Origin of the sequence: Pantoea sp. paga (assembly GCF_007558755.1) — a bacterium.
In the GTDB taxonomy this organism is placed as follows: domain Bacteria; phylum Pseudomonadota; class Gammaproteobacteria; order Enterobacterales; family Enterobacteriaceae; genus Pantoea; species Pantoea agglomerans.
On the sequence record NZ_VLTF01000001.1, the window covers coordinates 57,672 to 173,014 of the forward strand.

General features: G+C 55.5%; 108 protein-coding genes, 3 tRNA genes, 1 other RNA gene, 1 pseudogene and 1 other annotated feature (2 of these 114 cut by a window edge). Of the genes and pseudogenes, 60 read left to right on the plus strand and 53 right to left on the minus strand.

The annotated features are described in order from the left end of the window. The 3 genes in view from nirB to cobA are tightly spaced (each overlapping or abutting the next) and all read left to right on the plus strand, a layout consistent with a single transcriptional unit that may run on beyond the window. On the plus strand, positions 1–70 hold the final stretch of the coding sequence (gene nirB, locus FOV68_RS00260; RefSeq protein ID WP_143990138.1) for a nitrite reductase large subunit NirB. It extends 3,995 nt beyond the left edge of the window; the window shows 70 of its 4,065 coding nt (coding positions 3,996–4,065); the start codon falls outside the window, past its left edge; its stop codon occupies positions 68–70. Continuing rightward, on the plus strand, positions 67–2,685 hold the full coding sequence (locus FOV68_RS00265) for a nitrate reductase (RefSeq protein WP_143990139.1): 2,619 nt from the start codon (positions 67–69) through the stop codon (positions 2,683–2,685). The genes nirB and FOV68_RS00265 overlap by 4 nt, the downstream gene beginning before the upstream one ends. Continuing rightward, a complete protein-coding gene (cobA, locus tag FOV68_RS00270) occupies positions 2,685–3,500 on the plus strand; it encodes a uroporphyrinogen-III C-methyltransferase (protein ID WP_064704442.1) in 816 nt (271 codons plus the stop codon). Before FOV68_RS00265 ends, cobA begins: the two co-directional genes overlap by 1 nt. Positions 3,501–4,487: 987 nt before the next feature. Here the strand turns inward: cobA and FOV68_RS00275 are convergent. Then, a complete protein-coding gene (locus FOV68_RS00275; RefSeq protein WP_235765040.1) occupies positions 4,488–4,841 on the minus strand; it encodes a DUF6404 family protein in 354 nt (117 codons plus the stop codon). A 114-nt stretch (positions 4,842–4,955) separates the two neighbouring features. After that, positions 4,956–5,762, minus strand: a complete 807-nt coding sequence (locus FOV68_RS00280) for a DeoR/GlpR family DNA-binding transcription regulator (protein WP_143990141.1) — start codon at positions 5,760–5,762, stop codon at positions 4,956–4,958. A 352-nt stretch (positions 5,763–6,114) separates the two neighbouring features. Here FOV68_RS00280 and FOV68_RS00285 point away from each other — a divergent pair, with 352 nt between their 5' ends. The 8 genes and pseudogenes from FOV68_RS00285 to FOV68_RS00320 all read left to right on the plus strand — a co-directional run bounded on the left by FOV68_RS00285 (position 6,115) and on the right by FOV68_RS00320 (position 15,315). Beyond that, entirely contained in the window at positions 6,115–6,912 is a 798-nt protein-coding gene (locus FOV68_RS00285; protein WP_069026140.1) for a GolD/DthD family dehydrogenase, read from the plus strand. A 55-nt stretch (positions 6,913–6,967) separates the two neighbouring features. Next, positions 6,968–7,903 carry a D-ribose ABC transporter substrate-binding protein gene (locus FOV68_RS00290; protein WP_143990142.1) on the plus strand — a complete coding sequence of 312 codons (936 nt, stop codon included), beginning with the start codon at positions 6,968–6,970 and terminating at the stop codon, positions 7,901–7,903. A 45-nt stretch (positions 7,904–7,948) separates the two neighbouring features. Then, positions 7,949–8,560, plus strand: a complete 612-nt coding sequence (locus FOV68_RS00295; protein WP_143990143.1) for a DUF2291 family protein — start codon at positions 7,949–7,951, stop codon at positions 8,558–8,560. Positions 8,561–8,570: 10 nt separating this feature from the next. After that, positions 8,571–10,103, plus strand: coding sequence for a sugar ABC transporter ATP-binding protein (locus FOV68_RS00300; RefSeq protein WP_143990144.1), 1,533 nt, complete (start codon positions 8,571–8,573; stop codon positions 10,101–10,103). Positions 10,104–10,330: 227 nt separating this feature from the next. Continuing rightward, a complete protein-coding gene (locus FOV68_RS00305; RefSeq protein ID WP_010245772.1) occupies positions 10,331–11,398 on the plus strand; it encodes an ABC transporter permease in 1,068 nt (355 codons plus the stop codon). Positions 11,399–11,409: 11 nt separating this feature from the next. Beyond that, a complete protein-coding gene (locus FOV68_RS00310) occupies positions 11,410–12,207 on the plus strand; it encodes a glucose 1-dehydrogenase (protein ID WP_022625770.1) in 798 nt (265 codons plus the stop codon). Between the two features lie 173 nt (positions 12,208–12,380). Continuing rightward, positions 12,381–13,814 carry a YchO/YchP family invasin gene (locus tag FOV68_RS00315; RefSeq protein WP_186289702.1) on the plus strand — a complete coding sequence of 478 codons (1,434 nt, stop codon included), beginning with the start codon at positions 12,381–12,383 and terminating at the stop codon, positions 13,812–13,814. A 179-nt stretch (positions 13,815–13,993) separates the two neighbouring features. Continuing rightward, positions 13,994–15,315: pseudogene (locus tag FOV68_RS00320) on the plus strand (methyl-accepting chemotaxis protein). A gap of 194 nt (positions 15,316–15,509) precedes the next feature. Here the strand turns inward: FOV68_RS00320 and FOV68_RS00325 are convergent. The 3 genes from FOV68_RS00325 to FOV68_RS00335 all read right to left on the minus strand — a co-directional run bounded on the left by FOV68_RS00325 (position 15,510) and on the right by FOV68_RS00335 (position 18,174). Then, a complete protein-coding gene (locus FOV68_RS00325; protein ID WP_223265937.1) occupies positions 15,510–15,710 on the minus strand; it encodes a hypothetical protein in 201 nt (66 codons plus the stop codon). A gap of 102 nt (positions 15,711–15,812) precedes the next feature. Further along, on the minus strand, positions 15,813–16,307 hold the full coding sequence (locus tag FOV68_RS00330; protein ID WP_143990145.1) for a MarR family winged helix-turn-helix transcriptional regulator: 495 nt from the start codon (positions 16,305–16,307) through the stop codon (positions 15,813–15,815). A gap of 322 nt (positions 16,308–16,629) precedes the next feature. Further along, complete coding sequence (locus FOV68_RS00335; RefSeq protein ID WP_143990146.1) at positions 16,630–18,174, minus strand: methyl-accepting chemotaxis protein; 1,545 nt, start codon at positions 18,172–18,174, stop codon at positions 16,630–16,632. Positions 18,175–18,724: 550 nt separating this feature from the next. On the opposite strand from FOV68_RS00335, the gene FOV68_RS00340 reads away from it, so the two are divergent. Beyond that, positions 18,725–20,281 carry a bifunctional diguanylate cyclase/phosphodiesterase gene (locus tag FOV68_RS00340; protein WP_143990147.1) on the plus strand — a complete coding sequence of 519 codons (1,557 nt, stop codon included), beginning with the start codon at positions 18,725–18,727 and terminating at the stop codon, positions 20,279–20,281. 76 nt (positions 20,282–20,357) lie between these two features. Here FOV68_RS00340 and FOV68_RS00345 read toward each other — a convergent pair whose 3' ends face one another. Beyond that, a complete protein-coding gene (locus tag FOV68_RS00345) occupies positions 20,358–21,431 on the minus strand; it encodes a porin (protein WP_031590496.1) in 1,074 nt (357 codons plus the stop codon). Positions 21,432–22,361: 930 nt separating this feature from the next. Between FOV68_RS00345 and FOV68_RS00350 the strand changes: the two genes are divergently transcribed. The 6 genes from FOV68_RS00350 (at position 22,362) to spy (ending at position 29,250) form a co-directional block, all read left to right on the plus strand. Next, positions 22,362–23,582, plus strand: coding sequence for an aspartate aminotransferase family protein (locus FOV68_RS00350; RefSeq protein ID WP_010245746.1), 1,221 nt, complete (start codon positions 22,362–22,364; stop codon positions 23,580–23,582). Then, positions 23,579–24,610, plus strand: a complete 1,032-nt coding sequence (gene astA, locus FOV68_RS00355) for an arginine N-succinyltransferase (RefSeq protein WP_031590495.1) — start codon at positions 23,579–23,581, stop codon at positions 24,608–24,610. The genes FOV68_RS00350 and astA overlap by 4 nt, the downstream gene beginning before the upstream one ends. Next, the gene (gene astD / locus FOV68_RS00360; protein ID WP_143990148.1) at positions 24,607–26,076 is read left to right on the plus strand and encodes a succinylglutamate-semialdehyde dehydrogenase; all 1,470 of its coding nucleotides are present in this window, start codon (positions 24,607–24,609) and stop codon (positions 26,074–26,076) included. Before astA ends, astD begins: the two co-directional genes overlap by 4 nt. Further along, positions 26,073–27,401 (plus strand): N-succinylarginine dihydrolase, encoded by a 1,329-nt coding sequence (gene astB, locus FOV68_RS00365; RefSeq protein WP_083068191.1) that lies wholly within the window; start codon positions 26,073–26,075, stop codon positions 27,399–27,401. The genes astD and astB overlap by 4 nt, the downstream gene beginning before the upstream one ends. Before the next feature lie 50 nt (positions 27,402–27,451). Beyond that, complete coding sequence (gene astE, locus FOV68_RS00370) at positions 27,452–28,447, plus strand: succinylglutamate desuccinylase (protein ID WP_031590492.1); 996 nt, start codon at positions 27,452–27,454, stop codon at positions 28,445–28,447. 308 nt (positions 28,448–28,755) lie between these two features. Further along, the gene (gene spy / locus FOV68_RS00375) at positions 28,756–29,250 is read left to right on the plus strand and encodes an ATP-independent periplasmic protein-refolding chaperone Spy (RefSeq protein WP_010245731.1); all 495 of its coding nucleotides are present in this window, start codon (positions 28,756–28,758) and stop codon (positions 29,248–29,250) included. A gap of 74 nt (positions 29,251–29,324) precedes the next feature. Here spy and cho read toward each other — a convergent pair whose 3' ends face one another. From cho to FOV68_RS00395, 4 genes are all read right to left on the minus strand, one after another. Then, positions 29,325–30,185, minus strand: a complete 861-nt coding sequence (cho, locus tag FOV68_RS00380) for an excinuclease Cho (RefSeq protein WP_010245728.1) — start codon at positions 30,183–30,185, stop codon at positions 29,325–29,327. Between the two features lie 67 nt (positions 30,186–30,252). Continuing rightward, complete coding sequence (yddG, locus tag FOV68_RS00385; protein WP_143990149.1) at positions 30,253–31,143, minus strand: aromatic amino acid DMT transporter YddG; 891 nt, start codon at positions 31,141–31,143, stop codon at positions 30,253–30,255. 60 nt (positions 31,144–31,203) lie between these two features. After that, positions 31,204–32,028, minus strand: coding sequence for an ammonia-dependent NAD(+) synthetase (nadE, locus tag FOV68_RS00390; protein WP_010670018.1), 825 nt, complete (start codon positions 32,026–32,028; stop codon positions 31,204–31,206). Positions 32,029–32,146: 118 nt separating this feature from the next. Next, positions 32,147–33,349 carry a multidrug effflux MFS transporter gene (locus FOV68_RS00395; protein ID WP_143990150.1) on the minus strand — a complete coding sequence of 401 codons (1,203 nt, stop codon included), beginning with the start codon at positions 33,347–33,349 and terminating at the stop codon, positions 32,147–32,149. Positions 33,350–33,651: 302 nt separating this feature from the next. Here FOV68_RS00395 and osmE point away from each other — a divergent pair, with 302 nt between their 5' ends. Continuing rightward, on the plus strand, positions 33,652–33,987 hold the full coding sequence (gene osmE / locus FOV68_RS00400) for an osmotically-inducible lipoprotein OsmE (protein ID WP_010245718.1): 336 nt from the start codon (positions 33,652–33,654) through the stop codon (positions 33,985–33,987). Positions 33,988–34,053: 66 nt separating this feature from the next. Here the strand turns inward: osmE and FOV68_RS00405 are convergent, their stop codons facing one another. The 6 genes from FOV68_RS00405 to hxpB form a co-directional block, all read right to left on the minus strand. Further along, the gene (locus FOV68_RS00405) at positions 34,054–34,446 is read right to left on the minus strand and encodes a DUF6515 family protein (protein WP_143990151.1); all 393 of its coding nucleotides are present in this window, start codon (positions 34,444–34,446) and stop codon (positions 34,054–34,056) included. Between the two features lie 188 nt (positions 34,447–34,634). Next, positions 34,635–36,026, minus strand: a complete 1,392-nt coding sequence (locus tag FOV68_RS00410) for an L-cystine transporter (RefSeq protein ID WP_010670021.1) — start codon at positions 36,024–36,026, stop codon at positions 34,635–34,637. A gap of 151 nt (positions 36,027–36,177) precedes the next feature. After that, complete coding sequence (locus FOV68_RS00415; RefSeq protein ID WP_031590489.1) at positions 36,178–36,768, minus strand: metal-dependent hydrolase; 591 nt, start codon at positions 36,766–36,768, stop codon at positions 36,178–36,180. A gap of 140 nt (positions 36,769–36,908) precedes the next feature. Further along, positions 36,909–37,670 (minus strand): 2-dehydro-3-deoxy-D-gluconate 5-dehydrogenase KduD, encoded by a 762-nt coding sequence (gene kduD, locus FOV68_RS00420; protein ID WP_143990152.1) that lies wholly within the window; start codon positions 37,668–37,670, stop codon positions 36,909–36,911. 16 nt (positions 37,671–37,686) lie between these two features. Further along, a complete protein-coding gene (kduI, locus tag FOV68_RS00425; RefSeq protein ID WP_143990153.1) occupies positions 37,687–38,523 on the minus strand; it encodes a 5-dehydro-4-deoxy-D-glucuronate isomerase in 837 nt (278 codons plus the stop codon). A gap of 173 nt (positions 38,524–38,696) precedes the next feature. After that, positions 38,697–39,365: a hexitol phosphatase HxpB gene (gene hxpB, locus FOV68_RS00430; protein ID WP_039391791.1), complete on the minus strand. Its 669-nt coding sequence runs from the start codon at positions 39,363–39,365 to the stop codon at positions 38,697–38,699. A gap of 146 nt (positions 39,366–39,511) precedes the next feature. On the opposite strand from hxpB, the gene FOV68_RS00435 reads away from it, so the two are divergent. Beyond that, a complete protein-coding gene (locus FOV68_RS00435) occupies positions 39,512–40,048 on the plus strand; it encodes a YniB family protein (protein WP_010245694.1) in 537 nt (178 codons plus the stop codon). 12 nt (positions 40,049–40,060) lie between these two features. Here the strand turns inward: FOV68_RS00435 and FOV68_RS00440 are convergent, their stop codons facing one another. Together FOV68_RS00440 and ghoS are read right to left on the minus strand one after the other, a co-directional pair. Beyond that, positions 40,061–40,954, minus strand: a complete 894-nt coding sequence (locus tag FOV68_RS00440; protein ID WP_143990154.1) for a fructosamine kinase family protein — start codon at positions 40,952–40,954, stop codon at positions 40,061–40,063. A gap of 78 nt (positions 40,955–41,032) precedes the next feature. Further along, positions 41,033–41,350: a type V toxin-antitoxin system endoribonuclease antitoxin GhoS gene (gene ghoS / locus FOV68_RS00445; RefSeq protein WP_031590485.1), complete on the minus strand. Its 318-nt coding sequence runs from the start codon at positions 41,348–41,350 to the stop codon at positions 41,033–41,035. A gap of 350 nt (positions 41,351–41,700) precedes the next feature. On the opposite strand from ghoS, the gene FOV68_RS00450 reads away from it, so the two are divergent. The 15 genes from FOV68_RS00450 to FOV68_RS00520 all read left to right on the plus strand — a co-directional run bounded on the left by FOV68_RS00450 (position 41,701) and on the right by FOV68_RS00520 (position 55,507). After that, positions 41,701–42,462, plus strand: coding sequence for a YdiY family protein (locus FOV68_RS00450; RefSeq protein ID WP_031590484.1), 762 nt, complete (start codon positions 41,701–41,703; stop codon positions 42,460–42,462). Between the two features lie 246 nt (positions 42,463–42,708). After that, entirely contained in the window at positions 42,709–44,637 is a 1,929-nt protein-coding gene (gene thrS, locus FOV68_RS00455; protein ID WP_143990155.1) for a threonine--tRNA ligase, read from the plus strand. 3 nt (positions 44,638–44,640) lie between these two features. After that, positions 44,641–45,192, plus strand: coding sequence for a translation initiation factor IF-3 (infC, locus tag FOV68_RS00460; RefSeq protein WP_029519030.1), 552 nt, complete (start codon positions 44,641–44,643; stop codon positions 45,190–45,192). Between the two features lie 99 nt (positions 45,193–45,291). Then, complete coding sequence (gene rpmI / locus FOV68_RS00465) at positions 45,292–45,489, plus strand: 50S ribosomal protein L35 (protein ID WP_010245683.1); 198 nt, start codon at positions 45,292–45,294, stop codon at positions 45,487–45,489. A gap of 44 nt (positions 45,490–45,533) precedes the next feature. Then, positions 45,534–45,890: a 50S ribosomal protein L20 gene (gene rplT / locus FOV68_RS00470; RefSeq protein ID WP_003853267.1), complete on the plus strand. Its 357-nt coding sequence runs from the start codon at positions 45,534–45,536 to the stop codon at positions 45,888–45,890. Between the two features lie 117 nt (positions 45,891–46,007). Continuing rightward, positions 46,008–46,133: a sequence feature (Phe leader region), on the plus strand. After that, entirely contained in the window at positions 46,013–46,057 is a 45-nt protein-coding gene (gene pheM / locus FOV68_RS00475; protein WP_106120997.1) for a pheST operon leader peptide PheM, read from the plus strand. Its footprint overlaps the feature before it by 45 nt. Positions 46,134–46,204: 71 nt before the next feature. Further along, the gene (gene pheS, locus FOV68_RS00480; protein WP_010245680.1) at positions 46,205–47,188 is read left to right on the plus strand and encodes a phenylalanine--tRNA ligase subunit alpha; all 984 of its coding nucleotides are present in this window, start codon (positions 46,205–46,207) and stop codon (positions 47,186–47,188) included. A 14-nt stretch (positions 47,189–47,202) separates the two neighbouring features. Further along, entirely contained in the window at positions 47,203–49,590 is a 2,388-nt protein-coding gene (pheT, locus tag FOV68_RS00485) for a phenylalanine--tRNA ligase subunit beta (protein ID WP_143990156.1), read from the plus strand. Between the two features lie 4 nt (positions 49,591–49,594). Further along, the gene (ihfA, locus tag FOV68_RS00490) at positions 49,595–49,897 is read left to right on the plus strand and encodes an integration host factor subunit alpha (RefSeq protein WP_003853259.1); all 303 of its coding nucleotides are present in this window, start codon (positions 49,595–49,597) and stop codon (positions 49,895–49,897) included. 179 nt (positions 49,898–50,076) lie between these two features. Next, on the plus strand, positions 50,077–51,060 hold the full coding sequence (btuC, locus tag FOV68_RS00495) for a vitamin B12 ABC transporter permease BtuC (protein ID WP_143990157.1): 984 nt from the start codon (positions 50,077–50,079) through the stop codon (positions 51,058–51,060). A 50-nt stretch (positions 51,061–51,110) separates the two neighbouring features. After that, on the plus strand, positions 51,111–51,656 hold the full coding sequence (locus tag FOV68_RS00500) for a glutathione peroxidase (protein ID WP_031590481.1): 546 nt from the start codon (positions 51,111–51,113) through the stop codon (positions 51,654–51,656). After that, positions 51,657–52,406, plus strand: a complete 750-nt coding sequence (gene btuD / locus FOV68_RS00505; RefSeq protein ID WP_143990158.1) for a vitamin B12 ABC transporter ATP-binding protein BtuD — start codon at positions 51,657–51,659, stop codon at positions 52,404–52,406. 68 nt (positions 52,407–52,474) lie between these two features. Next, positions 52,475–52,933, plus strand: a complete 459-nt coding sequence (locus FOV68_RS00510; protein WP_010245666.1) for a C40 family peptidase — start codon at positions 52,475–52,477, stop codon at positions 52,931–52,933. A gap of 295 nt (positions 52,934–53,228) precedes the next feature. Beyond that, positions 53,229–53,975: an EAL domain-containing protein gene (locus FOV68_RS00515; protein WP_134160046.1), complete on the plus strand. Its 747-nt coding sequence runs from the start codon at positions 53,229–53,231 to the stop codon at positions 53,973–53,975. Positions 53,976–54,055: 80 nt separating this feature from the next. Then, positions 54,056–55,507 (plus strand): YdiU family protein, encoded by a 1,452-nt coding sequence (locus FOV68_RS00520; RefSeq protein ID WP_064704419.1) that lies wholly within the window; start codon positions 54,056–54,058, stop codon positions 55,505–55,507. A gap of 7 nt (positions 55,508–55,514) precedes the next feature. Here the strand turns inward: FOV68_RS00520 and FOV68_RS00525 are convergent, their stop codons facing one another. Then, positions 55,515–56,561, minus strand: a complete 1,047-nt coding sequence (locus FOV68_RS00525; RefSeq protein WP_031590476.1) for a 3-deoxy-7-phosphoheptulonate synthase — start codon at positions 56,559–56,561, stop codon at positions 55,515–55,517. Positions 56,562–56,712: 151 nt separating this feature from the next. Then, entirely contained in the window at positions 56,713–57,540 is an 828-nt protein-coding gene (locus FOV68_RS00530; RefSeq protein ID WP_010245652.1) for a pyruvate, water dikinase regulatory protein, read from the minus strand. A 438-nt stretch (positions 57,541–57,978) separates the two neighbouring features. Here FOV68_RS00530 and ppsA point away from each other — a divergent pair, with 438 nt between their 5' ends. After that, positions 57,979–60,363, plus strand: coding sequence for a phosphoenolpyruvate synthase (gene ppsA, locus FOV68_RS00535; RefSeq protein WP_010245649.1), 2,385 nt, complete (start codon positions 57,979–57,981; stop codon positions 60,361–60,363). 69 nt (positions 60,364–60,432) lie between these two features. Here ppsA and rprA read toward each other — a convergent pair. The 3 genes from rprA to ydiK form a co-directional block, all read right to left on the minus strand. After that, positions 60,433–60,540, minus strand: an RNA gene (gene rprA, locus FOV68_RS00540) — antisense sRNA RprA. A gap of 55 nt (positions 60,541–60,595) precedes the next feature. Further along, complete coding sequence (locus FOV68_RS00545; protein WP_143990159.1) at positions 60,596–60,775, minus strand: hypothetical protein; 180 nt, start codon at positions 60,773–60,775, stop codon at positions 60,596–60,598. 57 nt (positions 60,776–60,832) lie between these two features. Then, entirely contained in the window at positions 60,833–61,951 is a 1,119-nt protein-coding gene (ydiK, locus tag FOV68_RS00550; RefSeq protein ID WP_033767089.1) for an AI-2E family transporter YdiK, read from the minus strand. Between the two features lie 205 nt (positions 61,952–62,156). Here ydiK and FOV68_RS00555 point away from each other — a divergent pair, with 205 nt between their 5' ends. After that, positions 62,157–65,210 (plus strand): FAD-binding and (Fe-S)-binding domain-containing protein, encoded by a 3,054-nt coding sequence (locus tag FOV68_RS00555; RefSeq protein ID WP_143990160.1) that lies wholly within the window; start codon positions 62,157–62,159, stop codon positions 65,208–65,210. A gap of 33 nt (positions 65,211–65,243) precedes the next feature. Here the strand turns inward: FOV68_RS00555 and FOV68_RS00560 are convergent, their stop codons facing one another. Next, positions 65,244–65,648, minus strand: a complete 405-nt coding sequence (locus FOV68_RS00560; RefSeq protein ID WP_031590472.1) for a hypothetical protein — start codon at positions 65,646–65,648, stop codon at positions 65,244–65,246. Between the two features lie 388 nt (positions 65,649–66,036). Here FOV68_RS00560 and sufA point away from each other — a divergent pair, with 388 nt between their 5' ends. Genes sufA through FOV68_RS00595 form a run of 7 tightly spaced genes read left to right on the plus strand, consistent with a single transcriptional unit; the run spans position 66,037 to position 72,699 of the window. Continuing rightward, a complete protein-coding gene (gene sufA / locus FOV68_RS00565) occupies positions 66,037–66,411 on the plus strand; it encodes a Fe-S cluster assembly scaffold SufA (protein ID WP_010245637.1) in 375 nt (124 codons plus the stop codon). A 7-nt stretch (positions 66,412–66,418) separates the two neighbouring features. After that, the gene (sufB, locus tag FOV68_RS00570; protein WP_003853227.1) at positions 66,419–67,912 is read left to right on the plus strand and encodes a Fe-S cluster assembly protein SufB; all 1,494 of its coding nucleotides are present in this window, start codon (positions 66,419–66,421) and stop codon (positions 67,910–67,912) included. Between the two features lie 42 nt (positions 67,913–67,954). Further along, entirely contained in the window at positions 67,955–68,701 is a 747-nt protein-coding gene (sufC, locus tag FOV68_RS00575; protein ID WP_010245631.1) for a Fe-S cluster assembly ATPase SufC, read from the plus strand. Further along, the gene (gene sufD, locus FOV68_RS00580; RefSeq protein ID WP_143990161.1) at positions 68,676–69,956 is read left to right on the plus strand and encodes a Fe-S cluster assembly protein SufD; all 1,281 of its coding nucleotides are present in this window, start codon (positions 68,676–68,678) and stop codon (positions 69,954–69,956) included. The genes sufC and sufD overlap by 26 nt, the downstream gene beginning before the upstream one ends. Next, complete coding sequence (gene sufS / locus FOV68_RS00585) at positions 69,956–71,179, plus strand: cysteine desulfurase SufS (protein ID WP_143990452.1); 1,224 nt, start codon at positions 69,956–69,958, stop codon at positions 71,177–71,179. Before sufD ends, sufS begins: the two co-directional genes overlap by 1 nt. Positions 71,180–71,200: 21 nt before the next feature. Next, positions 71,201–71,617 (plus strand): cysteine desulfuration protein SufE, encoded by a 417-nt coding sequence (gene sufE, locus FOV68_RS00590; protein WP_010245623.1) that lies wholly within the window; start codon positions 71,201–71,203, stop codon positions 71,615–71,617. Between the two features lie 56 nt (positions 71,618–71,673). Further along, on the plus strand, positions 71,674–72,699 hold the full coding sequence (locus FOV68_RS00595; RefSeq protein ID WP_083068161.1) for a L,D-transpeptidase family protein: 1,026 nt from the start codon (positions 71,674–71,676) through the stop codon (positions 72,697–72,699). A gap of 80 nt (positions 72,700–72,779) precedes the next feature. Here FOV68_RS00595 and FOV68_RS00600 read toward each other — a convergent pair whose 3' ends face one another. The 6 genes from FOV68_RS00600 to FOV68_RS00625 form a co-directional block, all read right to left on the minus strand. Next, complete coding sequence (locus tag FOV68_RS00600) at positions 72,780–73,016, minus strand: major outer membrane lipoprotein (protein WP_009090492.1); 237 nt, start codon at positions 73,014–73,016, stop codon at positions 72,780–72,782. A 304-nt stretch (positions 73,017–73,320) separates the two neighbouring features. Next, positions 73,321–74,733: a pyruvate kinase PykF gene (gene pykF / locus FOV68_RS00605; protein ID WP_010245613.1), complete on the minus strand. Its 1,413-nt coding sequence runs from the start codon at positions 74,731–74,733 to the stop codon at positions 73,321–73,323. Between the two features lie 344 nt (positions 74,734–75,077). Beyond that, a tRNA-Val gene (locus tag FOV68_RS00610) sits at positions 75,078–75,154 on the minus strand. A gap of 11 nt (positions 75,155–75,165) precedes the next feature. Continuing rightward, a tRNA-Val gene (locus FOV68_RS00615) sits at positions 75,166–75,242 on the minus strand. A 3-nt stretch (positions 75,243–75,245) separates the two neighbouring features. Next, a tRNA-Val gene (locus FOV68_RS00620) sits at positions 75,246–75,322 on the minus strand. 152 nt (positions 75,323–75,474) lie between these two features. Then, positions 75,475–76,848, minus strand: a complete 1,374-nt coding sequence (locus tag FOV68_RS00625) for an MATE family efflux transporter (RefSeq protein ID WP_143790049.1) — start codon at positions 76,846–76,848, stop codon at positions 75,475–75,477. 202 nt (positions 76,849–77,050) lie between these two features. Between FOV68_RS00625 and FOV68_RS00630 the strand changes: the two genes are divergently transcribed. Then, positions 77,051–77,710, plus strand: a complete 660-nt coding sequence (locus FOV68_RS00630) for a riboflavin synthase (RefSeq protein WP_010670039.1) — start codon at positions 77,051–77,053, stop codon at positions 77,708–77,710. 336 nt (positions 77,711–78,046) lie between these two features. Here the strand turns inward: FOV68_RS00630 and cfa are convergent, their stop codons facing one another. After that, positions 78,047–79,195, minus strand: a complete 1,149-nt coding sequence (gene cfa, locus FOV68_RS00635; RefSeq protein ID WP_115764985.1) for a cyclopropane fatty acyl phospholipid synthase — start codon at positions 79,193–79,195, stop codon at positions 78,047–78,049. Between the two features lie 309 nt (positions 79,196–79,504). Further along, on the minus strand, positions 79,505–80,707 hold the full coding sequence (gene punC / locus FOV68_RS00640; RefSeq protein ID WP_143990162.1) for a purine nucleoside transporter PunC: 1,203 nt from the start codon (positions 80,705–80,707) through the stop codon (positions 79,505–79,507). Between the two features lie 107 nt (positions 80,708–80,814). Between punC and punR the strand changes: the two genes are divergently transcribed. Next, a complete protein-coding gene (gene punR, locus FOV68_RS00645) occupies positions 80,815–81,720 on the plus strand; it encodes a DNA-binding transcriptional activator PunR (protein ID WP_069026167.1) in 906 nt (301 codons plus the stop codon). Here the strand turns inward: punR and purR are convergent. Then, positions 81,717–82,742, minus strand: coding sequence for an HTH-type transcriptional repressor PurR (purR, locus tag FOV68_RS00650; protein ID WP_010245595.1), 1,026 nt, complete (start codon positions 82,740–82,742; stop codon positions 81,717–81,719). The two genes, punR and purR, sit on opposite strands and share 4 nt — an antisense overlap. 281 nt (positions 82,743–83,023) lie before the next feature. On the opposite strand from purR, the gene FOV68_RS00655 reads away from it, so the two are divergent. Beyond that, on the plus strand, positions 83,024–83,113 hold the full coding sequence (locus FOV68_RS00655) for a YnhF family membrane protein (protein ID WP_010245592.1): 90 nt from the start codon (positions 83,024–83,026) through the stop codon (positions 83,111–83,113). Between the two features lie 46 nt (positions 83,114–83,159). On the opposite strand, the gene FOV68_RS00660 is transcribed toward FOV68_RS00655, so the two are convergent. Next, positions 83,160–83,957, minus strand: coding sequence for a C40 family peptidase (locus FOV68_RS00660; protein WP_010245589.1), 798 nt, complete (start codon positions 83,955–83,957; stop codon positions 83,160–83,162). A gap of 365 nt (positions 83,958–84,322) precedes the next feature. Between FOV68_RS00660 and FOV68_RS00665 the strand changes: the two genes are divergently transcribed. Next, on the plus strand, positions 84,323–84,658 hold the full coding sequence (locus tag FOV68_RS00665; protein ID WP_170933470.1) for a Grx4 family monothiol glutaredoxin: 336 nt from the start codon (positions 84,323–84,325) through the stop codon (positions 84,656–84,658). Between the two features lie 43 nt (positions 84,659–84,701). Here FOV68_RS00665 and rnt read toward each other — a convergent pair whose 3' ends face one another. From rnt to FOV68_RS00685, 4 genes are all read right to left on the minus strand, one after another. Further along, on the minus strand, positions 84,702–85,370 hold the full coding sequence (rnt, locus tag FOV68_RS00670) for a ribonuclease T (protein ID WP_010245582.1): 669 nt from the start codon (positions 85,368–85,370) through the stop codon (positions 84,702–84,704). Between the two features lie 120 nt (positions 85,371–85,490). Then, positions 85,491–85,898, minus strand: a complete 408-nt coding sequence (gene gloA, locus FOV68_RS00675) for a lactoylglutathione lyase (protein WP_010245580.1) — start codon at positions 85,896–85,898, stop codon at positions 85,491–85,493. Between the two features lie 116 nt (positions 85,899–86,014). Next, a complete protein-coding gene (locus FOV68_RS00680; RefSeq protein WP_010245578.1) occupies positions 86,015–87,112 on the minus strand; it encodes an alkene reductase in 1,098 nt (365 codons plus the stop codon). 50 nt (positions 87,113–87,162) lie between these two features. After that, the gene (locus FOV68_RS00685) at positions 87,163–87,759 is read right to left on the minus strand and encodes a TetR/AcrR family transcriptional regulator (RefSeq protein WP_039391834.1); all 597 of its coding nucleotides are present in this window, start codon (positions 87,757–87,759) and stop codon (positions 87,163–87,165) included. A 175-nt stretch (positions 87,760–87,934) separates the two neighbouring features. Here FOV68_RS00685 and FOV68_RS00690 point away from each other — a divergent pair, with 175 nt between their 5' ends. The 4 genes from FOV68_RS00690 (at position 87,935) to FOV68_RS00705 (ending at position 90,340) form a co-directional block, all read left to right on the plus strand. Then, positions 87,935–88,174 carry a DUF1289 domain-containing protein gene (locus tag FOV68_RS00690; RefSeq protein WP_010245573.1) on the plus strand — a complete coding sequence of 80 codons (240 nt, stop codon included), beginning with the start codon at positions 87,935–87,937 and terminating at the stop codon, positions 88,172–88,174. Between the two features lie 68 nt (positions 88,175–88,242). After that, positions 88,243–89,139 carry an aldo/keto reductase family oxidoreductase gene (locus FOV68_RS00695; RefSeq protein ID WP_143990163.1) on the plus strand — a complete coding sequence of 299 codons (897 nt, stop codon included), beginning with the start codon at positions 88,243–88,245 and terminating at the stop codon, positions 89,137–89,139. A gap of 84 nt (positions 89,140–89,223) precedes the next feature. After that, on the plus strand, positions 89,224–89,742 hold the full coding sequence (gene sodC / locus FOV68_RS00700) for a superoxide dismutase family protein (RefSeq protein WP_010245567.1): 519 nt from the start codon (positions 89,224–89,226) through the stop codon (positions 89,740–89,742). 130 nt (positions 89,743–89,872) lie between these two features. After that, positions 89,873–90,340 carry a hypothetical protein gene (locus tag FOV68_RS00705; RefSeq protein WP_031590459.1) on the plus strand — a complete coding sequence of 156 codons (468 nt, stop codon included), beginning with the start codon at positions 89,873–89,875 and terminating at the stop codon, positions 90,338–90,340. Here FOV68_RS00705 and FOV68_RS00710 read toward each other — a convergent pair whose 3' ends face one another. Genes FOV68_RS00710 through FOV68_RS00720 form a run of 3 tightly spaced genes read right to left on the minus strand, consistent with a single transcriptional unit; the run spans position 90,341 to position 93,437 of the window. Next, complete coding sequence (locus FOV68_RS00710) at positions 90,341–92,341, minus strand: FUSC family protein (protein ID WP_143990164.1); 2,001 nt, start codon at positions 92,339–92,341, stop codon at positions 90,341–90,343. Next, positions 92,338–93,195 (minus strand): HlyD family secretion protein, encoded by an 858-nt coding sequence (locus FOV68_RS00715; RefSeq protein ID WP_143990165.1) that lies wholly within the window; start codon positions 93,193–93,195, stop codon positions 92,338–92,340. The genes FOV68_RS00710 and FOV68_RS00715 overlap by 4 nt, the downstream gene beginning before the upstream one ends. Before the next feature lie 5 nt (positions 93,196–93,200). Next, positions 93,201–93,437, minus strand: coding sequence for a DUF1656 domain-containing protein (locus FOV68_RS00720; protein WP_010245554.1), 237 nt, complete (start codon positions 93,435–93,437; stop codon positions 93,201–93,203). A gap of 150 nt (positions 93,438–93,587) precedes the next feature. Between FOV68_RS00720 and slyA the strand changes: the two genes are divergently transcribed. After that, on the plus strand, positions 93,588–94,025 hold the full coding sequence (slyA, locus tag FOV68_RS00725; RefSeq protein WP_010245551.1) for a transcriptional regulator SlyA: 438 nt from the start codon (positions 93,588–93,590) through the stop codon (positions 94,023–94,025). A gap of 40 nt (positions 94,026–94,065) precedes the next feature. On the opposite strand, the gene slyB is transcribed toward slyA, so the two are convergent. Beyond that, positions 94,066–94,533 carry an outer membrane lipoprotein SlyB gene (gene slyB, locus FOV68_RS00730; protein WP_010245548.1) on the minus strand — a complete coding sequence of 156 codons (468 nt, stop codon included), beginning with the start codon at positions 94,531–94,533 and terminating at the stop codon, positions 94,066–94,068. A gap of 282 nt (positions 94,534–94,815) precedes the next feature. On the opposite strand from slyB, the gene anmK reads away from it, so the two are divergent. Further along, positions 94,816–95,937 carry an anhydro-N-acetylmuramic acid kinase gene (gene anmK, locus FOV68_RS00735; protein ID WP_031591518.1) on the plus strand — a complete coding sequence of 374 codons (1,122 nt, stop codon included), beginning with the start codon at positions 94,816–94,818 and terminating at the stop codon, positions 95,935–95,937. A gap of 46 nt (positions 95,938–95,983) precedes the next feature. Here anmK and FOV68_RS00740 read toward each other — a convergent pair whose 3' ends face one another. From FOV68_RS00740 to FOV68_RS00750, 3 genes are all read right to left on the minus strand, one after another. After that, positions 95,984–96,217: a DUF4060 family protein gene (locus FOV68_RS00740; RefSeq protein ID WP_010245542.1), complete on the minus strand. Its 234-nt coding sequence runs from the start codon at positions 96,215–96,217 to the stop codon at positions 95,984–95,986. Between the two features lie 229 nt (positions 96,218–96,446). Beyond that, positions 96,447–97,658 (minus strand): diguanylate phosphodiesterase, encoded by a 1,212-nt coding sequence (locus tag FOV68_RS00745; protein ID WP_031591516.1) that lies wholly within the window; start codon positions 97,656–97,658, stop codon positions 96,447–96,449. Positions 97,659–97,758: 100 nt separating this feature from the next. Further along, positions 97,759–98,280, minus strand: a complete 522-nt coding sequence (locus FOV68_RS00750; RefSeq protein ID WP_031591514.1) for a GNAT family N-acetyltransferase — start codon at positions 98,278–98,280, stop codon at positions 97,759–97,761. A gap of 289 nt (positions 98,281–98,569) precedes the next feature. On the opposite strand from FOV68_RS00750, the gene FOV68_RS00755 reads away from it, so the two are divergent. Further along, positions 98,570–98,803, plus strand: a complete 234-nt coding sequence (locus tag FOV68_RS00755; protein ID WP_010670048.1) for a hypothetical protein — start codon at positions 98,570–98,572, stop codon at positions 98,801–98,803. Positions 98,804–98,954: 151 nt separating this feature from the next. Here FOV68_RS00755 and FOV68_RS00760 read toward each other — a convergent pair whose 3' ends face one another. The 3 genes from FOV68_RS00760 to FOV68_RS23935 are packed head-to-tail and all read right to left on the minus strand — an operon-like array spanning position 98,955 to position 100,801. After that, complete coding sequence (locus FOV68_RS00760; RefSeq protein ID WP_143990166.1) at positions 98,955–100,103, minus strand: nitrate/nitrite transporter; 1,149 nt, start codon at positions 100,101–100,103, stop codon at positions 98,955–98,957. Continuing rightward, complete coding sequence (locus tag FOV68_RS00765; protein WP_143990167.1) at positions 100,100–100,639, minus strand: TetR/AcrR family transcriptional regulator; 540 nt, start codon at positions 100,637–100,639, stop codon at positions 100,100–100,102. The genes FOV68_RS00760 and FOV68_RS00765 overlap by 4 nt, the downstream gene beginning before the upstream one ends. Before the next feature lie 3 nt (positions 100,640–100,642). Beyond that, complete coding sequence (locus tag FOV68_RS23935; protein ID WP_186289703.1) at positions 100,643–100,801, minus strand: hypothetical protein; 159 nt, start codon at positions 100,799–100,801, stop codon at positions 100,643–100,645. Between the two features lie 380 nt (positions 100,802–101,181). On the opposite strand from FOV68_RS23935, the gene FOV68_RS00770 reads away from it, so the two are divergent. After that, on the plus strand, positions 101,182–101,457 hold the full coding sequence (locus tag FOV68_RS00770; protein ID WP_010670051.1) for a hypothetical protein: 276 nt from the start codon (positions 101,182–101,184) through the stop codon (positions 101,455–101,457). Between the two features lie 114 nt (positions 101,458–101,571). Here FOV68_RS00770 and FOV68_RS00775 read toward each other — a convergent pair whose 3' ends face one another. From FOV68_RS00775 to treZ, 4 genes are all read right to left on the minus strand, one after another. Beyond that, positions 101,572–102,336: an SDR family NAD(P)-dependent oxidoreductase gene (locus FOV68_RS00775; protein ID WP_010245522.1), complete on the minus strand. Its 765-nt coding sequence runs from the start codon at positions 102,334–102,336 to the stop codon at positions 101,572–101,574. A 126-nt stretch (positions 102,337–102,462) separates the two neighbouring features. Further along, the gene (gene glgX, locus FOV68_RS00780; RefSeq protein WP_010245519.1) at positions 102,463–104,538 is read right to left on the minus strand and encodes a glycogen debranching protein GlgX; all 2,076 of its coding nucleotides are present in this window, start codon (positions 104,536–104,538) and stop codon (positions 102,463–102,465) included. Positions 104,539–104,597: 59 nt separating this feature from the next. Next, the gene (gene treY, locus FOV68_RS00785; protein ID WP_143990168.1) at positions 104,598–107,126 is read right to left on the minus strand and encodes a malto-oligosyltrehalose synthase; all 2,529 of its coding nucleotides are present in this window, start codon (positions 107,124–107,126) and stop codon (positions 104,598–104,600) included. Continuing rightward, complete coding sequence (treZ, locus tag FOV68_RS00790) at positions 107,123–108,907, minus strand: malto-oligosyltrehalose trehalohydrolase (RefSeq protein WP_143990169.1); 1,785 nt, start codon at positions 108,905–108,907, stop codon at positions 107,123–107,125. The genes treY and treZ overlap by 4 nt, the downstream gene beginning before the upstream one ends. A gap of 426 nt (positions 108,908–109,333) precedes the next feature. Here treZ and FOV68_RS00795 point away from each other — a divergent pair, with 426 nt between their 5' ends. Continuing rightward, positions 109,334–109,630, plus strand: coding sequence for a hypothetical protein (locus tag FOV68_RS00795; RefSeq protein WP_029519545.1), 297 nt, complete (start codon positions 109,334–109,336; stop codon positions 109,628–109,630). 54 nt (positions 109,631–109,684) lie between these two features. Here the strand turns inward: FOV68_RS00795 and FOV68_RS00800 are convergent, their stop codons facing one another. Next, positions 109,685–110,941 (minus strand): mechanosensitive ion channel family protein, encoded by a 1,257-nt coding sequence (locus FOV68_RS00800; protein ID WP_039391856.1) that lies wholly within the window; start codon positions 110,939–110,941, stop codon positions 109,685–109,687. A 221-nt stretch (positions 110,942–111,162) separates the two neighbouring features. Here FOV68_RS00800 and FOV68_RS00805 point away from each other — a divergent pair, with 221 nt between their 5' ends. The 3 genes from FOV68_RS00805 to FOV68_RS00820 all read left to right on the plus strand — a co-directional run. Then, the gene (locus FOV68_RS00805) at positions 111,163–112,821 is read left to right on the plus strand and encodes a methyl-accepting chemotaxis protein (RefSeq protein WP_039391858.1); all 1,659 of its coding nucleotides are present in this window, start codon (positions 111,163–111,165) and stop codon (positions 112,819–112,821) included. 501 nt (positions 112,822–113,322) lie between these two features. Further along, on the plus strand, positions 113,323–114,219 hold the full coding sequence (locus FOV68_RS00810) for a hypothetical protein (protein ID WP_143990170.1): 897 nt from the start codon (positions 113,323–113,325) through the stop codon (positions 114,217–114,219). A gap of 1,064 nt (positions 114,220–115,283) precedes the next feature. After that, positions 115,284–115,343, plus strand: partial view of a D-2-hydroxyacid dehydrogenase family protein gene (locus tag FOV68_RS00820; RefSeq protein WP_045140397.1) — the start only. Its footprint extends 897 nt past the window's final position; the window shows 60 of its 957 coding nt (coding positions 1–60); the start codon lies at positions 115,284–115,286; its stop codon lies off the right edge, out of view.

Sequence of the window (115,343 nt, forward strand, 5' to 3'; positions counted from 1 at the left end):
GGTGAAGCTGGAAGCGGGTCAGATCTGGCTGGCAAATCGCCCGCTGGATCAGCTGGCGCAGGCATCATGAACAGCACCTGTCCCTATTGCGGCGTCGGCTGTGGTGTCTGCGTCACGCCGCAGGGACCTCATCAGGCAACCGTAATTGGCGATCCGCACCATCCCGCGAATGCAGGTCGGTTGTGCGTCAAAGGCGCAGCGCTGGGCCAGACCCTGACGCCGCAAGGACGTTTGCTGAACGCCGAGGTTAACGGGCAGCGTATCAGCCTCGACGCTGCGCTGGATGCAGCAGCGGCAGGATTACGCGCGGTGATTGATCAGTATGGCCCGCAGGCGGTGGCGTTTTACGGCTCCGGCCAGCTGCTGACGGAGGATTACTACGTCGCCAATAAGCTGATGAAGGGCTACATCGGTGCAGCCAATATCGATACTAATTCGCGGCTCTGCATGGCGTCGGCGGTGGTCGGTTATAAGCGGGCGCTGGGGGCCGACGCGGTGCCCTGCTGCTATGAGGATCTGGAGCAGGCCGACCTGGTGCTGCTGGTGGGGTCTAATGCTGCCTGGGCGCATCCGGTGGTGTGGCAGCGGCTGATGCAGGCGAAGCTGCAACGTCCGGCGATGCGTATTGTCGTTATCGATCCGCGGCGCACGGCGAGTTGCGATCAGGCCGATCTCCACCTGCCGTTGCGGCCCGGCAGCGATACGGCGTTGTTTTCCGGTCTGCTGCACTGGCTGGCGCAGCAGGATGGCATTGATACCAGCATGTTGCCGCACCTGAATGGCGTGGACGAGACGCTGACCGCCGCAGCGCAGTGGGATATGGCGCGAGTGGCAGAGGCATGTGACTTAACCGTGCAGCAGGTCGCGCACTTTTTCCAGCTGTTCAGCCAGTACGAGCGGGTGCTGACGCTGTGGTGCATGGGGATTAATCAGTCGGCCACCGGCAGCGACAATAACCAGGCGATTCTTAATCTGCATCTGCTGACGGGCAAAATAGGCCGCGCGGGCTGTGGTCCTTTTTCGCTGACCGGACAGCCAAATGCCATGGGCGGACGGGAGGTGGGTGGCCTGGCGAATCAGCTGGCGGCGCACATGAATTTTACTGAAGCGGATTGCGAACGGGTGCAGCGTTTCTGGCGCAGTCCGGCCATTGCCCGGGAACCGGGGCTGACTGCGCTGGATCTTTTCCGGGCACTGATGGATGGCACGGTGAAAGCAGTGTGGATTATGGGCACCAATCCGGCGGTGTCGATGCCGGAGGGCAACCGCGTCGCGCAGGCGCTGGCGGCCTGTCCGCTGGTGATTGTGTCAGATGTGATGGCGCAGACCGATACCAGCGCCTTTGCCGATATTCTGCTGCCCGCCCAGGGATGGGGCGAGAAGAACGGCACGGTGACCAATTCCGAGCGGCGTATTTCACGTCAGCGCGCTTTTGCCGCCGCACCCGGTGACGCCCGGCCTGACTGGTGGTTGCTGTCGCAGGTGGCCCAGCGTTTAGGGTTTGATAAAGGCTTTAACTGGCAGCATCCGGCAGAGATTTTCCGTGAGCATGCGGCGTTGTCAGGTTTTGAGAACCGGGGCGATCGGGCGTTTGATATCAGCGGCCTGGTGCAATTGAGTAACGCTGACTGGGATGCGCTGCGTCCGGTGCAGTGGCCGGTTAACGCTGCCTGTCCGCAGGGCAGCGCCCGGCTGTTTGGCAATCGTCGGTTTTTTCATCCGGATGGTAAGGCCCGGTTGCGGGTGCCGGCCACGCCCGTAGTCGCCCCGCGCGAACCGTCGTATCCGTTGCTGATGAATACCGGACGGGTGCGCGATCAGTGGCACACCATGACGCGTACCGGGCTGGTGCCGCGTCTGATGCAGCATTGCGATGAACCGTTTGTCGCGCTGCATCCGGCTGATGCGGCAGCGTATGGCGTGACGGCGGGCGGGCTGGCGCGGGTACAGTCTGTTCAGGGCTGGATTAGCGTGCGGGTGCGTGTCGATGCCGGGATGCGTCGGGGCGAGCTGTTTGTGCCGATGCACTGGAACCGGCAGTTCAGTCAGCAGAGTCACGTTGATTTGCTGGTGGCCGCCCGTGCCTGTCCGTTTTCGGGGCAGCCCGCGCTGAAGCAGACGTCGGTGCGGATTCTGCCGTTGACGGTGAGCTGGCAGGGCTGGCTGTGGCAGCGCGGGATAGCACAGCCCACAGGGTTGCGTTACTGGGCGCGTACCCCCTATCTGGCGGTGCAGCGTTATGCGGTGGCGGGCGAAGGTTCGCCGCAGGTCTGGCTGGACAAGCAGGTTGTTCTTTCAGGCTGTCACAGGCAGGTTGCGACCGGCAGCGGCAATGATTACCGGTTGCTGGCATGGCGTGACGGCGAGTTGCAGCTGGCGTTTTATGCCGGCTCCGTGTTGCCGTCGATTGATAGCGCGTGGGTCGCCGAGGCCTTTAGTCATGCGCCACAGGATGCAGCAGGGCGGCACGGTGTACTGGCAGGACAGGCCGCGCAGGGCGGGGCCTCGGGACGGATTATTTGCAGCTGTATGGCGGTGGGTGAGCAGACGATTTTGCAGGCGGTGGCGCAGGGGTGTCGTACGACTCAGGCGCTGGGCGAGAAGCTAAAGTGCGGCACGCAGTGCGGCTCCTGTATTCCGGAGCTGAAGCAGTTGTTGCTGTCCAAAGTGATGTCGGAGGAATGATGACACGAGCAATTGATTCTCTGGATAAGTTACTGGCCCCGGTGGATGCCGTGTCGCAACAGGGCGCGGTGTGGCTGGTGGGTGCGGGCCCTGGCGATGTGGAACTGCTGACCGTTAAGGCGTTGCGGTTGCTGCAGCGTGCTGAGGTGGTGGTATATGACCGTTTGGTGAGTGACGCGGTGATGGCGGAGGTGCCGGAGCAGGCGTTGTGTATCGATGTGGGTAAGCAGCCGGGGCAGCATGGTCTGAAGCAGGCGCAGATTAATCAGTTGCTGGTGGAACTCGCGCGCAGTGGACGCAATGTGATCCGACTGAAGGGGGGCGATCCGTTTGTTTTTGGTCGCGGAGGCGAGGAGATGGTGAGCGTGCAGCAGGCCGGGATTCGCTGTGAGGTCGTACCAGGGATTACGGCGGCCGTGGGTTGTGCGGCAGCCAGCGGGATTCCATTGACGCATCGGGATTGCGCGCAGTCTTTGCGGTTGATTACCGGGCATGGGCGGAATGGCGAGCCGCAGCTGGAGGCGGCTGCGCTGACGGCGGTGAATCAGACGCTGGTGTTTTATATGGGGTTGAGCTGGAGTGCGTCGATTAGTGCGCAGTTGCAGGCGCAGGGACGTGATGCGGAGACGCCGGTGGCGATTATTGAGAATGGGACCCGGCCCGATCAGCGGGTGTTGATTACCACGCTGGGGGGATTAGCGGAGACGGTGGCGCGGGATAAGCCGGTGTCTCCGTCGTTGCTGATGGTGGGTGAAGTGGTGCGGTTTTATCGGGCGGATTTGCAGGTGCGGATGCAGGTGCAGGCGGTGGGGTGACGGGGCTGCAGGTGCGGGCTTTTGCTGGCAGGCAGGAACGGTGTGGCAAGACGGTGCGGCGTGCAGGTAAGACCTGCCTGATCGCAAAGGGATCCCGCATCCCTGCGGACTGGGCTCGCCATCCCTGGCTCGCACACTTTGCTCTTCAGGCAGGCCTTACCTGCACTGTTGGCATTGGTGCGGGGTTTTGCGGGAGCGGGTCGGTATTAGGTGCAGGTTTGTTTGGGTGAGAAGGCAGGAATGGTTTGAAGAGCCGGTGCGTTGTGCAGGAAAGGCCTGCCTGATCGCAAAGGGATCCCGCATCCCTGCGGACTGGGCTCGCCATCCCTGGCTCGCACACTTTGCTCTTCAGGCAGGTCTTACCTGCACTGTTGGCATTGGTGCGGGGTTTTACGGGAGCGGGTCGGTATTAGGTGCAGGTTTGTTAGGGTGAGAAGGCAGGAATGGTTTGAAGAGCCGGTGAGTCGTGCAGGTAAGACCTGCCTGATCGCAAAGGGATCCCGCATCCCTGCGGACTGGGCTCGCCATCCCTGGCTCGCACACTTTGCTCTTCAGGCAGGCCTTTCCTGCACTGTTGGCATTGGTGCGGGTTTTGCGGGATCAGGTCTGGATTGAGTGCGGTTGATGAGAGTGGAAGTGCCCGAGCAGGGCGAAAAGGGCAGTGAAGTGTGGGAAGGCAGGCCAGGGTTGGCAAGACGGTGCGGCGTGCAGGAAAGGCCTGCCTGACCGCAAAGGGATCCCGCATCCCTGCGGACTGGGCTCGCCATCCCTGGCTCGCACACTTTGCTCTTCAGGCAGGCCTTACCTGCACTATTGGCATTGGTGCGGATTTTTCGGGATCAGGTCTGGATTGAGTGCGGTTGATGAGAGTGGAAGTGCCCGAGCAGGGCGAAAAGAGCAGTGAAGTGTGGGAAGGCCGGCTGGGGTTGGCAAGACGGTGCGTCGTGCAGGTGAACTGTATAAAAGACGACGGAGCTTTAGCTGGCTTTAAAGCTCCTCCCACGCAGGCAGGTTGTGAACTTTTTTTCGATATGCGTGAAACAGTGCCATTGTCGTACCGAAGAACAGGCCTGCGATCAGATTGGGTATCAGCGAATAATTGTCGTCAGACACGCCCGGAAGAGAAGGCAATAAGAGCAGCAGTGGCATCATCAGCGTGTACATGCTGGCAAACACCACAAGATTGAGCCAGAACGGAGTAAAACCCGGGGGTGGAAGATGGATATTCATTTTCCATAACAAACGATGTAATGGCGGAGCAGAGTTACTCGGCCATATTTTCTTCGCTGCCATCAGGGCTAAAGCCCGCGCTTTCCTGCGCTCGAAAATCTCGTTTTTCATCGTTTTATCATCCGTTACATCCCTGCTTAGCATTCGCTCTGGAGCGTAACTTAATCCTGTGGCTGTCTGATGACAGCGAGTGGCTGAATCGATATTGTTTCGACAGGCATTACATTACATCGCCCGCTTCAGCGGGGCCACCAGCACTTTCACGCCTAGTGCTTCAAACGCTTTGACCTGCGCAGTGCTGATGCCGCTGTCGGTGATCAGGTAGTGGATATTGCTCCAGTCACAGGGCAGCGCGAACATCGAAACCTTGTCTATTTTGCTGGAGTCAGCGACCACGTAAACCGTGCTGGCAGATTTGATCATCGCCAGTTTTACCTTGATGTCAGTTTCACTGGGGAAGCTCAGGCCCAGACGCGGCGAGATGCAGGCGGTCGCCAGGAAGAGTTTACCGGCCAGCACGTTTTCGAAGAAGCTGGCCGCCTTTTCGCCGGAGGTAGAGAGCGTCGGAAATTTAAAGGTACCGCCGGTCAGCAGGATGTTGATCCCCGGCTCGCCACCCAGTTTCAGGGCGATATTCACCGCGGTTGTCACGACCGACAGGCGGCGGATGTGGCTGATGGCATTGGTGATCGCGGTGGTCGTGGTGCCGGAATCGAAAATCACCGTGTCGCCATTTTCGATATGCTGCGCCGCCAGCCGGCCTATCGCCTCTTTCTCTTCCAGATGCGTCTGCCGCTCCAGCAGCATCGCTCCGGTATTTTGTTTGCCCGTCATCAGCGTCGCGCCACCATGGTAGCGCTGCACAAAGCCCTGTTTTTGCAGCATGCGCAGATCGCTGCGTAAGGTGGCTTCGGTCAGTCCAAAGGTCTCCGTTAAAGCTTTAACCGTGACCGTGCCATCCTCACGGATCATCTCCAGAATTTTCTCGCGGCGTTGCTGCATGTCAGCGAACTGCTCACTTTTGCTTTTCAATCGAAATGCTCCCTTTTCCAATAACCTGAGAAGTCGGGCGAACAAGGTCTTTGTGGCTGAGTTTAACGCGCCATTTTTATGAATGCGAGATAGCCTGATCTGCCTTTGATTTTCGAACGAAAATATAAAATGTGCAGGTTATTGAATCTCTCATGCTTTCCGGTTTGCAGCCAGCCGCCTTTATTTCGGGACTGGAAGCCAGATCACGTCTTTTCAATCAGATAAGCCGCTTTGCAGGGCAGATGGTCGAAATTTGATCTGCTCCACACAACGTTTCTTTTCGATAGCTTATATTTTTGTTCGAAAATGAGTGAGTCAACGGCATCGGCAAAAATCTGAGGGGAAGAGTGGGATGAGTGGTGAATATGACGTAAACCTGCGCTACGGCGTGGATACCGCAATGAATCTGGCCGGCAAAGTGGCCGTCGTGACCGGCGGGCTGGGCGGTATCGCGATGGCGACCAATGGCATGTTGCTGGAGAAGGGAGCGAGTCTGGCACTACTCTATCCGCCGTTTGAAGCAGAGAAGGTCGCCAGCCTGAAGGCAGATTTCCCCGGCGAGCGGGTGCAGTTTGTCTGCTGTGACGTTACCGATCCCGCGTCGGTTGAACAGGCTTTTAACGATGTGGTTTCCCACTATGGCCGGATCGATATCCTGGTGAACTGCGCAGGCTACGTGATGCTGCAGCCGGTGATCGAGACCGATTTTGCCGAGTGGCAGAAGCAAATTGCGGTGAATCTCACCGGGCCTTTTCTCTGCTCACAGGCCGCCGCACGGCTGATGATCCGTGCCGGTGCGGGCGGCAAAATTATTAATATCGCCTCCCAGGCGGCATCCATCGCTATCGACAACCATGTCGCCTACACCTCAGCCAAAGCGGGCCTGCTGGGCATGACCAAAGTGATGGCCAAAGAGTTTGCTCCGCATCGCATCAACGTTAACACCCTGTCGCCCACCGTGGTGCTGACGCCGATGGGCGAAAAGGCCTGGCGCGGCGAGAAGGGCGAGCAGATGAAGAAGCTGATTCCGCTCGGACGCTTTGCCTATACCGATGAGATCGCCGCTGCGGTGCTGTTTTTCGCCAGCAACGGCAGCGACATGATCACCGGCGCCGATTTGATGATCGATGGGGGCTTTACCATCTGGTAAGGCCAATCCAGCACCCGGGAATTCATACCCTGCCATAACGATAAGAGAGAACATCATGAAAAACCGTACCTTGCTGTGCACTGCCGTGGCTGCCTGTCTGGTTTCGCAGGCGGCGTTTGCCGCCGAAAAGGGCACCATTATGATTCTGGTTAACTCACTCGATAATCCCTACTACGCCTCCGAAGCCAAAGGCGCCAATCTCAAAGCGCAGGAACTGGGTTACAAAACGACGGTGCTGTCGCACGGCGAAGATGTGAAGAAACAAAGCGAACTGATCGACGCCGCTATCGGTAAAAAAGTGCAGGGTATCGTGCTGGATAACGCCGACTCCACCGCCAGCGTGGCGGCGATTAAAAAAGCCAAAAATGCCGGAATTCCGGTGGTGCTAATCAACCGCGAAATCCCGGTGGATGACGTGGCGCTGGCGCAGATCACCCACAACAACTTCCAGGCGGGTTCAGACGTTGCCAACGTCTTTGTTGAAAAGATGGGCGAAAAGGGCAAGTACGCCGAACTCGCCTGTAACCTGGCGGACAACAACTGCGTGACACGCTCGAAATCGTTCCATCAGGTGCTGGATCAGTATCCTGATATGCAGAGCGTGGCGCGTCAGGATGCCAAAGGCACCCTGATCGACGGCAAGCGCATTATGGACAGCATCCTGCAGGCCCATCCGGATGTGAAAGGGGTGATCTGCGGTAACGGCCCGGTGGCGCTGGGCGCCATTGCCGCGCTGAAGGCGGCCGGTCGCAACGATGTGATCGTGGTGGGCATTGATGGCAGCAACGACGAACGCGATGCGGTGAAAGCGGGCACGCTGAAAGCCACGGTGATGTTGCAGGCGCAGGCGATTGCCGCTGAAGGGGTGACCGATCTCGATAACTTCATTCAGAAGGGCGTGAAGCCGGAAAAACAGCGGGTGATGTTCCGCGGCATTCTGATTACCCCGGAAAACGCTAAAGGTGTACAGGACTTTAACTACAAGTCGTAATTAAACGCTGTCGCGCCTGCGAAAGCGGGCGCCAGGGAGAAGATGATGTCCCGAAGAGTCTGGCTGACGCTGGTGGTCTTGCTGTTAAGCGGCTGCAAAATTGTGTCGCAGCAGGAGCTGGCTGCCCTGAAAAATCCCCCCAATCCGAAAATGGCGAACATCGACCAGCTCTGGCAGCAGAAACTGGTGCCACAGGTTCAGGCAGAGGCTAAACCGCTGGCGACGCTGATGAAGTCGCTGCAGTCTGCCAAAGACTTCGACAGTGCCTGTCAGAGCTACGGCTATCGCAGCCAGGCTGAGAATCCCTGTGTCTTCAGCATCTCGGTCAGCGGCGAGGTGACCGCCGTGAATACCACGTCACGCAGCGGAAAGATGACCGTGAAAGATGAATCAGGTGACAGTGTCACTATTCAGGTCGGGCCAATCATCCGTGGCACCGCTTTGCGGGATGTCTACAAAGGCGTGAGCTATCAGGACTTCAATGACCAGGTGCTGTTTGGTGATTACGGCAAGGCGATTAACCAGCACGCCTCCACTCTGATGCAGCAGTTTGCACCGAAGGTGGGCGATAAAGTGAGGGTCTCCGGCGTGTTCAGCAGCTGGGACATTCCGCAGCAGCTGCCGGATATCACTCCGGCTGCGATCACCCGGCAATAAGGAGCGGCAGATGCAAAATCCTCAACCGCAACAGTCCGGCGACGTGATTATCGAAACGCGCAACGTGTCGCGTCTTTATCCCGGCGTTACCGCGCTCGATCAGGTCAGTTATCGGGTCTACCGCAATAAAGTTAACGTGCTGATCGGTGAGAACGGTGCCGGTAAGTCCACCATGATGAAGATGCTGGCGGGTGTAGAGACGCCGTCGTCGGGCGAGATTCTGCTGGATGGCAAGGTGGTGTCGCTGAACTCCACACATCAGGCGGAGAAGCAGGGGATCAGCATCATTTTTCAGGAGCTGAATCTGTTTCCCAACATGAACGTGATGGACAACATCTTTATCGCCAATGAGTATTTCCAGCGCGGGGTGATCAATGAAAAGTATCAGTACGCACTGGCAAAGTCGCTGCTGGAGCGGCTGCAGCTGGATGTCGATCCTTACGCGCCGCTGGGTGAGCTGGGTATTGGTCATCAGCAGTTGGTGGAGATTGCCCGGGCGCTGTCGAAGGATACCCGGGTACTTATCATGGATGAACCGACCAGCGCCCTGAGCCAGTCTGAAGTGAAAGTGCTGTTTAACGTCATCGACCAGCTTAAGCGGCGCGGTGTCACCATTATCTACATCTCTCACCGGCTGGAAGAGCTGATGGAGATTGGCGATCACATCACCATTTTCCGCGATGGCCGTTTTATCAGTGAGCGCGAGGTACGGGACGCCAGCGTGCCGTGGATTATCGCCCAGATGGTGGGTGACAAGAAAAAGCAGTTCGACTATCAGCCTGCGCCACAGGGGGAAACGGTGCTGGAGGTAGAGTGCCTGACTGCGCTGCATCAGAACGGCGGTTACAAGCTGAATGAGGTCAGTTTTACGCTGCGCAAAGGCGAGGTGATCGGCATTTATGGCCTGCTGGGGGCCGGACGCACCGAGCTGTTTAAGGGGCTGATTGGCCTGATGCCCTGTCAGTCAGGCCGGGTTCGGCTGGCGGGCAGGGATCTGGCGAAACGCAGCTTCCAGCAGCGGCTGAAAAGTGGAATAGCGCTGGTGCCCGAAGATCGCAAAGGCGAAGGGGTAATTGAACTGATGTCGGTCACCGCCAACATGACGCTCTCTGACTTCAGCCTGCGCGGTTTTCGACGTGCGCTGGGGCTGTTGAATCCTGCCAGGGAGCAGCAGCGGGTCAGTGAGATGATCGGCCATCTGGCGATTAAAGTCAGCGATCCCGACCTGCCGGTTACGGCGCTGAGCGGCGGTAATCAGCAGAAGGTGGTGCTGGGTAAAGCGCTGATGACCGGGCCGCAGGTGGTGCTGCTGGATGAGCCAACGCGCGGTATCGACGTGGGTGCCAAAACCGACGTCTATCACCTGATTGGCAATCTGGCACAGCAGGGGCTGGCAGTGATGTTCTCCTCCTCTGAACTGGATGAGGTGATGGCGCTGGCGGACCGCATTTTAGTGATGGCCGATGGCCGGATTACTGCCGATCTGCCGCGCGCAGCGGCGACGCGAGAACATCTGATTGCGGCATCAACCCCGCAGGATTAAGAGCCTGACCCATCAGGCTATTTTATTTGTCCGTCTGAACCTGGGCAGAGGTCACACAGGCTGCTTTAGCAACCTGAACGCCCGTCAGGGCGGCCCTGAAGGGGCGAGCACAGCGAGTAATCCTTACGTACTGCGTGTACGTGCCGGCTGTTCCGCGCTGTCCGTGTCCAGACTGCCTGCAACAATTACGCCTGGTGGGCCAGGCTCTAAGCTGGCCGGAGAATGTAATGAACCAAAAATATCTGCTCTATATGTACCTGCTGAAGGCCCGCACCTTTATTGCGTTGCTGATTGTGGTCGGCTTTTTCAGCGTGATGGTGCCGAACTTTCTCACCCCCTCTAACCTGCTGATCATGACGCAGCACGTGGCGATTACCGGCCTGCTGGCCATTGGTATGACGCTGGTGATCCTGACCGGCGGTATCGATCTCTCGGTGGGTGCGGTCGCCGGGATCTGCGGCATGGTGGCGGGCGCACTGCTCACCAATGGCATCCCGTTGTGGGGCGGCAATACGCTGTTTCTCAACGTGCCTGAAGTGATTCTGGTCGTGGCCATCTTTGGCGTGCTGGTGGGGCTGATTAACGGCACGGTGATCACCCGACTGGGCGTTGCACCCTTTATCTGCACCCTGGGCATGATGTATGTGGCGCGCGGTGCGGCGTTGCTGTTCAACGACGGCGGCACCTACGCCAACCTGGTGGGAGTGCCCGCGCTGGGCAACACCGGCTTTTCGCTGCTTGGTTCCGGCACCGTACTGGGCGTTTACCTGCCGATCTGGCTGATGCTCGGCTTTTTACTGCTCGGCCTCTACCTGACGCGCAAAACCCCGCTGGGTCGTTATATCTACGCCATTGGCGGCAATGAGTCCGCCGCGCGACTGGCGGGCGTGCCGATTATCAAGGTGAAAGTTTTTGTCTACGCCTTTTCCGGCCTCTGCGCCGGACTCGTCGGACTGGTGGTGGCCTCTCAGTTGCAGACCGCGCACCCGATGACCGGCAACATGTTTGAGATGGACGCCATTGGTGCCACCGTGCTGGGCGGCACAGCGCTGGCGGGTGGACGTGGCCGGGTTTCCGGCTCGATTATTGGCGCTTTCGTTATCGTCTTCCTGGCGGATGGCATGGTGATGATGGGCGTCAGCGATTTCTGGCAGATGGTGATCAAAGGTCTGGTGATTGTGACTGCGGTGGTCATCGACCAGTTCCAGCAACGTCTGCAAAGCAAAGTGGTGCTGCTGCGTCGCCATGAAAAAAAGCAGCAGGCAGCCCCCCTTACTGATGTTCGTCACAGTTAACAGGAGCGATTATGAGCCGCGAACAACGTGGAAAAACAGTGGTGATAACCGGTGCCTGTCGTGGCATCGGGGCCGGGATCGCGGCGCGTTTCGCCCGCGACGGGGCCAGGCTGGTGATGGTGTCGAATGCTGACCGGGTGTTCGCTACAGCTGACCAGCTTCAGCAGCAGTATGGCAGTGAGATTCTGGCGCTGCAGGTCGATGTCACGGATGAAGCTGCGGTGCAGCAGCTCTATCAGCAGGCCTTTGAACGCTTTGGTCAGATCGACGTCTCGATACAGAATGCGGGCGTGATCACCATCGACCGCTTCGACACCATGCCGAAAAGCGACTTTGAGCGGATTCTGGCGGTTAACACCACCGGCGTCTGGCTCTGCTGCCGTGAAGCGGCGAAATATATGGTGCAGCAGCGCAGCGGCAGCCTGATCAACACCTCATCGGGACAGGGACGACAGGGTTTTATTTACACGCCGCACTACGCCGCCAGTAAAATGGGGGTAATAGGCATTACCCAGAGTCTGGCGCTGGAACTGGCGCCGTGGAACATTACGGTCAACGCTTTTTGTCCCGGCATCATTGAGAGTGAGATGTGGGATTACAACGATCGCGTCTGGGGCGAGATCCTCAGCAGCGAGGAGAAAACCTACGGCAAAGGGGAGCTGATGGCGGAGTGGGTGCAAAACATTCCGCTGAAGCGTGCCGGTCAGCCGGAAGATGTTGCCGGCCTGGTGGCGTTTCTGGCATCAGAGGATGCGCGCTACATCACCGGGCAGACCATCAATGTGGATGGCGGTTTAATCTTCTCCTGATGCGGTGAGAGATCGCAGGCCTGCTGTAAACGCAGGCCTTTTTCTGACCCGGACTTTTCTGTTATATGCACAATTCGCCGCTGCTGTCCTGCATCGCCGTCACAATATGTTAAGGTAATAGCTGATGATTTTTCTTTAATTGCAGCTACGAACTAATCAATGTGCCGGGTGACATGATACGGAAAACAGGGGTTCTCTCTTTGATTGCGCTGTCGCTGACTGCCACGCAGAGCGCCCGCGCTTTTCAGACTGAAACAGCGGTGTCAGAGACGCCATTCGACGATCCTGCGCGCTACAGTCAGTCGCTGCCGACGCTCGGCGGTGCCAGCGATCAGGATGAAGAGTGGAGCAAAAAGCTGGCGGCCGTGGCCAAAAGTATCGGTGAAGCGAGTAACAACAGCGACAGCAATGTCACATTTGGTCAGCAGGCGGGCGTCTGGGCGTTCAATCATCTGCGCGATGAAGTGGCCGATCGGGTTGAGAGCGAAGGGCAGTCACTGCTTTCCCCTTACGGCACCGCGCAGCTGGATCTGAAAGTCGACATGAACGGAAACTTCACTGGCACCGGCGGCGATCTCTTCAGCGCACTGGCCGACGAAAACAGCCGGCTCACCTTCAGCCAGCTTGGTCTGCACGATACCGGCGATGGCCTGGTTGGCAATGCGGGACTGGGGCAACGCTGGGATGCCGGTGACTGGCTGCTGGGTTACAACGGCTTTGTTGACCGCGTGTTCAGCAGCGGTCTGCAGCGCGCCTCTGTGGGCACGGAAGCGTGGAGCGATTCAATGCGCTTCTCGGCCAACTACTATCAGCCGCTTTCCGGCTGGAAAAATCTGGACGATTCGCAGCAGCAGCGCATGGCGCGCGGCTACGATATTACCAGCCAGAGCTATCTGCCCTTTTATCGTCAGTTGGGCGTTTCGGTGAGCTATCAGCAATATCTGGGTGAGAATGTCGATCTGTTTAACAGCGGCAACCGCTATCACAATCCCTCCGCCATGTCTTTTGGTCTCTCTTACACCCCCGTGCCGCTGGTGACGCTGTCTGCTACCCATAAAACCAGCAGCGCCGGTGAGAGCCAGGATCAGCTGGGGCTGAAACTCAACTATCGCTTTGGCGTGGCGCTGCGACGTCAGCTCGATGCCGGAAACGTCGCTGAGGCGCACTCCCTGCGCGGCAGCCGTTACGATACCGTCACCCGCAGTGATACGCCGGTGCTCGCTTTCCGTCAGCGCAAAACGCTGTCCGTGTTTCTGGCCACACCGCCCTGGCAGTTAAGCAGTGGCGAGAGTCTGCCGCTGAAGCTGCAGGTGCGCGCCAGCAATACTATCAAGGCGGTAAGCTGGCAGGGCGATACGCAGGCGCTGAGCCTGACACCTCCTGCCAGTAACGCCGATCCGCAGGGCTGGAGTGTGATCTTACCGCAGTGGGATCCGTCGCCAGACGCCAGCAACGAATATCGCCTGTCGGTAACGCTGGAGGACAGCAAGCAGCAGCGTGTGACCTCTAACTGGATCACCCTGAAAATTCAGCCACCGATGACCGTGGACGAGGCCCCGCAGAACGATCGCTATGATTTGATGGCTCCCGGTGGCGCCACACTGTAGCGAGCAGAACGACGCACGTTGCCGGATGTGTTTGCCCGGATTGTGGGCGGGCCGATCCTGCACCGCGCTACCAGTAACATCATGTTGCAATCATCAGCCGCGACTATCACAGCGATGTATAACGCGCGTCGCCTGAATGCCGATAACTACAGCAATTCCAACTTCTTCTGGTCCTGCTGATGCGTCTGAATTTTCTGAAATGCCTTCTCCCTTCTTTTTATCGTCAGCGTGGCTTGCATTCTGCCGCGTCATTCCAGTCGCTGGGGCGCGCTATGCCCGTAATTGAGTTCACGCCTGCTGGAATTATTCAGAAAGCCAGTCCGCTATTTCTGGCCACCATGGGATACCGGGCAGATGAAATCGTGGGTCAGCATCACAGCATGTTCTGTCCGGTTGCACTGGTTAACTCACCAGAATATCAACGGTTCTGGCAGCGCCTGGCGGCAGGCGAAAGCTACAGTGACAAATTTCTGCGGCTGGCCAGCGGCATGCGTCCGGTCTGGCTTGAGGCGAGCTATATTCCGGTGACTGACCGACGCGGCAGGGTCTTTAAAATTATTAAAATTGCCGCTGATATTTCTGAAAGGATGCAGTCATCCCTGGAGCAGACGTCGATCATTAATGCCATCAGCCGCTCCATGGCGGTGATCGCCTTCAGCCCTGACGGGCACGTACTCGAAGCAAACGACAACTTTCTCAAGGCCACTGGTTATCAGGCTACTGAGGTAATAGGGCAGCATCACCGGTTATTCTGTTCAAAGAGCCTCTCTCAGAGCGATGAATACCGCCAGTTCTGGGCGCGACTGAATCAGGGCGAATTCTTCTCGGGTCAGTTTCCCCGCCTTAACCGGCGTGGCGAACCGCTCTGGCTCAGAGCGACCTACAATCCGGTGTTTAACAGTGACGGACAGCTCACTAAAATTGTTAAATTCGCCAGCGATGTTACGGAACAGGTGCTACGTAATCAGCAGGAATCTGATGCGGCGTTAAAGGCATGGAATATGGCCGCTCAGACGCGGGGAAGCGCACAGGCGGGTGCGGATGTTATCGACAACAGCATTCAGATGATCAGCCAGATTGCCGCAGAGATGAGCGTTGTGTCGGCAGATGTTACCCGCCTTAACAGCCAGTCTGACAGCATTGATGGCATGGTTGAAACCATCAGACGTTTTGCCATGCAGACCCGACTTATTGCACTTAATGCCGCTATTGAAGCGGCGCGGGCAGGCTCATCGGGCCGCAGTTTTGCTGTGGTGGCGGCAGAAGTCCGTAACCTGGCAGCCTCAGTCAGTAGCGCGACTGAGGAGATTGAACGGGTAGTGGTGGGGAATAATCAGTTGGCCAGAGAGGTTTTGCGGGGATTGAAACCTCGCTGGCGAGTACCAGTCAGGGCGTTATGCTGATGCGTGAAGCGGGAGAGGTGATTGCCAGCATTCAGAAAGATTCAGAGCGCGTGGAGAATGCCGTGAAAGAGGTTGCCCGAGCGGCACAGGGTGAATAAAGGCGTTTAAGCCGGGCGGATGAAAGGGCCGGTAGAGGGGTGGTCCTGCCTAAAAGGAATTAACAGGCGAGTGTTATGCTGTTAAACAGGACCGCCCGGCTGCACCCGGACTTTTATGTATTCCGCGCAAAAATATCGCAGCTGATAGGTGTTCAGGCGATTAAAAAGCCGTCGTTCAGCCGGTCAGTGACACTTCAGCGAATCATGGCCATCACAATACGCACGGCTCTGGCGTAGACCTCTCGCTGACCGTTTACCGACCGTGCTTGCTGATGCTGCAGGAATGCGATTATTTCCTGTATGCCTGCCGTCTTGCCTGACTTCAGCAGGCTCGACACAGCCTCTCCTACTACGGCATGGACGTCAGCCATATCTGCCGGTTTATCAGTACTCAATAGAAACTCCAGCGCAACCGTTCTGCTGAATAGCATCTGAAGGGGCAACACTCAGGCGATTCAGCTTTATCAGCCTGCTCACAGGTTTATGATAAGCCGGCATCATGGCAGGGCCTTAAGCAGCTTTTCACGCAGCGTTGCCACCTGAGTCGTCAGATCACCGAGTTCGCTACAGGCGGTATCCATCACCGAGATCATATCAGCCGGGACGCCAGCCGCCGCGACTTTAAGCTGGTGGCCCTGTTCTGTCAGAGAGACCAGCACCCGGCGCTCATCATTTCCCATGTCACGCTGGCGGCAGATAATGCCCGCGCTTTCCAGCCGCTTCAGAAGCTGGCTGAGCGTGCCGGAATCAAGCCGGACGCGTGCACCAATATCAGAGACGGTCAGGCGATCTTTTTCCCACAGCACCAGCAGCACCAGATATTGCGGATAGGTCAGACCCAGCGGTTTTAACCGCGACTGATAGAGCTTTGTCATGGCAAGTGAGGCGGAGTAGAGCGCAAAACAGAGAAACTGGTCGATGGTTTCAGGCGCTGCACTGGCGGGAGGCGTATCGGAGAACCCCGCGGGTTCATCATTCATATCTTTACTCATTCTGAGTCCGGGGTGGGACAGCCAGACCCCAGGCTGTTGGACAGCCGTGAAGTCTCGCGAATAGTATCTCGGGGAGATGTTGATTTCGGCAGCATCTCTTTTCTGGTTTACAACACCAGACCTTTAAGCGCTATCGCAGCGGGAGAAAAAGCCTTTAGCTGCGACGCCGATTGAAAGTCGGCACAGTATTGAGTCAAATTAAATTGAAGTCAATATAACCGGTCGCAACCCTTGCGCGCAACGTGCGCCGGGTGCAACGCCGCGAAGATCGGCAGGACAATTTCAGCATTTAACCCAGGCTGAAGCCGCCCGCCGATAGGGCTTATACGGTGAAGGTCTCTACCATGCCGCGCAGGTCGCGCGCCTGGGCCAGCAGTGACTGCGACGCAGAAGAGGACTCTTCCACCAGCGCGGCGTTATTCTGCGTGACGCCATCCATCTGACTCACCGCAATACTGACCTGGGAGATGCCCTGCATCTGTTCTCCGGAGGAGAGGGAGAGGTTGTCCATGGCATCGGCCAGTTCACCGACGCGGCTGACAATCTTCAGGATGCGCTCACCCGTTCCGGCCGCCACGGTCACGCCATCTTCGACCTGCGTCACGGCCTGCTCAATCAGCTGCTTAATGTCGCGTGCTGCGGTGGCGCTGCGCTGGGCCAGCGAGCGGACTTCACCCGCGACCACGGCAAATCCGCGACCCTCTTCACCGGCGCGTGCCGCTTCGACGGCGGCGTTGAGCGCCAGAATATTGGTCTGGAAAGCGATGCCTTCAATCACCGACGTAATATCGCGCACCCGAACGGCACTCAGCGAAATGTCATGCATGGTTTCTGACAGGCGCTGGACATCTGCTTCGCCCGCATGGGCCAGGGTGGCGGCCTCGCGCGCTGAACCGGCAGTCTGATGCGCGCCCGCGGCGTTGCTTTTTACCGTGGCGGTGAGTTGCTCCATACTGGCGGCCGTTTCCTGCAGCGCAGCAGCCTGCTGCTCGGTACGGGATGAAAGCTCGGTATTGCCCTGCGAAATCTCATCGGCCGCCAGCGCCACCGAGGCGGATGCCCCTTTAATCTGCGTAACCAGTTCGCGCAGGTTGGTCTGCATGCCGCTGAGCGAGGCAAGCAGGCTGGTGCTGTCGCCACGGCGCAGCGTGACCGGCGAGGTGAGATCACCGGCGGCAATCGCAGCAGCCAGCATCTGAGCCTGCACCGGTTCGCCGCCCAGCTGACGCATCAGTATCCGCACAATAAACGCGCAGGTGACGACGGCAGCCAGCACGGAGAGCACCGCCAGGATGATCAGTATCCAGGTGGTGCGGGCGATGGCGATGCCGTTATCCACCACCGCATCCCGGCTGCTGCGCATCTCAAGCTCGGTCAGATCGTTTATCGCCTTCAGCAGGATCTGCTGAGCCGGACGCGCCACCTTTAACAGATAGTCGGTGACCTCCTGCTGACGATTGTCCATCCCCAGTTTTCCGGCGGTCATCAGCGTGGAGAGGGCGGCCTCTTCAGTGGACTCGATTCTGCTCATCGCCTCACGTCCAGCCTGTCCGGAGTCGGTCTGCATCATGCCTGAGAGTGCTTCGCGGTTGCTGATATAAAGCGCCCGCTGTTTTTGCAGACGTTCCCATTCTGGCTTCATAGCAACAGGATCGGTCAGCAGAGCAAGGTTACGCACCGCGATTGCCATATCCCGCACGCCACCGCGCATATCCAGCACCGTCTGGTACTTTTTCAAACGGACATTAACCACCTCATCCATACCATCGCGAGCGCTATCCAGCGCGTGAATCGCGGTGCCGGTACAGATAATAAACAGCAGAATAAGCAAGCCAAAACCTGCGCTAAGGCGCGTTGAAATTTTCATCTCTCTTTCCGGGAAAGTTTATTGGATAAACCGGTATCGGCAGGAGAGAGCACTTCTGGAGAGTTACGTTTAACTAAATTGATCACTATTTAATTTCGTGCGATTAAAAATCGCACGCCTTCTCACCCATTTAGTTCAAAAATTATATTCGGGGTAAGAGTAAAAATCCGGCCAATATCCTGATAAATCGCTGTTTATTGCCTGGCGAGTGTACGCCTTTTCGCGCGGTGCAGCGGCGCGATACGCCAGCGGCGTAACCCGTCAAAACCGCCGTAATGCACAAATTTAACCGGACGGCCCTGTTAATCTGGCCGCTGCTGCCGATAGAACACTATTCGACATTGATGACGTAACCGAGACGCATCGGGCTTCGCAGAACGTCTGTCTCACTGCCGTAAGGCGGGTGAGAACGTGCGAATGCGATGAGTAAAAATAGCGGAGGGGTGATAATTGCCGGCTGCTTAGCAGGCATTGTATGAGAAGTACGCCCCGGTTTCTTACTGAAAATTAAAACAAAACTCTGACACTTTCCATCACCGGGAACTAACGCATGCGCCTGAAACTTTTCTGGCTCGCAATGCTGAATATTGCGACCATCATTTTACTCTCCACGCTGTGGGAATTCGGGCTCGAGGCGTGGATCTCCAGCCTGCTAGGCCTGAGCTATGATCCCGATTTTGAAACCAGCGAGCGGCTACGGTTTATCCTGACCTCCACCTCGTTTGCCGGACTGGCAATGATTATTCCGGCGCTGCTTATCACAGGTCTGATCCGCAACACGCTGCGTGCGGAAAAAAATGCGCTCAGGCTGGCCGGAACTGATGCGCTGACGGGGGTCATGAATCGCCGATCGTTCACTGCACACATTGCTGCGCTTGATGCCGACGGGACGCCCTACACCCTGACGCTGCTCGACATCAATGACTTTAAGAATATCAATGATCTGAACGGTCATCGTCAGGGCGACGCCACGCTGGTCGCGCTGGCCAATCTGCTGATCGCCTCGGCGGGTACCGGGAGTCAGGTGTTTCGCATCGGCGGGGATGAATTTGCCATTGTTGACCAGGCTTCACAGGCAGAGCAGGCGCTTGCCGCCGCCGAAAGCCTCTGCCAGCATGCGGCATCCATCCGGACCGGTCCGCACACCTTCCTGAGCCTTTCCGCAGGCATTGCCAGTTCAGCCTGCACGGGTCATGCCGATGTAGTGCGGGCGGCGGATCTGGCGCTGTACGAGGCGAAGCAGGATAAGTGCGCCGGTCTGGCACGATTCTCCCCGGACATGGAGCTGCGCTTTCGCCAGCGGGAAAGGCTGGAGCAGGAAGTTGTTGCCGCCGTTAGCGGTCACGCCATCGTTCCCTTTCTGCAGCCGCTGGTTTCACTGCGCACCGGTAACATTACCGGCTTTGAGATACTGGCGCGCTGGATCACTGCGTCCGGTCAGACGGTTTCACCTGCAGAGTTTCTGCCAGTGGTGGAGCGGCTGGGGTTGATGGACAGCATGACTGTAGCGCTGCTGCAGGATGCTGTCAGTGCAACCCGGGCATGGCCAGCCGGCCTTTGCCTGTCGCTGAACATTACCCCGGAGCAGTTGCTGAGACCGTCGCTGACCAGCTGTCTGTCCAGTATTATGCAGCATGCCGGGCCGGTAATGCTGGAACTTGAAATCACCGAACAGAATGTCATGGCCATATCTGATGATGCCCGCCAGGCGATCCGTCTGCTGAAAGAGGCCGGTATCGGAGTGGTGCTGGATGATTTTGGCACCGGCTACTCCAACCTGTCGGTTTTGCTGGGGTTGGGTATTACTAAAATCAAAATTGACCAGACCTTTATCGCCGGAATCGTGACCGGATCTGAGCAGCGAAAAGTGGTGGAAACGCTGCTGGCACTCTGTCAGGGGCTTAATGTGATTATTACTGCAGAGGGCATTGAGGATGTCGCCACGCTGAGGTGGCTGAGAAAGCGCGGCTGTGATTACGGTCAGGGATATCTCTTCAGCCGTCCGGTACCTGCCGGGCAGGCCACCACGCTGCTGGCGTCCGCTAACGTGGAGGAATTGATGCAGGAAGAGGCGGTGGCCGTTAGCTTAGTCAGGTCGCTGGGCTGAAAGCGCGTAACACTCTCTGTGGCCGGGATTAAAACAATAAACGGGCCCGGCGTTCAGAGCCGGGCCCGCTGTCACATCAGAACTGGTAAATCAGACCCAGGGCTGTGATGTCGTCGGTCGCCAGGCGAAGCGGATTGTTATCTTTCAACAGGTTGATGCGGTATTCACCATAGACCGACATGTTCTTGTTGAAGTAGTAAGTGGCACCCACGGCGGTGTATTTAATGATGTCGGCATCGCCGATATTCTCAATTTCCTTGCCTTTGGATGAGACGTAACCCACGGATGGACGGAAGCCGTTCAGGAACTGATACTGCGCCACGGCTTCAAAGTTCTGCGCTTTGTTAGCGAAACCGCCGGTTATCGGCGTGGCATTCAGGGTTTCACCGTACATAGCAGCCAGATAGACCTGGTTCGCATCATATTTCACCGAGGTCGCCCAGTGCTGGGCTTTTTCGCCTTCTCCGCGTGCGGCAGCGTTCTGCGCCGTGGTGCGATCCAGGCTGGCAAACGCGCCGGCAAAGCTCAGGCCGAAATCGAAGTCATAGGAAGCGGAGAGGGCGAAGCCGTCGCCGTTAGAACGACGTACGCCGTCAATGTTACTGCTGCGATCGTTTTTGCCCTGATACTGCGCGGCAAGGTTTAAGCCGTCGACCAGACCAAAGAAATTGCTGTTACGCCAGGTCAGCACACCGGTTGAGCGGCCAGAGAGGAAGGCGTCGGTATAACCGGAGTCGCCGCCGAAGAACGGAAGCATATCGGTATAACTCAGCGCGTCATAGACCAGGCCGTAGTTACGTCCGTAATCCAGCGAACCTGCCTCGCCAAACTTCAGGCCAGCATAGCCCAGACGGGTACGGTTGGTGGCCTGTGCGTCACTGCCCTCGGAGTTATGCAGACTGTACTGATACTGCCAGAAACCGTAGCCGGTAAGCTGGTCAGTAATCTTTGTCTCGCCTTTAAAGCCAAAGCGGGCATAAGAGGAGGTATCACCATCGTTGTTGTTATCGTCAGAAAAGAGGTGTGATACGTTAATCTTGCCGACCAGATCCAGCTTATTGCCATCCTTGTTATAAACTTCTGCGGCCTGCGCGGAGGAGAGACCGATCAGTAACGGCATGACAGCCGCCAGTAAAGTGCGCTTCATCATTTAATTATTACCCTGTATTCATTAATTATTATTCCCCTGATGTGGGGTGAAAAGAAAATGACACAAAAAGATAAAAGTACAAAGTGCAATAAAAGTAACAAAATGTGATGTCTATATTCAGCTGATGGATAACAGCGAGGAACAGAAGATTAAATAGTAAAGCAATAAGATTTTCTTCTAATAAGTAATTATGAGTAATCTGATTTTATATCTATCTTTATCAATAGCTTAATCATTTAAATAGTGGTCTTAAAGGGGCTTTTTTTGTACGTTTTTAAATCAATATAGCCCCTGATTAAATTATGGATGATTATCCGATAAGAATAACCTTATAAGGCTTTTATCCTAACCATTAGTCTGCGTATTAATATTTGTTCATCTTTATGGAATATTCTTTCTGGCCCGATAATCACCTCCGGAATAATATTCAGAGTCGCTGATTAAATATTGATCACCCTGTTTATAAAATAGCCTGAAAAAGATACGTGGATTAATGTGTCTGCAGGGGGAAATGAAAAACTTTTGTTAAATAAAGCCAGGCTGTTCTGACATTTCCGGACGAATTTCCCCGCGTAATCGCTGCACCATCGCGAGGCAAACTGCGCTAAAACAGGGCAGTGGAGGGGCTTTTCTGGAGAGATAATTTATCAGCGATCACAAAAGCGATATTTCATCCCGTGAATGCATAATTCCGCTATTTAAAACCCGGTTCTGGCGCTGCAATCAGACAATTATTCACTATATATGCAAATTAAGTGAATATTGTCAGCATGTAACTCATTGATATTACGTCGTGAAGACCATTTTATGCATTAATTCTCTGGCTGGCACGTTAACTGCACTCTACAGTAGGGCTGCACTACAACATCTTTTAACAATTTTAAAACATAAGCTTTACCCGGCCGGTAAAGTAAAGCAGGAGAGTGGGTTATGGCACTGCACGTTTCACGTCACGATTTCGATCAATGGATGATGCCGGTTTATGCGCCTGCGACTTTTATACCGGTTCGCGCGGAAGGCTCCACCGTCTGGGATCAAAACGGCAAAGATTATATCGACTTCGCCGGTGGCATTGCTGTCAATGCGTTAGGGCATGCGCATCCGGCATTACAACAGGCGTTGCAGGAACAGGCCGCACGTTTATGGCACACCGGTAATGGCTACACCAACGAACCGATCCTGCGACTGGCGAAGCAGCTGATCGATGCCACCTTCGCTGACCGGGTGTTCTTCTGTAACTCCGGGGCGGAGGCGAACGAAGCGGCGCTGAAACTGGCGCGCAAGGTGGCACATGATCGTGTCGGTCCGCATAAAAGTGGCATCGTGGCGTTTAAGAATGCATTTCATGGCCGCACCCTGTTTACGGTAACAGCTGGTGGTCAGCCCGCTTACTCAAAAGACTTTGCGCCGCTGCCGCCAGAGATCCAGCATGCCCCGTTTAACGATCTGGCTGCGGCGGCTGAACTGATTAATGACCATACCTGCGCAGTCATTGTTGAACCCATTCAGGGTGAAGGCGGCGTGCTGCCTGCCGATCCGGCGTTCCTGCGTGGATTGCGTGAGCTCTGTGATAAGCATCAGGCTCTGCTGATTTTTGATGAAGTGCAGAGCGGCGTTGGCCGTACCGGTTCGCTTTATGCCTACATGCATTATGGCGTCACGCCGGATGTGCTCACCAGCGCCAAAGCGCTGGGCGGCGGCTTCCCGATTGGTGCGATGCTGACGCGCGAAGATCTGGCGCTGGTGATGGGCGTTGGCACCCACGGCACCACCTATGGCGGCAATCCGCTGGCGGGCGCAGTGGCAGGTAAAGTCATGGAGCTGATCAACCAGCCTGAACTGATGGCGGGTGTAACAGAACGTCACCAGTGGATTGTGGCGGCACTGGATGAGATCAACCAGCGTCTGCATCTGTTCAAAGAAGTGCGAGGTCTTGGCCTGCTGATTGGCGCGGTGCTCAGCGACGATTTTGCCGGTAAAGCCAAAGCGATCAACCTTGCCGCCGCGGAAATGGGCGTCATGGTGCTGATTGCGGGTGCCAATGTGGTGCGTTTTGCCCCGGCGCTGAATATCAGTGAGCAGGAAGTGAAGCTGGGCATGGCCCGCTTTGCCGAGGTGTGTGAAAGCCTGGTGCGAGGGTCAACATCATGATGGTAATCCGTCCGGTTGAACGCGATGACTTAAGCCAGTTGATGGCGCTGGCGGGCAAAACCGGTGGCGGGCTGACCTCGCTGCCGGTCGATAGCGCCACGCTACAGGCGCGTATCGATCGATCGCTGCAGACCTGGGAGGATTCTCTGCCACGTGCCGAGCAGGGCTATGTCTTTGTGCTGGCCGATAGCGAAGATAACCGCGCCGTCGGCATCTGCGCCATTGAGGTGGCGGTGGGACTGCAGGATCCCTGGTACAACTTTCGCGTCGGTACCCAGGTGCACGCCTCAAAAGAGCTGAATGTTTATGCCGCGCTGCCCACCCTGTCGCTGAGTAACGACCATACCGGCAGCAGTGAGCTCTGCACGCTGTTTCTCGATCCCGATTACCGTGATGGCAAAAACGGCTATCTGCTGTCGAAGTCACGCTTCCTGTTTATGGCCAATTTCCGTGAACGTTTCACGAACCGGGTGGTGGCCGAGATGCGTGGCGTCAGCGATGAGCAGGGCCATTCGCCGTTCTGGGAGAGCGTTGGCAGCCGCTTCTTCTCAATGGAATTCAGCAAAGCGGACTTCCTTAGTGGTACCGGACAGAAATCGTTTATCGCTGAACTGATGCCGAAACATCCGCTCTACATCGACTATCTGACACCGGAAGCGCAGGCGGTGATTGGACAGGTCCATCCGCAAACCGCGCCTGCGCGGGCGGTGCTGGAAGCAGAGGGCTTCCGCTACCTCAATTATGTCGACATTTTTGATGGCGGCCCGACACTGGAGTGCGACATCGATCATATCCGCGCCGTGCGTAAAAGCCGGCTGCGCAGCGCAGAACGGGGCGAAAACCCGGCTGATGGCCCGCTCTGTCTGGTTGCCAATAGCGATTATCGCCAGTTCCGTGTGGCGCTGATTCCGGCAAAGGCTGACAGCGACAGCGTGCAACTCACGGATGAACAGATGCAGGCGCTCCATTGCCAGCCGGGCGACAGCCTGCGCGTGGTGACGCTCTGCAAAGAGGAGAAAACAGCATGACACATCTGATAAATGGACAATGGCTGGACGGTGATGCTGAGATTCTGACGAAAGCGGATCCGGTCAGCGGCGAGACGTTATGGCAGGGCCACGCGGCCTCAGCCGCTCAGGCCACCGCAGCCTGCGAGGCGGCGCGCGACGCATTTCCAGCCTGGGCCAGACGCCCGCTGGCGGAACGGCAGGCGATCGTTGAAAAATTTGCCGCCGGGCTTGAGGCGCATAAAACGGCGCTGGCGGAAACCATCGCCCGTGAAACCGGCAAGCCGCGCTGGGAAGCGCTGACCGAAGTGGGCGCGATGATCAACAAAATCGGCTTTTCGGTGAAGGCATACCATAGCCGCACCGGTGAGCAGCATGAAGGCGAAAGCTCGCTGCGCCACCGCCCGCATGGGGTTCTGGCGGTGTTTGGTCCCTATAACTTCCCGGGACATCTGCCAAACGGCCATATCGTTCCGGCGCTGCTGGCGGGCAACTGCGTGGTATTTAAACCCAGTGAACTGACGCCGCTGACCGCCGAAAAAACCGTTGAGCTCTGGCTGGCTGCGGGCCTGCCTGCCGGCGTGCTGGCACTGTTACAGGGCGGACGTGAGACCGGTCAGGCGCTGGCCAACTGTCAGCAGATTGATGGCCTGCTGTTTACCGGCAGCGCCCATACCGGCTATCAGCTGCATCGCCAGTTTGCCGGTCAGCCTGAAAAGATGCTGGCGCTGGAGATGGGCGGTAACAATGCCCTGATTGTTGAAGATCCGGCGGACACCGATGCGGCTGTCAACATCACGTTGCAGTCAGCCTTTATTACCGCTGGTCAGCGCTGCACCTGCGCGCGGCGTCTGCTGGTCAGACGCGGCGATGCAGGGGATGCATTTCTGCGGCGGCTGGTGGAGGTGGCGGGGCGACTGCAACCCGCCGCCTGGAACGCTGAACCGCAGCCGTTTATGGGCAGCGTGATCTCCACCGGCGCGGCAGAGAAGATTATGGGTGAGTGGCAACGGCGGGTTGAGGCGGGCGGCGAGGTGCTGTTGGAAATGCGCTGGCCGGATCGCCACAGTGCCATCCTGACGCCAGGTATTATCGATTTAACCGGCGTGCAGGGCATTCCGGATGAAGAGGTCTTTGGTCCGCTGTTAGGCGTAGTCCGCTATGAGACATTTGAAGAGGCGATAGCGCTGGCGAACCAGACCCGTTACGGCCTGTCGTGTGGGTTGATCTCACCGTCACGTCAGCAGTTTGATCAGCTGCTGCTTGAAGCACGTGCCGGTATCGTTAACTGGAACAAACCGCTGACCGGCGCAGCCAGTACCGCGCCGTTTGGCGGCATTGGTGCCTCGGGCAACCACCGCGCCAGCGCCTGGTATGCGGCGGATTACTGCGCCTGGCCAATGGCCTCGCTGGAGACGCCTGACCTGACGCTGCCCGCCACGCTGTCGCCGGGCCTCGATTTCTCCACCCAGGAGACGACGTCATGAAGGCAACCGAGGCCAACTTTGATGGGCTGGTGGGGTTAACGCACCACTATGCCGGGCTGTCGTTTGGCAACGAAGCCTCGACCCGCAATCAACTGCAGCCGTCGAACCCCCGTCTGGCGGCAAAGCAGGGGTTGCTCAAGATGAAAGCGCTGGCCGATATGGGCTATGTGCAGGGGGTGATCCCGCCGCATGAGCGGCCCAATATTGCGGCGCTGCGCCAGCTCGGCTTTGGTGGCAGCGATGAGCAGGTGCTGGCTGCGGCCGGGAAAACTGCGCCGGGTTTACTCTCCGCCGTCAGTTCAGCCTCGGCGATGTGGGTCGCCAATGCTGCCACGGTCTCGCCGTCAGCGGACAGCCTTGATGGCCGGGTTCACCTGACGGTGGCGAACCTCAACAACAAATTCCACCGTGCGATAGAAGCACCGGAAACGGCCTGGCTGCTGCGTTCCATCTTCCGCGACGATCGCCATTTTGCGGTGCATGATGCTTTGCCGCAGGTGGCGATGTTTGGCGATGAAGGGGCGGCGAACCATAACCGGCTGGGCGGCGCTTATGGTGAGCGCGGCGTGCAGCTGTTTGTCTATGGCCGCGACAGCAGCCATGAGGGCAAAGCCCCGCAGCGCTATCCGGCACGTCAGACCCTGGAAGCCAGCGAGGCGGTCGCCCGTCTGCATCAGCTCTCACCGGAAAGCGTGCTGTATGCGCAGCAGAATCCTGCGGTGATCGATCAGGGCGTGTTCCATAACGATGTGATTGCGGTGAGTAACCAGCAGATGCTCTTCTGTCACCAGCACGCCTTTGTTAATCAGCCTGAACTGCTGGCGCAGCTTCGGTCGCGCGTTCCCGGTTTTGTGGCGCTGGAAGTGCCGGAAAATCGGGTGTCAGTGAAAGATGCGGTAGAGACCTATCTGTTTAACAGTCAGTTGCTGAGCCGTCCCGACGGCACCATGATGCTGGTGCTGCCGGAGGAGTCACGTCAGCATCCGGGTGTCTGGCGCTATCTGTGTGAACAGGTTGAGGCTGACACGCCACTCAAAGCCCTGAAGGTGTTTGATCTGCGCGAAAGCATGTATAACGGGGGTGGTCCAGCCTGCCTGCGTTTGCGGGTGGTGCTGACACCACAGGAGCAGCAGGCAGTGAATCCGGCGGTACTGATGAACGATCGGCTCTTCAGCACGCTGAATAACTGGGTTGACCGTCATTACCGCGATCGCCTGACCCAGGCCGATCTGGTCGACCCACAATTGCTGCGTGAGGGACGCGACGCGCTGGATGAACTGACGAAGCTGCTAGACTTAGGAAATGTATATGCATTTCAGCAGTGAAGGAGGGGGCAGCACAGGCTGCCGCCTGCTCAGGGCGAAAAGGAGGAACGATGCAGGACTTTTTACAGCAAACGCTCTCCGGCGAGGTGCCGCGTAAGCGTAGTGGTGAAACGGCGCATCTTCGCTGGCAATGGTTGTATCACGGCATACTGTTGATGGAGCCGACGGTGCCGGTTAAACAGGCGCTGGTGCTCTCTGCCGGGATCCACGGCAATGAAACAGCCCCGGTAGAAATGGTAAACCAGCTGGTTAATCCGCTGCTGCGGGGCGAAAAGCCATTACAGCAGCGCATGCTGGTGATTCTGGGTAACCCCTCAGCGCTACGCGCTGGTAAGCGCTATGTGCGTTATGACATTAACCGGCTGTTTGGCGGACGCTGGCAGCAGATTGATGATGGTGATGAGGCACGCCGCGTGCTGCGGCTGGAGCAGACGCTGGAGACCTTCTGGCAGCTGGGCGAGTGCGATGAAACGCGCTGGCATCTCGACATGCACACGGCTATTCGTGGCTCTTATCATCCTCAGTTCGGCGTAATGCCGCACAATGAACGCCCCTGGCCGCCCGCGTTTCTTGACTGGCTGGCCGCTGCCGGGCTGGAAGCGCTGGTGTTCCATCGCTCGCCGGGCGGCACCTTTACCCACTTCAGCTGCGAGCACTTCGGTGCGGCCAGCTGTACCCTGGAGCTGGGCAAAGCGCTGCCGTTTGGCGAAAACGACCTCAGTCAGTTCAGTGCGGCACAGCAGGCGCTGGCGTCTTTACTCTATGGCGAAGCGCTGCCTGCGGCAGCGGTTAAACCGCGTCACTATCGGGTCGCGCAGCAGATCACCCGACTGAGTGAGCACTTTACGCTGCATATGTCGCCGGAAACGCTGAACTTTACCGCGTTTCCACAGGGGACGTTGCTGGCGGAAGATGGTCGCACCCGCTATTACGTGCAGCAGGCGCGGGAGTATGTGCTTTTCCCTAACCCTAACGTGGCCGCCGGGCTGCGTGCCGGACTGATGCTGATTGAAGAGAGCGAACAGACCCAGGCGCTGCCGGTCTGATAGCGGTTGTTAACAGCGCAGACCATCGGCGCTAAAAAACCGACAGGAAAAGTGGAAGATCGGCTTCCGCTTTCCTGTCGTAACCCTTACACTCCTCCATGATTTCTGCCAAATTCGCTTTAAATTCATAAACATTTTCAATTCCTCACGCCTTTCTTCTTATTCTCTTCATGATTGCCCGATTTTTATCTTTTATGCTTTCACGGCTTTACTCAGACTCTGAGTAGTTGACGTTCAGCGTCGTATGCTTGTTTCCGAAGACGCGACAGAGTGCTGTCGTCATTATCATGAATTATAAGGACACTATTATGCGCAAACTGACTTCCCTTTTACTGGCTTCTTCGCTGGCGTTTGGTGCAGCCAGCGCCGTCCATGCAGCCGCTGACAACCTGACGCCACCGCCAGCAGGCAGCGAAAAAGCGATGCACAAGCCGCCAATGCGCCACGGCATGGAGATGATGTTTAAAGGTCTGAACCTGACCGACGCGCAGAAAACTCAGATGCGCGACATCATGAAAGAGAGCCACAAAGATATGAAACGCCCGTCACTGGACGAGCGTCGTGCGGCCCACAGCATTATTGCCTCTGACAGCTTCGACCAGAGCAAAGCAGAAGCGCAGGCAGAGAAAATGTCCGCCAATGCCAAAGAGCATGCGCTGAAGATGCTGGAAACCCAGAACAAGCTCTATAACGTGCTGACGCCGGAGCAGAAGAAACAGTACAACGCTAACTTTGAAAAGCGTCTGACTGAGAAAGGCCCGCACGAGGGCAAAATGGCACCGCCAGCAGAACCGGCTGAATAACACTCGTTAAGCGAACGGTCTAAGACCGCCGGCGCTGTCCACTGAAGGTGAGTGGGCAGCGTCGGCGGTTTTTTTTATAGCGGCAGAATAGGGTAGGCACCCGACAGAATCGGGCGGCAGAGGATTTTGTAGCCGTCGTGATCAAAACCGCCTTTGGGCCGCTGCAGTTTTCTGGCCTCATCCATGCTGCTGACCGAACCGAGATAGAACCAGTGGTCGATAACGTGGATCTGCGTCATCTCTTTGCCTTCTTCCACCAGCCCCACGGCACCCTGCCACGGCCAGCAGAACACCCGCACGTTTTCCAGCGCCTCCAGCAGTCGATCCTGATGATCGCTGACCGGCTCTTTACCACAGCAGGCCCCGGCGCAACGGCGCAGTGCCGAGCGGAAGCAGCCTCGCCCCGCACTCAGCGCTTCCAGACCCAGCAGGCCATGACAGAGCTGATACTCATCCGCGAGTTGCTTGAGCCGTTCCAGCGCGGCGAAGCGACTGCGATAGAGCCCAAACAGGTTGGGGGACTGACTGAAATCGAGGTCTTTTGCGTAGACCACATTCGGTTTGCCATCGGTAATCTGCAATGAACAGAGCTGCCGGTTTTTGCGCAGTCGCTTATTGAACAGCGGCTGCTGGGTTTTGATCATCTGCGCTTCCAGCAGCAGCGCGCCGAGGTCGCCCGCGGTAGGGATCCAGCTTACACGCCGCGACTGGCGCAACATTTTCGCCTCGTCCGGGGTGCGGAAATGGGACATTACCCGCGAACGCAGATTCACACTTTTACCGATATAGAGCGGCAGCGACTCACTTTCGCCATGAAAGGTATAGACGCCAGGATGATTTGGCAGGCCTTCCAGCCATTCACGCAGGTGTTCGGGATATTGATAAATTGCATTCGCGTCGGGTTCGGGGCGAAGTATGGCAGAACGTCTGACCAAGATGGACTCCATTTACTGGTTGTCCATACAGCATAACAGGCAGGTGAAATGATCGCCAGCCGTCTGGTTACAGAGACCGTGTTGCCCGCCAGCAGATCAGCGAGCCGAGCGTGATCATCGCCACGCCCTGCCAGAAGGCCAGCGGCGGCGTCAGGCCCAGCCACAGCGATCCCAGCAGGGCCGACAGCACCGGCGTAAAGTAGGAGGCGGTGGCCAGCAGCGTCAGATTGCCCTGCTGAATCCCGTGATTCCAGGCGGAATAGGCGATGGCGGTGGAGAGCCCGACAAACAGCACCTCCAGCAGCGGCACCAGCGTAAAGGCCATCGGCACAGTGTGATCGCTGAAGGCATATTTAAGCCACAGCGCCAGGGCGGTCAGGATAAAAAACAGCGTGACGCCATTGGAACCACGGGCAAAGCGGCGGGTGAGATTGTTGTAGAGCGCCCAGGTCAGGGCGGCGATAAAGGCCAGCGCATAGGCGACCGGGTTGCGCAGCATATTCTGCCACAACAACGCCGGTGATCCGCTGCCGCTGCCTTTCATTACCCAGACGATCCCCAGCAGCGACAGCAGCAGTCCTGGCCACAGCCAGACACGGAAACGCTGCTGATTAAATGGGATCGCCAGCACGATGGTCAGACAGGGCCAGAGATAGTTAATCATCCCCAGTTCCAGTGACTGGCTGCGATCGCTGGCCAGCCCGATGGCCAGTGCCAGACAGATTTCATAGCCGACAAAGAGTGCGCCCCCCAGCCACAGGTAGATGGCGGGCAGTGTGCCGGGTCTGGGCAGGCCCCGGGTCAGGCAGAGCAGACACGCCGTAGTGGTGTAGATCAGCGCGGCGCCGCCGGTGGCGCCAAAGGCTTCACTGACGCTGCGCAGCAGGCCAACGGTCGTACTCCAGAGCAGAATAGCGACAAGCCCGATGAGGGTCGCGCGCGAAACGGTGGCAGGCATGCAGCGATCAACAAAGTCAGTGAGAGAAGCCTCCCTTGCCGCGGCAAGGGAGGGGCAGGATTACTTCCAGAAGTCGTCGAATACCGTGATCGGCGGACGACGTTTGTGCTCGGTTTTCTGATACCAGCCTTCGATGATGCGGGCGCTGTCAGGATTGATGCTTTTGCCTTCCAGGTAGTCATCAATCATCTCATAGGTGACGCCCAGCGCCACTTCATCCTGCAGGCCTGGACGATCATCTTCCAGATCGGCAGTCGGTTTCTTCAGGTAGAGATGCTCCGGGCAGCCAAGATGTTTCAGCAACTGCTTGCCCTGACGCTTGTTCAGGCGGAACAGGGGATTGATGTCCGTGCCGCCATCGCCATACTTGGTGAAGAAACCGGTCACGGCTTCAGCCGCGTGATCGGTGCCGACTACCACGCCTTTGGTCATACCTGCGATGCTGTATTGCGCTTTCATCCGCTCGCGGGCTTTTTCATTGCCGCGGACAAAATCGGAAAGCGTAATACCCGCCTCTTTCAGCGCGCGCTCACTGGCCAGCACCGACTCTTTGATGTTTACCACCAGCGAACGGTCGGGTTTGATAAAGGCCAGCGCGTCCTGACAATCCTGCTCATCCGCCTGCACACCATAGGGCAGACGCACGGCAATAAAGGTATAGTCGTTATCACCGCTCTCCTGACGCAGTTCGGTGATCGCCCGCTGCGCCAGCGCGCCCGCCAGGGTTGAATCCTGACCGCCGCTGATCCCCAGCACCAGCGTTTTCAGTCCGCTGTGACGTTTCAGGTAGGCTTTAAGAAAATCGATGCTGACGCGTACTTCCTGGTCGGCGTCGATAGTGGGCTTCACACCCAGGGCTTCAATAATTTCCTGCTGCAGTGACATGAACTTCTCCTCAGGTCAGTGGCCTGTCGGCTCGATGCGAACGTTTTATTAAAGCTAACGTGCCTTTGCGAAAACAACAAGCCAAAGCGGTAACTGATTGCCGTGAAACGTTGCGAAATCAGTGAGTTTTTACCTGCGGCAGCGGTTTTTTCGCCAGCACGCTAAACATCAGAATCGCCGTCATAAAACAGCCAAAAATGGTGGCGCACATGCTCAGCACCGAGGTGCCGCCGATGCCGGTAATCGGCACGGTAATCGCACCCAGCGTGAACATCGTGACGCCAATCACCGCGGAGGCGCTGCCAGCGCGATGGCCCTGACTCTGCATCGCCAGGGACGAAGCGGTGGTAGCGATAACGCCGTTGCTGGCAATGGTAAAGAACAGTGCCACCAGCAGCAGCGCTAACGGGGCATGCAGCAGCGCGGCCAGCAGCAGCAGACTGGAGGCGACAAAGGCCAGCGTCAGTCCGCCTTTCAGCACCCGATATTCGCCCCACAATGGACAGAGGCGTGCGCTGGTCTGTGAAGCAATCACCAGGCCAAACCCATTGGCCGCAAAGCAGAAGCTAAAGGCCTGAGGCGAAAGACCATAGAGTTGTTGCAGCACGAACGGCGAGGCACCGATGTAGGCGAACATGCCGGACATCATAAACCCCTGGGTCAGGCAGAAGCCCATAAAGGGGCGATGGGTAATCACCTGACCCAATGCCGCGTAGGCGGAGAATATCGAACCTTTACTGCGGCGTGCCTCAGGCAGGGTTTCATGCAGCTTCCAGCGCGCCAGCAGGATCAGCAGAATGGCAATGCCGCCCAGCACCATGAAGATGCCGCGCCAGTTTAAAATCGTCATCAGCACGCCGCCTAATACCGGTGCGCCGATCGGTGCCAGACCGTTGACCAGCATCAGCAGAGCGAAGAATCGCGTCAGCTCGTGGCCGCTATACATATCGCGTGCAATCGCCCGTGACAGCACCGCGCCGCCCGCACCCGCTAATCCTTCGAACAGCCGCGCCAGCAGCAGTTGGTTAATATCCTGCGCCAGCGCACAGCCCATTGAGGCGATAAACAGCAACACCAGTGACAGGGTCAGCGGGCGCAGGCGGCCGAACTTATCGCTCATCGGGCCAAAGAGCAGCTGGCCGAAGCCGAGACCTAGCAGGCCAGTAGTCAGACTCAGCTGCGCGGTAGCGGTTTCGGTATGCAGATCCTGCGCCATTTGTGGCAGTGCAGGCAGATAGAGGTCGATGCAGAGCGGGCCCAGTGCGGCCAGCAGACCCAGCGTAATGGCATAAACCAGGCGATTGGAGTGTACAGGGGTCATTTATCCTCGGGATTGTCAGCGATGGGGTAAACAGAAAGCGGGTAAGGCAGCGAAACACAGCGTCCGGTAACGTGACATTTACGCCAGTCTGCGACTGCGCGGATGACGTTGCGGTCTCGGAAAACGGGGCGCTATCGGGTACCTGTTTTGCCGGGCAGTATACGTCTGCGTTGACAGCAAAACAGCCTTCTTTACGAAATCCTGACATTTGACAGGCCACTAATTGTTCGTCATAAACTTGATAAATCAGCATTTATGTTCCAGGCTTGTTTCCACATGGACAATAAATGAGGAACAACAAGATGAATAAAGTGATGGGATGTATCGCTGCGGCGCTGACGCTGGCTGCACTGTCTGGTTGTACGACTTACGATCGTGCGGAAAGCTACGTGACTAAGCCAGTGGTAAAGGATGTTAAAAAGGGTATGACCCGTGATCAGGTTCGTCAGATCGCCGGTACGCCTTCGACTGAAATCACCATGGTTCACGCGCGCGGCACCTGCCAGACTTATGTACTGGGTCAGCGCGACGGTAAAGCTCAGACTTACTTCGTGAGCTATAACGACACCGGCCGTGTCATGAACTACGGCTTCCAGAGCTGTGCGGAATATGACACCGATCCGCAGGTTCAGCAGTAACTATTAGCACCCCTGAATAGCAAACGGCCCGTCATTATGACGGGCCGTTTTTCGTTGTGGCGATGACTACAAACCTGCCGGGCGCGGCACCTCAACATAATCGCCATCGATATGCCGCTGGTAGAAGTGGCCAGCCTGCACATAGAAGCGTTTGCCGTTAAAGTCGAGTACCCGCATTTCACTGCTGACCCGCGACTCTGCAGGCGGCTCTGCCACCACATACTCATCGCCGTGACGCTGATAATAATTGCCGTTGAGCAGATAGTAGGTCAGTCCGCCTATCAGCACCGCGGTTGCGGCTTCAGGCAAAAAGCGCACCGGCCCGGGTCCGCCCCAGTGTGGCCCATGGCCGCCATGTCGACCCCATCCACCCGGCGGGCCCCAGTCGCCAGGATGAGCGAAAGCCAGAGCAGGTGTCAAAAGCGTCAGCGTCAGAAGCGAGGCGATTATCTTTTTCATCAGGTGTTCTCCTCATAAGACTGGATGCAGAATTCGCTTTTTACCCGGCAAAGACAAGCACTAAAGCGGCGATTTTTCGCCTTTTTACCACGCTTAACGGTTTCTTAACGGCGTCGCCATTAATGGGGGAGATTATGGAGAAGAAGGGCGGGAATAACCTGGCGCGGGCGCGCCAGGTTCAAAGCAGATTAGCGGTGCGCCAGTTCGGCGTTGTCGTCGCTTTCCAGGACGCGCTTATCGGTCAGACCTAACCAGCGACTGGTCAGAGAACCGGCGGTCATGGAACCGTTGACGTTCAGGGCTGTACGACCCATATCGATCAGCGGCTCAATGGAGATCAGCAGCGCCACCAGAGTGACCGGCAGACCCATCGCAGGCAGGACAATCAGCGCCGCGAAGGTTGCACCACCGCCGACACCGGCAACGCCTGCTGAGCTCAGCGTCACGATCCCGACCAGCGTCGCAATCCACAGCGGGTCAAACGGGTTGATCCCGACGGTTGGCGCAACCATCACTGCCAGCATGGTTGGATAGAGACCGGCACAGCCGTTCTGGCCGATAGTGGCACCAAAAGAGGCCGCAAAGCTGGCAATCGACTCAGGCACGCCAAGACGACGGGTCTGGGTCTCGACGCTCAGCGGAATGCTGGCTGCGCTGGAGCGGCTGGTGAAGGCGAAGGTAATAACCGGCCACACTTTACGGAAGAAGCGCATCGGGTTGATACCATTTACCGACAGCAGCAGGGCGTGGACACCAAACATGATGGCCAGACCGAGGTAAGAGGCGACCACAAAGCTGCCCAGCTTAATGATGTCCTGCAGGTTAGAACCGGCAACCACTTTGGTCATCAGCGCCAGCACACCATAAGGTGTCAGCTTCATCACTAAACGCACCAGCTTCATGACCCAGGACTGCAGCGTATCGATCGCGACCAGCACGCGCTGACCTTTAACTTCATCATCTTTCAGCAACTGCAGTGCAGCTACACCCAGGAAGGCGGCGAAGATGACGACGCTGATAATCGAGGTCGGACTGGCGCCGGTCAGATCGGCAAACGGGTTTTTCGGGATAAAGGAGAGCACCAGTTGCGGCACGGTCAGGTCAGCCACTTTGCCGACATAGTTACTCTGAATCGCACTGAGACGCGCAGTCTCCTGCACGCCCTGAACCAGACCTTCTGCACTCAGGCCAAACAGGCCGGTCACAAAGACGCCGACCAGCGCCGAAATCGCAGTGGTAAACAGCAGTACGCCAATTGTCAGTACGCTGATTTTTCCCAGCGACGAGGCGTTATGCAGACGGGCGACCGCACTCAGAATGGAAACGAACACCAGTGGCATTACGACCATCTGCAGCAACTGGACATAGCCATTACCGACGATGTTAAACCAGCTGATTGACTCTTTGACCACTGCGCTGTTTTCGCCGTAGATCAACTGCAAAACCAGGCCGAACAGCACGCCGATCACCAGACCGGTCAGCACTTTTTTCGACAGGCTCCAGTTCTGACGGCTGAAGCGAGAGAGCAATACCAGCAGCACCACAAAGGCTACGATATTAAGCGTAAGAGGAAGGTCCATACTGAAACTCCAGAGTAATGCGGCCTTTCGCTCTGGAAAGGCCGCATAATGTTAATCACGAATTAAGACAGCAGGAATGGTAACAGCAGGCGAAGAGGGTGCCTTATATCCAAATGGCATGGTTTATAACTTTAAGGTGTTTTGTGCTGATTTATTGCGCAGTATGACTGGAAATCAACCGTCCGACGCCATTTTGTAGCGTATCGAACAGCTGTGACGGCCAGCCGTTTGCACCAAAAGATGGCATGCCTACCGGAAACCAGAGCGCATAACCCACCAGTCCCAGACACAATGCCCGCTCAAGCTGGTTGCCTTTCTGGCTGCGCAGAATCGGCAGCCGGAAGCGCCAGCGGCAGGGCCACAGCAGCGGAACCCCGGCAGGCGTCAGCATATCGGCCACAATATGGCTAAGGTAGCCCAGCGTCAGACCCTGCAGGACATCAGGGGGTATCGGCGACGACCGGGGCAGGTTTATCTGAAAAAGCCACAAACCAGCGGCTATCGCCAGCAAACTGTGGGTAAAGCCGCGATGGCCGAACGCGCGCGCAATAGGATGAGAGAGCCAGCGCAGTCGCTGTCCCAGCAGAGATTTAGGGTGATCGATATCGGGCAACAGACATGTCAGCAGGGCTGAGGGAACAAGATGCCACCAGTCGGCTTGCGCCAGCACCGGTGTCAGCTCAGCACGCTTCGCAAAGATAGCGCTGGCAATGGCAAAAATGATGTGGCCTTCGCCCGTCATGATAGAACCTGGTTGCAAAGAAAACTGTCGATGCATCCAGTATAGGGATTTATCCAGTAAATGAGAACATGTGACGCTGTAACGAAGCATGAATATTATTAACAAGGCGGACAGCGATGAAACACTGTCCGCCAGTAAGATTAACGCGCCAGCCAGCCGCCATCCACCGCCAGGGTGTAGCCATTCACGTAGTCAGATGCGGAAGAGGCCAGGAAGACCACCGGGCCCATCATGTCATCCGGCACGCCCCAGCGGCCTGCCGGAATACGCCCCAGAATCTCTTCACTGCGCGACTCATCATTACGAAGCTGTTCCGTATTGTTGGTGGCCATGTAACCGGGAGCGATGGCATTGACGTTAATGCCATGTTTTGCCCACTCGTTCGCCATCAGACGGGTCAGCCCCATCACGGCACTTTTCGACGCCGTATAAGAGGGCACCCGGATACCGCCCTGGAAGGAGAGCATGGAGGCGATATTGATGATCTTGCCGCCATTACCCTGCGCGATAAACTGACGGGCAACCTGCTGTGACAGGAAAAACAGGCTCTTGCTGTTAAGATTCATCACGTCATCCCAGTCCTGCTCACTGAAATTCAGTGCGTCTTCACGGCGGATAATGCCGGCATTGTTGACCAGAATGTCAATTTTACCGGCAGCGGCCAGCGCCTGTTCAACCACTGAGGCCACCACGCTGGTCTGCATCAGATCGGCCTGCACCGGCCAGAACCGGCGACCCAGCGCCTCCACTTTACGTTGGGTATCATCCGGGCCATCACGGTTAACGCCGACGATATCACAACCCGCCTGGGCCAGACCCAGCGCCATACCTTGCCCTAAACCGGTGTTACAGCCGGTCACCAGCGCGATTTTACCTTCCAGGTTAAACGTACTCAGTACCATGGTATTTCTCCTCTGCTCAGCGCAGTTCACTGATTTTGACGTGGTCCATGTCATCAAAGACCTGATTCTCACCCACCATGCCCCAGATAAAGGTGTAACGCTGGGTGCCGACACCGGCGTGAATTGACCAGCTGGGTGAGATCACCGCCTGCTCGTTGTGTACCAGCAGATGGCGGGTTTGCTGCGGTTGCCCCATCATGTGGAAGACGGCGCACTCTTCGCTCATATCGAAGTAGAAATAGACTTCCATGCGGCGTTCGTGGGTGTGGCAGGGCATGGTGTTCCACAGGCTGCCTTCATCCAGTTTGGTTAAGCCCATGGTGAGCTGACAGGTGGGCAACACATCCGGCACGATAAATTTGTTAATGGTGCGGCGATTGGAGGTCGCGGCATCACCCAGCGTCGCGGTGGCCGCTTCCTGCAGCGTGATCTTCTTGTCCGGGAAGGTGCTGTGTGCTGGCGCACTGTTGTAATAGAATTTGGCCGGCTGCGCAGGGTTCAGGCTGCGGAACAGCAGGTTGCGCGCACCTTTGCCGATGTAAAGTGCCTCTTCGTGACCGATTTCCCACGCTTTACCGTCAACTTCTACCAGACCCGGGCCGCCAATATTGATCATGCCCAGCTCGCGGCGTTCAAGGAAGTAAGAGACGCCCAGCTGTTTTCCCATCTCATCACCGATAGTGACCGGATTATTCACCGGCATGACGCCGCCAATAATGATGCGGTCGATATGGCTGTAGGTCAGGGTGTAATCATCGGCAATAAATATCTTCTCAATCAGGAACTCGCGGCGCAGTGCTTCAGTGTCGAGTTGCTTAGCGTGATCGCTGTGAATGCTTTGACGAACGTCCATCTCAGGCCTCTCTGCAGGTCAGGTTATTCATGCCCCAAACGGGGACGCTTTGGGCATCTTAGGCAGAGCGGGATGGGAATTCAATAAAAATGAAACGTTGTTTTATTTTTTGCGGGTCAGATCAAGTGACAGGTGCAACAGGCAATAAAAAGCCCGCCATAAGCGGGCTGATATTATCCCTGCAGATGCTGCAGGCTAAGCTGGGTCAGATTGTCCAGCCGGACATCCGCCAGTGCCCAGCGGGGATCGTCACGGTGTTCGGCGGCGGGCACCACAATCGATCGCATACGCGCTGCTTTGGTGGCGATCATGCCGTTAAACGAATCTTCCAGCGTGACGCAGTTGAGCGGATCGATCGCAAGGCTGGCGGCGGCGTTGAGATAGACCTGGGGATGGGGCTTGCTGTAGGGCAGCGCTTCTGCTGAAGCCAGTACGTCGAAATAAGGGCGCAGATTGAAGATCTCCAGCACCTGTTCCAGCATCTTTAGCGGCGATGCGGAGGCAAGGCCGATTTTCAGCCCATGTTCCCGGCACAGTTGCAGCGCCGTTTCCACGCCCGGCAGCAGTGGCCGCGTCTGATCCACCAGCGTCATGGCGCGCGTAATAATCCGCTCAGTGACCTCCTGCTGAGAGGGGCCATGCCACGGCAGCGTTTCGTACCACATCCGAACAGTCTGATCGATGCGCAGACCCAGGGTATCGGGCATTTCACTGCGCCGTGACAGGTCAACATCCAGCGTTGAAAAGATATCCAGCTCAGCCTGATCCCACAGAGGCTCAGAATCGATGAGTAAGCCATCCATATCAAACAGGGCGGCAAGGACAGGGCGGTGATAAGGCATCAGGGGGTCTCCTTTTAAAGTCAGCTTTACCTTAACATCATTCTTTGCTGGCGCACGCTCTGCCCGACAGGCCACGCTTTATTTGGGAAATTTCACCGTTGGCAGGTAAACTGACGGCAAATTGGATTCCGGGTTCAGGAGATATTATGACCTATCAACAGGCTGGCCGTATTGCCATCCTCAAGCGAGTGGCAGGCTGGGTGCTCTTTTTAGTGGCGCTGCTGTCGACCATTATTTCTGTATTGAGCTTTATGTTTAAGCATAGCGAAAAGCAGCCAGGCATTGATGCCGTCATGCTCGATTTCGTCCACGTCATCGTCGATATGCTGCGCTTTAACACGCCATTCCTGAATGTCTTCTGGCATAACTCGCCGGTACCGGAATTTAACGGTCAGATGAACCTGGGTTTCTGGCTGATCTACATTCTGATTTTTGTCGGGCTGGCGCTGGAGTCGTCAGGCGCGCGGATGGGACGCCAGGCGCGCCACGTCAAAGAAGGCATTGAGGATCAGATGATTCTGGAGCAGGCAAAAGGCAGCGAAGGGCGTAGCCGTCAGCAACTGGAAGAGAAGGTGCGCGTACCTCGCCACACCATCTTCCTGCAGATCTTCCCGCTCTATGTCCTGCCGGTGGTGATTGCGATAGCCGGTTATTTTGCGCTGTCGCTGCTTGGCTTTATCTGACCGCGAGCTTTGTCAGGCCGGTCTGGCCTGACTGGCGCCCAGCGCATCCTCATCCAGCAACTGGCCAATGGCGAACTGTGCATCGCCTGGCCAGTGCCCGCCAAAGACGTTAGCCCGGTTGAGCAGATAGTAGAGCTGGTAGACCGGCAGACGCTGCGAAAAACCATCCGGTAACGGCCACACCGCCTGATAACCGTCGTAAATCTGGCGAGGCAGGTCAGGGTACCAGCTCAGCATGGCTAAATCGCACTCACGGTCGCCCCAGTAGCAGGCAGGATCGAACAGCCAGGGGCCACTCTCACTGCTGGCGCAGTTAGCCGGCCAGAGATCGCCATGCAGCAGTGACGGCTGCGGATGATGTGACGCGAGCACCCGCTGCACGCAGGCAACGATCAGCTCTGTATCCCCGTACTGAATTCCCTTTTCTGCCGCCAGCTGCAGCTGCCAGCCAATGCGCTGTTCAGCAAAAAAAACCGACCAGCGTCGCAGCCAGCTATTGGGTTGGGGCGTCGTGGTGATGTTATTGTCGAAATCGAGGCCGAACTGCGTCTGCTCGCTCCACTGATGCAGATGCGCCAGTTGCTGACCCAGCTGATACGCACTCTGCTCATCAAGCGGCTGTGGCCTGATATATTCCAGCAGCAGAAAGCTCTCCTCGCGATGATGACCCACACCATAAACTTTAGGCACCCTTACCGTGCCGGTGCGCGCCAGCAAATCCAGCTGATCTGCTTCCCAGGTAAAGAGCGACAGCATATCGCGACTGTTACTTTTGACGAAAACGTCATGATCACCGTAGCGGATGTGCCAGGTGGGATGGATATCACCCCCCCCGAGGGCGTGACGTTGAGTGATTTCGGCGTTGCCTAACTGCTCGCTTAACAGACGACTAATGGCTGACCACATTGGGCTATCCTCGTTATTCGCTGCGTAAGTTCGATTGTATTGCGTAAATATTCACCAAAAACCGTGTGATTGCACCCTTTATTCTGGCGCCGGGGTGACAGGGTGATGATCGGCAGCATCGCGCAGATACTCTTCGAAGGTCGTGACGGTCACCTCGGGTTCCTGACCCAGCGCGCTTTCACCGGCCGCAGTGACCTGCTGCCGCAGCTCCTCAGCCTCCAGCGTGCTGACGATGCCATAGCTGTTCGTACCAAGTTCATGTGGATGGCCGTCGTCATCTGTCATCGTGGTCGTGAAACCTGCGGCGGTCATTGCGCTGGTCAGTTCCAGGATGTCACTTAAGCCCGACTCCTGATAGTGAAAGGTCACGATATAGCGGGTTAAGGTGTTGCTCATGAGGCACCTCCGGGGAAGGGAAACTGAACTGAGCGTAGACCATGGTGAAAAATCAGGCGAATTATGAAGGAGATGCTGCGTGTGTGACGTGATGCATAGCGTAAATTCGTGTCAGGAGCCAGCAGCATAACGTAAAAATCTTCTGCCGTTGCGTCTGGCTTTTCGTTTGGGCAGCACTATAATGCGCGACGTTAATAAGATGAGTCCCAATTAACAGGGGTTGTCAGGGTGATTCCAGGCATTTTGTGTAAGTTAATAATTTTTTACAAAACTTACCGTAAATTGCATTGAATGCCCGGCAAAACGCTTCAGACTCTCCGTTTTTTAAACAGTCGCACGGATCACATTTAATGAAAGCCTATAACAAGCTGTCTGCTGTTCTTTTGCTCTCCGCCGGAGCTTTCTGTCACCAGGCAATGGCCGATAACGCCGTATTTACGTCAATGGATGACCCTTCAACAGCTAAAAAGCCTTTTGAAGGTTCTGCTGCTGCGGGATATCTGGCGCAAACCGGTAACACCACCAGTTCATCAATGACGGCTCAGACCAATATGACCTGGTATCAGTCATCTATGGCTTACAGCTTGTGGGGTAACGCAGCCAACACCTCGTCAAACGATGAGCGCTCTTCTGAAACTTACAACATCGGGGGTCGTTCACGTTACAACCTTAACTCGTATGACTATCTGTTTGGACAGGCGAGCTGGTTAAGCGATCGTTTCAATGGTTACGATTCACGCGACGTGCTGACAGCCGGTTACGGTCGTCAGATTCTGAATGGTCCGGTGCACTCGCTGCGTGCGGAATTGGGTCCGGGTGTACGTTATGACGATTATCACGCTGGCGGTCATCAGACTAAAGCGCTGGGCTATGGCGCAGTCAGCTATCAGTGGCAGCTCACCGATACCACTAAATTTATTCAGGGCGTGTCAGTGCTGAGCAGCTTCGGAGAAGACACCACGGTGAACTCCGAAACCGGTCTGCAGGTGGCTATCAACAGCCACTTCGCGCTGAAGCTGGCTTACAACGTCAGCTGGAACAACAATCCGCCGGAATCGGCACCTGATCGTACCGATACCAAAACCTCAATCATGCTCTCTTACGCAATGTAAGTGCATTTTTGCAGCAGCATTCACAGCGGCCTGACAGCATGTCAGGCCGCTTTTTTTTGATTTCTCCAGGGCTTAGCAAAAAAGGGATGGGTTTTTCTCGCCGGGGAAAACTGCTATCATCGGCCCCGCACTGAAATCCTGGCGACATTCCGACAATGTGGGTCTGATATCACGCCAGGTCACTAATTTTACATTACGTTGCATGTAGGCTTTCGTGTGGCTTACCACTGCAAATAAGGATATGAAATGCCTGTAATTACGCTTCCTGATGGCAGCCAGCGCGTGTTTGACCGCCCTGTCAGTGTGATGGATATTGCGCTGGACATCGGTCCTGGTCTGGCGAAAGCCTGTATCGCCGGTCGTGTTAACGGTGAACTGGTTGATGCTGTTGATCCCATCACCGAAGATGCCGCCGTAGCGATCATTACCGCTAAAGATGAAGCGGGTCTGGAAATTATCCGTCACTCCTGTGCGCACCTGTTAGGGCATGCGATTAAACAGCTGTGGCCGGATACCAAAATGGCGATTGGCCCGGTCATTGATAACGGCTTCTATTATGATGTCGACATCGATCGTACCCTGACCCAGGAAGATATCGACCTGCTGGAAAAACGCATGCATCAGTTGGCTGAAACCAACTACGATGTGGTGAAGAAGAAGGTCAGCTGGCAGGAAGCTCGTGACGTCTTTGCGGCGCGCGGCGAAATTTATAAGACCACCATTCTTGATGAAAACATCAGCCATGCCGATAAGCCTGGCCTGTATCATCACGAAGAATATGTCGACATGTGCCGCGGTCCGCACGTGCCGAACATGCGGTTCTGCCATCATTTTAAACTGCAGAAGATCTCCGGTGCCTACTGGCGCGGCGACAGCAACAACAAAATGCTGCAGCGTATTTATGGCACCGCATGGGCAGATAAAAAGCAGCTGGCAGCCTATCTGCAGCGTCTGGAAGAGGCCGCGAAGCGTGACCATCGTAAGATTGGTAAGCAGCTGGATCTCTACCATATGCAGGAAGAAGCACCAGGCATGGTCTTCTGGCATAATGACGGCTGGACCATCTTCCGCGAGCTGGAAGTGTTTGTCCGCAGCAAGTTAAAAGAGTACCAGTACCAGGAAGTTAAAGGTCCATTCATGATGGATCGTGTCCTGTGGGAAAAAACCGGGCACTGGGAAAACTATAAAGAAGCCATGTTCACTACCTCATCTGAGAACCGTGAATATTGCATCAAACCGATGAACTGTCCTGGGCATGTTCAGATCTTTAATCAGGGTCTGAAATCCTACCGTGACCTGCCGCTGCGTATGGCAGAGTTCGGCAGTTGTCACCGTAATGAACCCTCAGGCGCGCTGCACGGCCTGATGCGTGTTCGTGGCTTTACCCAGGATGATGCACACGTCTTCTGTACTGAAGAGCAGGTGCGTGACGAAGTGAACAGCTGTATCCGCATGGTTTATGACATGTACAGCACCTTCGGCTTTGAAAAGATTGTGGTGAAGTTATCCACCCGTCCTGAGAAGCGCATCGGTACGGATGAGATGTGGGATCGTGCCGAGGAAGATCTGGCTGCGGCGCTGAACGAAAACAATATTGAGTTTGAGTTCCAGCCAGGCGAAGGCGCGTTCTACGGTCCTAAAATTGAGTTTACTTTGTACGATTGTCTTGATCGCGCCTGGCAGTGCGGAACAGTTCAGCTAGACTTCTCCCTGCCAAAACGCCTTGAAGCAACCTACGTGGGTGAAAACAATGATCGTCAGACGCCAGTGATGATTCACCGTGCGATTCTGGGGTCAATGGAGCGTTTCATCGGTATTCTGACCGAAGAATTCGCCGGTTTCTTCCCAACCTGGCTGGCACCGCTGCAAGTCGTGGTAATGAATATTACCGACGGACAAGCAGAATATGTTGAGTCTTTGACGCGTAAGCTGCAGAATGCTGGCATTCGTGTGAAGGCAGACTTGAGAAATGAGAAGATAGGCTTTAAAATCCGCGAGCACACATTACGTCGCGTCCCTTATATGTTGGTCTGCGGTGATAAAGAGGTGGAATCTGGCAAAGTTGCCGTTCGCACCCGCCGTGGTAAAGACCTTGGGTCGATGGATGTCGATGTGTTTGTTGAGAAGCTTCAACAAGAGATTCGCAGCCGAAATCTTCAACAATTGGAGGAATAAAGTATTAAAGGCGGAAAACGAGTACTACCGACGCGTCCGAACAAAATCAACAGTGAAATCCGCGCAACTGAAGTGCGCTTAACAGGCATGGATGGCGAGCCGATTGGCATTGTCACATTACGCGAAGCTTTGGAAAAAGCCGAGGAAGCGGGCGGCGACTTAGTCGAAATCAGCCCGAATGCCGAACCGCCGGTCTGCCGCATCATGGATTACGGCAAGTTCCTCTATGAAAAAAGCAAATCTTCTAAGGAACAGAAGAAGAAGCAAAAAGTTATTCAGGTTAAGGAAATCAAATTCCGTCCTGGAACCGATGATGGCGACTATCAGGTCAAACTACGCAACCTGATTCGCTTTCTGGAAGAAGGCGATAAAGCCAAAATCACGCTGCGTTTCCGCGGTCGTGAGATGGCGCACCAGCAGATCGGTATGGAAGTGCTTAACCGCGTCCGTAAAGACCTGTGTGAAGATCTGGATTTGGCCATTGTCGAATCCTTCCCTTCGAAGATCGAAGGCCGCCAGATGATCATGGTGCTCGCTCCTAAGAAGAAACAGTAGGCTTTCAAGTAACACTAACCGCGCAGCGTTCGCGCTGTGCGGTTAACTGTTCGCCTGTCTGGGTCATGTTATTAACAATGCGAAGTGGATATTTTTAAAATGCCAAAGATTAAAACTGTACGTGGCGCGGCCAAGCGCTTCCGGAAGACCGCTTCTGGCGGCTTCAAGCGTAAACACGCAAACCTGCGTCATATTCTGACTAAAAAATCTACTAAGCGTAAACGCCACCTGCGTCCGAAAGGCATGGTGTCAAAAGGCGATCTGGGTCTGGTTATTGCCTGCCTGCCGTACGCATAAGTAAATTTTTTTCATTAATTCAGAATATTAAACAGGAGAGCTAAATGGCTCGTGTAAAACGTGGTGTAGTTGCTCGCGCACGTCACAAAAAAATCTTAAAACAAGCTAAAGGCTATTACGGTGCACGTTCACGTGTTTACCGCGTTGCCTTCCAGGCTGTTATCAAAGCTGGTCAGTATGCTTACCGTGACCGTCGTCAACGTAAGCGTCAGTTCCGTCAGCTGTGGATCGCGCGTATCAACGCAGCGGCACGTCAGAACGGCATGTCTTACAGCCGTTTCATCAATGGTCTGAAAAAAGCAGCCATTGAGATTGACCGTAAGATCCTGGCCGACATCGCGGTATTCGATAAAGTGGCATTCTCTGCACTGGTCGAAAAAGCGAAATCAGCCCTGGCGTAAGTCAGATGGAAAAGGGAGCTTGCTCCCTTTTTTATTGCCTGTAACTTACGCAAAAGATTGACATTTTCGGCGCTGAGCATTTCAATAGACCCCCTGTATCGCATGACAAGGTAACCGCAAGCATGAACGCTGCTATTTTCCGTTTCTTTTTTTACTTTAGCGCCTGACATCCAGGGGCTTTTGCGCATAAGAAAAGAAACGAAAAATCGCGCTAAAAGCCTCCCTCGTGGAGGCTTTTTTGTTTCTGGCGCTAGCATATTGGACCGGCAGGTCCCAACGAGAACTGACCAGCCTGACTGGAAAAAGAGGAAACTATGTCCCAACTCGCAGAACTGGTGGCCAGCGCCACGGCGGCCATCGACGGGGCGACGGATATCGCCGCCCTTGACGCGGTGCGCGTCGAATACCTGGGTAAGAAAGGACATCTGACACTGCAGATGACTACGTTACGCGAGCTGCCAGCCGAAGAGCGCCCGGCAGCGGGTGCGGTAATCAATGAAGCGAAGCAGCAGGTCACCGAACGCCTGAATGCGCGCAAAGATGCCCTCGAAGCTGCGGTGCTGAATGCCCGTCTGGCTGAAGAGACCATTGATGTCTCCCTGCCAGGTCGTCGCATTGAGAATGGCGGCCTGCATCCGGTGACCCGCACCATGGATCGCATTGAGACCTTCTTTGGTGAGTTAGGCTTTGGCGTCGTAACCGGGCCAGAAATTGAAGATGATTACCATAACTTCGATGCGCTGAATATTCCTGCCCATCACCCGGCCCGTGCCGATCACGACACTTTCTGGTTCGACGCCACGCGCCTGCTGCGTACCCAGACGTCCGGCGTGCAGATCCGTACTATGAAGGCTCAGCAGCCGCCGATTCGCATTATTGCGCCGGGCCGCGTTTACCGTAACGATTACGATCAGACCCATACCCCGATGTTCCATCAGATGGAAGGGCTGATTGTGGATAAAAACATCAGCTTTACCAACCTGAAAGGGACACTGCACGATTTCCTGAACAACTTCTTCGAAGAAGATCTGCAGATTCGTTTCCGTCCCTCCTATTTCCCGTTTACTGAGCCATCAGCAGAAGTAGACGTCATGGGTAAAAACGGCAAGTGGCTGGAAGTGCTGGGTTGCGGCATGGTTCACCCTAACGTGCTGCGCAATGTCGGCATCGATCCGGAAGTCTACTCCGGTTTCGCCTTTGGTATGGGCATGGAGCGTCTGACCATGTTGCGCTACGGCGTGACCGATCTGCGTGCCTTCTTTGAAAATGATTTACGTTTCCTCAAACAATTTAAGTAAGGGCAGGATATCCAATGAAATTCAGTGAACTCTGGTTACGCGAATGGGTAAATCCAGCCCTGGACAGCGCTGCGCTGTCTGAACAAATCACTATGGCCGGTCTGGAAGTCGACGGCGTTGATCCGGTTGCCGGTGCCTTCCACGGCGTCGTGGTCGGGGAAGTGGTGGAGTGCGGCCAGCACCCGAATGCAGACAAGCTGCGTGTGACCAAAATCAATGTGGGCGGCGATCGCCTGCTGGATATCGTTTGTGGCGCGCCGAACTGCCGTCAGGGACTGAAAGTCGCCGTCGCCACCGTAGGCGCCGTGCTGCCAGGTGATTTCAAAATCAAAGCGGCCAAACTGCGTGGCGAGCCGTCTGAAGGCATGCTCTGCTCTTTCTCCGAGCTGGGAATTTCCGACGACCACAACGGCATCATCGAACTGCCAGCCGATGCGCCGATTGGCACCGACATCCGCGCCTACCTGCAGCTTGATGACAACACCATTGAAATCAGCGTCACGCCTAACCGCGCTGACTGTCTGGGTCTGATCGGTATCGCCCGTGATGTCGCCGTCCTCAACGGTTTGCCACTGAACGTGCCGGAGATGCAGCCGGTCGCTGCGACGCTGAACGACACTTTCCCGATTCAGGTTGATGCGACAGAAGCCTGTCCACGCTATCTGGGCCGTGTAGTAAAAGGCATAAACGTTAAGGCGCCAACGCCATTGTGGATGAAAGAGAAGCTGCGTCGTTGTGGTATTCGTTCTATCGATCCGGTGGTGGATATCACTAACTACGTTCTGCTGGAGCTGGGTCAGCCGATGCACGCCTTCGATCTCGACCGCATCGACGGCGGTATCGTGGTGCGTATGGCGAAAGAGGGCGAAAAGCTGACGCTGCTGGATGGCACTGAAGCCAGCCTGCAGAGTGATACCTTAGTGATCGCCGATCATCAGAAAGCGCTGGCGATGGCTGGTATCTTTGGTGGCGAACATTCGGGCGTGAACGGCGAAACGCAGAACATCCTGTTCGAGTGTGCTTACTTTGAACCGCTCTCTATTACCGGCCGCGCCCGTCGTCATGGTCTGCATACCGACGCGTCACATCGCTACGAGCGTGGTGTTGATCCGGCGCTGCAACATATCGCGCTGGAGCGTGCTACCCAGCTGCTGCTGTCAATCTGCGGCGGTGAAGCGGGCCCGATCATCGATCAGACTCATCGGTCCGCCCTGCCTGTACCAGCGACGATTACGCTGCGTCGTGAAAAGCTGGACCGTCTGATTGGCCACGTGATCGCGGATGAGCAGGTTACTGACATTCTGACGCGCCTCGGCTGTGAAGTGACCGTGGGAGAAGGGCAGTGGCAGGCCGTCGCCCCGAGCTGGCGCTTCGATATGGCGATTGAAGAAGATCTGGTTGAAGAAGTGGCCCGTATTTACGGCTACAACAACATTCCGGACGTGCCGGTACAGGCGGGTCTGGTGATGACTCAGCATCGCGAAGCGAATCTGTCGCTGAAGCGCGCGAAAAATCTGCTGGTGGATAAGGGCTATCAGGAAGCGATTACCTATAGTTTCGTCGATCCGAAAATTCAGCAGCTGCTGCACCCGGGTGAAGAGGCGCTGTTGCTGCCGAGCCCCATCTCCAGCGATATGTCGACCATGCGTCTCTCACTCTGGACCGGCCTGCTCAGCGCGGTAGTCTACAACCAGAACCGTCAGCAGAGCCGCGTGCGCCTGTTTGAGAGCGGCTTACGCTTTGTGCCGGATACCCAGGCAGATTTAGGCATCCGTCAGGATCTTATGCTGGCTGGCGTCATCAGCGGTAACCGCGTTGAAGAGCACTGGGATCTGGCGCGCCAGACAGTTGACTTCTATGATTTGAAAGGCGATTTAGAATCGCTGCTCGATTTAACCGGCAAACTGGATGACATCAGCTTCCGTGCTGAAGCGAATCCGGCGTTGCATCCAGGACAGAGCGCGGCGATTTATTTGCATGATGAACATATCGGATTTATTGGTGTGGTTCATCCTGAGCTGGAACGTAAGCTTGATCTCAATGGCCGCACCTTAGTCTTTGAACTGCTTTGGAATAAGGTCGCAGACCGCGTCCTGCCTGACGCGCGCGAGATTTCTCGCTTCCCGGCGAACCGTCGTGATATTGCCGTTGTGGTGGCTGAAAACGTCCCTGCAGCAGATATCATCGCGGAGTGTAAGAAAGTTGGCGTAAATCAGGTAGTTGGCGTAAACTTGTTTGACGTGTACCGCGGTAAGGGCGTTTCTGAGGGCTACAAGAGCCTCGCAATCAGCCTGATTTTGCAGGATACCAGCCGGACACTCGAAGAAGAGGAGATTGCCGCGACCGTTGGCAAATGCGTTGCGGCATTAAAAGAGCGATTCCAGGCAACCTTGAGGGATTGAACCTATGGCGCTTACAAAAGCTGAGATGTCAGAGTACCTGTTTGAGAAACTCGGGCTGAGCAAACGCGATGCCAAAGAGTTAGTAGAGCTGTTTTTCGAAGAGGTACGTCGCGCTTTGGAGAATGGAGAACAGGTAAAACTGTCTGGGTTTGGTAATTTTGACCTGCGTGACAAAAACCAGCGTCCTGGCAGAAACCCGAAAACGGGTGAAGATATTCCGATTACTGCGCGTCGCGTAGTAACGTTCCGCCCAGGACAGAAGCTGAAAAGCCGCGTAGAGAACGCTACACCCAAAGAGACTGACTGAATTTCAGCGTTTCAAAAAGGCCGCGCAAGCGGCCTTTTTTCATGATTTCAGTAAGCAGCAATCCCGCTTCCCGCGCCCGTTAATCTTCCTGACAGCAAAATGCAAACCGCCTCATCTGCCTTTCTTTTTTCTGCAATCCCTCTACAATCAAATCTCTGTTTTCTCAGCTAATCCTGCTTATGTCTCTGCTCGACCAGCTCGCGCACCAGGCCGACCAGCGCGGCCAGAAATGGCTTATTGTGTTAGCACTTACGCTCTCTGCACTGCTCTGTCTCAGCCTGTGTGTCGGTGACAGCTGGATCGCGCCCTCAGACTGGTTCACGGAAAGCGGCAGGCTTTTTGTCTGGCAGTTGCGGCTGCCCCGCAGCCTGGCGGTGGTGCTGGTCGGGGCATCGCTGGCGGTATGCGGTGTCGTAATGCAGGCGCTGTTTACAAATCCGCTGGCGGAGCCCGGCCTGCTTGGTGTCTCGAACGGTGCCGGTATTGGCCTGGTGCTTGGCGTGCTGCTGGGCAGCGGCTCACTGTGGAGCCTTGGTCTGGCGGCGATGGCCGGTGCGCTGATTATTACGCTCATCCTGCTGCATTTTGCCCATCGTCAGCTCTCGGTCACCCGGCTGTTGCTTACCGGCGTGGCGCTGGGAATTATCTGTAGTGCCATCATGACCTGGGCGGTCTACTTCAGTACCAGCCTCGATCTGCGCCAGTTGATGTACTGGATGATGGGGGGCTTCAGCGGGATTGACTGGCGCTATGGCTGGATGATGCTGGCGCTGCTGCCGGTGATGCTGGCCCTGGGGGCGACCGGGCAGATTCTTAATCTGCTGGCGCTGGGCGAGACATCTGCCCGCCAGCTCGGACTGTCTCTCTTCTACTGGCGTAATCTGCTGGTGCTCGCCATGGGCTGGCTGGTCGGCATCAGCGTCGCGATGGCCGGTGCTATTGGTTTTGTCGGACTGGTGATCCCGCATCTGCTGCGTATGAGCGGCATCAGCGATCACCGCTATCTGCTGCCGGCATCGGCGCTGGCTGGCGCAGGTGTATTACTGGCAGCCGATATTGTGGCTCGTCTGGCGCTGACGTCGGCAGAATTACCGATAGGTGTCGTGACGGCGACACTGGGCGCGCCGCTGTTTATTATTTTACTGGTGAAATCTTCACGCTAGCTTCGGCTGGCGACTCTGCATCCACAACAGCATCCACAACAGGAAACCGCATGAACATATATCAAACTGAACTGGTTACGCTCGATGGGGAAAAAACCACGCTGTCACAATGGCAGGGCAAGGTACTGCTGGTGGTCAATGTTGCCTCGAAATGTGGTCTGACGCCGCAATATGAAGAGCTGGAGAACCTGCAGAAAGCCTGGCAGGATCAGGGCTTCAGCGTACTCGGTTTTCCCTGCAACCAGTTTCTGGAGCAGGAGCCGGGCAGCAGTGAGGAGATTAAAACCTTCTGCAGCACCACTTATGGCGTCACGTTTCCGATGTTTGCCAAAACCGACGTGAATGGCGCAGGCCGCCATCCGCTCTATGCCCAGCTGATTGCGGCCCGACCTGACGCGGTGCGCCCGGAAGGCAGCGGCTTTTACGAGCGCATGGAGAGCAAAGGACGCGCGCCGAAAGAGCAGGGCGACATCCTGTGGAACTTCGAAAAATTCCTTATTGGCCGTGACGGCAGCGTGATCCAGCGTTTTGCACCTGACATGACGCCGGAAGATCCGATCATTCTGGAAACCATCAAGCAGGCGCTGGCAAAATAGATGCTGTTGCGCCTGCAACAGGCCGCCGTCCCCGGACAGCTGCTGCCACTGACCGGTGAGCTTGCCGCCGGTCAGCTGCTGCATGTGGCAGGCCCGAACGGTGCAGGCAAAAGCACCTTACTCAGTGTGATTGCGGGACTGCAACCCGCCTCCGGCACTGTGCTGCTGGACGGACAGCCGCTGAGTGACTGGAACGGCGCGGCGATGGCCCGGGTTCGCGGCTGGCTGCCTCAGCAGCAGGCACCGCTGAGCCAGATGCCGGTCTGGCACTATTTGCGTCTGCATCTGAAACAGGCGGGGGGGCAGGCAGACAATCGCCTCAGCACGCTGCTGAAACGGCTTCAGCTGCAGGATAAATTATCGCGTTCACTGACCCGGCTCTCCGGTGGTGAATGGCAGCGTGTCAGGCTGGCGGCGGTCTGCGTGCAGATTGATCCCCACATCAATCCACACGGGCGGCTGCTGATCCTTGATGAGCCCATGACCGCGCTGGATATCGCCCAGCAAAAAGCGGTGGACGATCTGATTGCCGAACTGTGCGCGGCGGGCATCAGCGTTATCGCCAGCAGTCACGACCTCAACCACAGCCTGCAACAGGCGGATCGGGTCTGGCTGATGGATCAGGGAGAGTTGATTGCCCAGGGTGAACCAGCAGAGGTTCTGACGCCGCAGCGCCTGACACCGCTCTATCAGATTGCTTTCCGGCAGCTTGAACTCGAAGGACGCACGCTGCTGACCGTATTGCCCTGACACTTGCTACCCGGCGGGCTTTACCGCTACATTAAGCCGGTTGCAACTTCTGATAAGGACATTTGGCGATGCGCCTGGGTTTGCTGATTTTAGTTCTGCTGCTGACGGGATGCAGTCATCACGCTCCGCCGATTAATGGCCGTCTTTCCGATTCGATCACCGTGATTGCGGAACTGAACGATCAGCTCGGTAACTGGCGTGGTACGCCTTATCGCTATGGCGGCATGAGCCGTAACGGGGTTGACTGCTCCGGCTTTGTCTATCTGACTTTCCGGGATAAATTTGCGCTGCAACTGCCACGCACCACCTCAGCACAAAGCGATATTGGCACCCGAATCAGCAAAGACGAGCTGCTGCCAGGCGATCTGGTCTTCTTCAAAACCGGTCGCGGGGAGAATGGCCTGCATGTGGGCATTTATGACACCGATAACGCCTTTATTCATGCCTCAACCAGCCAGGGTGTCATCCGCTCTTCGCTCGACAATGTCTACTGGCGAAAAGTGTTCTGGCAGGCGCGTCGTATTTAAACGCAGGTCCGGGGAATCAGACTTAAGTCCAATTTTAAATAGAGTTAAAACAGAGAGTAAAAGGTTTATTTTAAATGACAGTTATTGAGCGTGGGTTTTAATAAACATAATAAACGCTTATTTAATTCCACTAATAACCGCTGTTTTATCGCCACTATTTGGCTTAAGGGTGATCGCCTGCTGCCAAACGGCAATGGAAGAGTAAAGAAGTTCGTCTCTTCAATGATTTGGCACTATTGCCTGCGCCGGACCATTACTATACGATATCCCCATCGCCGCATATTCTGGCATTAAAATGAAAATTCATCTTTCGGCCGACTATCAGTCGGAAATCTGGTTTTATCCTGTCTGTGATGTTAATGGGCGACTCACCGCTGTCGAGCTGGTCACGCAGTTTGTGCATGAAAGTGCCCCCATCACCCTGCCACAGGATCTGTTGCTGCCGCAGCTTGATGAGTCGCAGCAGCTGCGCCTGCTGCAAAGTCAGATTGGATTGCTGGAGCAGCATCGCGGCTTTTTTGAAGCGCATACTGTGTCAGCATTTATACGTATTGATGAAGGCATGGCCCGGACGCTGCTGGCCAGCGAATTAGTGATGCGCAAAATAAAGCAGTTGCCATTCATTCTGCTGAATATTACTGAAACGTTTCCGCAACTAAAACTGGGGAAAAATAATCCCCTGCTGGCAAGCCTGCATGCTGAGTTTAATTTAGCGATTTCTCATTTTGGCGCGGGTAAGACCCCCTCTAATGCAGTCTACGATAATTTATTCAGCTGCATCTGCCTGGACAAAGAGTTTATTCATTCGCTGGCAAAGCGCGCTTCATTCGTGCCGTTTATTCAGAGCATTATCGATAATTTCCGCGCCCATTGTGACCGGCTCATTATTTGTGGCATTGATGACGACGTGCTGCTGGATAAAGTCAGCCAGCTGAGCGGTGCCGAGTTTCAGGGTGCGCTCTTCCCGGTGGTAAAATCTGACGCGCTACATTCGCTGATCTGCGCCGACGATCGTGTGCCATCCGCGCAGCATCCCGGCTGATACTTCCTGTTAATCCCCGCTATCAGCGTTACACTAGAGGACTAACCTTAAGTAACGCTGAGCATCGCACGGGAGAAACAATGTCCTCAGGCAAGGCCTCTTTTGACAACACCTGGTTTCGTGAACTTACCGGATGTTACACCGCGCTGAACCCCACGCCACTGGCAGGCGGACACCTGCTATATCATAACGCACCGCTTGCAGCCTCAATGGGGCTGGATAACGCGCTCTTTGCCGATAAGGGTCATGCCGTCTGGCACGGTGCAGCACTGCTGCCCGGCATGCAGCCGCTGGCGCAGGTCTACAGCGGCCATCAGTTTGGCGTCTGGGCGGGCCAGCTGGGCGACGGACGCGGCATTCTGCTGGGTGAGCAGCGTCTGGAGGATGGCAGCAAGCTGGACTGGCATCTCAAGGGCGCAGGCCTGACGCCTTATTCCCGCATGGGCGATGGCCGTGCCGTGATCCGTTCCAGCGTGCGTGAGTTTCTCGCCTCGGAAGCGCTGCATCATCTGGGCATTCCCACCACGCGTGCGCTGACCCTGTCGATAGGTGATGAGCCGGTCTACCGCGAAACAACAGAGCGTGGCGCGATGCTGATGCGCATTTCACCGAGTCATCTGCGTTTCGGTCATTTCGAGCATTTCTTTTACAGCCAGCAGCAGGAGAAAGTGCAGCAACTGGCCGACTACGCCATTCGCCATCACTGGCCGCATCTGGACGCTGAAGCAGATCGCTATCAACAGTGGTTTACCGACATTGTGTTACGCACTGCGCGTCTGATTGCGCTGTGGCAGAGCGTGGGCTTTGCTCATGGAGTGATGAACACTGATAACATGTCGATTCTGGGTCTGACCATCGACTATGGCCCCTTTGGTTTTCTGGATGATTATCAGCCCGACTTCATCTGTAATCACAGCGACTATCAGGGGCGCTACAGCTTTGAAAATCAGCCAATGATTGGCATGTGGAATCTTAACCGGCTGGCACATGCGCTGTCGGGTCTGCTGACCACCGAGCAGTTGCGGACGGCACTGAGCGCCTACGAACCTGAACTGATGCGGGTCTGGGGCGAACGGATGCGGGCGAAACTCGGTCTGCTGACGCAGCAGAGCAGCGATAATGAGATTCTGACCGATCTGCTGGCACTGATGACGCAGGAGCATAGCGATTACACCCTGACGTTCCGCCTGCTCAGTGAGACGCAGCAGGCTGAAAGCCGTTCACCGCTGCGGGATGAGTTTATCGATCGTGAGGCGTTTGATAGCTGGTATCAGCGCTATCGCAGCCGTCTGATGGATGAGCAGGTCAGTGATGAAGAACGCCAGGCCGTGATGAAGGCATCCAATCCGGCGGTGATTCTGCGCAACTATCTGGCTCAGCAGGCGATTGAAGAGGCGGAGCGGGGAGAGCAGGGGGCGCTGGCACGTCTGCATCAGGCGTTACAGCAACCCTTTAGCGATCAGACAGCCGCTGAATATCGTCAGCGGCCGCCAGACTGGGGCAAAACCCTTGAAGTGAGCTGCTCCAGCTGATGCAGACTCAGAGGCGGTGAGAAACCGCCTCGGCCAGCAGGGCGAGCACCTTTTCGCTCTCCTGCCAGCCGAGGCAGGGATCGGTAATCGACTTGCCGTAGACCAGCGGTTCGCCGCTGACGACTTTCTGATTGCCCTCTTCCAGGAAGCTTTCAATCATCACACCGGCAACGGCCTGCGATCCCGCTTTAATCTGTTCTGCCACCTCTGCCGCGACATCCATCTGACGACGATGCTGCTTCAGGCAGTTACCGTGACTGAAGTCGATCACCAGCTGCTGTGGCAGATTAAACGCCGACAGACTTTCGGCCGCGGCGGCAACATCACTGGCATGATAGTTAGGCTGTTTGCCGCCACGCAGGATCACATGACCATGCGGATTACCGCTGGTCTGATAGATGGTCATCTGGCCCAGCTTATCGGGCGAAAGGAACATGTGGCTGGCGCGCGCGGCGCGAATCGCATCCACGGCAATCTGTACGTTACCATCGGTGCCATTTTTAAAGCCTACCGGGCAGGAGAGGGCCGATGCCATTTCGCGGTGGATCTGGCTTTCGGTGGTACGTGCGCCAATCGCGCCCCAGCTAATCAGATCGGCAATAAACTGGCCGATCACCATATCCAGGAATTCCGTGGCGGTAGGCAGGCCCAGCGCGTTGATATCAATCAGCAGCTGGCGGGCGATGCCTATGCCGCGGTTCACATCGTAGCTCCCATCCAGATCGGGATCGGAGATTAAGCCTTTCCAGCCCACTACGGTGCGCGGCTTTTCAAAGTAGGCGCGCATCACAATCTCCAGCCGATCTTCATAGCGGCGGCGTAACGTGTTCAGACGCTCAGCATATTCCAGTGCCGCTTTCGGGTCGTGCAGCGAGCAGGGGCCAATCACCACCAGCAGGCGGGGATCTTCGCCAGTCAGAATACGGGCAATACGTTTACGGGCAGCGGTGACATTGTCGGCAATTGCCGGAGAGACAGGATGCTCAGCCGCCAGGCTGGCGGGGGTAATCAGACTACCAATGCGTGCGGTACGCAGTTCGTCGGTTTTGTTCATGGGATTCTCGAAAACGGTTCTTCGCAGCGGTGAAATACCGGGAAGTGATGGTGGTCACAATAAACCATTAGTCTGCGAATTCAACCCGGAATTTAATAATGAAATCAAAAGCGACGGCAGCGTCGCTTTACAGTTCAGCGCCGGTTACCCATCAGTACATGCGGCGAGTCAGGCCCATAATGTCGAGAATTTTGGTCGCAATCTCCTCCACCGAGTAGTTGGTGCTGTTGAGATAGCGGATTTGATGGGTACGAAACAGCGCTTCCACTTCGCCCACCTCCAGCCGGCACTGACGCATCGAGGCGTAACGGGTATTTTCCGCCCGCTCCTGACGTATCGCAGCCAGCCGTTCCGGGTCGATGGTCAGCCCGAACAGTTTATTCTGATGCGCGCGCAGCGCGGGCGGGAGTTTAAGGTTATCCATATCGTCGGCAATGAATGGATAGTTGGCGGCGCGAATACCAAACTGCATCGCCAGATAGAGGCTGGTGGGTGTTTTGCCACAGCGCGAGACGCCTAACAGAATCACCTGCGCATCTTCCAGCCCGCGCAGCGAGATGCCGTCATCATGCGCCAGGGTGTAATCAATGGCCGCGATACGTGCGTCATATTTGCCCAGGTTACTGGCATCCAGCCCATGGGTACGGTGTGCCACCGGCGCGGGCGATAGCCCCAGCTCCTGCTGAAGCGGGGCGACCAGCGCCTGGACGATATCCTGACAAAAGCCGTCACTCTGTACGATGATGTCGCGCACTTCCGGCGTCACGATGGAGAAAAAGACCAGCGGCCGGACGCCGCTCTGCTGATAGAGCGCGTTAATCTGGGCTTTAACCGCCAGCGCCCGCTGAACATTTTCCACAAACGGCAGTGTCAGGCTGGTGATATTGACCGGAAACTGCGACAGCACCGCATGACCCAGCACCTCAGCCGTAATGGCCGTACCATCGGAGATATAAAAAACGCTTCTGTCAGTTGTCATAACGAAATCAGCCTCAGACAAGAGTGAGCGTTCAGCATGGGCCATGCGATTAAATAAATCATCTCTGATTTTAATTTCTGGAATGTCTGTCCGGATTATTTGTCTGCCGTTTCATCACGATACCAAAAATGAAAAGGGGGTTCGTTGAGCCAGAATTCTTTTTTAATCCGTCGTTAAGCCGCAAATAGCCACGCAGTTGTTGCGCAACAAAACAGAATGCTTAAGTGGCTGAAAATCTGCCATTTCCTGTCGCATCAATCATTTAGAGAAAAAAGGCGACTTTGCGCAACAGCAAAATAATGCGCTCACAATTCCGAAACTGTGGCTGAAATTCTGCTTTAACGATTCAACAGATCGTTATCGGGGGGGTGATATGCCAGGCTGAAGACAGATTACTCCCTGTGTCCATTCATTGATAATTGATAAAGGATAAGCTCAATGTCCAGTAAAGGCGAACAGCCACTCGTGCTCTGGTATAACCAGCTTGGCATGCATGATGTTGACCGGGTGGGAGGCAAAAATGCCTCTCTGGGTGAAATGATTACTAATCTGTCGTCGCTGGGCGTTTCCGTGCCCAATGGTTTCGCGACCACATCGTACGCTTTTAACCTGTTCCTCGATCAAAGCGGGCTGAATCAGCGTATTTACGCGCTGCTGGATGAGACCGACATTGATGACGTTGATGCGCTGGCAAAAGCGGGTAAGCAGATTCGTCAGTGGGTCGTGGAGACACCGTTCCTGCCCGAGCTGGAGTCCGCCATTCTGGACGCCTATAAGCAACTTTCTGCGGATGATGATGCCGCGTCGTTTGCCGTGCGCTCCTCTGCAACCGCAGAAGATATGCCTGACGCCTCTTTTGCCGGCCAGCAGGAAACCTTCCTGAATGTACAGGGCATCGACGCCGTCATGGTGGCGGTAAAACATGTTTTCGCCTCGCTGTTTAATGACCGCGCTATCTCCTACCGCGTGCATCAGGGCTATGACCATCGTGGCGTTGCGCTCTCTGCGGGAATACAGCGCATGGTGCGTTCAGACCTGGCCGCCTCGGGTGTGATGTTCACTATTGATACCGAGTCAGGTTTTGATCAGGTGGTCTTTATCACCGCCGCACTGGGGCTGGGGGAAATGGTGGTGCAGGGTGCCGTTAACCCGGATGAGTTCTATGTCCACAAGCCAACCCTGGCAGCCGATCGTCCGTCGATTGTGCGCCGCAATATGGGCTCGAAAAAGGTTCGCATGGTCTACGCCGATTCCCAGGCGCATGGCGAGCAGGTGCGGATCGAAGATGTGCCTGAGGCCGAACGTGACCGTTTCTGCCTGAGCGATGAGGAAGTGCAGGCGCTGGCGAAGCAGGCGGTGCTGATTGAACAGCACTATCAGCGCCCGATGGATATTGAGTGGGCCAAAGATGGGCACACCGGCAAACTGTTTATCGTTCAGGCGCGCCCTGAAACCGTACGCTCAAATGGTCAGGTCATGGAGCGTTATACGCTGCAGGGGCAGGGCAGCGTTGTCGTGGAAGGTCGTGCTATCGGTCATCGTATTGGCGCAGGCGTGGTGAAGGTCATCCACGATATCAGCGAAATGAACCGCATTGAAAAAGGCGATGTGCTGGTGACCGACATGACCGACCCGGACTGGGAACCGATCATGAAAAAGGCGTCAGCGATTGTAACTAACCGCGGCGGACGGACCTGTCATGCAGCGATCATCGCGCGTGAGTTGGGCATTCCGGCAGTGGTGGGCTGTGGTGACGCCACCGACCGGCTGAAAGAGGGGCATAACGTCACTGTCTCATGTGCCGAAGGTGATACCGGCTACGTCTACGATCAACTGCTCGACTTCGACGTCACCAGTTCGCAGGTCGATTCACTGCCTGAACTGCCGCTGAAGATCATGATGAACGTGGGCAACCCCGATCGCGCCTTTGATTTCGCCTGTCTGCCTAACGAAGGCGTGGGGCTGGCGCGGCTGGAATTTATCATTAACCGCATGATCGGCGTCCACCCTAAAGCGCTACTGGAGTTTGACCAACAGACGCCGGAGCTGCAGCAGCAGATCCGTAAAATGATGAAAGGATTTGATGATCCGGTGGAGTTTTATATCGCTCGCCTGACTGAAGGAATTGCTACGCTTGGTGCGGCTTTTGCGCCGAAACGCGTAATTGTCCGACTTTCTGACTTTAAAACCAATGAATATGCCAACCTGGTGGGTGGTGAACGCTACGAGCCAGAAGAGGAAAACCCGATGCTGGGATTCCGGGGTGCGGGTCGCTATGTCGCTGACAGCTTCCGGGACTGCTTTGCGCTGGAGTGCGAAGCGGTGAAACGTGTTCGCAACGAGATGGGCCTGACAAACGTCGAGATTATGGTTCCGTTTGTGCGCACCGTTGAGCAGGCGAAGGCCGTGGTGGAAGAGCTGGGGCGTCAGGGACTGAAGCGCGGCGAGAACGGGCTGAAGATCATTATGATGTGCGAGATCCCATCCAATGCCCTGCTGGCGGATCAGTTCCTGGAGCACTTCGATGGCTTCTCTATTGGCTCAAACGACATGACTCAGCTGACGCTGGGGCTGGACCGCGACTCTGGCGTCGTCTCCGCGCTGTTTGACGAGCGTAACGAGGCCGTGAAGATGCTGCTTTCAATGGCGATAAGGGCGGCGAAGCAGAAGGGGAAATATGTCGGAATCTGTGGGCAGGGGCCGTCAGACCATCAGGATTTTGCCGCATGGCTGATGGAAGAGGGCATCGACAGTCTGTCACTGAACCCGGACACGGTGGTGGAGACCTGGGTGAGTCTGGCGCAGTTAAATAAAACAGCCTGATACGGGTTGTTAGCACTCTTCAGGGCCCGCTATGCGGGCCTTTTCTGTTTATATAGGGTCGGATTCAGGCAAAAAAAAAGCCCATCACAGGGGATGGGCAAAGACTACACACAGCAATTCTTTACTCTACTCAGGGGAATGAGATTGTCTGGAAATCATCAGGTTGATTTCGAACATAGGAAACATGTTATTCATACGCCTGGCTGGCGTCTTTAAGAATCCTCTTATTAGTTTAAAGCCAATAATCTTTTGTGACTTTTACTTCGCCATTTGGCTTAAGAAACAGTGCAGAAAGTAATCTTTTTTGGCCCGAAAAGGTCACTTTCAGGCCAAAGGTGGCTTTTTTCTTAAAAAGCGCTAATGAAAAATGGAATTTATCTGATCTGAGAGAAGGGGTGCGGTTAATCATCATTAACCGCACTAATCAATGCTTATGGGTGGTTGCGGCGCAACGGGTTATTGCACCCCATCATGCAGCAGGCGGGATATCATCGTGATCGGCCAGGGCATCAGCCACGGCCAGTTGGTCACTATCGGGGGCAGGCGCTTCGTGAACCCAGACGGAAACAAGACGGTAGGAGACCGCCAGAACCACCGGCCCGATAAACAGACCAATCATCCCGAACGCAAACAGTCCACCAATAACACCAGAAAGAATCAGGATCATCGGCAGATCGGCACCCATACGGATCAGCATCGGTCGCAGCACGTTATCCATTGTGCCGACCACACAGCTCCAGACCAGCAGCACCGTTCCCCATGTCGTATCTCCGCTCCAGTAGAGGTAGATAATGGCGGGAACCAGTACCAGCAGCGGGCCGAGCTGTACCAGACAGCAGAGGATCATCAGTACCGTCAACAGCGTAGCGTAAGGAATGCCGGAGATCGCCAGACCGATACCGCCCAGCACGCCCTGCACCAGCGCCGTCACCACTACGCCAAGCGCCACGGCACGAATGGACTGCGCCGCCAGCAGTACGGCGGCATCACCGCGGCGTCCCGCCATGCGGAAAGCAAAGTGACGAATGCCCTGGGCAGCCTGTTCGCCACGCCAGTAAAGCAGCACGCTGAACAGTAACATCACGCCCAGATGGATCATAAAGCGTCCGAAATGACCGGCCTGCGCGACAAAAAAGCCGGTGGTACGGCCGATATAGGGCTGTATTTTGGCCATGACGCCGGCACCGCCGCTCGCCACCAGCGTGTCATAACTGACATAAAGCTTCTTGCCGACCATCGGTACATCGTTGAGCCATAACAGTCGCGGCATCATATGCCCCTGAGTAACCCAGGCAATCACCGGCGCGCTGTTATCAATCAGGCTGCTGACCAGCAGGGCGATAGGGATAATAAACAGCAGCAGCAGCAGCAGTGTCATCACGATCACTGCCAGGGAACGGCGTCCCCATAACAGTCGCTGGAATTTCAGCATCAATGGCCAGGTGGCAATCACCACCATGCTGGCCCAGGCAAAGCCCAGAATAAACGGCTGCACGACCCATAAACAGGCGACAATAAGCAGCAGAATGAACATCAGGGTGAAGAGTATTTGCGGTAAATCCATATCCCGGTACTGGCTTTTCATCATTGACTCATAACCTCGTCTTAATCCTTCATTTTCAGGCATTCGGATGCCCGTTTTTATCATGATCTATTTGCTGAGGATTAAACAGAGTCGCGGAGAAAGGTTTTTGCCTTTTCTGAAAAAAGGGCAGGCGCAGGAAAAATATGATAAAACGAGAAATCGCTAATCTATAAACGCAAACGTTTACAACACCTTCGGTCAGACAATAATGATCCCACAGATTTCGCAGGCACCGGGCCTCGTTCAACTGGTGCTGACGTTCCTTGAGTCGTTGAAAGAGCAGGGTTTTACCGGTGACATGGCAACCAGCTATGCCGATCGTCTTTCACTCTCCACCGATAACAGTATCTATCAATTGCTGCCCGACGCGGCGCTCTTTCCGCGCTCGACTGCGGATGTTGCGTTGCTCGCCCGTGTGGCCGGAGAAGCGCGCTTTGCCAGTCTGGTATTTACCCCGCGCGGCGGCGGTACCGGCACCAACGGTCAGTCGCTGAATCAGGGGATTGTGGTGGATATGTCGCGCTACATGAACCGCATCCTCGAGATCAATACGGATGAGGGGTGGGTGCGGGTTGAAGCGGGGGTGATCAAAGATCAGCTTAATGCCTGGCTGAAGCCATTCGGCTTTTTCTTCTCGCCGGAGTTATCCACCAGTAACCGTGCCACGCTGGGCGGCATGATTAATACCGATGCGTCCGGCCAGGGCTCGCTGGTCTATGGCAAAACCTCGGACCATGTACTGGGCCTGCGCGCCGTGCTGCTGGGCGGCGATATCCTTGATACGCGGCCAATGGCCACCGCGCTGGCTGAAACCCTGGCGCAGACGGCAACTCCCGAAGGCCGGCTCTATCAGCAGGTGCTGACGCGCTGCCGCGAGCATCGTGCGCTGATTCTGGAAAAGTTTCCAAAGCTGAATCGGTTCCTGACCGGATATGACCTGCGCCATGTCTTCAGCGACGATATGCAGACCTTTGACCTGACGCGCCTGCTGTGCGGTGCAGAGGGAACGCTGGCCTTCGTCACGGAAGCGCGGCTTGATATCACGCCGCTGCCTAAAGTGCGGCGACTGGTGAATATCAAATATGACTCCTTTGACTCAGCCCTGCGCAATGCGCCGTTTATGGTGGAAGCGCAGGCGCTCTCGGTAGAGACCGTTGACTCAAAGGTGCTGAACCTGGCACGCGAAGACATTGTCTGGCACTCAGTGCGCGAATTGATCGCCGATGTACCCGACAAAGAGATGCTGGGTCTGAATATTGTTGAGTTTGCGGGTGACAACGCCGCGCTGATCGATCAGCAGATTGAACAGCTTTGTGGCCGCCTTGACGCACTGATGGCACAGCAGCAGGGCGGCGTGATTGGCTATCAGTTCTGTAACGACCTGGATGGCATTGAACGCATCTATAACATGCGTAAAAAAGCGGTGGGTCTGTTGGGAAATGCCAAAGGCCGGGCTAAACCGATTCCCTTTGTGGAAGATACCGCGGTCCCGCCGGAAAAACTGGCGGACTACATCGTCGAGTTTCGCGCGCTGCTCGACAGCCACGGGCTGAGCTACGGCATGTTTGGTCACGTCGATGCAGGCGTCCTGCATGTGCGTCCGGCGCTGGATATGTGCGATCCGCAGCAGGAGATGATGATGAAACAGATCTCCGACGAAGTCGTAGCGCTGACAGCGCGCTATGGTGGCCTGCTGTGGGGTGAACATGGCAAAGGGTTCCGTGCCCAGTACAGTCCGGCATTCTTCGGTGAGACGCTGTTTAACGAATTGCGCCGCATCAAAGCGGCCTTTGATCCGCTCAATCGCCTGAATCCGGGCAAGATCTGTACGCCATTCAACAGTAATGATGAAATGATGCAGGTCGATGCGGTGAAGCGCGGAACCTATGATCGTCAGATTCCGTTAACGGTCCGGGATGAATGGCGTGGCGCGATGGAGTGTAACGGCAACGGGTTATGTTTTAACTTTGATGCCCGCAGCCCGATGTGTCCCTCCATTAAAATCACCCGCAACCGCATTCACTCGCCCAAAGGACGGGCAACGCTGACGCGGGAGTGGCTGCGGCTGCTGGCCGGGCAGGGCGTCGATCCGCTAACCCTGGAAAAGCAGCTGCCTGAAAATCGCCTGTCGCTTCGCGCCCTGATTGCCCGCACCCGCAATAGCTGGCACGCCAGCAAAGGGGAGTATGACTTCTCGCACGAGGTGAAAGAGGCGATGTCGGGCTGTCTGGCCTGTAAAGCCTGCTCTACCCAGTGTCCGATTAAAATTGACGTGCCCGCTTTCCGCTCGCGCTTCTTACAGCTCTACCATACCCGTTATCTGCGTCCGGTCAGCGATCACCTGGTGGCAGCAGTAGAGGGCTATGCGCCGCTGATGGCGAAAGCACCGAAAGTATTTAACTTCTTCCTGCGCCAGCCCTGGCTGAAAGAGATAAGTAAAACCCATATTGGTATGGTCGATCTGCCGCTGCTTTCGGCCCCTAATCTGAAACAGCAACTCAGTGGTCATCCCGCCATGAACATGACGCTGGAGCAGCTGGAAGGGGTGTCAGCCGCTGAACGCGCAAACTGTGTGCTGGTGGTGCAGGATCCCTTTACCAGCTTCTATGAGGCGCAGCTGGTTAACGATTTTGTCAGGCTGATTGAGAAACTGGGCTACCGGCCCGTGCTCCTGCCATTCTCACCAAATGGCAAAGCGCAACATGTGAAAGGCTTCCTGCAACGTTTCGCCCGCACGGCGTCCCGCACCGCCGATTTCCTGAATCGGGTGGCAAAACTGGGGTTGCCCATGGTCGGTGTCGATCCGGCTACGGTGCTCTGCTATCGCGATGAGTATCGTCAGACGCTGGGCGAATCACGCGGCGACTTTAACGTCCTGCTGGTGCATGAGTGGTTAGAGCGTGCTCTGGCCGGGCGTGACGTGCAGGTCGCGGGCGGAGAATCCTGGTATCTGTTTGCACACTGCACAGAGGTGACCGCGCTGCCCTCCACGCCGAATCAGTGGCAGGCGATCTTCTCCCGTTTTGGCGCGAAGCTGGAAAACATCAATGTTGGCTGCTGCGGTATGGCAGGCACCTACGGTCACGAAAGTAAGAACCTTGAAAACTCGCTGGGGATCTACGCGCTCTCCTGGCATCCCCAGCTTCAGCGACTGCCACGCCAGCGCTGCCTGGCCACCGGCTATTCGTGCCGCAGTCAGGTCAAGCGTGTAGAGGGCAACGGAATGCGTCATCCGCTTCAGGCATTGTTAGAGCTAATGTAAAAAAATTGTGCGCGACGTCACGGCCTGGCTGGATTAGAATATCCAGCCTGCGTGACGCATAAAGTCACTTTGCAACGCAGTGGCCTGGTTCCACTCCCCAACCATTGCCAGTTGATGGCAGAGGCGGGTCAGGGACAATCGCGCCAGTTGATAAGCCTGAAGGCGAAACAGGCGATCGCGATCGCTGTTTCCCATCTCCTGCACCAGTCGGTGATGCAGTTTACCCATGGCATGCAGGTAACTCTGGTCGTCACCGTTCAACTGGCAGATTTCTGCCATATCCTGACAGGCATCGTTAAACTGACGTAGCTGATGAATCGAGCAGTCGGCCCGGTCGAGCTTTGCCTGCGCCATATAAAAGTCGACGGTGATATCACGCACCGCAAACTGATATTCGTCGATTTTGTGCTGCAGCCAGGCTGAGACAGAAAGCGTCATAACGCCACCCTGAATGTGAATGATAATAATTATCATATTCAATTGGGCTGTGATTGGAATTGGCGGGCAGAAAAATTTATCGATTTATCCTGCCTGTCGGTATAATCGGAAATAACAATCTGTTTACATCGCAGAAAGGCGTAACCTATCAATAAGCATTTTTATCAAAAATGGTTATTTAAAAAAGAGTGATTTATTAATAGGTTAACACTGGCTTATTTATGCTGACGCGCTCACCACAAGGTGAGCTGAAGAGGCTATGCTTAATAATTAAGCAAATAAAACCGCACAAGATGATTATCCCTGCAAAACAAGAGGTTGAAGTGATTGGTCAGATCACTACCATAGGGGGATAGCCTGAAAAGGTCCGGACTCAAGAGGTATCAACATGGCATCCGTTAATACAGACTCTTTCTCACCCGACGATTTTGTCTGGAAAGGGCTGACGCTGACTGAAACCGCAGCGCAACAAATTCTCAATCTGGCGGCTCAGGACCCCGATGTCAAGGGTCTGCGGCTTGGCGTAAAACAATCCGGCTGCGCCGGTTTTGGTTACGTCATGGATCTGGTGAAAGAGCCAGTCGAGGATGATTTGCAGTTCTCATTCCATGGCGCAACGCTGTTTGTGCCGCTACAGGCGATGCCATTCGTTGATGGCACCGAACTGGACTACGTTCGTGAAGGCCTGAATCAGATTTTTAAATTCAATAACCCTAAAGCTCAGCACGCCTGCGGGTGCGGTGAGAGCTTTGGCGTCGAGTAAGTGAAATATGTCACGACACAGCGAAACATCTGACGATGTACAAATCTGGGAAGGCAAGCTCAACTATAAAGAGGGCTTCTTTACCCAACTGCAAACCGAAGAATTTGCCAACGGCATCAACGAAGATGTGGTGCGGGCGATCTCGGCCAAGCGTAACGAGCCAGAGTGGATGCTGGAGTTTCGTCTTAAAGCGTTTCGTGCCTGGCTTGAAATGGAAGAGCCACACTGGCTGAAAGCGCACTACGAAAAACTCGACTACCAGGATTACAGCTACTACTCCGCGCCTTCCTGCGGCAACTGTGATGACAGTTGTGCGTCAGAACCCGGTGCAATGCAGGCTTCAGGCAGCGCGCCAGCCAGCGATTATCTGACGCAGGAAGTGGAAAACGCCTTTAATCAGCTGGGTGTCCCGGTGCGTGAAGGCCGTGAAGTGGCGGTTGATGCCATTTTTGACTCCGTTTCGGTGGCGACCACCTATCGCGGCAAGCTGGCGGAGCAGGGGATTATCTTCTGTTCCTTTGGCGAAGCGATCCAGGAGCACCCGGAGCTGGTGAAGCAGTATCTCGGCACGGTTGTTCCGGCGAACGATAACTTCTTTGCGGCGCTGAACTCGGCGGTCGCCTCTGACGGCACCTTCGTTTATATCCCGAAAGGGGTGCGTTGCCCGATGGAGTTGTCGACCTATTTCCGCATCAACGCAGCGAAAACCGGTCAGTTCGAACGCACCATCCTGATTGCCGATGAAGACAGCTACGTCAGCTACATCGAAGGCTGTTCAGCGCCAGTGCGTGACACCTACCAGCTGCACGCGGCCGTGGTGGAAGTCATCATCCACAAAAATGCCGAAGTGAAATATTCGACTGTTCAGAACTGGTTCCCGGGCGGCGAAGGTGAGGGGGGTATCCTGAACTTCGTGACCAAGCGCGCGCTGTGTGAAGGCGACCACAGTAAGATGTCCTGGACGCAATCTGAAACCGGCTCTGCTATCACCTGGAAATACCCAAGCTGCATTCTGCGCGGGGACTACTCGGTGGGTGAATTCTACTCAGTGGCACTGACCAGCGGTCGTCAGCAGGCCGATACCGGCACCAAGATGATCCACATTGGTAAAAACACCAAATCGACCATTATCTCCAAAGGGATTTCGGCCGGTAAAAGTCAGAACACCTATCGCGGGCTGGTGAAAATCATGCCAACCGCGACCAATGCCCGTAACTTTACGCAGTGTGACTCGATGCTGATCGGTCCTGATTGCGGCGCACATACTTTCCCGTATGTGGAAACCCGCAACAATACCGCTCAGCTTGAGCATGAAGCCACGACATCACGTATCGGCGAAGATCAGATGTTCTACTGTCTGCAACGCGGTATCAGTGAAGAAGACGCCATCTCGATGATCGTGAACGGCTTCTGTAAAGACGTATTCTCGGAGCTGCCACTGGAATTTGCTGTGGAAGCCCAGAAATTGTTAGCCATCAGCCTTGAGCACAGTGTGGGCTGATGCCGTCACACGCGTTGCCGGAAGCAATGTGAAGGAATAAGTATGTTAAGCATTAAAGATTTGCAGGTCAGTGTTGAAGATAAAGCCATTCTGCGTGGCCTGAATCTCGAAATTAAACCCGGCGAAGTGCATGCCATCATGGGCCCGAACGGCTCAGGTAAAAGTACCCTGTCAGCGACGCTGGCAGGCCGTGAAGATTATGAAGTGACCGGCGGTTCGGTCAGCTTTAAAGGTAAAGATCTGCTGGAACTGGCCCCTGAAGAGCGCGCCGGTGAAGGCATCTTTATGGCATTCCAGTATCCGGTAGAAATTCCGGGCGTCAGCAACCAGTTCTTTTTACAGACCTCGGTCAATGCGGTACGCAAATATCGTCAGCAGGAAGAGCTGGATCGCTTTGATTTCCAGGACTTCATTGAAGAGAAAATTGAGCTGCTGAAGATGCCGGCAGATCTGCTGACCCGCTCAGTCAACGTCGGCTTCTCCGGCGGTGAGAAGAAGCGTAACGACATCCTGCAGATGGCGGCGCTGGAGCCGGAGCTCTGCATCCTGGATGAGACCGACTCAGGCCTGGATATCGATGCGCTGAAAATCGTGGCGAATGGCGTAAACAGCCTGCGCGACGAAAAACGTGCCTTTATCATCGTGACCCACTACCAGCGTATTCTGGATTACATCAAGCCAGACTTCGTTCATGTTCTGTATCAGGGTAAAATCGTGAAATCTGGCGACTTCTCGCTGGTGAAACAGCTGGAGGAGCAAGGTTATGGCTGGCTTACCGACGAAGAGTGATTCTGCGCTGCAACAGTGGCATCACCTGTTTGAGTCGCGTGGCGACGTGCGTTCTCTGCAGGCACAGCAGCACTGGCAGCAACTGATGCGCGTTGGCCTGCCAACCCGCAAGCACGAAAACTGGAAGTACACGCCGCTGGACACCTTACTGTCTCAGCAGTTTGTACTGCCTGACGCGCCGCAGACCCTGAGCGCTGAACAGGTTGATGCACTCGCGCTGCCGCTGGATGCGATCCGTCTGGTCTATGTTGACGGTCAGTTCCAGCCAGCCTTCAGCAGTCGCGACTGCGATCTGTTTGAGGTTCAGCACAGCGTGGCCGCCGAGCGCCGTCCGCTGCCTGCTGCGGTTCAGCCTGAAGTCTTCCTGCATCTGACTGAGAGTCTGGCAGAAGAGGTGACGACCCTGCGTCTGGCACGCGGTAAATCCGCTGCGCGTCCGGTCTATCTGCTGCATATTACCAGCGGTCAGCAGACGGATATGAACACGGTTCACTATCGTCATCACCTGCAGCTGGAAGAGAGTGCAGAAGCGGAAGTGATTGAGCACTACGTTTCACTGGATGAGCGCGCCCATTTCACCGGCACGCGCTTTACCTTTGCGGTAGGCGACAATGCAAAACTGACGCACACGAAGCTGGCCTTTGAAAGCAGCGCCAGCTATCACTTTGCGCATAACGATCTGGTCATTGGCAACGATGGCCAGGTCAGCAGCACCAGCTTCCTGCTGGGTGCCGGGCTGTCGCGTCACAACACCAGTACCCAGCTGAACGGCGAAAACACCACGCTGGCAATCAATAGCCTGGTGCTGCCGGTGAAACAGGAAGTGGCGGATACCCGTACTTACCTGGAGCACAACAAGGGCCACTGCGTCAGCCGCCAGATGCATAAAACTATCGTGTGCGATAAAGGCCGTGCGGTGTTTAACGGCCACATTAAAGTGGCACAGCATGCGCTGAAGACCGACGGGCAGATGACCAACAACAACCTGTTGCTGGGCAAGCTCTCAGAAGTCGATACCAAACCGCAGCTGGAAATTTATGCGGATGACGTCAAGTGCAGCCACGGTGCCACCATCGGTCGTATTGATGATGAGCAGATGTTCTACCTGCGTTCGCGCGGTATTGAGCAGGATGCTGCGCAGACCATGATTATTCATGCGTTTGCCGCAGAACTGACCGAGACACTGGAAAATGAGGTGATGCGTCAGGCCGTGCTGCAGCGTATCGCGCAACGTTTTCCCGGAGGCGACATATGATGAACTTCGATCTCGAACGCGTCAGGGCTGATTTTCCTATCCTGAAGCGTGAGGTCAACGGTCATCCGCTGGCCTATCTTGACAGTGCGGCCAGCGCACAGCGTCCACTCTCGGTGATTAACGCCGAGAGTCATTTCTATCAGCACGGCTATGCGGCCGTGCATCGTGGTATCCATACGCTGAGCCAGCAGGCGACCAGCGACATGGAGAACGTGCGCGATCAGGCTGCCCGTTTTATCAACGCGCAGTCACAGGAAGAGATTGTCTTCGTTAAAGGCACCACCGAAGGCATCAATCTGGTGGCGAACACCTGGGGCAGCAGTAACCTCCAGGCTGGCGATAACCTGATCATCACTGAGATGGAGCATCACGCCAATATCGTTCCATGGCAGATGCTGGCCCAGCGCACCGGCGCAGAAGTGCGGGTCCTGCCATTAAATAACAACGGTGAGCTGGCGCTGGAGCAACTGGCGGGGCTGATCGACAGCCGTACGCGGTTGCTGGCGGTGACGCATGTTTCAAATGTGCTCGGCACGGTTAACCCGGTTAAAGCGATCGTTGCTCACGCAAAAGCCGCTGGCGTGGTAACGCTGGTGGATGGTGCCCAGGCGGTGATGCATGACAAGGTTGATGTGCAGGATATCGGCTGCGACTTCTACGCCTTCTCCAGCCATAAACTCTATGGCCCGAACGGCGTGGGTATTCTCTACGGCCGCAAAGCGCTGCTGGATGAGATGCCACCATGGGAAGGGGGCGGTTCAATGATTGAGCGCGTCCTGCTGCCCACCGGCACCACCTGGAACAGTGCGCCGTGGCGCTTTGAAGCGGGTACGCCGAATACCGGCGGCATTATCGGCTTTGGTGCGGCAATGGCCTATGTGCAGGCGCTGGGACTGGATACGATTCATCAGCGCGAGACGGCACTGATGAACTATGCGCTCGATAAGCTGGGTACCGTTCCGGATATTCAGATCTACGGGCCACAGTCACGAGCTGGCGTTATCGCCTTCAATCTCGGTAAACACCACGCCTACGACGTCGGCAGCTTCCTGGATCAATATGGCATTGCCATCCGCACCGGACATCACTGCGCGATGCCGCTGATGCAGCATTACAATGTACCGGCGATGTGCCGTGCCTCCTTCACGTTCTACAACAGTGAAGAGGAAGTGGATCGTCTGGCTGCCGGTTTGACGCGCATTCATCGTCTGCTGGGCGGCTGAACAGTTTTAACGGAGTCACTGATGGCGAATTTGCCTGAAAAAGAGAAACTGGTTCGCAACTTCAACCGTTGCGCCAACTGGGAAGAGAAGTACCTCTACATTATTGAGCTGGGTTCAAAGCTTCCGGAATCTTCTGAAACCTTACACCAGCCGGAGAACGTGATTTCGGGTTGTCAGAGTCAGGTGTGGATCAGAATGACCCCGCAGGCGGATGGTTCCATTGCGTTTGAAGGCGACAGCGATGCCGCTATCGTTAAAGGACTGATTGCTATCGTATTTAGCCTCTATCAGAACCTGCCGCCCGCCGATATCCTGGCGCTTGATGTGCGCCACTGGTTTGGCGAACTGGCACTGATGCAGCACCTGACGCCCACCCGGTCGCAGGGGCTGGAGGCGATGATTCGGTCTATTCGCCATACCGCTCAGAACCTCAGCTAAGTTACACTCCACAGACGCCATCCGGCGTCTGTTTTTTTATCTGACGAGAAAATTGCATGAAACCTGCTTTACGTTTAGCCGGTGCATTGCTGCTGACCTGCTTTGGGCTCTCTGCATCCGCGTTCGCCACCGAATATCCGCTGCCACCACCTGACAGTCGCCTGATTGGCGAAAACGTCCTGACTCAGGTTCCTGACAATAAACAACCTCTGGAAGCGATTGCGGCGCGCTACCAGGTCGGCCTGCTGAGCATGCTGGAGGCGAATCCCGGTACCGATCCCTGGCTTCCCAAAGCGGGCACGCAACTGACGGTTCCACTGCAGATGATCCTGCCCGATACGCCGCGCGAAGGGATTGTGGTGAATCTGGCCGAGCTGCGTCTCTACTACTACCCCAAAGGGGAGGATAAGGTCATTGTCTATCCCATCGGCATTGGCCAGCTGGGTGCGGCCACGCCAGTGATGGTGACGCAGATCAGCCAGAAGATCCCTAATCCTACCTGGACGCCCACGGCGAACATCCGCAAACGCTACGCCAAAGAGGGCATCACGCTGCCTGGCGTAGTTCCCGCCGGACCGGATAACCCGATGGGGCAGTTTGCCATGCGTCTGGCGCGCGGCACCGGCCAGTATCTGATCCATGGCACTAATGCGAAATTCGGCATCGGCATGCGCGTCAGTTCAGGCTGCATCCGTCTGCGTTCAGAAGATATCGAAGCGCTGTTTAATTCAGCTCCGAAAGGGACGCGGGTACAGATCATCAATCAGCCGGTGAAATACGCTGTAGAGCCGGATGGGAAACGCTACGTGGAAGTGCATCAGCCGCTGTCACGCAACGACAAGGACGATCCGCAGACCATGCCGATTGCACTCACTGCCGGAGTGAAGCAGTTTATGAAAAGTGAGAAGAGTGATAGCGCGCTCATTAAAGCCAGCTTAGCACGACGCTCAGGCATGCCTGTGCTGGTCAGCAGTGGGGAGCCGGTGCAGAGTGATACCGTGCCGCCTGCGGGGCTGGAGAGTGCATCTGTGGGGGCTGATAGCCCGGTGGCACAGGCTGAGGGTAACGCGGTTCAGCCCTGACCGGATAAGTGCCCTTGAGGGCACTGAATTCGGAGCAAAAAAAATGGCGCCATAAAGGCGCCATTTTTAAACCAGAACTCTTACTTACGGTAAGAGTGAGCCTGGTTGTCCAGACGCTGGTTAGCGCGTGCTGCGTCATCTTTAGCAGCCTGAACGTCTGAACGCACTGCGTTCACGTCGTTGCTCAGCTGGTCAACTTTAGCGTTCAGAGTCTGAACGTCTGAAGACAGCTGGTCGATTTTAGCGTTGCTTGAGCAACCAGCCAGCAGAGTTGAAGCCAGAACTACCGCGCCCAGTACCAGTTTAGTACGATTCATTATTTATACCCTCTAGATTGAGTTAATCTCCATGTAGCGTTACAAGTATTACACAAAGCTTTTTAAGTTGAGAATAAATTTTTGATGAGAAGATGCTTAAATTTGATCGTTCGCTCAAAGAAGCAGCGAATCACAGAATATGATAAAAAAATTTAGCGAAAACAGAGAGATTTAATCGGATTAACCTTAATATTAAGAGTATTTGAATAGTTATTTTCGATTGGAATTTTCTGACATTTGGTTTAAGTAGAAATAAAAAAAAGCGCCCGAAATAGGCGCTTCAAAATAATGGTCGGAGAGAGTTTTACAGAACGTGTACAGAAGCGGTGTTGGTAGTTCCGCTTGGTACTAATGCACCTGACACCAGCACCACAACATCGCCTTTCTGGCCGTAGCCACTTTCCAGCGCCGCTTCTTTACCCAGACGATAGAAATCATCGGTTGAAGCGATCTCTGTCACCAGACGTGTCTCAATCCCTTTGCTCAGGATCAGCTGACGGGCAGTCATCGGATTGGTGGTCAGCGCCAGGATGGTCGCGTTCGGGAAGTATTTACGCACGGCTTTAGCAGATTTACCCCCTTCGGTAGCAACCACAATCAGTGGCGCTTCCAGCTTCTCAGCGGTCTCTACAGCACCACGGCAGACAGCTTCTGTGATACGCATTTTGCGGTTATCACTCTGGCTGTCGATGCGGGACTTCATCACGCGATCGGTACGCTCACAGATGGTCGCCATGATGGTGACCGACTCCAGCGGATAACGGCCTTTGGCGCTCTCACCTGACAGCATCACAGCATCGGTACCGTCAAGAATGGCGTTTGCCACGTCACCGGCTTCTGCGCGGGTAGGGCGCGGGTTCTTGATCATGGAATCGAGCATCTGGGTAGCCGTGATGACCACTTTGCGTGCTTTATTACATTTTTTGATCATCATCTTCTGCGCGAAGATCACTTCTTCAACCGGGATCTCAACACCCAGGTCGCCACGCGCAACCATGATGCCGTCTGACGCTTCGAGGATTTCGTCGAAGTTGTTCAGGCCTTCCTGGTTTTCAATTTTGGAGATGATCTGGATATGCTCGCCGCCGTTCTGTTTCAGGTGCTCGCGAATTTCCAGCACATCTGAACGTTTACGGATGAAAGAGGCGGCGACAAAGTCTACACCCTGCTCACAACCAAAAATCAGGTCGCGCTTATCTTTTTCGGCCAGTGCTGGCAGCTGGATAGAGACGCCTGGCAGGTTAACGCCTTTGTTTTCACCCAGATCGCCATTGTTCAGGACTTTACACACCACGGTATTTTCAGTGACTTCGGTCACTTCCATACCAATCAGGCCATCATCGACCAGCACCGTGTTGCCGATTTTCAGGTCAGCAGTGAAACCCGGGTAGGTCACCGCAACGCGCTCGCTGTTGCCAATCACGCTCTGATCTGTAGTAAAGGTAAAAGTCTGACCCGCTTTCAGAGCCGCATCGTTGCCGCCTTCCAGTTTCATGGTGCGGATTTCAGGGCCTTTGGTATCCAGCAGGATAGCGGCCTGACGGCCGGTTTTTTGCATAACGGCACGCATGTTGGTGATGCGTTGACCATGCTCAGCGTAGTCGCCGTGAGAGAAGTTAAGACGCATAACATTCATGCCAGCTTCAAGCAGTTGAGTCAGCATCTCTTCGGATTCGGTTTTCGGGCCGATTGTACAAACGATTTTAGTCTTTTTCATGACGGATTTTCTGTAAGTTGTGATGGATGAATAAGGGCGGAATCCGATGGCAGCGCATCGAAGTGAAATTTCTGATTGAGACTGAAAAGGGCAGTACTGAGTAAGAATAGGTGACGAAGGCCAGGCGTGCAGGGAAGTTGTGCGGTTACGGTTGGTAACCACCACGCTGTTGTTGCGCAAATCATTTGAGTTATCGCAGTAAGCACGTGATCGCTGAAACCTTTCAAGTAAGCAACGCGGGACAGTATAGACGCTAAGTATGCGAAAACCAATCAAAAAGCAGAAGGGGGAAGCGATGCAGATCAATAAAAGTGGAGTTGCGCAAGCTGAAGGAATTCTGAAAGTGGTGCGCTCTAATGGACTCGAACCATCGACCCCCACCATGTCAAGGTGGTGCTCTAACCAACTGAGCTAAGAGCGCATTCTGAATATTGGTGCGTCCGAGTGGACTCGAACCACCGACCCCCACCATGTCAAGGTGGTGCTCTAACCAACTGAGCTACGGACGCACTTGGTGCGCTCTAATGGACTCGAACCATCGACCCCCACCATGTCAAGGTGGTGCTCTAACCAACTGAGCTAAGAGCGCAACATGCTGTCAGGGCGACAGCGGGGACGAATATTAACGGCAGCGTGTGAGGCTGGCAAGGGGAAAATAGTTTTTTCGCCATGACTGCACAGCAACTGTGCTAACCGTCGTTTTTTTCGTCATTGCGGGCCATGAATGACCCGCCTCGAACGTTATCGCGCTGCACGCGTCAGGATAATTTCCGCCGGAGATTGCTGTAACCGTCTGATGCGCCAGATCATCATTACCGCTGCCGAGGTCAGGCCGATAATAAAGCCGCACCAGAAGCCCGCAGGCCCCATGCGCGGCACCAGCCAGTCGGTCAGCGCCAGCAGATAACCAGCGGGCAGCCCCAGCAGCCAGTAAGCGATAAAGGTAATAAAGAAAATCGACCGCGTATCTTTATAGCCGCGCAGGATCCCGCTGCCAATCACCTGTATCGAGTCTGAGAACTGATAAATTGCCGCCAGCAGCATCAGCTGTGCCGCCAGCGTCACCACTTCAGGGTTGTCGTTATAGAGCAGGGCAATCTGATGACGAAATGTCACGGTAAAAATGGCGGTCAGCGCCGCCATGCTGATGCCAACCCCCTGGGCGGTCCAGGCCGCGACCCGTGCCTGCTCGGTGGAGCCCTGGCCCAGACGATAACCGACGCGGATGGTGGTCGCGACACCCAGCGACAGCGGCAATACGAACATCAGTGAACTGAAATTGAGCGCAATCTGGTGGCCGGCCACGTTAACGATGCCCAGTGGCGAAACCAGCAGGGCGACCACGGCGAACAGTGTGACCTCAAAGAAGAGTGCCAGCGCCACTGGCAATCCCAGTGTCATCAGGCGGCTCAGAATCGGACGGGAAGGGGGGGACCAGCGGCTCTCCATACGGATATCGCGCATGCTACCCATCCGGCGCACCCAGAAGCGCATGCAGATAAACATCACCCAGTAGACCGAGGCGGTCGCCACGCCGCAGCCGACACCGCCCAGGGCAGGCATGCCGAAGTGGCCATAGATAAAGACATAGTTGAGCGGGATGTTGAACATCAGGCCTAAAAAGCCCAGCACCATGCCGGGTTTGGTTTTCGACAGCCCCTCGCACTGATTGCGCAGCACCTGGAAGAAGAGGTAGCCTGGCGCGCCGAACAGCAGGGCATGCAGATAGCCTTCTGCCTTCAGCGCCAGCACTGGATCGATGTCATGCATCGCCCGGATAAGATAACCGGCATGCCACAACAGCACCATAATCAGCAGGGAGACGAAAAAGGCGAGCCAGTATCCCTGGCGGATCTGTTCACCGATGCGTTCGCGGCGGCCAGAACCATTGAGTTGCGCAACGGTGGGCGTCAATGCAAGCAGAAGACCATGACCAAACAGGATGGCCGGTAGCCAGACAGAGGTGCCGACAGCAACGGCGGCCATATCCGTGGCGCTGACTGCGCCGGCCATAATGGTATCCACAAATCCCATTGCGGTTTGAGCCACCTGAGCAAGGATGACCGGAATCGCAAGGGCCAGCAATTGACGCGCTTCTGTTAAATACTTCTGCACGTTAACACCTGACTTATTGAATGAATTAAAAGGGGCAGGAAGCCCGGGGAATTTCGCGAGCTAGTGTAACTGGCGTAACAGAATTCGCCAATCTTTGTCACACAATGCGGTTTGCTCCGCTATAAAGCGGCGGCGCGGGCTGAAATCTAACAGCCGACCTGAGCTGTGATAAACTAGCGTAAACTTCGCAGAGGCAAAGACTATGTTTACCGGTATTGTGCAGGGCACCGCAGAAATCGTGTCCATTGAAGAGAAAGAACTGTTTCGTACCCACACTGTCCGCCTGCCGGAAGAGCTCTTACCGGGTCTGGCGCTGGGCGCATCCGTAGCCCATAACGGTTGCTGTTTAACCGTAACGGCAATTGAAGGCGACCGCGTCAGTTTTGATTTAATTAAAGAGACATTGCGGGTAACTAACCTTGGCGATTTACGTCAGGGCGATGTGGTCAATATTGAGCGTGCAGCGAAATTCAGCGATGAAATAGGCGGACATCTGATGTCTGGTCATATTATGACCACCGCTGAGATCTGCAAGATTATCCAGTCAGAACATAACCGCGAGGTCTGGTTTAAAATCCAGGATGCGGCGCAGATGAAATATATTCTGCATAAAGGGTTTGTCGGCATCGACGGTATCAGCCTGACGGTAGGCGATGTGACTAAGACTAAGTTCTGCGTCTATCTGATCCCGGAAACGCTGGAGCGTACCACGCTGGGGGCGAAGACCTTTGGCGATCGGGTGAATATTGAAATCGATCCGCACACGCAGGCAATCGTGGAGACCGTTGAGCGGGTATTAGCACAGCGCGATGCCGCGGCGGCGATGAGCATGCTGACCGGCCAGTCAACGACAGAGAGTTAATAAAAGGCGCGTAAGCACCGCAGACAGCCCAATCGGTTTTACTCTGTCAGCACTATAAAAGCGCAGGGCGCCGGGTCAGAAGAGGAAAGCGTCCAGCCGCCCGGATAAAAACGCCCGGAGCGTTTTTGAACAACGCAAAGCATTGGCCCGGCAACGGGCACACCTCAGGGATGAGGTGCGTAATCGCGTGGGCCGGGCGTGTCAGGGATGACAGGTTTTGCGACTTTCCGATCTGACCCTGTTCCTTGAGCAATGCTCTCTCTTAAAGCAAAACAGGCCAGTCTTATAAAGTCTTTGGCCGGGGTAGCGCTTTCTTAATTGCCCACTTTTTAACCCCTACCGCGCCACCCGTAATCCCCCCTCAATACCGCGACTGAACACGATCTGCCACAGCTGAATATCACGCGCCCGGAAGGCACCCGCACAGGCATTCAGATAATAGGAGAACATCCGTTTAAAGCGTTCGCCATATTTATCGGCCAGCTCTGGCCAGGCCTGCAAAAAGCGTTCATGCCAGGCCATCAGTGTTTTGTCGTAATCTGCGCCGAAATTGTGCCAGTCTTCCAGAATAAAATGGGGCTCGCTGGCATCGGCCACATGGCGCACCGAAGGCAGGCAGCCGTTGGGGAAGATATATTTATCGATCCAGGGATCAACACTCATATCGGTTTTAATCGCGCCGATAGTGTGAAGCAGGAAAATACCGTCAGGCTTTAAATTACGATCGACCACGTCAAAATAGGTCGCGTAATTTTTTGGTCCGACATGTTCAAACATACCCACCGACACAATACGATCAAACTGCTCATTCAGATCGCGATAATCCTGCAACAGAATCGTGACGTCTAATCCGCTACAGCGCTGCTGCGCCAGTTTCTGTTGTTCGGCGGAAATCGTCACGCCATGCACTTTAACGTCATAATGACGTGCGGCAAATTCCGCGAGTCCGCCCCAGCCACAGCCGATATCCAGCAGTGACATTCCAGGTTCCAGCGCTAATTTACGGCAGATCATATCCAGCTTGGCTTCCTGCGCCGTCGCCAGTGTCGTCGCCTCTTTCCAGTAGCCACAGGAGTATTGCATGTACGGATCGAGCATCAGTGAAAAGAGGTCGTTGCCCAGGTCGTAATGCTCTTTACCGACAATCCACGCCCGTTTTTTTGACTGCAGATTGGTTAAGCGTGCGGCGGCAATGCGCAGCGTATCTTTAAAGTGATGAGGCAGTTGCTGATCGAGTTTATGCTTAAGTACCTGGTGGAAGAAAATATCCAGCCGGTCACACTCCCACCATCCATCCATATAGCTCTCACCGAGCCCAAGAGAGCCCTCCTGCAGAACACGTTTAAAAAAACCAGGATGATTAATATGAATATCCCAGGGACGTGAACCATTAATTTCGATATCCGCTTTTTCCAGCAGTTCATGAACGATGCGATACCAATGGTTTTCTTCGAGGCTCACTTCTTCTGCATAAGATGAACTCATAGATTTTCCACCACCTGTCCAATCTGAACCTGAACAAAGAGTAGCCAATTTATTCAGGCATTGAGAAACGATGCGGATGGCTCCGCAACCGGTTATTTGTGTGATACAGAGGACTGGAACAGCCTGCAGCAGGTCGGGTAAGGTGAGAATAACGCGCGCGAATACCGTCCCGGCAGCAGGGTGCCAATCAGATTATTACGTTATTATATTGTTGATTTATTACAGATTTGTTGACCCGGATGAGTATATGCTCACGCGGGTCAATATTCAATAACTTATTGTTAGGGCGCTAACTAAAAAGTCAGTGTGTCACTGATTATCCTGGCAGGCAGGTTGCGCAGAGGCAACAACAGTTTGTGCGCTTGCGGCACGCTGCATGGCGTAACCCATCAGCGCCAGCACAATTGTCACCGTCATCATCAGTGTGGTGGTAAATAGCGGCTGCGTTAAACCGGCCGATACCGCCAGGCTGGCAGCGAAACAGAGTCCTAACTGCAGTGTATTCTGCAACGCGGCGGCTTTACCGGTAGCGGTCGGGAAGGGCATCAGCGCACTGGACACCACAATCGGATAGATCGCGCCGTTAGCCAGCGCCATACCGCAGAACGGAACCATCAGACTCACCAGCGTGCTGCTGCCAGCAAGCGCAACAGCAAACAGCGCCAGGATGCTCAGGCTGTAGACGCCAAGCAGCCAGGGCAGCAACTGTGCGCCGTTAAAGCGGTTGAGCAGGGTGCGACAGCCGAAGCCGCCAATTAAAAAGGCGAGCGTCTGGGGCACATAACTCAGACCGATATCGGCGGGCGACAGACCCAGATCCGCCAGAATAAAGGGCGATCCGGTCAGCCAGGCAAAGAAGCTGGCGGAGCAGGCGGAGTAGATCAGCACGTTGCCGCTGTAGACCCGGGATTTAAGCAGCGTGAAAAAGCCCGGCTGCGCACCTTTTTCTCCCGCTGCCTTGCGCACGGTGGGCAGACGCAGCGTGGTCAGAATCAACGCCACCGCAATCAGAGTCAGCACCAGGAAAATCGAACTCCAGTGGAAGTGGCCGATCAGCCAGGCACCCAGCAGCGGAGCCAGCGCCGGAGAGAGCGCAACCAGCGGCATAATGGTGGCAAAGACTTTGTTAGCGCGCGCTGCAGGATAGCGATCCACCACCAGCGCCTGCCAGCTTACGGCAGCGGCACAGACACCAATCGCCTGGACAAAACGCAGCGCCAGCATCAGATAGATATCATTCACCCACAGCATGCCTGCGCAGCCAGCGCCAAACATGGCCAGTCCGGCCAGCAGTACCGGTTTACGGCCGATGCGATCGGAAAGCGGTCCCCAGAAGAGCTGACCCACGGCGAAGCCGCCCAGGAAGAGACTCATACTGGCGCTGATCAGACCGGGTGAAGTGTTAAAGGTTTGCTGCATCGCACCAAAGGCGGGCAGGTACATATCAGTGGCTAAAAAGCCCAGCATGCTCAGCAGGGCAAGGTAGGGCATAAACCCTTTATTCGACAGCATCTGATTCTCTTTTTTGCAGGATAAACGCGGCAGAGTGTAAAAGGTGCGTTTGCTGCTGTGAAACGGTAATATTTGCCGATTGCTGTTAAAATTTTTGAAGGCAGATTATGTGGTCAGAATATGCTTTAGAGGTGGTTGACGCTGTCGCCCGGGGAGGGAGCTTCAGCGCCGCCGCGCAGGAGTTACATCGTGTGCCCTCTGCTATCAGCTATACGGTGCGTCAGCTGGAAAACTGGCTGGCGGTACCGCTGTTTGAACGGCAGCATCGCGAAGTGGTTCTGACCCCGGCGGGTGAGCATTTTGTCCGGGAAGGACGCAGCGTCATCAAAAAAATGCTTGCCACCCGGCGACAGTGCCAGCAGCTGGCTAACGGCTGGCGCGGCCAGCTAAGCATTGCCGTTGACCGTATCGCTAAACCTCAGCGCACCCGACAACTGGTCAAAGATTTCTATCGCCACTTTCCCGATATGGAGCTGATCATCAGCTATGAAGTCTTTAACGGCGTCTGGGATGCGCTGGCCGATGGCCGGGTGGAGGTAGCGATTGGTGCCACGCAGGCAATACCGGTGGGCGGACGTTTTGCTTTCCGGGATATGGGCACGCTTAACTGGCGCTGCGTGGTTGCGCCCGACCATCCTCTGACACAGGCGAGCCAGATAGATGATGACACGCTGCGTAGCTGGCCGTCCCTGGTGCTGGAAGATACTTCACGCGCGCTGCCGCGTCGTATGACATGGACGCTGGATAACCAGCGCAGGCTGGTGGTGCCGGAGTGGCAAACCGGGCTGGAGTGCGTGCAGGCGGGATTGTGTGTGGCGATGGTGCCGGGCCATCTGGCCAGGCCACTGCTCGACAGTGGCGAGCTGGTTGAACTGACGCTGCCGGTGGCGTTTCCGGACAGCCCATGCTGCGTCAGCTGGGCAGAGGATCGCGCATCACCGGCGACAGCCTGGTTGCTCAGCTATCTGGGTGATGCGCAAACGCTTAATCAGGAGTGGTTAAGCGAGCATTAACGACGATAGTCGCGGAATGGGCCATCGGCCACGGAACGGCGCTCAATCAGCGTCGGATGGACCTCAATCGTTTGTGACACTTCGCGCTTACTGGTAATGCGGTCCAGCAGCATTTCCAGCGCTTTCTCACCCAGCTGGGCTTTAGGCTGATGCACCGTGGTCAGGGCCGGTGCAAAATAACGGGCGTTGCGCACATTGTCATAGCCGATCACCGAAATATCCTGGGGGACGCGCAAACCCATCTCATCGGCGGCGCAAATCGCGCCCATCGCCATGATGTCACCGCCACAGAACACCGCCGTCGGACGCTGCTTCTGCGACAGGATCTGCTGCATCGCCTGATAGCCTGACTCCGGCTCAAAGTCACCCTGCACAATCCACTCGGCGCGTGGCTGAATACCCGCTTCTTCCATCGCCTTCAGGAAACCAGCATGACGTCCGCCACCGGTGTTACGCTCCATCTGACCGGGGATAGCACCAATATCCCGGTGTCCGCGTTCAATCAGATAGCGTCCCGCCAGATAGCCGCCCTGGAAAGCATTATCCAGTACCGTGTCGGTGAAGTCGGCGCGCGACTCGCCCCAGTCCATTACCACCATCGGGATATTGCGATTCTCTTCCAGCATCTGCAGCAGATCGTCCGGATATTCAGAGCACATCACCAGCAGCCCATCGACGCGTTTCTGCGCCATCATGCTGAGATAGGCGCGCTGTTTTTGCAGATCGTTATGCGCATTACCCAGAATCAGCGTATAGCCTTTGTCAAAACAGTGATTTTCAACCGCTTCGATAATTTCAGCGAAATAGGGCGCTTCGCTGGAGGTGGCAAGCAGGCCCAGTGTCTTGGTGTGGTTCACTTTCAGGCTGCGCGCCACGGCGCTCGGCGAGTAGTGCAGTTCTTTAATCGCCTGCCAGACCGCGTTGCGCGTCTCTTCAGCCACAAAGCGGGTTTTATTGATGACGTGCGAAACGGTGGTCGTTGAGACGCCAGCGCGTTTCGCCACATCTTTAATTGTTGCCATGAAAATCGGACTCCAGTGCTTATCTAACTCTATGATAAGCGTAGTGTTAAACGTTTGCGTCTGCTCAGGGTTTTTTCCGCAAAAAGGCAGCTTTCCTGGCCAGTAAACAGGCCGCTGGCGTAATAAAAACGCCTGAAAACGTGCGCAAACGGAATCAGGGTTGCGCGCGTTGCGCAACAAAGGCGGGATTCTAACAAGGCTGAACGGATAAAACGAGATTTTTACCGGGCCCTGTGGGAAAATGCAATACCCCTGCTAATTGTGTGACTAAGGAGGAAGCAATGAGTACCGATCTTAAACTGGCTTTAATGACCACCGCGGGCTGTCTGCTGATGATTGTGGCCTTTAGTTTTACCGCTATTCTGCACTAATAAAAAAGCCGGGATAATCCCGGCTCTCTTCTGGTTGTTCCGCTGCTCAGCGTATGGTTTTCGGCGTCATCACCCGACGGGCACCAATATAGTGGCGCTGCCAGTAATCTTCTCCTAACGCGCTGATCTGAATATCTTTGCCGGTGCGTGGCGACTGGATAAACTTGCCATCACCCAGGTAAACGCCGACATGGTCCGCAGTACCGCGTCCATTGATACGGAAGAAGACCAGATCGCCTTTCTCCAGCGACTCACGCTTGATCGGCGCGGCGTCACGCAGGTGGTACATCTCGTTAGCGGTACGTGGGATTTTAAACTTCACCAGATCTTTATAGGCGTACCAGACCAGGCCGCTGCAATCGAAACCGGTATGGGGAGAGGTACCGCCCCACTGATAGGGTTTACCCAACTGACCCATCAGCTTGGTCATCGCGGTTTCGCGGGCCTTCTGATAGCGCTGACGGTGAGATTTGCTCATCTTAATCGTGCCGGTCTCGCTGGTGGTGACCTCAGCGGTTTTCAGCAGGCGCTGATGACCATAACGTTTTTTCTCTTTGTTCTTACTGAGACGGGCGGTTTTTAGCGAGGTCTTCTTAGCAGGCGTCTGTTTCGCGGTGAGTTCGACTTTTTTCAGTTTTTTTGTTTTTAATTTTTGAACCGGGCTGAGGCGAGTCTTTTTCGTCACCGTTTTCACCGGGCGACGCTTGCGACGCTCATCGTCGCGTGCACTCTTTTTCTCTGCTTTATGCGTACTGACGTTCACCGGCGCGTGAGGCGACGCAGCGGCGATGTTGAAAAACAGTTGCGCAAAGGCCAGCATGAAAAACGTAATGATTAAACGCATAGTCCGTTGATTAGTTAAGTTGTCAGGGCCACTACGCACCGCGACAAAGTTGAGATTAATCTGATCCAGGATCAGCGCCCAGGCCATTCTAGTCCAGTTCTTTTAAAAACTGTAATGCCTTTTAATATTAATCTTTGCAACTCACATAATCGTGCTGAAAATGAACATTTTCAGCGTCTTATATCAACGAAATTATTACGAATTATTAATCTGTTACCTGCTGTTAATAATCAGGTATTCAGGTGTTCCGGAGCATGACTTAACAATGATGGCGATTTAATCGGGCAGCGATCAAAATCTCGTTTTCAGTCACGCTGCGAAGTCGCTACAATAAACAAACACGATGTGACGAATTAAGGAAGGCAATTATGAGTACTGTAGAAAAAATTCAGCGCCAGATCGCAGAAAACCCGATCCTGCTGTACATGAAAGGTTCCCCGAAACTGCCAAGCTGCGGTTTCTCTGCACAGGCGGTGCAGGCGCTGTCAGCCTGCGGTGAGCGTTTTGCTTACGTGGATATTCTGCAGAACCCGGACATTCGTGCCGAGATGCCGAAATTCGCTAACTGGCCAACTTTCCCGCAGCTCTGGGTCGATGGCGAGCTGGTCGGTGGATGCGACATCATCGTTGAGATGTTACAACGTGGTGAACTGCAGACGCTGATCAAAGAGACCGCAGAAAAATTTAAAGAAGCAGAATAAAAAAAGGCCGACATCATGTCGGCCTTTTTCATTGCGGCATCCCTTATGCGGATGTCGTGGCTTCTGCATCGCCTTCCGCGAAGGGCAGTGGCCAGCCGCCTAACCGTTTCCAGCGGTTCACCAGCTCGCAGAACAGCGTTGCCGTCTGCTGAGTGTCATAGAGCGCAGAATGCGCCTGCGTGCTGTCAAACTCCATTCCTGCCGCAATACAGGCCTTCGCCAGCACCGTCTGACCCAAAACCAGCCCGCTCAGGGCCGCGGTGTCAAAGGTGGCAAACGGGTGAAACGGATTGCGCTTCAGGCTGGCTCGTTCCGCCGCCGCTGACATAAAGTTCAGGTCGAAAGTGGCATTGTGCGCCACCATAATGGCGCGATTGCAGCCGCTGTCTTTAATGCCCTTACGCACCATTTTGAAAATGGCGTGCAGCGCCTCATATTCACTGACCGCGCCGCGCAGCGGATTGCTGGGATCGATGCCGGTAAAGGCCAGAGCTTCCGGATGCAGCAGCGATCCGACAAAAGGTTCGACGTTGAAATGCAGCGTCTGGTCAATCTGAATCCATCCCTCTTCATCCATCTTCAGCGTGATAGCGGCAATCTCCAGTAACGCATCGGTTTGCGCATTGAAACCCGCGGTTTCAACGTCGATCACCACCGGATAGAAGCCACGGAAACGTTGATTGAGTGCATTAGGGGAATTCGATTCAGACATCAGGATCTCGTTGCAGAAAAAGGGCAGCGCGTATTATGGCAAAAAACGGGGCCGGGTGCAGCAGATGAAGCGCAGAGAAGGGGATTCAGCCCACCCGACCGGGCGGGCTTACAGGCAGGTTTAGTTGCCGAGGCCGTTACCGGCATCTTTGTTTTCGATCAGCTCGATTTTGTAACCATCGGGATCTTCAACAAAGGCAATAATGGTGGAGCCGCCTTTAACCGGGCCAGCTTCACGCGTAACGTTGCCGCCATCTTTGCGGATACGTTCGCAGGCCGCTGCTGCGTCATCAACGCCCAGCGCAATATGACCATAGGCATCACCGAGGTCATACTTATCGACGCCCCAGTTATAGGTCAGTTCGATCACCGCACCTTCGCTCTCGTCGGTGTAGCCCACAAATGCCAGGGTATATTTGTATTCGGTGTTTTCGCTCTGACGCAGCACGCGCATGCCCAGCACACGGGTGTAGAAATCGATTGAACGTTGCAGATCGCCAACGCGCAGCATGGTATGAAGTAAACGCATAACATCCTCTTTTAAATAAAACGCCATCGCCCGATGACTCAGGCGCTAAGTATAGCGATGAAAATCGCTATTGAATAATGGCTGCCGTCATCATCCCGGACGGCAGCCCGAACCGGTTACAGCGTCGGGTAGTCGATATAACCTTCAGCGCCGCCGCCGTAGAAGCTTTCCGGACGCTGTGGATTGAGTGGGGCGTCCTGCTGCAGACGCTCAACCAGATCCGGGTTAGCAATGTAATCGCGACCAAACGCAACCGCATCGATCAGACCGCGACCAATCAGGTCATCCGCTTTCTCAACGGTATAGGCACCGGCACCAATGATGGCACCCGGGAAGAGATCACGCACTTTCTGACGGAAAGCATCGGTGTAAGGCTGACCGCCGGCCCAGTCTGGCTCAGAGAGGTGCAGATAGGCGATGTTGCGTTTTGCCAGCTCGCCGATATACCACAGCGCCGCCTCTTCTTCATCCGGGCCGTTGTCCAGATTCTGGAAACTGCCGATAGGTGAGACGCGAATACCAATACGATCGGCTGACCAGTTAGCGATCACCGCATCAACCACTTCCAGCGCAAAGCGACCGCGTTTTTCGATGCTGCCGCCATATTCATCAGTACGCTGGTTTGAGCCAGGTGCAAGGAACTGGTGCATCAGGTAACCGTGCGCCGAGTGCAGCTCAAGCAGGTCAAAGTCCGCTTCACGCGCGTTGGCTGCGGCCTGGCCAAAATCTGCCACGATCTGCTTAATCTCTGGCACTGTCAGCTCACGCGGCGTTGAGGTATCTTCGCGATAGACGCTGCCATCTTCAGCACGCAGTGAGGTACGGGTGCCAGCGGCAATCGCCGATGGAGCAACCGGTGCTTTGCCTTCCGGCTGCACGCTGTTATGTGAGATACGACCGGTGTGCCATAACTGTACTGCGGTGTGACCGCCAGCCTGATGCACGCCTTCGTTAATCGCTTTCCACGCTGCAATCTGTGGCTGAGTATGTAAGCCTGGCGCACCGGCATAGCCTTTCGCCTGGAAAGAGATCTGGGTCGCTTCGGTGATGATCAAACCGGCGCTGGCGCGCTGGCGATAATATTCAGCCATCATCGGGGTAGGGATGTCGCCTGGCTCAATGCTGCGCAGACGGGTCAGCGGTGCCATAAATACGCGGTTTGGGACAGTAATTGCACCGACTTTTAGCGGACGAAACAGCTGGGTACTCGCCATAATAGCTCCTGATTAGTAGACCAGTCGTCTACAAACATGTTTTTTAAAAATCAGTGGCGTTCAAGCCACTGTTCGATGGTACTCAATGCCAGACGCAGTGGCTGCGCCTCGCGGGAAATTTTGCTCTGCAGGCTGGCACCTAGCCACAGCAGCGACAGCAATTCCGCCATCTGCGCGGGGGGCTGCGGCAGGCTCAGCGACTCCTGCTGCTCTGCGGCAATCAGGGTCCGGGCGTAGAGTGCCGTGATCTTTCCGGCACCCTGCTGCAGTGCATCACGCATCGGCTCTGAGAGATCGCACACCTCCGCGGAGACTTTGACGCCCAGACAGCCTACGATGTGGCCCTGCTGAACAAACAGATCAACGGCAGCACGAAAGTGGTTAAGCAGGCGCTCACGCGGCGTGCCATCGGTCTGGTTAAGCTGCAACGCCACATCCTGCAGGTAACGCGCAAAATAGCGTTCCAGTAACGCCACGCCAAACGCCTCTTTAGAACGGAAGTAGTAGTAGAAGGAGCCTTTCGGCACCGCCGCCTGCGTCAGCAGTTCGCTGAGGCCCATTCCGGTAAAGCCGCGTTGCAGACAGAGTTGCTCACCTGTCTGGAGCAGGTGTTCGCGGGTTTCGTTGCGTTGTAGCGTCTTATTCATGGCAGTGAGATTAGTAGACCAGTCGGTCTAATGCAATGCAACCCTCTCTATTTGGCACAGAGTGTTCACTCCTGAGTCAAAGAACAGGATTAATTCTGGCCGGGTGGGGCTTACTTCCTGCGCAACCAGGCTACGCTTTTTACTGCACTGTTTATTCTGTGAATCCGGAGGCGTGGTGGCTGAGCAGCTTGAGTTTTTCCCGGTTCCCAGCCCCTGTCGCGGCATCTGCCAGACTGATGCGCGCGGCTACTGCCTGGGATGTTTACGCAGCCGCGATGAGCGGTTCAACTGGCTGCGCTTCAGCGATGCGCAAAAGCGTGAAGTCATTCGTCTTTGTCAGCAGCGGCGTCAGCGTCTGCAACGGCAACAGAAAGGCGAGGAGCCGCACGCGCCACAACAGCCGGAGTTATTCTGACGACTTTGCGCTTTCCGTTATACTCTCTGACACGCTAATTTCAGCCAACGCGCAACAGGGAGAACGTCATGTTAGAACCGCAAGCCATCGCTTCACAGGGGCCCGATTTTTCACCGCTGGTCATGGGGTACTGGCGTCTGATGGAGTGGGGGATGTCGCCACAGGAGCGGGTCGCCTTTATTGAGCACCATGTGAGGCTCGGCATCACCACCGTTGACCATGCGGACATCTACGGTGACTACCGGTGTGAGGCGGCGTTTGGCGAGGCACTGAAACTGGCACCTGGCTTGCGCGACCAGCTACAGATTGTGACCAAGTGCGGCATCGCCACCCGCGCCCAGCCTGAGCATCAGATAGGCCACTACATTACCGACAAACGTCATATCCTGCAGAGTGCTGAAAACTCACTGCGCCATATCCATACCGATCGTCTCGACCTGTTGCTGATCCATCGTCCCGATCCGCTGATGGAGGCTGACGAGGTGGCCGAAGCCTTTATGGCGCTGCATCACAGCGGCAAGGTTCTGCATTTTGGCGTTTCCAACTTCTCACCATCACAGTTTTCCCTGCTGCAATCCCGCCTGCCGTTCTCGCTGGTGACAAATCAGCTGGAGATCTCACCGGTGCAGCAAAGTGTGCTGCTGGATGGGTCGCTGGATCAGTGTCAGCAGCTGCGCATTCGTCCGATGGCCTGGTCCTGTCTGGGTGGCGGCCGCCTGTTTAACGATCCCCATTTCCAGCCGCTGCGTAACGAACTGGAAGCCGTGCGGCAGGAAACCGGTGCCACCAGCCTGGATCAGGTGGTCTATGCCTGGATACTGATGCTGCCATCGCGCCCGCTGCCGATCATCGGCTCAGGTAAAACGGCGCGGGTCAGCGAAGCCGCCGGGGCACTGGATTTATCCCTGTCGCGTCAGCAGTGGTTCCGTATTCGCAAGGCGGCGCTGGGATTTGATGTGCCCTGAAGCGTAAAACTGCGTCAATCTCCGGCAAAATAGCGCAACAGCGACCAGACTTATCTCAAACCCTGGTATGCAAATGGAGTCACCATGAAAATGAAAGCAGTTGCCTTATTCGCACTGATCGCCTGCGGCTCAGCACAGGCTGCCAGCGAGCAGGTTACGATCCATCAGGTTACCGCTGAAGGGATTGGAAAATCGCTGGGCACCGTTAAGATTGACGAGACACAGTATGGTCTGCAGTTCACGCCGGATCTGCAGGGGCTTCAGCCAGGCATTCATGGTTTCCATGTCCATGCCAAAGGCAGCTGTGAGCCGGGCGAGTCTGAGGGCAAAGTGGTCGCCGCCGGTGCGGCGGGTGGGCACCTTGATCCGGCCAACAGCGGCAAACATCTGGGGCCTTATGCAGAGGGGCACCTGGGCGACCTGCCCGCAGTCTATGTCGATGACAAAGGCAGCGCCACTTATCCGGTGCTGGCGCCGCGTCTGAAATCGTTAAAAGAGATCAAAGGCAAAGCGCTGATGGTGCACGTCGGCGGTGACAATCATGCAGACCATCCTAAACCGCTGGGCGGTGGCGGGGCACGCTACGCCTGCGGTGTCATCTGAGTTTCCGGGCGGCAGGCGATGGCCGCCCGCTTTTCTCCTGCCTGTTTATGAATTGTTGTACCATCCCTGACATTTCCCCCCTATGATATTGATTCAGGTAAGAAAGCGTGATGGGGAAAGGAGCAGGAAAATGAAATTCAAGGGCGCATTACTGCTGTGTCTGCTGCTGGTGGGATGCGATAAACCCAATGATACGCAACTGGTCACCGAAACCGGACGCGAACTGCAGCGCACCATTGATACCAACCCGATGCGTATCACCTGTGAAAAGATCGCGAAGGGTCGTGAATGGCTGAGCCGCAACATGGTGCATAAGCTGGAAGCGCAGGGTTGCGATCAGGTCTTTCGCAGCGCCACCGAAACCAATTTCACGGATAGCACCATCTATCGCCGCACCATGACTATGGTGTGCGGTGGCATTCATGGTCAGAGTTTTACCGGTACCGAACTGACACGCCGGTTTATCTTCTCACCCGATGAGAAAGTGCTGGTGATTGAACCGATGACCGAAATGGATAAAACCCGCTTCGAAGGCCATAAAACGCTGCAACAGCTGCAGGATGATTTTAACCGGCAACAGCAGCAATATTGCCAGTGATCACTCCGGCACCGCCTGCTTCAGCTGTGCCAGTGAGCAGCGTAACCGCCAGATAATCCCCGCCAGCTCGCTGGCCTCGTTGCTTTCCCGCGCCAGTAATGCGGTGATGGTCTCCTCCAGTTCCATCAGCATCCGATCCAGCGAGCTGTGGCGGACGCCGCGGCTGCTGATAATCTGCTGTAAATCTTGCAGGCAGTGATCGCGAAACCCCATCAGTGCGGCTGAACCGGTGCGCCATTCACGCAGCTGCCAGACAATATGCGAGCAGTTGAGCAGCACCACGCCCCAGCGCAGTAGCCAGACGCGTGCCTGCTCGTCCCGGCTGTGACTGAGCTGGCTGATACGGTGGTAAATCTGCGATTCGAAGCGGCTCTCGCTGAGCCGGGGCCGCTGCCGCAGCTGATCGAGAAATGCCAGCCGCAGCGCCCGGATATGCCGTCGGCTGCGCCGCGCATCGGAGCTGGGTCGCAGAATCTGGAACGCCAGCCAGGCGAGCAGCACCCCACAGACTTTGGCGATGTTATCGTTAAAGAAGTCCTGATAATCCCAGGTGGGCGGGTTAGTCACCGCGATAAACGAACCCATAAAGACGATGAACTGTCCCCACATCCCGGCGCGCTTTTTCTGCTGCAGCTTAAAGAGTTGCAGCGTCACCAGCAGCGGGAACAGAAACAGCAAAAACTGCCACAGCTGACTAATCTGCACCATCAGCCCAAACTTCATCACAAAACTAAACGCAAACAGCCACAGCAGGGTTTTCAGCAGCAGCGTGACGCTGCCGCCAGGTGAGGGTGATGAAGCGTAGAGCACACAGGCTATGGCGGTTAAGGTGAGCGCTGCGGCACCGGAAGACCATTGCGTATTGATCCAGAAGGCGCAGCCCAGCACGATAACGCAGAAAGTACGCAGGGCGCTCCAGCCCGCCTCGGCACTGTCACTGTCGCGCGCCAGCGCCGGAACCGGCGGTGGCTGAAAGCGGGTGTCGGCATCGGCGCGATCCAGCAGGCGGATCCAGCGCTGCACGTTGAGGTACATCCAGCAGAAGTAACGCAGCCGCTGACAAAAAGCGCGCTGCCGGTAGTCGCCATCCGCTGCCGGGGTTACGCTGCGCAGGATTTGCGCCAGACGATATTTATCACACACCGGTTTCGCCAGCTCCGCCAGCAGTTGTTGCAGCGCCTCAAACAGCGCCTCTGGCGCGTCGGGCCAGTTCAGCAGCATACGTCGCAGGCTGGAGAGCACGCTTGTGAGTCGCAGCTGCTGGTGCAGCACATAGTTCAGCACGTTGTTCTGTCGGCGAAAGCGGTAGTGGCTCCAGAACGCCTGAATCCGCAGCAGATTCATGGTCAGGATCTGGCTGATGACATTTTCATGCGCGGTCCGGATGGTCTCGCTGGCTGAGGGCTGCAGCAGTAACACCGCATGTTCCAGCAACCGGGCATGCATCTGTTTCAGTGAGGTAATCAGCGTCTCACCATCGGAGGTACTCGGCAGTACCATCATCATCAATCCGGCGCAGAGAATGCCGGAGATCACCTCGCAGACCCGTGCCTGAGCGATGGTCCATAGCGAGGTGATATCGGTGATATTAACGCTGCTAAAGGCGATGATGGCGGCGGTGTAGCCCGCCAGCGAAAAGGCGTAGGCAACGTTATTCTGGTAGTGATTCGCTATGCCGGTACAGAGCGCCAGCCAGCCGGCAATGGCAAAGGTAAACAGCCACGGCTCATTCAGCGTATGTCCGGCGATCAGCAGCGCAGCGCTTGCCCCCATCAGACTACCAACGATGCGCCCCAGGCTTTTACTGATCGCGCCGCCGACGGTGGGAAAGCTAATCACGGCGGCAGAGGTCATTGCCCAGTACGGCTCATCAAGATCCAGTGCGTAGGCGATGCTCAGCGCCAGACACATCGCAATAGCGTTGCGCAACGCATAGCGCCACTGGCCGGCGTTAGCCTTAATCCAGGACAGTTGATCCCAGGCCAGCCACTGAAAATTCATGGCTGGATGGTGATGGTGCAGCTGGTTCCCGCCACCAGGTCTGCATCGGCAGGGAGCGGGTCGAGACGAATGCGCACCGGCACCCGCTGCGCCAGCCGAACCCAGGGCACGTTGGGTTTTATATCGGGCACCAGGCCGCTGTCGGTCTCAATGCTCTGGTCATAGATGGCGCGGCCAATGCTATCCACCTGACCCTGCAGCCGCATGCCATTACTGTAGAGCACCACCTGGGCCGCTGCGCCTGGGTGAATATGGCGCAGTTTGGTCTCTTCGAAGTAGCCCATTACGTAGTAAGAGTGGCTGTCGACCAGAGCAAACAGAGGCGAACCCGCGGTGGCATAGTTGCCGGGACGCAGCGTCAGATTGGTGATCCAGCCATCCGCCGGTGCGGTCAGCGTCGTCTGCTGCAGATTCCAGCGCGCCCGTTCCCACTCCGCCTGTGCCGCTTTGGTGCTGGCGGCCGCCGCGCCGGCGCTTAATCGCGCGGCATCAAGGTCCTCTGCGGAGATGATGTTGCGCGGCAGACTGCTGCGACGGTTAAATTCATGCTGCGCTTTCGCGAGATCCGCCTGCGCTTTGCTGAGCTGGGCGGCGGCATTGTCGAGCGCGATCTGCCACGGCACCGGGTCCAGCGTTAACAGCAGCTGGCCCTGATGCACAAACTGATTGTCTCTGACCTTCAGTTGCGTAATCCGGCCTGACACCTGAGGTGTGATATCCACCAGCTCTGCCCGTACTTTCCCGTCACGGGTCCAGGGCGACTGCATGTAGTAGTTCCAGAGCCAGCCACCGGCCAGCAGCGCCAGGGCAAACACAATCAGCGTGGAGAAGTATTTTACCGCGTTAAATTTCATATCGATTATCCGTGACCGATGAGCCAGAGTGCGGCGGTAACGCACAGCACAAACAGGGAGAGATCAAACAGGGTGGGATGCCAGACATCGCCGGAGTAGATCCAGCCACGCACCAGAGGGTGGATCAGCAGCCAGAAAAAGAAGCCGAGGATCACCGCTTTGAATATCGGCGGGAAAAACAGTGAGGCACCCACCACCAGATCGGTCAGCGGATTCGCACCTGAAAAAGCAGGAGTGAGCACGTGATAACATCCTTCGTTAACCCAAACGGCAGAGTGAAAGCGCTGCCACGTTATCGTAGCCTGGTCCGGGATTTGTAATTTGTCCTGTAAACTCGCAGAATAGTGTAAAATCTGGCTTGATAGCTAGCAAGCTAATTATAAGGAGATGAAATGGATACGCCCCTCGGAACGGATTTATCTCGCCTGGTGCGCATCTGGCGCGCGTTGATTGATCAGCGGCTGAAGCCGCTTGAGCTGACTCAGACTCACTGGGTGACGTTGCACAATATTCATCAACTGCCGCCCGAACAGTCGCAGATTCAGTTAGCCAAGGCGATTGGTATTGAACAGCCTTCGCTGGTGCGCACGCTGGATCAGCTGGAAGAGAAAGGATTAATCACCCGTTCGACCTGCGCCAACGATCGTCGTGCCAAGCGCATTAAGCTGACGCAGCAGGCCGAGCCAATTATCGAACAGGTTGAGAGTGTGATTGATGAGACGCGGGATGACATTTTGTCCGGCATCAGTCGGGAAGAGATCAGTCAGATGGTGACGCTGATCGCCCGGCTTGAGAAAAACATTCTCGAACTTCAGCATAAAGAGAAATAAAAAAACCGACGCCCAGGCGTCGGTTTTTTGTTTAGCTTCATTAGCGAGGTGAAACCGTCACCTGGCTGCCGTTGGATGCCATCACAACACGCTGGCCAACAGAGTAACGCGTGGCGGCCTGTTTCTGAACCACCATGATGGTGTTGCCATCATCCTTACGGATTTCCAGCTCAACGCCATCGGTTTTATTGACTGCGCCCTGTACGCCCTGGCCTGCTACGCCACCCAGAACCGCACCACCGGCTGTCGCCAGGCTACGTCCGCTGCCGCCGCCAATGGTGTTACCCAGGAAGCCACCCAGCACCGCACCACCGATAGCACCGATGACGTTGCTCTCATCGCCGCCCTGGATTTTCACCGGACGTACTGAGACTAAGGTACCGTACGAAACGCTCTGCACCTGCTTAGCTTCACTGGCACTGTAGGTATCACCCGACAGCGTACTGGTATTGCTACAACCTGCCAGCATCACACCGGCCAGAGCGACCACAATTACACGCTTAATCATTTGAAACTCCTTTAGTCGAGAAGGTGCCACGTTTACCGCTGTATCCTGCTCACAGTATAAGACACAAACCTGGCAAATTAATCCCTGTCCGAATAAAACACGGCTGGACGAAGCATAGACCATGCAGGATCAACAATAATTCAATCGTGGACTAAAAATAGTCCCATTACGTTATCAGTCAGCACGATTGGATAAAAAGAATTTAATCATAGAATTAGCGATCATTATTTGTCAGGCTAACCGCAGATGAATCGCACTTCCCGCCGGAAGTAAGGAATGGCTATGAAATCAGGACGCTATATTGGGGTAATGTCAGGCACCAGCCTGGATGGAGTGGATGTGGTGCTGGCTGCCATTGATGAAAACATGGTGGCGCAGCAGGCGAGCTACTGCCATCCGATGCCACCAGAACTGCGTCAGGCGATTCTGGCGATATGTCAGGGACAGTCCCTGACGCTGTCGCAGCTCGGCCAGCTCGATACCCGCCTCGGCCAGCTGTTTGCTGAAGCGGTAGTGACATTAATGAAGCGCGAATCGCTTGACGCCAGCGATATCACGGCGATTGGCTGTCATGGTCAGACCGTCTGGCATGAGCCGCAGAGTGACGCACCCAATACGCTGCAGATTGGCGATCATAATCAGATCGTGGCGGCCACCGGCATCACCGTGGTAGGGGATTTCCGCCGCCGTGATATGGCGCTGGGCGGGCAGGGCGCGCCGCTGGTGCCTGCCTTTCATCAGGCGCTGCTGATGGATGCTACGGAACGCCGCATGGTGCTGAATATTGGCGGCATCGCCAATCTCTCGCTGCTGATCCCGGGTCAGCCGGTGCGCGGCTTCGATACCGGCCCCGGCAATATGCTGCTGGACGCCTGGATCTGGCGTAATCAGGCTCAGCCGTATGACAAAGATGCGCAGTGGGCGCGCAGCGGGTCAGTGATTCCGGCACTGCTGGAGGCGCTGCTTCGTGAGCCCTGGTTTGCGTTGCCGCCGCCGAAAAGCACCGGGCGCGAACATTTCAACCTCAGCTGGCTGGAGCAGCATCTGCGCTATTTCCCGGGTCTGGCTGCGCAGGATGTGCAGGCAACGCTGGTCGAGCTGACCGCCATCACCATCACGCAGCAGGTGTTACTCAATGATGGCTGCGACCGTCTGCTGGTGTGTGGCGGCGGCAGCCGCAATCCGCTGCTGATGGCACGTCTGGCAGCGCATCTTCCGGGAACGGAAGTAACAACTACCGATGCAGCGGGTGTCAGTGGTGACGATATGGAGGCGCTGGCGTTTGCCTGGCTGGCTTTCCGCACGCTCTCCGGCCTGCCGGGCAATCTGCCTGCGGTGACGGGCGCACGGGAAAAAAGCGTGATTGGCGCAATCTTTCCGGCGAATTCACTCTACCGACGCTAAGCGGGGAGTCGGGGGCAATCTGCCCCCGCAGAATTACAGGCGGCCGTCAGGCGGCGCCGGAGAGATGCGTCAGGTTGCGAACGCCAGTAATCACCGAGGCAACCATGGTTTCACGTCGGGTAATCACCTCAACCTGATAAAACCGGCTGCGGTAGGCGATGGAATAGATAACGGGATGGTACTTATTACCTTCTCCGTAGCGGGAGTAGTGCGCTTCAAGCGCACGGGTCGCTGCGAGAATATGGGAGGGTTCTTTATCACCGCGGATGATTTGCTTCATTCAGTTCCTCAAATGCTGTCCCTGGAGTCACGTCGCACGCATGGCGCGTAGCGCTGGCCTAAACACTGAACATCTGACTGCTAAACATTTAATCACTGACTGGGTAATGACTGACTCTGCCGCGGGAAGATGACAGAAAGATGATCCCCCGGGGCTGTTAATTATTTAGCAGCCGCCGGGTGATCCAGCAAGGCAGGAAATCGCAAATTCATCCAAATCGCAGGGGCGGTCAGATCAGCTCCGGCCAGGCCACGGCCGCAACGCCATTGAGTTCAGGTGTTGAGAACAGAAAGCCCTGAAACTGGGTCACGCCTGCCGCTTCAAGCCACATCCACTCTTCCGGCTGTTCAATACCCTCGGCGATAACACCGATCTCCAGCGAGGAGCAGCATTTCAGAATGGCATGAATGATCGCCTGCTTCGGCCCACTTTTATGCACATCAGCGATGATGGTACGGTCGATTTTAATCTTGTCGGGCTGAATGCGCGTCAGCAGCGACAGGCCGGCAAAACCGGCACCGAAATCATCCAGCGCCAGGCTGATGCCAGCCGCCTTCAGCTGCCTGATGGCCGCTTCAAAGGCCTCAGGCTGCGAGATAATTTCATTCTCGGTGAATTCAACCATGATCTGCTCTGGCACCAGTCCCTGCGCAGCAATCTCATTCAGCAAAAACGGGACGGCATCGGGCACTTCCACCAGCGTCATCGGCAGCAGATTGATCGACAGAGTCATGCCCTCAATCCCCAGCTGCTTCGCCTGCGCGAAGGCGATCTTTTTCGACCTCAGATCGAGCTGATAGAGCTGCTCACGTGACAGTCGGGCAAAATAGTCGAGTGGCGGTTCACCCTGCGGGCCGCGCAGCAGCGCTTCCAGCGAGACGATTTCGCAGGCGAAGGGGTCAACGATCGGCTGAAAAGCAAAGCTGACCTCATCCGCAGCCACCAGCGATGCGTTGCCTTCACGCTGTTCTGACTCGTCACGGATAAACGTCCAGCCGCTGGCAGCAGGGATCTCAAAATAGTTCTCTTTTTCCCGCGCTTCGACAAAGGTGCGCAGGAACTGCAGTGCGCGATCGGCATAGGTCATCTGATACTTTGTGGTGCACTTTGCCAGCACCGCCTCCAGTACCGTCTCTTTATCATGCAGTCGCAGATCGAACAGCTCCATACCGACGTGGCCAAAACGGCGTGCCGGGGCGTAATCGCGCAGCAGTTCAACCAGATTATGGTGGCGAGGATCCTGGCAAATCCGGCTGTAGACTGCATTGACCGCCGCCTCGGGGCCTTCCAGCAGCTGGAAAAAATGCGTGCCATTGAATAATAAAATTCCGGTGATGCTGGAGGATTTATTGATTTTATTCGCTTTCAGCGCCAAACCATTCAGGATCTCAAGCGGCACATGTTCGGTTATGTGGCTGCGATAGATGATTGTCGACAACATAAAGATTTCCGGAATTTTTTATTTTTTGTTATGGCACCTTACCAGAAGCTTCTTCCGGGGAAAACGAGGGCCAGTACGTCTTTCTCACTCTGACTCTGTTTTAGTCAACCGGCAGCGTGGTATCGCCCGTTCCCAGAGAGCGCTGCATAAAAACGGTATCCAGCCAGCGACCCTGTTTGAAACCCACCGAGCGCAGGATACCTGTCATTTCAAAGCCTGCGGCGCGATGTACGGCAATCGAGCCCTGGTTCTCGCTGTCGCCGACGTTGGCGATCAGCTGGCGGAACCCTGCCTGCTCAGCCCAGCGGATTGCATGGTTTAACAGGCGCGAACCGGCTCCGCGCTTCTGAAATCCGGGATCGATATAAATTGAGTCTTCCAGCGTATGCCGGTAGGCATGGCGCGGACGATAAGGTGTCAGATAGCAGAACCCACGTACTTCTCCGTCGCTGACGGCGATAAACCACGGCAGGCCCGCCTGCTGAATCTTCCGCATCCGCTCGCCAATCTCTGCCGCATCGGGCGGCACTGTCTCAAATGAGCCGGTGCCGTTAAGGACATGCCAGGCGTAGATCTGCTGAATCGCCGTGATGTGGCGTTCATCTGCCTCAAAAATTTCCATTATGCGGTTTTGCCCCGAAAGTCTGCACCTGGTGAAAAAACAACGGTATAGCGGGCGATGTGAGGGCGCAATATAAATATTACGCGCTCATAAAAATTTATGAGTGCGTCGTTCTCCAGGATTATTCCTGGCAGGAAGCAGATAAAAAATCACGTCGGTTTAGTGCCACTACTGAATGGTAATTAAGCCTATTCTGAAAACAGCGTCAGCCGGATGATCTGGGCCGGCGTTAAGGCTATTATCGTCGCGGTTCTGATGAGGTTGATTTATTAACTGGAGGCGCAGCGTAATGCGATTTGTTGATTTTCTGAATAGTAAGCAGGGGCTGCGTGCAGCAAGAAATCACTGCTTTGAATTAAATGGTGTGGTACTGGGCCATTTTACTGCGTTATTCCTGCATGATAACCAGATTATTTTTACCAAAGATGGTAAGCAGTGTGCTGTGCCTTATTATCTGGGTCCCGAAGAAGATTTGCTTCAGCAGAAAATAAATCCACGCATTAAAAATATCCGCGCGATCTGAATGGCATCCGCGATGAGCTTATCGCTTCAGCCAGAACACCCGCGTAATAGTTTGTCATTAACCGGGCGATAATATTGGCGCTGTCTGATAAATAGCATCAACGCTGTTTTTACCTTCCCTGTTTTCTGCCAACCCATTCGTTTACGCCTGCTTATTTACCCGACTCGCTGCTGTTCTGCGCGGGCACAATAAACAGCAACAGCAGGGCGCTGACCGCAAACAGCGTCAATGCCGTACTGGCACCCAAAGAGGCGTAGAGCTGACCAAACAACAGCGATCCCGCTACCTGGCCCACCGCCAGCATAAAAAACAGTATGCCGACGCCGGTCGCCGGATCTTCAGCAGTGGCGCGTGCGCCCCACACCAGCAGCACGCCCGATAGCGTGACGTAACCTGCGCCACAGCAGGCAACCGCGATCGCTAAGCCGGTGGATTCGCCCCGACTCCAGGCCAGCACCAGCAGTGGCACTGCCATCCCGCACAGTGAGAGCCGGTATACACCCTTCAGCCCGATACGGGCAGCGACCGGGCCGGTTGCCGCACCCACGATGCCTGCTCCTCCGGCAATCAGCCAGAGTAAGCGGGCGGTCTCTTCATCCACACCGACATGCTGTCGCAGCAGCGCTGACCCAAAGCTCCACCAGGCTGCACTGACCAGACCCGAAATCAAGGCAATACTCATCAGCCGATGCATGGAGCGGCGATACAGCCGCTGGTGCCAGTGACGCACTCTGGTGGGGCGACTGACGGCGTGACCCGATAACACGCGCATCACCGGCAGCACACAGGCCAGCGACAGCAGAGCGAACAGCAGACAGGCGGCACGCCAGCCGCCGGGCAGAACGCTCAGGATGACCACCGTCAGGATAATGCCCGCGCTGGTGCCGGCATTGATCAGGGTATTGATGCGCGGCTGACCTGCAGCAGGGATTCGATCGCTGACCGCCGCCGCCAGAGCAGGTGAAGCCAGACCGGCACTCAATCCGGCAATAAAGAGTCCGGCCGCCAGCAGCAGCGTTGATGAGGCACAGGCGAACAGCAGCAGACCCGCCGTCGCACTGAGTGAGGCCAGCAGCGCCGTCAGCCGGGTGCCATAGCGATCCGCCAGCGCGGCTGCGGTAAGAATGGTGAGGCAATATGCCACAAAGCTGCAGGCTGACAGCATACCCGCCTGCTGCGGGTTGAACGGGATCTCCGCTGAGATAGCGGGCAACATCAATCCCCATGAGAAGCGCGCCATGCCATAGGTCACGGCGATCAGGCTGAAGCCGGTCAGCGCCAGCGCGATGGGCGCTCTCATCCTTTAGCCCTGTTCTGAAGTAACTGACTGACGACCTGCGCCGCCTGTTGAGCAGCGGCGGGACCGGTAATCAGCGCCGTGGTAATGGCACCCTCAAAGAGTATCCAGATGGCATCACTCAGCGACTTATCTTCAGCACTGCGCAGATGCGTCACACAATGGGTGATATAAGCCCGCATCGTGGTCCGGAAGGCCAGCGCCTGAGCGGCCAGTTCGCTGTCCCGCTCGGCATACTCTCCCCAGGCTTTAAGAAAAAAGCAGCCCCGGGCTCCGTTCGCCGCCGTCCACTCGCCCAGCACCCTGAACAGATGCGCTATCGCATCAGGCTGTTGCGGTGGCAGCAGATCGGCCATAAAGCGCTGCTCGCGGGCGTCGAGTACCGCTGCGGTCAGCGCTTCGCGTGAGGCGAAGTGATGATAAAGCGTACGGGTAGAGACGCCCGCTTCGCGACAGAGTTGGTCGGTGCTGGTGGCGTGGAAACCGTGGGTGTAGAAGAGCCGCTCGGCGGCCTGGATGATATCGTTTCTCTTTTTCATACTTTAAAAGTAAACCGATCGTTTTACTTTTTCAAGCCGATCGCTGTTAAGTACGCCCGGCGGTATTGATAAATCCCTGATGCCAGGGGAGCTGGCGTTCCGCTTAAAGGCACGCTGTGCACCGATTTCACTCTTATTCAGCTTCAGTTTATCAATACTCATAATTACCCCTGTGGGGGTTATCTTTTTCAGCTTCTGCACTAATCATATCTGAGTAGCGTGTCACCCCTGTCGCGCGGGTTTGTTTTATAAGCTATTGTTTTTTAGATTTTATTTTGTTTTTTGCTTTTTTAATGATGCATTAGCAGTATAAATGAAAGCGGGGCGACAGAGAGGGTGAGGGCGTTACAGCGCGTGGAATGCCTGAAGCGACATAAGCAATGAAAAAGGGCATATTCTCAAAGTCAGCCAGACTTACGCAATAAAGTGGTTTTAGGGATAATTCTCAGTTAGTTTAATAAAGCTTCAGATTACAAAAAAAACCTCTTACGAATTTTGGTTCGTTTTTTAAGATACATACAGCAACTATCAGGATGACTACCATGCTCAAAGCCAGCTACTATTATCTGTGCCCGCGTCCCATGGGTGGATGGATTTTACACAAAGAAGGTTGCGTTAATCTGTCAAAGAACGATAAACGCGTTTTTATTGGTTCGCTTTATACTCGCCAGCAGGCGCTGGCCGTGGCGAAAGTTCACCACGCTAATGCCATACTCTGTAATGCCTGTCTGAGCACCTTTATTTGCCCGACCAGCAGCAGCACGGCAATTAAACCGGCACGCGCGGCAACGCCAACCCGCCATACGCCAAAACATTAATTTGTATGCAGGCAGTTATTGTTCTGCTGTGGCAGAAGGATAATAAAGGGAATTAATGCTGCGGGCCGGTTAGAATAAAAAAAGGCAGCGTAAAGACGCTGCCCTGTTCTTTATTTAAGCCTGTTTAGGCTGGCCATTTGAGGCGGTAATTCCGCCATCGACCGGCAGATTAACGCCGGTAATATAACTGGCTTCATCGCTGGCAATAAAGAGAATGGCACGGGCGATATCATCCGCTTCACCGGCCCGGCGCAGTGGAATACGGTCGTAAAAGCGCTCCAGCAGCGCCTGATCCTGTTTGGCATCTTCGGTCAGATCGGTAAAGGTAAAGCCGGGACAGATTGCATTGACCCGTACGCCATCTGCGCCGTAGTCCATCGCCAGCGCACGGGTGAAGTTGGTAATCGCCCCTTTAGCCGCGTTGTAGATGCTCATGCCCCAGTCGCCGCCTAAACCGGAAACGGAAGAGATGTTAACCACGTTGCCTTTGCTCTTTAACAGGGCAGGCATGAAATAGTGTACGCCGTGGAAGACCCCATCAAGGTCAGTTTTCATCAGGGTTTTCCATGCGTCGAGGTCGACTTCATGGATGCGGCCCTGCACGATGACGCCGGCATTATTTACCAGCACGTCAACACGGCCATACTTCTTCAGCACGGTTTCTGACAGCTGTTTAACCTGTGCGGCTTCTGAGACGTCGCAGGCAGCCACCAGATGATCGCCTGGCGTCATGTCGGCCAGCGTCTCTTCCAGTTTCTGCGCGGTACGGCCCACCAGCACCACTGATGCACCCTCTTCAGCGAAGCGTTTTGCGCTGGCTTCGCCAATGCCGGATCCGGCACCTGTCACAACCACAACTTTCTGCGTAAATCTGGACATTATGCCTCCTTTTCAGCATCAATTCTCACTGTTAACAACCGGTTAAGCCTGGCAGCGATCGCCAGAAACACAAGCGCAGCGCGAAATGCGCTGCGCCAGATGACGGCTATTTAACCGGGTCAGCGGCTATGGACGTCTGAACAGGGCGAAGCTGCGTCCTTCCAGTTCGAAATCCTTCTCTTTGGTGATCACCAGACCGCGCTTTGCGGTGTCGCTGGTGGTCAGTTCCAGCACCCAGCCGCCTTCACCAAACTGCGGGATCTGGAACGGTACATTGCCTTCAAACGGATTGAACAGCATCAGGACGTCGTGCCAGATGCCTTCCTCGGTCTGGAGGTCCGGTCGGCCGATATAAACCCCCAGCGTTGAGCCTTCATCCCACTGCTCAGCCTGCTGGAAGCCGCCACCGGCGTTAAACCATTTGATATCCATGCCATCACGCCAGTTTTCACGGCGCAGTAACGGCTGCTGAGCACGTAACGTCAGGATCTGGCGGGTGAACTCGCGCAGCGCCTCGGCAGATTCCGGCAGGTTATCCCAGTGTACCCAGGAGATTTCGCTGTCCTGGCAGTAGCCATTGTTGTTGCCCATCTGGCTGCGGCCAAACTCGTCGCCCGCCAGCAGCATTGGCGTACCGTGTGAGAAGATCAGCGTGGCAAGGAAATTGCGCTTCTGACGCTCGCGCACCGCGTTGATGCCTTCATCATCGGTCGGGCCTTCAACCCCGTAGTTGTACGAGCGGTTGTCGTTGTGGCCGTCGTTGTTGTCTTCGCCATTCTCCGCGTTATGTTTGTCGTTGTACGACACCAGATCGTTGAGGGTGAAGCCATCGTGCGCGGTGATAAAGTTGACGCTGGCCCATGGACGACGACCGTGCTGATCGTAGAGATCGCCGGAACCCAGCAGGCGGGCAGCAAAGTCTGTGGAGACGTTGTTGCCTTTCCAGTAGTCACGCACCGTATCACGATACTGATCGTTCCATTCTGCCCAGCCTGGCGGGAAGCTCCCCACCTGATAGCCGCCCGGACCGATGTCCCAGGGTTCACCAATCAGCTTTTTCTGCGACAGGACCGGGTCCTGCATGATGGCATCGAAGAAGCCGCCGCGCGGGTCAAAACCATCAGGCTCGCGACCGAGAATCGTACCCAGGTCGAAACGGAAGCCGTCGATATGCATTGATTCTGACCAGTAACGCAGCGAATCGAGCACCATCTGCAGCACACGCGGATGCGAGGTATTGACGGTGTTACCGGTACCGGTGTCGTTGATATAATAGCGATGCTGGTCTGGCAATGTACGATAATAGGAGAAGTTATCGATGCCTTTAAACGACAGCGTTGGCCCCAGCTCATTCCCCTCGGCGGTGTGGTTGTAGACCACGTCGAGGATCACCTCAATACCGGCATCATGGAAGGCTCGCACCATGTCACGGAAGCCCTGAATGCCGCGCGGCCCAAAGTAGCGGGTGGCGGGTGCAAAGAAGTTCAGCGTGTTATATCCCCAGAAGTTTTTCAGCCCTTTATCCAGCAGGTGCTGGTCATCCGGGAACCAGTGTACCGGCAGCAGTTCGACCGAGGTAATGCCCAGGCTTTTGATGTAATCGACGGTCGATTTGTGGCTCATGCCGTCAAAGGTGCCGCGCATTTCAGGTGGCAGGGCGGTGTTGAGCTGCGTGAAGCCCTTAACGTGAGTTTCATAGATGACGGTTTTCGGCCACGGCACATTCGGACGGTTTTTATCCTGCCAGTCGAATTCGTTGGGATCGATAACCCGGCACTTTGGCGTAAACGGCGCGCTGTCGCGGCTGTCGAAGGTCAGATCTTTATCGTCATGATAGAGATCGTAAGCGAAGTGCGCCTCGTTCCACGCTATGTCACCCGCCAGTTCACGGGCGTAGGGATCGAGCAGCAGCTTGTTCGGGTTAAAGCGATGACCATTTTCCGGGTCATAGGGGCCATAAACGCGATAGCCATAGAGCGCACCGGGCTGCAGGCCCGGAATATAGCCGTGCCATACTTCATGGGTATATTCCGGCAGCTCCAGACGGGCAATTTCCGTTTTACCGCTGGGATCGTACAGACAGAGTTCAACCCGCTCGGCGTGGGCGCTGAACAGGGCGAAGTTCACGCCCTGACCATCAAAGTTGGCCCCCAGTAAATGGCTGTATCCCGCCGTAATTTCAAAACGCTGACTGTTTGACATTTATGCCTCGTTATTCAATGAACAGATTGACGCGTAATAAAAAAAGTTCTTTCCGGAATTCACTGTGCCACCAGCACGGCACACCACTGCGATGCCAGCCCGGTAAGCGGCAACTGATCGCCCGCAGCCACCGTTTTACCGGTCAGCACATCCTGGTAGCGACGCTGGCCCAGTGCGGTGGGCAGCGCAATGACCGTGTCAGCCCAGCGTGCAGCGGGCGGCTGGTCGAGATTCTCCGGCAGCTGGTTAAAGACCCGCCGTGACACAACCACTATCACCGCCTGATCCTGTCCGGTGCGGGCAAAGGCCAGCACATTATTCTGCTGCTCGCCCTCTGCCGACAGTGCCAGATAGTCACCGTGGCGGAACAGAACAGGCTGCTGCTGACGCAGCGTCAGCAGCTTCACAATCGCCTGCTGATTGACCTGACCGCGCAGCCAGTGCGCCTCACTGCCGTCGTGCTGTGGCGCGTTAAGCATCGCCGCCAGCGCGTCGAAATCGGGTTCGCGGCGGTTATCGGGATCGACCAGGCTGAAGTCCAGTGCCTCGCTACCCTGATAAATATCGGGTACGCCAGGCGCCGTAAGCTTCACCACAGTCTGGGTCAGACTGTTAACCAGACCGGCACGCATAAAGGGTTGCAGCGACTGGCAGAAGTCATTGAGGAAGGTGCTGTTGGCGGGCGCAAGCAGGTGACGGGCATAGTCCAGCACTGCCTCCTCATAGGCGTCGTTGTTGTCGGCCCAGTCGGTACGCAGCTTGGCTTCACGCAGCGCTTTTTCCACATAGACCACAAAGCGGGCCTCCAGCGCCGCCAGACCTTTCGCATCCTGCGGCTGCAGGGTGGTTGGCCAGACGCCCGCCAGCGCTTCATACAGCATCCACTCCACGGCCGGTTCGGGTGCCGGACCATCTTTCAGGCGCACGACCTGATCGTGGTTCATCTCCCGCCAGCGGTTGACGCAATCCGCCCAGCGCTGCGGCGCTTCGGTAAGGGTATAGAGTCGCGCACGCGCATCTTCACCGCGCTTGGTGTCGTGTGTGGAGGTGCCCGACAGCGCATCGGGCTGATGTTCGCGCCGCGCCTGCATTTCAGCGTGAAACTGATCCAGCGAGAAGTGGCGCGCCAGCGGTTCAGCGCCCACTTCATTCAGCGCCAGCGCCATGTGCTGACGGAAGAAGAGGGTATCTTCCACCGATTTCGCCATCAGCGGTCCGGTCAGCTGCTGGAAGCGGGTGCGGAATTGCGTGGCATCGTCGCGAGCGGAGTCGGCAACCTCTGCGCGCAGAATATGGGTCAGGAAATCAAGCGCCTGACTGTCGGGCGCGTGGGCGCTGGCTTTCACCTCGCTGACCACCTGTTGCAACAGCGCGGTGTCGGCTGGGGTCAGGCCCTGCGGCGTACCGTAGGTGCGATAGACCGGGAACGCCACCAGCAGTTCACGCAGCGCATTCTTCAGTTCCGCTTCCGGCTGTGGCGTGCCTTCTGCGTCGGCAATCTTCAGTGCCAGCTGCAGTAACCGGTTAAATTCACCGGCAAAATTGCGGTTTGCCATCAGCAGTTTGGCGGCGCGCAGCTCCGCTTTCATATCAACGGTTTTACCGATGACGGCCTGATACGCTTTGCGCAGTCCGCTCAGCTGATCGCTGTCGACCAGCAGATTGGCGAGCGCGGCCATAAATTCATATCCGGTGGTGCCGGAAACCGGCCATGCGTCAGGCAGCTGTTCATTGTCACCCAGGATTTTCTCCACGGTGAGATAGCAGTCGGGACCGGCAGCCTGGCGTAACTGCTCCAGATAGCCGTGCGGATCGGCCAGGCCATCTACGTGATCGACGCGCAATCCCTGCACTGCACCGCTGTGAACCAGTTCCAGGATCAGCTGATGCGCGGCATCAAAGACCGTTTCGTCTTCCACGCGCACGCCCACCAGACCGGTCACTTCAAAGAAGCGGCGGTAGGAGAGATCGTTGGGCGCATCGCGCCATGACATCAGCCGCCACGGCTGCTGGTCATGCAGTTCAGCAATCTCTGCCGCGTCGCGCAGGGCGAGCACCGCTTCTTCCCGATCCTGCCAGGTATCAGGTGCCAGCGGATAGAAATTGTCGAAGTAGGCCAGCGCCGGTTTGCCGGTCTGCGGATCGCGCTTCACGCTGATTTCGCCGTTGGCCAGCACCGCCTCAAAGGTGTCACCGAGGAACGGCAGCGTCAGGCGGCGTGACCAGTCGATATCGAAGTAATGCGCATAGCGGCTCTGTTCGCCATGCTCAATGACGTCGCGCCACCACGGGTTCTCCAGCGAGGCGGCCATATGGTTAGGCACGATGTCGAGGATCAGCCCCAGCCCGGCCGCTTTCAGCGCGGCAGCCATGCGATCAAATCCTTCACGGCCGCCAATCGACGGCTCGATCTGGTTAACGTCGGTCACGTCGTAGCCGTGGGTCGATTCAGCGGTAGCGCTGAAGATCGGCGACGCGTAAAGATGGCTGATACCCAGCTGTTTCAGGTAGGGCACCAGCGCCGCCGCACGGTCAAACGTCATGCCATTGCGGAACTGGATGCGGTACGTTGCGGTTGGAATATTCATTCTGCTTCTCTCTTAGCCAGGCGCACCACGATAGTGTTGGGAATCAGTTCGCTGGCGGCCTGCGGCCAGGCAAACAGCGTTTCGCCGGGCAGATCGGGGATCGGCTGTGTGCTGTTGCCAACGTTCAGCGCCAGTGACAGCGTGCCCTGCGGGAAGTCCCAGCGCACCGCGAGGAAACCTTTCGCCGTTTTCACCACCTGACCGGCATCGCCACCGGCGGTCTGCAGCAGCGGCACGATATGTTGCTGACGCAGGGCCAGCAGCTGACGCGTCAGCGCCAGCCACTGCTGACCTTCCGGCGTTTCTGTTCGCTGCCAGTTAAGCTTCGACTGTTCAAAGGTGGTGACATCGTTGGGATCCGGCACAGTTTCGCCGTGACCGGCATGGCCTTCAAACTCTCTGGCGCGACCTTCACGCACCGCTTTGGCCAGATCGCCGTGGAAATCGGTGAAGAACAGGAACGGCCGGGTTTCGCCATACTCTTCACCCATAAACAGCAGCGGAATATGAGGCGAGACCAGTAACATCGCCAGCAGCACCTGGGTGCGCTCTGCGCCGGCCAGGCTGATGAGCCGTTCGCCCTGCGCACGGTTACCCGTCTGGTCATGGTTCTGAATAAAGTCGACAAAGGCGACCGGCGGCTGGCTGCTGCTTTTCACGCCGCGTGGCTCGCCCGACTGCGGCGAGACTTCGCCCTGATAGACAAAGCCTTCTGCCAGCGCCCGTGCTACCCGCTGTTCCGGCTGGTCGGCGAAATCCTGGTAATAGGCGTGGCTTTCACCGGTTGCCAGCACATGCACGGCGTTGTGAAAGTCATCGTTCCATTCGCCGGTAAACAGCGGAGCATCCCCGTTTTCGTCACGCGGATGCAGGAAGGTGACGTTACGGCAATCTTCGGTGGTCAGATGAATAGGGCGGTCGGTAATCGTGGCGCGGATGCGCTCAGCTATGTCAATCAGCACATGCTTGTCGCTGGGATCGTCAATCTGATCGATGGCGTCAAAGCGCAGGCCATCCAGATTAAACTCCTGCAGCCAGTAGAGCGGCGCTTCCACGATATAGCGGCGCACCGCATCAACGTCATAGGCGATACCGGCACCCCACGGCGTCTGGCGCTCTTTGTAGAAGAAGTCCGGCGAGAGCAGCGGCAGATAGTTGCCCTCCGGGCCGAAGTGGTTCAGCACGATATCCAGCACTACCGACAGACCGTGGCCGTGTGCTGCGTCAATAAAGGCTTTGAAATCATCGGGTGTACCGTAGGCAGCATGCGGTGCATAGAGCAGCACGCCATCGTAGCCCCAGCCGCGATGACCGCCGAACTGCGACACTGGCAGGACTTCAATCATGGTAATGCCGGTTTCAGCCAGCATTGGCAGCTTCTCAATTGCCGCCCGGAAGGTGCCCTCAGGCGTAAAGGTGCCGATGTGGAGTTCATACACCACCGACTCCTGCCATGGACGACCCTTCCAGCTCGTGTTCTGCCACTGATAAGCGTCAGGATCGATCACCAGCGACGGGCCATTGACCTCTGCTTTCTGAGCGCGGGCGGCGGGATCGGGCACCGCTGTACCATCGGCCAGCACATAATCATATTCGGCATTGGCTGCCACACCGGCGACCTGAGTTTCAAACCAGCCGTCAGCCTGCGGCGTCATCTCAATGTCTTTACCGGAGAGCCGCAGCGTCACGCGTTGCTGACCGGTTGCCCAGAGGCGGAAACGCACCTCGTCGCTGGCAACCCGTTCAGCGCCCCAACTTTTAAAAAAAGATTTGGATTCCATTCAGTTGCCTCATTTAGCCTGGAAATGCGCGATGGTGGCCACCGCACGAAAAGGATGTCGATGACGCAAGCGTCAAAAAATCTTAAAGCTATCGGCGAGACCAGGAGGCCAGGTGGGCTGGCGCGTCTCTTCAGTCAGAAAGCCGGACTGGTATTCAGCGTGGTGTGGCGGAAAACGGGCCGTGAGACCGCTTCCACGCGGCATACAGAGAGTAATCATAGACTAAGATGTTGCAATCGCAGGGCGGCGGGAGGTGGAGAGGCATTAATTTGCGTTAATTGCTGTGAATCTGCATCCGACGGGGCGAAAGCAGGATCCAGGCGCAGAAAAGCCTGCCGGATGGCGCCGATTCGCTATAAGCTTATGCGCGATGGCGCAGGTCGCTCCGGATGACCTGCGGCGCTGAACACTTCAGAAGGATGTTACGTGAGGAAAAGAGTTCTGTTAGCCGCGTTGTTGTTGCTGGTCTCCGCCTGTTCTAACCGGGTCGGACACAGGCTGGACAGCAGTAATCTGCAGCAAATTCATGCCGGTCAGACCACCAAGGCCCAGCTGATCGCGCTGTTTGGTCAGCCTGACAGTGAAACGCCTTACCCGGACGGGCAGCGGTTGCTGAAGTGGAACTACAGCGAGGCGCGCACCCTGAATACCACCGAAGGGCAGACGCTGACCGTGCAGATGAAAAATGACAAAGTGCTGAACTATGCGCTGAGTAAAAGTTAATGCGCTGAGCAAACGTGAATCACGACGGCGGCAGATCGCCAGCGCGCATTCTGGTTACTGCCCGCCGCTCTGCTGTGCATCCCGGCTGTCGGGGCGCGGCTGAGCCAGACGGGCAAAATCGGATCCTGCCGGATGCTGATAAATCTGCAGCTCAAAGTGGCGGGCCATCGCGTAGATATACTCAAAGATCGCTGCCTGAGTATTTTCATAATCGGCCCAGAAAATAGAGGAGGTGAAGCAGTAGATCTCCACCGGCAATCCATCCGGCGACGGTTTCAGCGGTCGCACCACGATATACATCTCTTTCTGAATGTCGTCACGCTGCGCCAGCCAGGCGGTCAGGTATTTACGGAACACCATCAGATTGGTGATACCGTTCTCCATAAACCAGCGGTCGCCCACGGCATTGATATCACGTCCATCCAGCAGCTCAGTGATCGATTCGCCAGCGAGGCGGATCTGGCTCATCGCCTGCAGCATCTCCTGATTCACAAAGGTGATCGACTTCTGGTCAAGATAAAAGCTGCGCATGATGCGGCGTGCGCCCGAAGAGAACATCGCCTGCCAGTTGGTGTAGGTCTCGGTCAGGAAGTTCTTGGTCGGGATGCGCGAAATGGTGTTGTCCCAGTTGCGGATGGTGATGGTATGCAGGGCAATATCGATCACTTCACCACTGATATTTCTGTCCGGCATCTCAATCCAGTCGCCCAGTTGCAGCACATCGTTAGAGGAGAGCTGAATATTCGCCACCAGCGACAGCAGCGTATGCTGGAAAATCAGCATCAGCACCGCGGCGACCGCACCCAGCGAGGAGATGATAATCGCCGGTGACTTGTTGGACATAATCGCCAGAATCATGATCGCGGCAATAATATGCACCAGGATTTTGCCGATCTGGATATAGCCTTTGATCGAGTGATTCTTGCGTTTTGATTTACGCGAATAGGAGTTGTTAACAATCTCCAGCACTTCGTTGAAGAAGATCGACAGATAGACAAAAAACAGGATGCCGCAGATGGTCTGAATCGCCACTTTCAGATTTTCAGGCAGGCCCGGCATAAACTGCAGGAAATTGTAGACCACAATCACCGGCACAAAATTTGACAGCTTCTGAGAGAGGCGGACATCTTTATCAAGCGGCACGCCCTTTTTGTGGCCGCTGAAAAAGACCTTCCTGATCACTTTGACGATGAAAAATTTGCAGATCAGGTGAGTGACCATCCCGGCCATAATCAGCAGCAACAGGCTGAAGCTGATCGAAAGTACCCTGTTTCCCTCAATAAAACTCATCAGACTCTGAATGTAATGCATGATAACCACGTGCAAAAAAGATAAGGGGCGAATTCAACCACAGCACGGGGACGGTTGTTAAGCGCCGAATGCGTTCAGGCTGAGCCGCACCGCTTTTTTTGCGTAACGGCGCGCTGGCGGCACCTCCATCCTGCGGATTGTTACCTTCTCTGGTGCAACACTCAGATAAACGCCGCGCTGGCCGATAACAGCTTTATCTCCTCTGATATGAGCCTGCGGACATGCTTAAAAATCTTAAAATCACTCACGGTATCGCTGCTGTTCTGGTGGTCTTTGTGGCGTTACTGACCCTGACCGGATTTCTGTTCTACAACGGCGTTTCAAAAGCCGACAAAAACTTCGTGGCGGCAGAGCAGCTTACGCTGCAGCAGCAGCACCTGAGTGACGCGGTAAAAACCCTGATCAAAACCCGCGTCACCATCAACCGCGTGGCAATCCGTTTCCTGAAAAATCAGCAGGATCCAAAATCACTGGCAGCTATGGCTGCGCTGCTGGAGCAGGCTGGAAAGTCTGCTGCTGCTGCCGATGCGGACTTCAAAGCCTGGCAGGCGCTGCCGCGCAAAGAGGGCCAGGGTGAAGCCCAGGCGACGCAGGTGCAGACCGCCTACCAGCAGATGCGTGACACCATGCTGGCCTCCATTACCTTTCTGAAGCAGGGCAACTACGCGGGCTACGGCAACCTTGAAGCACAGGCGGCGCAGGACCAGCTCGACAGTGCCTATGAGGCCTGGCGTGCAGTGAACATCCAGCTGATGAAAGCGTCCTCGGAGCATAACCAGCGTAGCCTGACGGATGCGCTCTGGGCGCTGCTGACTATTGGCCTGATCACCGGCGTGATTGGGGTCGCGGTCTGGATTGGGCTGCAGAAATTGCTGATTGGCCCACTGGGCAGGCTGACCGGCCATATGCGCGCCATTTCGGGCGGTGATCTGACCTCCGATATTCAGCACGAAGGCCGCAATGAGATGGGCCTGCTGATTCAGGAACTGCAACAGATGCGCGATGCGCTGGTGGTGACCATTACCTCGGTCGATGACGCCACCCGCTCTATCTTTACCGGTGCAGCGGAAATCTCTGCGGGCAGCACCGATCTCTCTTCCCGTACCGAACAGCAGGCTGCCGCGCTGGAACAGACCGCAGCCAGTATGGAGCAGCTCACCTCAACGGTGAAACTCAACGCAGATAATGCGCAACAGGCGACCACGGTAGCGAAAGAGGCTTCAGCCACGGCCCTGCAGGGTGGTGAGACTGTCGCCCGGGTCATCGCCAACATGGATCAGATCAGCGAAAGCTCGAATCAGATCGCCGGTATCATCGCCATTATCGACAGTATCGCCTTCCAGACCAATATTCTGGCGCTGAACGCCGCCGTTGAAGCCGCGCGTGCCGGTGAACAGGGTCGTGGATTTGCAGTGGTAGCGGGGGAAGTGCGCTCGCTGGCCGGACGCAGCGCCAGTGCTGCCCAGGAGATCCGGGGACTGATTGACCGCTCAGCTGAGCGAATTAAAACCGGTGCCGGTCATGCTTCTCAGGCGGGTGTCGCGATGGAGAGCATCGTGACGTCGGTGAGCCGTGTCACGCAGCTAATCGAAGAGATCGCGGCCTCCTCGACTGAACAGACCCGTGGCATTGAGCAGGTCTGCAAAGCGGTCTCGGAAATGGATGGTGTGACGCAGCAGAACGCCGCGCTGGTGGAGGAGTCCGCGACTGCCGCCGCCTCACTGGAAGAGCAGGCGAGCTACCTGCGTAAAACGGTATCGGTATTCAAAACCGGCACTCTGCAGGTGGCGTTCTCTGCTGCGCCGGTGGCGAAAGCCCTTGCCGTGCCAAAACTTCAGCCTGCCCGCCTGGCGGACAACGATAACTGGCAGACCTTCTGAGTGGATGGCCGTTTGCCAGACATACGCTGATGGTTATCGGATAGTCCGGTTGAGTTCACTGCATTTGAGCTCAATCGGGAAGGTGTTTGATTGCTAAACAGCGGCGGTGGATGGTAAATCTTTTAAGAGTGTAGGGCGGGCACTCGAAATTGTGCACACGATTATGGGGCCTACTTAACATTGCTATGTGATGAGCAATGGAGGCAGATTACGGGCTAGAGTAGAGATTAATTGGGAAATAGCTGGCCGGTACCATATCATGAAAAAGTCCTTTAGCAGAGCCTTAGAGGTATCTATATCCAGAAACCTCTAAAGCATAAAACCCTTAATTTAACAGGCCGGTACTACGATGGCTGTGATAAAGAATGGACGAAAATAAAATTTTGAATTTAAATCAATCCAGTGATGCTGTATATGAATACAGCTTAAGATGATTTTAACCTCTTGTTGATGCACGTTTTTATGGAATAATAAGCCCAAATAATTTACAGGAGTTTGCTTATGCAATTGTATGCGTTACGTGTGTTAATGAAACCGCGCGATGCTGATCTTTTTTCCAAAGGATCTGTTCTTAAAGACATTGCGCATTTTGAAAATGCCATAGTAGCCACCGCGCAAAAGTTACATTTGACATCACCAACACCCTCCGTTCATAAGAAAACTAGTTATACCTTGAAGTTGAGCATAAAACCCACTGAAGGCGTCATGGCTGGAGTCATATCAAAACAACAAAAAATTAAAGGGCATGATAAGGATTTCCGAGAGTTCGATGTAGACAATTATCCACCTATCGTATGGATATGGGACAGAGATGAGCAAGTATTATTGGTCGAGAAGAAGACCGCAGTATTCAAGGATGCTCATCATGTTGCTAAGGCGTTCGAGGATCTTGCAAACAATGACTACTTAGCTCAGTTGGGACTTAGAGTATTTATCGAACCTTGTCTTGAAATGGAAGATTTTTGGTCGGAATACCAAAGGCTTCAGTTTATAGACAAAGTTAGTTTTACGTTGATCACACCAAATATTTTCGGAAGCAGTAAGCAAGCCTTAACTGACGATTTGCGAAAGCTTGAGGCAGATACGAATGCAAATGCTGTAACCACAACTTTTGAAAACAAAGATGGTAATTTAAAACTTAAAAGCTCTCACTGGGCATCTATTCTTGTTGACTGGGTAAAAGACGGTGGTGGTTCTTGGTTAATTAAAGGGCGAAAAACACTCAAGTCAAAACCTACAACCGTATCCAGTAATCAAAATGCCAAGATAGTGCTTATCGAAGGTGAGATATCGGAAATTCAACTAGATGGTTACTCACCAAGTGATATCAAGGAAATCATAGCTTTAAATCAAAAAAGGTATACGTATAAAAATGAAGAATCTAGGGGTCTGGATTAAAGCTATAGTTCTATTCATATTATGCTTAGCGCTATCGTCTACTGATAAGCAGGTCTATACTCTACTTGAGCAGGCATCTGCAGGAGTGATTGGTTCAATACTCGGAGGGATCACCGCGGGAATTTCTGTAATTTTTGGTATTTTGGCGATAATCAATAAGGGTCAAAAGCGATCAGATTTTGCAGGTTACCTAGAGAGCTTAGAGGCTGACCTGAAATTGCTCGTGTTCTGTTTAGGTGCAACAATTTTTTTGCCATACTTCCGAAGTTATGACTTTCCTCTAATAAGTTATCCCAACCATGAGCTTATTCCTTGTAAGGCTAGGTTGTTTACAGCGGCAGAACTATTTGCCGTAGTGTTGTCTCTCAATCTTATTTTTGAAGTAATTAGTTGCATGATTTTAGTGGTTAAGAAAAGTCTGAAGATGGAGGGTTAGTTAACCTGTTTTGATAAATTATTTTAATAAATATTGGAATTATAATGAACGGGAAATCTCACTTACCCGTTTATCATTAACAAAAAAATAGATTTTATGGTTCAGTGAATTTTTAGGAAGATATTTTGTGTTCAGGTAGTTATTGCTTCCTATCAGAAGTCTGAAGTTATAAATCGCGGTCATAGTTATAGTAGTTGAGGTGGGTCCCATTATTATATTTAAACATCAGCCAGTAATATTTCGTTTTTTTCTAATCCTAATTACTAATACAAGCCGCGCTGGGAGTGTCCGCTTCTTGCACATAGCGAAAAACCATTATCTTCCTAAAGCATTATGGATGCAGTATCGTCTCAATCCGGAGCCATTACTGGCCGATGGCGCACACCTGTAAGCGGCGCAGACTAACACGCTGTGACACTATCGTGATCGGTACGCTGCGGGGGTAACTGATGAGTTTCGGGAAAGACGATAGCGCTAAAAAGCGGATATAGCATGCCCTGCATGAAGTCTGATATTTCAACATTAAAACTTTAAATATCAGCAACCTTTCCAGCCTTTGGGACCGGTCGTGTGATGCAGTCTGATCTTGCTGTAAACTAATAGTCTTCAGGAAAAAGAAGGTTTTTGAATGGCCATTCATATTGTAATTCCAGATGACTATCAGCTTGCCACTCAGCAGTTGGGTTTC

Coding starts and splice junctions, on each gene's coding strand:
- FOV68_RS00265 (WP_143990139.1), top strand. CDS start 67: ATGAACAGCACCTGTCCCTATTGCGGCGTCGGCTGTGGTGTCTGCGTC.
- cobA (WP_064704442.1), top strand. CDS start 2,685: ATGACACGAGCAATTGATTCTCTGGATAAGTTACTGGCCCCGGTGGAT.
- FOV68_RS00275 (WP_235765040.1), bottom strand. CDS start 4,841: ATGAAAAACGAGATTTTCGAGCGCAGGAAAGCGCGGGCTTTAGCCCTG.
- FOV68_RS00285 (WP_069026140.1), top strand. CDS start 6,115: ATGAGTGGTGAATATGACGTAAACCTGCGCTACGGCGTGGATACCGCA.
- FOV68_RS00290 (WP_143990142.1), top strand. CDS start 6,968: ATGAAAAACCGTACCTTGCTGTGCACTGCCGTGGCTGCCTGTCTGGTT.
- FOV68_RS00295 (WP_143990143.1), top strand. CDS start 7,949: ATGTCCCGAAGAGTCTGGCTGACGCTGGTGGTCTTGCTGTTAAGCGGC.
- FOV68_RS00300 (WP_143990144.1), top strand. CDS start 8,571: ATGCAAAATCCTCAACCGCAACAGTCCGGCGACGTGATTATCGAAACG.
- FOV68_RS00305 (WP_010245772.1), top strand. CDS start 10,331: ATGAACCAAAAATATCTGCTCTATATGTACCTGCTGAAGGCCCGCACC.
- FOV68_RS00310 (WP_022625770.1), top strand. CDS start 11,410: ATGAGCCGCGAACAACGTGGAAAAACAGTGGTGATAACCGGTGCCTGT.
- FOV68_RS00315 (WP_186289702.1), top strand. CDS start 12,381: ATGATACGGAAAACAGGGGTTCTCTCTTTGATTGCGCTGTCGCTGACT.
- FOV68_RS00330 (WP_143990145.1), bottom strand. CDS start 16,307: ATGAGTAAAGATATGAATGATGAACCCGCGGGGTTCTCCGATACGCCT.
- FOV68_RS00335 (WP_143990146.1), bottom strand. CDS start 18,174: ATGAAAATTTCAACGCGCCTTAGCGCAGGTTTTGGCTTGCTTATTCTG.
- FOV68_RS00340 (WP_143990147.1), top strand. CDS start 18,725: ATGCGCCTGAAACTTTTCTGGCTCGCAATGCTGAATATTGCGACCATC.
- FOV68_RS00345 (WP_031590496.1), bottom strand. CDS start 21,431: ATGATGAAGCGCACTTTACTGGCGGCTGTCATGCCGTTACTGATCGGT.
- FOV68_RS00350 (WP_010245746.1), top strand. CDS start 22,362: ATGGCACTGCACGTTTCACGTCACGATTTCGATCAATGGATGATGCCG.
- astA (WP_031590495.1), top strand. CDS start 23,579: ATGATGGTAATCCGTCCGGTTGAACGCGATGACTTAAGCCAGTTGATG.
- astD (WP_143990148.1), top strand. CDS start 24,607: ATGACACATCTGATAAATGGACAATGGCTGGACGGTGATGCTGAGATT.
- astB (WP_083068191.1), top strand. CDS start 26,073: ATGAAGGCAACCGAGGCCAACTTTGATGGGCTGGTGGGGTTAACGCAC.
- astE (WP_031590492.1), top strand. CDS start 27,452: ATGCAGGACTTTTTACAGCAAACGCTCTCCGGCGAGGTGCCGCGTAAG.
- spy (WP_010245731.1), top strand. CDS start 28,756: ATGCGCAAACTGACTTCCCTTTTACTGGCTTCTTCGCTGGCGTTTGGT.
- yddG (WP_143990149.1), bottom strand. CDS start 31,143: ATGCCTGCCACCGTTTCGCGCGCGACCCTCATCGGGCTTGTCGCTATT.
- nadE (WP_010670018.1), bottom strand. CDS start 32,028: ATGTCACTGCAGCAGGAAATTATTGAAGCCCTGGGTGTGAAGCCCACT.
- FOV68_RS00395 (WP_143990150.1), bottom strand. CDS start 33,349: ATGACCCCTGTACACTCCAATCGCCTGGTTTATGCCATTACGCTGGGT.
- osmE (WP_010245718.1), top strand. CDS start 33,652: ATGAATAAAGTGATGGGATGTATCGCTGCGGCGCTGACGCTGGCTGCA.
- FOV68_RS00405 (WP_143990151.1), bottom strand. CDS start 34,446: ATGAAAAAGATAATCGCCTCGCTTCTGACGCTGACGCTTTTGACACCT.
- FOV68_RS00410 (WP_010670021.1), bottom strand. CDS start 36,026: ATGGACCTTCCTCTTACGCTTAATATCGTAGCCTTTGTGGTGCTGCTG.
- FOV68_RS00415 (WP_031590489.1), bottom strand. CDS start 36,768: ATGACGGGCGAAGGCCACATCATTTTTGCCATTGCCAGCGCTATCTTT.
- kduD (WP_143990152.1), bottom strand. CDS start 37,670: ATGGTACTGAGTACGTTTAACCTGGAAGGTAAAATCGCGCTGGTGACC.
- kduI (WP_143990153.1), bottom strand. CDS start 38,523: ATGGACGTTCGTCAAAGCATTCACAGCGATCACGCTAAGCAACTCGAC.
- hxpB (WP_039391791.1), bottom strand. CDS start 39,365: ATGCCTTATCACCGCCCTGTCCTTGCCGCCCTGTTTGATATGGATGGC.
- FOV68_RS00435 (WP_010245694.1), top strand. CDS start 39,512: ATGACCTATCAACAGGCTGGCCGTATTGCCATCCTCAAGCGAGTGGCA.
- FOV68_RS00440 (WP_143990154.1), bottom strand. CDS start 40,954: ATGTGGTCAGCCATTAGTCGTCTGTTAAGCGAGCAGTTAGGCAACGCC.
- ghoS (WP_031590485.1), bottom strand. CDS start 41,350: ATGAGCAACACCTTAACCCGCTATATCGTGACCTTTCACTATCAGGAG.
- FOV68_RS00450 (WP_031590484.1), top strand. CDS start 41,701: ATGAAAGCCTATAACAAGCTGTCTGCTGTTCTTTTGCTCTCCGCCGGA.
- thrS (WP_143990155.1), top strand. CDS start 42,709: ATGCCTGTAATTACGCTTCCTGATGGCAGCCAGCGCGTGTTTGACCGC.
- rpmI (WP_010245683.1), top strand. CDS start 45,292: ATGCCAAAGATTAAAACTGTACGTGGCGCGGCCAAGCGCTTCCGGAAG.
- rplT (WP_003853267.1), top strand. CDS start 45,534: ATGGCTCGTGTAAAACGTGGTGTAGTTGCTCGCGCACGTCACAAAAAA.
- pheS (WP_010245680.1), top strand. CDS start 46,205: ATGTCCCAACTCGCAGAACTGGTGGCCAGCGCCACGGCGGCCATCGAC.
- pheT (WP_143990156.1), top strand. CDS start 47,203: ATGAAATTCAGTGAACTCTGGTTACGCGAATGGGTAAATCCAGCCCTG.
- ihfA (WP_003853259.1), top strand. CDS start 49,595: ATGGCGCTTACAAAAGCTGAGATGTCAGAGTACCTGTTTGAGAAACTC.
- btuC (WP_143990157.1), top strand. CDS start 50,077: ATGTCTCTGCTCGACCAGCTCGCGCACCAGGCCGACCAGCGCGGCCAG.
- FOV68_RS00500 (WP_031590481.1), top strand. CDS start 51,111: ATGAACATATATCAAACTGAACTGGTTACGCTCGATGGGGAAAAAACC.
- btuD (WP_143990158.1), top strand. CDS start 51,657: ATGCTGTTGCGCCTGCAACAGGCCGCCGTCCCCGGACAGCTGCTGCCA.
- FOV68_RS00510 (WP_010245666.1), top strand. CDS start 52,475: ATGCGCCTGGGTTTGCTGATTTTAGTTCTGCTGCTGACGGGATGCAGT.
- FOV68_RS00515 (WP_134160046.1), top strand. CDS start 53,229: ATGAAAATTCATCTTTCGGCCGACTATCAGTCGGAAATCTGGTTTTAT.
- FOV68_RS00520 (WP_064704419.1), top strand. CDS start 54,056: ATGTCCTCAGGCAAGGCCTCTTTTGACAACACCTGGTTTCGTGAACTT.
- FOV68_RS00525 (WP_031590476.1), bottom strand. CDS start 56,561: ATGAACAAAACCGACGAACTGCGTACCGCACGCATTGGTAGTCTGATT.
- FOV68_RS00530 (WP_010245652.1), bottom strand. CDS start 57,540: ATGACAACTGACAGAAGCGTTTTTTATATCTCCGATGGTACGGCCATT.
- ppsA (WP_010245649.1), top strand. CDS start 57,979: ATGTCCAGTAAAGGCGAACAGCCACTCGTGCTCTGGTATAACCAGCTT.
- FOV68_RS00545 (WP_143990159.1), bottom strand. CDS start 60,775: ATGATGATTAACCGCACCCCTTCTCTCAGATCAGATAAATTCCATTTT.
- ydiK (WP_033767089.1), bottom strand. CDS start 61,951: ATGATGAAAAGCCAGTACCGGGATATGGATTTACCGCAAATACTCTTC.
- FOV68_RS00555 (WP_143990160.1), top strand. CDS start 62,157: ATGATCCCACAGATTTCGCAGGCACCGGGCCTCGTTCAACTGGTGCTG.
- FOV68_RS00560 (WP_031590472.1), bottom strand. CDS start 65,648: ATGACGCTTTCTGTCTCAGCCTGGCTGCAGCACAAAATCGACGAATAT.
- sufA (WP_010245637.1), top strand. CDS start 66,037: ATGGCATCCGTTAATACAGACTCTTTCTCACCCGACGATTTTGTCTGG.
- sufB (WP_003853227.1), top strand. CDS start 66,419: ATGTCACGACACAGCGAAACATCTGACGATGTACAAATCTGGGAAGGC.
- sufC (WP_010245631.1), top strand. CDS start 67,955: ATGTTAAGCATTAAAGATTTGCAGGTCAGTGTTGAAGATAAAGCCATT.
- sufD (WP_143990161.1), top strand. CDS start 68,676: ATGGCTGGCTTACCGACGAAGAGTGATTCTGCGCTGCAACAGTGGCAT.
- sufS (WP_143990452.1), top strand. CDS start 69,956: ATGAACTTCGATCTCGAACGCGTCAGGGCTGATTTTCCTATCCTGAAG.
- sufE (WP_010245623.1), top strand. CDS start 71,201: ATGGCGAATTTGCCTGAAAAAGAGAAACTGGTTCGCAACTTCAACCGT.
- FOV68_RS00595 (WP_083068161.1), top strand. CDS start 71,674: ATGAAACCTGCTTTACGTTTAGCCGGTGCATTGCTGCTGACCTGCTTT.
- FOV68_RS00600 (WP_009090492.1), bottom strand. CDS start 73,016: ATGAATCGTACTAAACTGGTACTGGGCGCGGTAGTTCTGGCTTCAACT.
- pykF (WP_010245613.1), bottom strand. CDS start 74,733: ATGAAAAAGACTAAAATCGTTTGTACAATCGGCCCGAAAACCGAATCC.
- FOV68_RS00630 (WP_010670039.1), top strand. CDS start 77,051: ATGTTTACCGGTATTGTGCAGGGCACCGCAGAAATCGTGTCCATTGAA.
- cfa (WP_115764985.1), bottom strand. CDS start 79,195: ATGAGTTCATCTTATGCAGAAGAAGTGAGCCTCGAAGAAAACCATTGG.
- punC (WP_143990162.1), bottom strand. CDS start 80,707: ATGCTGTCGAATAAAGGGTTTATGCCCTACCTTGCCCTGCTGAGCATG.
- punR (WP_069026167.1), top strand. CDS start 80,815: ATGTGGTCAGAATATGCTTTAGAGGTGGTTGACGCTGTCGCCCGGGGA.
- purR (WP_010245595.1), bottom strand. CDS start 82,742: ATGGCAACAATTAAAGATGTGGCGAAACGCGCTGGCGTCTCAACGACC.
- FOV68_RS00655 (WP_010245592.1), top strand. CDS start 83,024: ATGAGTACCGATCTTAAACTGGCTTTAATGACCACCGCGGGCTGTCTG.
- FOV68_RS00660 (WP_010245589.1), bottom strand. CDS start 83,957: ATGCGTTTAATCATTACGTTTTTCATGCTGGCCTTTGCGCAACTGTTT.
- rnt (WP_010245582.1), bottom strand. CDS start 85,370: ATGTCTGAATCGAATTCCCCTAATGCACTCAATCAACGTTTCCGTGGC.
- gloA (WP_010245580.1), bottom strand. CDS start 85,898: ATGCGTTTACTTCATACCATGCTGCGCGTTGGCGATCTGCAACGTTCA.
- FOV68_RS00680 (WP_010245578.1), bottom strand. CDS start 87,112: ATGGCGAGTACCCAGCTGTTTCGTCCGCTAAAAGTCGGTGCAATTACT.
- FOV68_RS00685 (WP_039391834.1), bottom strand. CDS start 87,759: ATGAATAAGACGCTACAACGCAACGAAACCCGCGAACACCTGCTCCAG.
- FOV68_RS00695 (WP_143990163.1), top strand. CDS start 88,243: ATGTTAGAACCGCAAGCCATCGCTTCACAGGGGCCCGATTTTTCACCG.
- sodC (WP_010245567.1), top strand. CDS start 89,224: ATGAAAATGAAAGCAGTTGCCTTATTCGCACTGATCGCCTGCGGCTCA.
- FOV68_RS00705 (WP_031590459.1), top strand. CDS start 89,873: ATGAAATTCAAGGGCGCATTACTGCTGTGTCTGCTGCTGGTGGGATGC.
- FOV68_RS00710 (WP_143990164.1), bottom strand. CDS start 92,341: ATGAATTTTCAGTGGCTGGCCTGGGATCAACTGTCCTGGATTAAGGCT.
- FOV68_RS00715 (WP_143990165.1), bottom strand. CDS start 93,195: ATGAAATTTAACGCGGTAAAATACTTCTCCACGCTGATTGTGTTTGCC.
- slyA (WP_010245551.1), top strand. CDS start 93,588: ATGGATACGCCCCTCGGAACGGATTTATCTCGCCTGGTGCGCATCTGG.
- slyB (WP_010245548.1), bottom strand. CDS start 94,533: ATGATTAAGCGTGTAATTGTGGTCGCTCTGGCCGGTGTGATGCTGGCA.
- anmK (WP_031591518.1), top strand. CDS start 94,816: ATGAAATCAGGACGCTATATTGGGGTAATGTCAGGCACCAGCCTGGAT.
- FOV68_RS00740 (WP_010245542.1), bottom strand. CDS start 96,217: ATGAAGCAAATCATCCGCGGTGATAAAGAACCCTCCCATATTCTCGCA.
- FOV68_RS00745 (WP_031591516.1), bottom strand. CDS start 97,658: ATGTTGTCGACAATCATCTATCGCAGCCACATAACCGAACATGTGCCG.
- FOV68_RS00750 (WP_031591514.1), bottom strand. CDS start 98,280: ATGGAAATTTTTGAGGCAGATGAACGCCACATCACGGCGATTCAGCAG.
- FOV68_RS00755 (WP_010670048.1), top strand. CDS start 98,570: ATGCGATTTGTTGATTTTCTGAATAGTAAGCAGGGGCTGCGTGCAGCA.
- FOV68_RS00760 (WP_143990166.1), bottom strand. CDS start 100,103: ATGAGAGCGCCCATCGCGCTGGCGCTGACCGGCTTCAGCCTGATCGCC.
- FOV68_RS00765 (WP_143990167.1), bottom strand. CDS start 100,639: ATGAAAAAGAGAAACGATATCATCCAGGCCGCCGAGCGGCTCTTCTAC.
- FOV68_RS23935 (WP_186289703.1), bottom strand. CDS start 100,801: ATGAGTATTGATAAACTGAAGCTGAATAAGAGTGAAATCGGTGCACAG.
- FOV68_RS00770 (WP_010670051.1), top strand. CDS start 101,182: ATGCTCAAAGCCAGCTACTATTATCTGTGCCCGCGTCCCATGGGTGGA.
- FOV68_RS00775 (WP_010245522.1), bottom strand. CDS start 102,336: ATGTCCAGATTTACGCAGAAAGTTGTGGTTGTGACAGGTGCCGGATCC.
- glgX (WP_010245519.1), bottom strand. CDS start 104,538: ATGTCAAACAGTCAGCGTTTTGAAATTACGGCGGGATACAGCCATTTA.
- treY (WP_143990168.1), bottom strand. CDS start 107,126: ATGAATATTCCAACCGCAACGTACCGCATCCAGTTCCGCAATGGCATG.
- treZ (WP_143990169.1), bottom strand. CDS start 108,907: ATGGAATCCAAATCTTTTTTTAAAAGTTGGGGCGCTGAACGGGTTGCC.
- FOV68_RS00800 (WP_039391856.1), bottom strand. CDS start 110,941: ATGCATTACATTCAGAGTCTGATGAGTTTTATTGAGGGAAACAGGGTA.
- FOV68_RS00805 (WP_039391858.1), top strand. CDS start 111,163: ATGCTTAAAAATCTTAAAATCACTCACGGTATCGCTGCTGTTCTGGTG.
- FOV68_RS00810 (WP_143990170.1), top strand. CDS start 113,323: ATGCAATTGTATGCGTTACGTGTGTTAATGAAACCGCGCGATGCTGAT.